Source organism: Paenibacillus sp. BGI2013 (genome assembly GCF_002843485.1).
Taxonomy (GTDB): Bacteria; Bacillota; Bacilli; order Paenibacillales; family Paenibacillaceae; genus Paenibacillus; species Paenibacillus amylolyticus.
The window spans coordinates 346,029-461,371 of the sequence record NZ_PJFA01000001.1; the positions used below are offsets into that span (position 1 = coordinate 346,029).

General features: G+C 46.4%; 107 protein-coding genes, 1 tRNA gene, 1 other RNA gene and 3 pseudogenes (2 of these 112 cut by a window edge). 75 read left to right on the top strand and 37 right to left on the bottom strand.

All coding sequences use genetic code 11. The features are described from left to right. Both CXK86_RS01520 and CXK86_RS01530 read left to right on the top strand, forming a co-directional pair. On the top strand, positions 1-303 hold the end of the coding sequence (locus tag CXK86_RS01520) for a hypothetical protein (protein ID WP_101313369.1). It extends 390 nt beyond the left edge of the window; only the last 303 of its 693 coding nucleotides appear in the window; its start codon lies beyond the left edge, outside the window; the stop codon is at positions 301-303. A 669-nt stretch (positions 304-972) separates the two neighbouring features. Beyond that, positions 973-1,242: an FAD-binding oxidoreductase gene (locus tag CXK86_RS01530; protein WP_180361710.1), complete on the top strand. Its 270-nt coding sequence runs from the start codon at positions 973-975 to the stop codon at positions 1,240-1,242. Positions 1,243-1,423: 181 nt separating this feature from the next. On the opposite strand, the gene CXK86_RS01535 is transcribed toward CXK86_RS01530, so the two are convergent. The 3 genes from CXK86_RS01535 to CXK86_RS01545 form a co-directional block, all read right to left on the bottom strand. Beyond that, the gene (locus tag CXK86_RS01535) at positions 1,424-1,720 is read right to left on the bottom strand and encodes a putative quinol monooxygenase (RefSeq protein ID WP_036609783.1); all 297 of its coding nucleotides are present in this window, start codon (positions 1,718-1,720) and stop codon (positions 1,424-1,426) included. Positions 1,721-1,784: 64 nt separating this feature from the next. Beyond that, complete coding sequence (locus CXK86_RS01540) at positions 1,785-2,435, bottom strand: nitroreductase family protein (protein ID WP_036670026.1); 651 nt, start codon at positions 2,433-2,435, stop codon at positions 1,785-1,787. Between the two features lie 27 nt (positions 2,436-2,462). Continuing rightward, positions 2,463-2,882 carry a MarR family winged helix-turn-helix transcriptional regulator gene (locus CXK86_RS01545; RefSeq protein WP_036609779.1) on the bottom strand — a complete coding sequence of 140 codons (420 nt, stop codon included), beginning with the start codon at positions 2,880-2,882 and terminating at the stop codon, positions 2,463-2,465. Between the two features lie 421 nt (positions 2,883-3,303). On the opposite strand from CXK86_RS01545, the gene CXK86_RS01550 reads away from it, so the two are divergent. The 14 genes and pseudogenes from CXK86_RS01550 to CXK86_RS01620 all read left to right on the top strand — a co-directional run bounded on the left by CXK86_RS01550 (position 3,304) and on the right by CXK86_RS01620 (position 25,754). Beyond that, positions 3,304-5,325, top strand: coding sequence for an AraC family transcriptional regulator (locus CXK86_RS01550; protein WP_101313371.1), 2,022 nt, complete (start codon positions 3,304-3,306; stop codon positions 5,323-5,325). Between the two features lie 51 nt (positions 5,326-5,376). Continuing rightward, on the top strand, positions 5,377-6,978 hold the full coding sequence (locus tag CXK86_RS01555) for an AraC family transcriptional regulator (protein WP_101313372.1): 1,602 nt from the start codon (positions 5,377-5,379) through the stop codon (positions 6,976-6,978). A gap of 108 nt (positions 6,979-7,086) precedes the next feature. After that, on the top strand, positions 7,087-8,067 hold the full coding sequence (locus CXK86_RS01560; RefSeq protein ID WP_101313373.1) for an ABC transporter substrate-binding protein: 981 nt from the start codon (positions 7,087-7,089) through the stop codon (positions 8,065-8,067). After that, positions 8,068-8,880 (top strand): (2Fe-2S)-binding protein, encoded by an 813-nt coding sequence (locus CXK86_RS01565; protein ID WP_101313374.1) that lies wholly within the window; start codon positions 8,068-8,070, stop codon positions 8,878-8,880. A gap of 235 nt (positions 8,881-9,115) precedes the next feature. Then, positions 9,116-9,637 (top strand): TetR/AcrR family transcriptional regulator, encoded by a 522-nt coding sequence (locus tag CXK86_RS01570; protein ID WP_036670036.1) that lies wholly within the window; start codon positions 9,116-9,118, stop codon positions 9,635-9,637. A gap of 74 nt (positions 9,638-9,711) precedes the next feature. Continuing rightward, positions 9,712-10,671, top strand: a pseudogene (locus CXK86_RS01575) (NAD-dependent epimerase/dehydratase family protein). A 352-nt stretch (positions 10,672-11,023) separates the two neighbouring features. Then, complete coding sequence (locus CXK86_RS32495) at positions 11,024-18,073, top strand: beta strand repeat-containing protein (protein ID WP_144029791.1); 7,050 nt, start codon at positions 11,024-11,026, stop codon at positions 18,071-18,073. Between the two features lie 111 nt (positions 18,074-18,184). Continuing rightward, positions 18,185-18,424: a DUF896 domain-containing protein gene (locus tag CXK86_RS01590; RefSeq protein ID WP_017689452.1), complete on the top strand. Its 240-nt coding sequence runs from the start codon at positions 18,185-18,187 to the stop codon at positions 18,422-18,424. Positions 18,425-18,743: 319 nt separating this feature from the next. Next, positions 18,744-20,174, top strand: coding sequence for an NAD(P)-binding domain-containing protein (locus CXK86_RS01595; RefSeq protein WP_101313375.1), 1,431 nt, complete (start codon positions 18,744-18,746; stop codon positions 20,172-20,174). A 170-nt stretch (positions 20,175-20,344) separates the two neighbouring features. Then, positions 20,345-20,794, top strand: a complete 450-nt coding sequence (locus CXK86_RS01600; RefSeq protein WP_143781029.1) for a hypothetical protein — start codon at positions 20,345-20,347, stop codon at positions 20,792-20,794. 251 nt (positions 20,795-21,045) lie between these two features. Next, a complete protein-coding gene (locus CXK86_RS01605) occupies positions 21,046-21,792 on the top strand; it encodes a DeoR/GlpR family DNA-binding transcription regulator (RefSeq protein ID WP_101313376.1) in 747 nt (248 codons plus the stop codon). A gap of 2 nt (positions 21,793-21,794) precedes the next feature. Then, complete coding sequence (gene pfkB / locus CXK86_RS01610; protein WP_101313377.1) at positions 21,795-22,706, top strand: 1-phosphofructokinase; 912 nt, start codon at positions 21,795-21,797, stop codon at positions 22,704-22,706. Between the two features lie 90 nt (positions 22,707-22,796). Further along, on the top strand, positions 22,797-24,764 hold the full coding sequence (locus tag CXK86_RS01615; protein WP_101313378.1) for a PTS fructose transporter subunit IIABC: 1,968 nt from the start codon (positions 22,797-22,799) through the stop codon (positions 24,762-24,764). Between the two features lie 201 nt (positions 24,765-24,965). After that, positions 24,966-25,754: a class I SAM-dependent methyltransferase gene (locus CXK86_RS01620; RefSeq protein ID WP_101313379.1), complete on the top strand. Its 789-nt coding sequence runs from the start codon at positions 24,966-24,968 to the stop codon at positions 25,752-25,754. A gap of 139 nt (positions 25,755-25,893) precedes the next feature. Here CXK86_RS01620 and CXK86_RS01625 read toward each other — a convergent pair whose 3' ends face one another. The 3 genes from CXK86_RS01625 to CXK86_RS01635 form a co-directional block, all read right to left on the bottom strand. Then, entirely contained in the window at positions 25,894-27,033 is a 1,140-nt protein-coding gene (locus CXK86_RS01625; RefSeq protein WP_036609757.1) for a zinc-dependent alcohol dehydrogenase, read from the bottom strand. A gap of 79 nt (positions 27,034-27,112) precedes the next feature. Then, positions 27,113-28,276 carry an oxalate decarboxylase family bicupin gene (locus CXK86_RS01630; protein WP_101313380.1) on the bottom strand — a complete coding sequence of 388 codons (1,164 nt, stop codon included), beginning with the start codon at positions 28,274-28,276 and terminating at the stop codon, positions 27,113-27,115. Between the two features lie 172 nt (positions 28,277-28,448). Then, a complete protein-coding gene (locus CXK86_RS01635; RefSeq protein ID WP_036670058.1) occupies positions 28,449-29,069 on the bottom strand; it encodes a GntR family transcriptional regulator in 621 nt (206 codons plus the stop codon). Positions 29,070-29,269: 200 nt separating this feature from the next. Between CXK86_RS01635 and garR the strand changes: the two genes are divergently transcribed. The 3 genes from garR (at position 29,270) to CXK86_RS01650 (ending at position 33,096) form a co-directional block, all read left to right on the top strand. Continuing rightward, the gene (garR, locus tag CXK86_RS01640; protein WP_076318389.1) at positions 29,270-30,166 is read left to right on the top strand and encodes a 2-hydroxy-3-oxopropionate reductase; all 897 of its coding nucleotides are present in this window, start codon (positions 29,270-29,272) and stop codon (positions 30,164-30,166) included. A 54-nt stretch (positions 30,167-30,220) separates the two neighbouring features. After that, positions 30,221-31,645 (top strand): four-carbon acid sugar kinase family protein, encoded by a 1,425-nt coding sequence (locus CXK86_RS01645; protein WP_180361711.1) that lies wholly within the window; start codon positions 30,221-30,223, stop codon positions 31,643-31,645. A gap of 92 nt (positions 31,646-31,737) precedes the next feature. After that, a complete protein-coding gene (locus CXK86_RS01650; protein ID WP_101313382.1) occupies positions 31,738-33,096 on the top strand; it encodes a GntP family permease in 1,359 nt (452 codons plus the stop codon). A gap of 90 nt (positions 33,097-33,186) precedes the next feature. Here CXK86_RS01650 and CXK86_RS01655 read toward each other — a convergent pair whose 3' ends face one another. Then, positions 33,187-34,065, bottom strand: a complete 879-nt coding sequence (locus CXK86_RS01655; protein ID WP_101313383.1) for an SDR family NAD(P)-dependent oxidoreductase — start codon at positions 34,063-34,065, stop codon at positions 33,187-33,189. Between the two features lie 172 nt (positions 34,066-34,237). Here CXK86_RS01655 and CXK86_RS01660 point away from each other — a divergent pair, with 172 nt between their 5' ends. Continuing rightward, a complete protein-coding gene (locus CXK86_RS01660; RefSeq protein WP_257467749.1) occupies positions 34,238-34,672 on the top strand; it encodes a MerR family transcriptional regulator in 435 nt (144 codons plus the stop codon). Between the two features lie 64 nt (positions 34,673-34,736). Here CXK86_RS01660 and CXK86_RS01665 read toward each other — a convergent pair whose 3' ends face one another. Further along, positions 34,737-35,672, bottom strand: a complete 936-nt coding sequence (locus CXK86_RS01665; RefSeq protein ID WP_101313385.1) for an AraC family transcriptional regulator — start codon at positions 35,670-35,672, stop codon at positions 34,737-34,739. Positions 35,673-35,875: 203 nt separating this feature from the next. Here CXK86_RS01665 and CXK86_RS01670 point away from each other — a divergent pair. From CXK86_RS01670 to CXK86_RS01690, 5 genes and pseudogenes are all read left to right on the top strand, one after another. Then, positions 35,876-35,992: pseudogene (locus tag CXK86_RS01670) on the top strand (Atu4866 domain-containing protein); the annotation flags it as partial. Between the two features lie 25 nt (positions 35,993-36,017). Further along, complete coding sequence (locus CXK86_RS01675; protein ID WP_101313386.1) at positions 36,018-36,755, top strand: SDR family oxidoreductase; 738 nt, start codon at positions 36,018-36,020, stop codon at positions 36,753-36,755. A 59-nt stretch (positions 36,756-36,814) separates the two neighbouring features. Next, complete coding sequence (locus CXK86_RS01680; RefSeq protein WP_017689438.1) at positions 36,815-37,717, top strand: LysR family transcriptional regulator; 903 nt, start codon at positions 36,815-36,817, stop codon at positions 37,715-37,717. Between the two features lie 160 nt (positions 37,718-37,877). Then, positions 37,878-38,615 carry a spermidine synthase gene (locus tag CXK86_RS01685; RefSeq protein ID WP_101313387.1) on the top strand — a complete coding sequence of 246 codons (738 nt, stop codon included), beginning with the start codon at positions 37,878-37,880 and terminating at the stop codon, positions 38,613-38,615. A gap of 272 nt (positions 38,616-38,887) precedes the next feature. Next, on the top strand, positions 38,888-40,399 hold the full coding sequence (locus CXK86_RS01690; RefSeq protein WP_306821931.1) for a sensor domain-containing diguanylate cyclase: 1,512 nt from the start codon (positions 38,888-38,890) through the stop codon (positions 40,397-40,399). Between the two features lie 50 nt (positions 40,400-40,449). Here CXK86_RS01690 and CXK86_RS01695 read toward each other — a convergent pair whose 3' ends face one another. After that, a complete protein-coding gene (locus CXK86_RS01695) occupies positions 40,450-40,812 on the bottom strand; it encodes a winged helix-turn-helix transcriptional regulator (protein WP_036609739.1) in 363 nt (120 codons plus the stop codon). Between the two features lie 223 nt (positions 40,813-41,035). Continuing rightward, a complete protein-coding gene (locus CXK86_RS01700; protein ID WP_101313389.1) occupies positions 41,036-42,028 on the bottom strand; it encodes a Gfo/Idh/MocA family protein in 993 nt (330 codons plus the stop codon). A 226-nt stretch (positions 42,029-42,254) separates the two neighbouring features. On the opposite strand from CXK86_RS01700, the gene CXK86_RS01705 reads away from it, so the two are divergent. Then, positions 42,255-42,338: transfer RNA gene (locus CXK86_RS01705), tRNA-Leu, on the top strand. A gap of 105 nt (positions 42,339-42,443) precedes the next feature. On the opposite strand, the gene CXK86_RS01710 is transcribed toward CXK86_RS01705, so the two are convergent. Beyond that, entirely contained in the window at positions 42,444-42,629 is a 186-nt protein-coding gene (locus tag CXK86_RS01710) for a hypothetical protein (protein WP_036609735.1), read from the bottom strand. Positions 42,630-42,787: 158 nt separating this feature from the next. Here CXK86_RS01710 and CXK86_RS01715 point away from each other — a divergent pair, with 158 nt between their 5' ends. Further along, complete coding sequence (locus CXK86_RS01715) at positions 42,788-43,942, top strand: sn-glycerol-1-phosphate dehydrogenase (protein ID WP_083684248.1); 1,155 nt, start codon at positions 42,788-42,790, stop codon at positions 43,940-43,942. A gap of 223 nt (positions 43,943-44,165) precedes the next feature. Here CXK86_RS01715 and CXK86_RS01720 read toward each other — a convergent pair whose 3' ends face one another. Beyond that, the gene (locus CXK86_RS01720; RefSeq protein WP_017689431.1) at positions 44,166-44,762 is read right to left on the bottom strand and encodes a helix-turn-helix domain-containing protein; all 597 of its coding nucleotides are present in this window, start codon (positions 44,760-44,762) and stop codon (positions 44,166-44,168) included. Positions 44,763-45,210: 448 nt separating this feature from the next. On the opposite strand from CXK86_RS01720, the pseudogene CXK86_RS01725 reads away from it, so the two are divergent. The 10 genes and pseudogenes from CXK86_RS01725 to CXK86_RS01770 all read left to right on the top strand — a co-directional run. Then, a pseudogene (locus CXK86_RS01725) lies at positions 45,211-45,594 on the top strand (phage holin family protein); the annotation flags it as partial. Positions 45,595-45,879: 285 nt separating this feature from the next. Beyond that, entirely contained in the window at positions 45,880-46,167 is a 288-nt protein-coding gene (locus tag CXK86_RS01730; RefSeq protein ID WP_017689429.1) for a Dabb family protein, read from the top strand. A 173-nt stretch (positions 46,168-46,340) separates the two neighbouring features. Further along, positions 46,341-46,802: a DUF86 domain-containing protein gene (locus CXK86_RS01735; protein WP_076249926.1), complete on the top strand. Its 462-nt coding sequence runs from the start codon at positions 46,341-46,343 to the stop codon at positions 46,800-46,802. A gap of 10 nt (positions 46,803-46,812) precedes the next feature. Further along, entirely contained in the window at positions 46,813-47,727 is a 915-nt protein-coding gene (locus CXK86_RS01740; RefSeq protein ID WP_076249925.1) for a DUF4261 domain-containing protein, read from the top strand. A gap of 183 nt (positions 47,728-47,910) precedes the next feature. Next, complete coding sequence (locus CXK86_RS01745; RefSeq protein ID WP_017689426.1) at positions 47,911-48,288, top strand: YtxH domain-containing protein; 378 nt, start codon at positions 47,911-47,913, stop codon at positions 48,286-48,288. 219 nt (positions 48,289-48,507) lie between these two features. After that, entirely contained in the window at positions 48,508-49,317 is an 810-nt protein-coding gene (racE, locus tag CXK86_RS01750; RefSeq protein ID WP_076249991.1) for a glutamate racemase, read from the top strand. Between the two features lie 228 nt (positions 49,318-49,545). After that, positions 49,546-50,757 (top strand): M14 family zinc carboxypeptidase, encoded by a 1,212-nt coding sequence (locus CXK86_RS01755; RefSeq protein ID WP_370511406.1) that lies wholly within the window; start codon positions 49,546-49,548, stop codon positions 50,755-50,757. A gap of 196 nt (positions 50,758-50,953) precedes the next feature. Then, complete coding sequence (locus CXK86_RS01760) at positions 50,954-51,211, top strand: hypothetical protein (protein WP_017689423.1); 258 nt, start codon at positions 50,954-50,956, stop codon at positions 51,209-51,211. Positions 51,212-51,353: 142 nt separating this feature from the next. Then, positions 51,354-51,656 carry a heme biosynthesis protein HemY gene (locus CXK86_RS01765; protein WP_036609727.1) on the top strand — a complete coding sequence of 101 codons (303 nt, stop codon included), beginning with the start codon at positions 51,354-51,356 and terminating at the stop codon, positions 51,654-51,656. 21 nt (positions 51,657-51,677) lie between these two features. Beyond that, positions 51,678-51,899 (top strand): YuzB family protein, encoded by a 222-nt coding sequence (locus CXK86_RS01770; RefSeq protein ID WP_017689421.1) that lies wholly within the window; start codon positions 51,678-51,680, stop codon positions 51,897-51,899. Positions 51,900-51,999: 100 nt separating this feature from the next. Here CXK86_RS01770 and CXK86_RS01775 read toward each other — a convergent pair whose 3' ends face one another. After that, entirely contained in the window at positions 52,000-52,398 is a 399-nt protein-coding gene (locus tag CXK86_RS01775) for a hypothetical protein (RefSeq protein WP_076249924.1), read from the bottom strand. Positions 52,399-52,547: 149 nt separating this feature from the next. On the opposite strand from CXK86_RS01775, the gene CXK86_RS01780 reads away from it, so the two are divergent. Together CXK86_RS01780 and CXK86_RS01785 are read left to right on the top strand one after the other, a co-directional pair. Further along, the gene (locus CXK86_RS01780) at positions 52,548-52,829 is read left to right on the top strand and encodes a hypothetical protein (protein WP_076249923.1); all 282 of its coding nucleotides are present in this window, start codon (positions 52,548-52,550) and stop codon (positions 52,827-52,829) included. Between the two features lie 174 nt (positions 52,830-53,003). Continuing rightward, the gene (locus CXK86_RS01785; protein ID WP_076249922.1) at positions 53,004-53,834 is read left to right on the top strand and encodes an aldo/keto reductase; all 831 of its coding nucleotides are present in this window, start codon (positions 53,004-53,006) and stop codon (positions 53,832-53,834) included. A 354-nt stretch (positions 53,835-54,188) separates the two neighbouring features. Here the strand turns inward: CXK86_RS01785 and CXK86_RS01790 are convergent, their stop codons facing one another. The 4 genes from CXK86_RS01790 to CXK86_RS01805 all read right to left on the bottom strand — a co-directional run bounded on the left by CXK86_RS01790 (position 54,189) and on the right by CXK86_RS01805 (position 58,871). Further along, the gene (locus tag CXK86_RS01790; RefSeq protein WP_076249921.1) at positions 54,189-54,914 is read right to left on the bottom strand and encodes a DsbA family oxidoreductase; all 726 of its coding nucleotides are present in this window, start codon (positions 54,912-54,914) and stop codon (positions 54,189-54,191) included. A gap of 82 nt (positions 54,915-54,996) precedes the next feature. Next, positions 54,997-55,425 carry a cytidine deaminase gene (locus tag CXK86_RS01795; RefSeq protein ID WP_076249920.1) on the bottom strand — a complete coding sequence of 143 codons (429 nt, stop codon included), beginning with the start codon at positions 55,423-55,425 and terminating at the stop codon, positions 54,997-54,999. Between the two features lie 75 nt (positions 55,426-55,500). Then, on the bottom strand, positions 55,501-57,501 hold the full coding sequence (locus CXK86_RS01800) for an LTA synthase family protein (RefSeq protein WP_101313391.1): 2,001 nt from the start codon (positions 57,499-57,501) through the stop codon (positions 55,501-55,503). Positions 57,502-57,716: 215 nt separating this feature from the next. Continuing rightward, positions 57,717-58,871 carry a THUMP domain-containing class I SAM-dependent RNA methyltransferase gene (locus CXK86_RS01805; protein ID WP_076249918.1) on the bottom strand — a complete coding sequence of 385 codons (1,155 nt, stop codon included), beginning with the start codon at positions 58,869-58,871 and terminating at the stop codon, positions 57,717-57,719. Between the two features lie 239 nt (positions 58,872-59,110). Between CXK86_RS01805 and CXK86_RS01810 the strand changes: the two genes are divergently transcribed. Beyond that, positions 59,111-59,743: an O-methyltransferase gene (locus CXK86_RS01810; protein WP_036670998.1), complete on the top strand. Its 633-nt coding sequence runs from the start codon at positions 59,111-59,113 to the stop codon at positions 59,741-59,743. 181 nt (positions 59,744-59,924) lie between these two features. Here the strand turns inward: CXK86_RS01810 and CXK86_RS01815 are convergent, their stop codons facing one another. Further along, positions 59,925-61,136: an asparaginase gene (locus CXK86_RS01815; protein ID WP_047842361.1), complete on the bottom strand. Its 1,212-nt coding sequence runs from the start codon at positions 61,134-61,136 to the stop codon at positions 59,925-59,927. Positions 61,137-61,623: 487 nt separating this feature from the next. Between CXK86_RS01815 and CXK86_RS01820 the strand changes: the two genes are divergently transcribed. After that, a complete protein-coding gene (locus CXK86_RS01820; RefSeq protein WP_076249917.1) occupies positions 61,624-62,826 on the top strand; it encodes a cytochrome P450 in 1,203 nt (400 codons plus the stop codon). Between the two features lie 106 nt (positions 62,827-62,932). Here CXK86_RS01820 and CXK86_RS01825 read toward each other — a convergent pair whose 3' ends face one another. Further along, positions 62,933-64,144, bottom strand: coding sequence for an MFS transporter (locus tag CXK86_RS01825; protein WP_076249916.1), 1,212 nt, complete (start codon positions 64,142-64,144; stop codon positions 62,933-62,935). A 204-nt stretch (positions 64,145-64,348) separates the two neighbouring features. On the opposite strand from CXK86_RS01825, the gene hemE reads away from it, so the two are divergent. The 6 genes from hemE to CXK86_RS01855 all read left to right on the top strand — a co-directional run bounded on the left by hemE (position 64,349) and on the right by CXK86_RS01855 (position 70,843). Next, entirely contained in the window at positions 64,349-65,413 is a 1,065-nt protein-coding gene (gene hemE, locus CXK86_RS01830; protein WP_074094433.1) for a uroporphyrinogen decarboxylase, read from the top strand. Next, positions 65,406-66,356: a ferrochelatase gene (gene hemH, locus CXK86_RS01835; protein WP_036609705.1), complete on the top strand. Its 951-nt coding sequence runs from the start codon at positions 65,406-65,408 to the stop codon at positions 66,354-66,356. The genes hemE and hemH overlap by 8 nt, the downstream gene beginning before the upstream one ends. Continuing rightward, on the top strand, positions 66,356-67,780 hold the full coding sequence (gene hemY, locus CXK86_RS01840; RefSeq protein WP_047842365.1) for a protoporphyrinogen oxidase: 1,425 nt from the start codon (positions 66,356-66,358) through the stop codon (positions 67,778-67,780). The genes hemH and hemY overlap by 1 nt, the downstream gene beginning before the upstream one ends. A 185-nt stretch (positions 67,781-67,965) precedes the next feature. Further along, on the top strand, positions 67,966-69,387 hold the full coding sequence (locus CXK86_RS01845) for a CapA family protein (protein WP_076249915.1): 1,422 nt from the start codon (positions 67,966-67,968) through the stop codon (positions 69,385-69,387). A 24-nt stretch (positions 69,388-69,411) separates the two neighbouring features. Further along, a complete protein-coding gene (locus CXK86_RS01850) occupies positions 69,412-70,164 on the top strand; it encodes a glycerophosphodiester phosphodiesterase (RefSeq protein WP_047842367.1) in 753 nt (250 codons plus the stop codon). Between the two features lie 46 nt (positions 70,165-70,210). Further along, on the top strand, positions 70,211-70,843 hold the full coding sequence (locus tag CXK86_RS01855) for a fumarylacetoacetate hydrolase family protein (protein WP_076249914.1): 633 nt from the start codon (positions 70,211-70,213) through the stop codon (positions 70,841-70,843). 122 nt (positions 70,844-70,965) lie between these two features. Here the strand turns inward: CXK86_RS01855 and CXK86_RS01860 are convergent, their stop codons facing one another. Then, complete coding sequence (locus CXK86_RS01860) at positions 70,966-71,373, bottom strand: hypothetical protein (protein ID WP_076249913.1); 408 nt, start codon at positions 71,371-71,373, stop codon at positions 70,966-70,968. Between the two features lie 386 nt (positions 71,374-71,759). Here CXK86_RS01860 and CXK86_RS01865 point away from each other — a divergent pair, with 386 nt between their 5' ends. The 9 genes from CXK86_RS01865 to CXK86_RS01905 all read left to right on the top strand — a co-directional run bounded on the left by CXK86_RS01865 (position 71,760) and on the right by CXK86_RS01905 (position 81,211). Continuing rightward, positions 71,760-72,317, top strand: a complete 558-nt coding sequence (locus CXK86_RS01865; protein WP_076249912.1) for a MarR family winged helix-turn-helix transcriptional regulator — start codon at positions 71,760-71,762, stop codon at positions 72,315-72,317. A gap of 59 nt (positions 72,318-72,376) precedes the next feature. Further along, the gene (locus CXK86_RS01870) at positions 72,377-73,825 is read left to right on the top strand and encodes an aryl-sulfate sulfotransferase (protein WP_101313392.1); all 1,449 of its coding nucleotides are present in this window, start codon (positions 72,377-72,379) and stop codon (positions 73,823-73,825) included. Positions 73,826-73,837: 12 nt separating this feature from the next. Beyond that, the gene (locus tag CXK86_RS01875; RefSeq protein ID WP_101313393.1) at positions 73,838-74,893 is read left to right on the top strand and encodes an ABC transporter substrate-binding protein; all 1,056 of its coding nucleotides are present in this window, start codon (positions 73,838-73,840) and stop codon (positions 74,891-74,893) included. A 27-nt stretch (positions 74,894-74,920) separates the two neighbouring features. Continuing rightward, complete coding sequence (locus tag CXK86_RS01880; protein ID WP_076249909.1) at positions 74,921-75,697, top strand: ABC transporter ATP-binding protein; 777 nt, start codon at positions 74,921-74,923, stop codon at positions 75,695-75,697. A 17-nt stretch (positions 75,698-75,714) separates the two neighbouring features. Continuing rightward, positions 75,715-76,488 carry an ABC transporter permease gene (locus tag CXK86_RS01885; protein WP_076249908.1) on the top strand — a complete coding sequence of 258 codons (774 nt, stop codon included), beginning with the start codon at positions 75,715-75,717 and terminating at the stop codon, positions 76,486-76,488. A gap of 229 nt (positions 76,489-76,717) precedes the next feature. After that, positions 76,718-77,527, top strand: a complete 810-nt coding sequence (locus CXK86_RS01890) for a DUF92 domain-containing protein (protein ID WP_036609682.1) — start codon at positions 76,718-76,720, stop codon at positions 77,525-77,527. Positions 77,528-77,540: 13 nt separating this feature from the next. Next, entirely contained in the window at positions 77,541-78,119 is a 579-nt protein-coding gene (locus CXK86_RS01895; protein WP_036609680.1) for a TetR/AcrR family transcriptional regulator, read from the top strand. A 60-nt stretch (positions 78,120-78,179) separates the two neighbouring features. After that, positions 78,180-80,111 (top strand): ABC-F family ATP-binding cassette domain-containing protein, encoded by a 1,932-nt coding sequence (locus CXK86_RS01900; protein ID WP_076249907.1) that lies wholly within the window; start codon positions 78,180-78,182, stop codon positions 80,109-80,111. Between the two features lie 161 nt (positions 80,112-80,272). Continuing rightward, positions 80,273-81,211 (top strand): hypothetical protein, encoded by a 939-nt coding sequence (locus CXK86_RS01905; RefSeq protein ID WP_101313394.1) that lies wholly within the window; start codon positions 80,273-80,275, stop codon positions 81,209-81,211. Between the two features lie 122 nt (positions 81,212-81,333). Here CXK86_RS01905 and CXK86_RS01910 read toward each other — a convergent pair whose 3' ends face one another. From CXK86_RS01910 to CXK86_RS01930, 5 genes are all read right to left on the bottom strand, one after another. Next, the gene (locus CXK86_RS01910) at positions 81,334-82,374 is read right to left on the bottom strand and encodes a M42 family metallopeptidase (RefSeq protein WP_101313395.1); all 1,041 of its coding nucleotides are present in this window, start codon (positions 82,372-82,374) and stop codon (positions 81,334-81,336) included. Between the two features lie 113 nt (positions 82,375-82,487). Further along, positions 82,488-82,868: a LapA family protein gene (locus CXK86_RS01915; protein WP_076318419.1), complete on the bottom strand. Its 381-nt coding sequence runs from the start codon at positions 82,866-82,868 to the stop codon at positions 82,488-82,490. 132 nt (positions 82,869-83,000) lie between these two features. Continuing rightward, positions 83,001-84,791 carry an oligoendopeptidase F gene (gene pepF, locus CXK86_RS01920; protein WP_036609671.1) on the bottom strand — a complete coding sequence of 597 codons (1,791 nt, stop codon included), beginning with the start codon at positions 84,789-84,791 and terminating at the stop codon, positions 83,001-83,003. A gap of 213 nt (positions 84,792-85,004) precedes the next feature. Beyond that, positions 85,005-85,190 (bottom strand): hypothetical protein, encoded by a 186-nt coding sequence (locus tag CXK86_RS01925; protein WP_036609669.1) that lies wholly within the window; start codon positions 85,188-85,190, stop codon positions 85,005-85,007. A 3-nt stretch (positions 85,191-85,193) separates the two neighbouring features. Beyond that, positions 85,194-85,427 carry a hypothetical protein gene (locus CXK86_RS01930; protein WP_017689395.1) on the bottom strand — a complete coding sequence of 78 codons (234 nt, stop codon included), beginning with the start codon at positions 85,425-85,427 and terminating at the stop codon, positions 85,194-85,196. Positions 85,428-85,589: 162 nt separating this feature from the next. Between CXK86_RS01930 and CXK86_RS01935 the strand changes: the two genes are divergently transcribed. Beyond that, positions 85,590-85,787 (top strand): cold shock domain-containing protein, encoded by a 198-nt coding sequence (locus tag CXK86_RS01935; RefSeq protein ID WP_017689394.1) that lies wholly within the window; start codon positions 85,590-85,592, stop codon positions 85,785-85,787. 155 nt (positions 85,788-85,942) lie between these two features. On the opposite strand, the gene CXK86_RS01940 is transcribed toward CXK86_RS01935, so the two are convergent. Continuing rightward, positions 85,943-87,115, bottom strand: a complete 1,173-nt coding sequence (locus tag CXK86_RS01940; protein ID WP_036670134.1) for an MFS transporter — start codon at positions 87,113-87,115, stop codon at positions 85,943-85,945. 40 nt (positions 87,116-87,155) lie between these two features. Then, positions 87,156-88,520, bottom strand: coding sequence for a polysaccharide biosynthesis protein (locus tag CXK86_RS01945; protein WP_257467751.1), 1,365 nt, complete (start codon positions 88,518-88,520; stop codon positions 87,156-87,158). A gap of 179 nt (positions 88,521-88,699) precedes the next feature. Here CXK86_RS01945 and CXK86_RS01950 point away from each other — a divergent pair, with 179 nt between their 5' ends. Together CXK86_RS01950 and pfkA are read left to right on the top strand one after the other, a co-directional pair. Continuing rightward, the gene (locus CXK86_RS01950) at positions 88,700-89,779 is read left to right on the top strand and encodes a tetraprenyl-beta-curcumene synthase family protein (protein ID WP_180361712.1); all 1,080 of its coding nucleotides are present in this window, start codon (positions 88,700-88,702) and stop codon (positions 89,777-89,779) included. A gap of 53 nt (positions 89,780-89,832) precedes the next feature. Beyond that, positions 89,833-90,804 (top strand): 6-phosphofructokinase, encoded by a 972-nt coding sequence (gene pfkA, locus CXK86_RS01955; RefSeq protein WP_036609663.1) that lies wholly within the window; start codon positions 89,833-89,835, stop codon positions 90,802-90,804. Positions 90,805-90,886: 82 nt separating this feature from the next. Here the strand turns inward: pfkA and CXK86_RS01960 are convergent, their stop codons facing one another. From CXK86_RS01960 to CXK86_RS01975, 4 genes are all read right to left on the bottom strand, one after another. Continuing rightward, positions 90,887-92,239 carry an MATE family efflux transporter gene (locus tag CXK86_RS01960; RefSeq protein ID WP_101313477.1) on the bottom strand — a complete coding sequence of 451 codons (1,353 nt, stop codon included), beginning with the start codon at positions 92,237-92,239 and terminating at the stop codon, positions 90,887-90,889. A gap of 204 nt (positions 92,240-92,443) precedes the next feature. Continuing rightward, positions 92,444-93,625 carry a putative glycoside hydrolase gene (locus CXK86_RS01965; protein WP_036609661.1) on the bottom strand — a complete coding sequence of 394 codons (1,182 nt, stop codon included), beginning with the start codon at positions 93,623-93,625 and terminating at the stop codon, positions 92,444-92,446. Between the two features lie 163 nt (positions 93,626-93,788). Further along, positions 93,789-93,977: a hypothetical protein gene (locus CXK86_RS01970; RefSeq protein WP_029880762.1), complete on the bottom strand. Its 189-nt coding sequence runs from the start codon at positions 93,975-93,977 to the stop codon at positions 93,789-93,791. A gap of 174 nt (positions 93,978-94,151) precedes the next feature. Further along, positions 94,152-94,973, bottom strand: a complete 822-nt coding sequence (locus tag CXK86_RS01975; protein ID WP_036609659.1) for a YitT family protein — start codon at positions 94,971-94,973, stop codon at positions 94,152-94,154. A gap of 305 nt (positions 94,974-95,278) precedes the next feature. Between CXK86_RS01975 and cshA the strand changes: the two genes are divergently transcribed. The 4 genes from cshA (at position 95,279) to CXK86_RS01995 (ending at position 98,729) form a co-directional block, all read left to right on the top strand. Continuing rightward, positions 95,279-96,880 (top strand): degradosome RNA helicase CshA, encoded by a 1,602-nt coding sequence (gene cshA, locus CXK86_RS01980; RefSeq protein ID WP_036609657.1) that lies wholly within the window; start codon positions 95,279-95,281, stop codon positions 96,878-96,880. A gap of 218 nt (positions 96,881-97,098) precedes the next feature. Further along, positions 97,099-97,911, top strand: coding sequence for a YesL family protein (locus tag CXK86_RS01985; protein WP_101313396.1), 813 nt, complete (start codon positions 97,099-97,101; stop codon positions 97,909-97,911). Positions 97,912-97,962: 51 nt separating this feature from the next. After that, a non-coding RNA gene (gene ssrS / locus CXK86_RS01990) (6S RNA) lies at positions 97,963-98,154 on the top strand. A 182-nt stretch (positions 98,155-98,336) separates the two neighbouring features. Then, complete coding sequence (locus tag CXK86_RS01995; protein ID WP_017689382.1) at positions 98,337-98,729, top strand: DUF1499 domain-containing protein; 393 nt, start codon at positions 98,337-98,339, stop codon at positions 98,727-98,729. 72 nt (positions 98,730-98,801) lie between these two features. Here CXK86_RS01995 and tpx read toward each other — a convergent pair whose 3' ends face one another. Then, on the bottom strand, positions 98,802-99,320 hold the full coding sequence (gene tpx / locus CXK86_RS02000; RefSeq protein WP_036609653.1) for a thiol peroxidase: 519 nt from the start codon (positions 99,318-99,320) through the stop codon (positions 98,802-98,804). Between the two features lie 148 nt (positions 99,321-99,468). On the opposite strand from tpx, the gene CXK86_RS02005 reads away from it, so the two are divergent. Then, complete coding sequence (locus CXK86_RS02005; protein ID WP_101313397.1) at positions 99,469-100,095, top strand: rhomboid family intramembrane serine protease; 627 nt, start codon at positions 99,469-99,471, stop codon at positions 100,093-100,095. A 69-nt stretch (positions 100,096-100,164) separates the two neighbouring features. Further along, complete coding sequence (gene gltC / locus CXK86_RS02010) at positions 100,165-101,076, top strand: glutamate biosynthesis transcriptional regulator GltC (protein WP_036609648.1); 912 nt, start codon at positions 100,165-100,167, stop codon at positions 101,074-101,076. Positions 101,077-101,119: 43 nt separating this feature from the next. Here gltC and CXK86_RS02015 read toward each other — a convergent pair whose 3' ends face one another. After that, positions 101,120-101,800, bottom strand: coding sequence for a zinc metallopeptidase (locus tag CXK86_RS02015; protein WP_036609646.1), 681 nt, complete (start codon positions 101,798-101,800; stop codon positions 101,120-101,122). 28 nt (positions 101,801-101,828) lie between these two features. Then, positions 101,829-102,257 carry a MerR family transcriptional regulator gene (locus CXK86_RS02020; RefSeq protein ID WP_017689377.1) on the bottom strand — a complete coding sequence of 143 codons (429 nt, stop codon included), beginning with the start codon at positions 102,255-102,257 and terminating at the stop codon, positions 101,829-101,831. A 352-nt stretch (positions 102,258-102,609) separates the two neighbouring features. Here CXK86_RS02020 and CXK86_RS02025 point away from each other — a divergent pair, with 352 nt between their 5' ends. The 3 genes from CXK86_RS02025 to CXK86_RS02035 are packed head-to-tail and all read left to right on the top strand — an operon-like array spanning position 102,610 to position 105,871. Continuing rightward, complete coding sequence (locus CXK86_RS02025) at positions 102,610-104,010, top strand: ammonium transporter (RefSeq protein ID WP_101313398.1); 1,401 nt, start codon at positions 102,610-102,612, stop codon at positions 104,008-104,010. Positions 104,011-104,051: 41 nt separating this feature from the next. After that, positions 104,052-105,137 (top strand): DUF294 nucleotidyltransferase-like domain-containing protein, encoded by a 1,086-nt coding sequence (locus CXK86_RS02030; RefSeq protein WP_373888051.1) that lies wholly within the window; start codon positions 104,052-104,054, stop codon positions 105,135-105,137. Further along, positions 105,134-105,871 carry an exonuclease domain-containing protein gene (locus CXK86_RS02035; protein WP_017689374.1) on the top strand — a complete coding sequence of 246 codons (738 nt, stop codon included), beginning with the start codon at positions 105,134-105,136 and terminating at the stop codon, positions 105,869-105,871. The genes CXK86_RS02030 and CXK86_RS02035 overlap by 4 nt, the downstream gene beginning before the upstream one ends. On the opposite strand, the gene CXK86_RS02040 is transcribed toward CXK86_RS02035, so the two are convergent. Continuing rightward, positions 105,857-106,348: a M67 family metallopeptidase gene (locus tag CXK86_RS02040; protein WP_101313400.1), complete on the bottom strand. Its 492-nt coding sequence runs from the start codon at positions 106,346-106,348 to the stop codon at positions 105,857-105,859. The two genes, CXK86_RS02035 and CXK86_RS02040, sit on opposite strands and share 15 nt — an antisense overlap. A gap of 226 nt (positions 106,349-106,574) precedes the next feature. Here CXK86_RS02040 and CXK86_RS02045 point away from each other — a divergent pair, with 226 nt between their 5' ends. Then, positions 106,575-107,126: a TlpA family protein disulfide reductase gene (locus CXK86_RS02045; protein ID WP_076318425.1), complete on the top strand. Its 552-nt coding sequence runs from the start codon at positions 106,575-106,577 to the stop codon at positions 107,124-107,126. Positions 107,127-107,208: 82 nt separating this feature from the next. Here the strand turns inward: CXK86_RS02045 and cimA are convergent, their stop codons facing one another. Further along, positions 107,209-108,828, bottom strand: coding sequence for a citramalate synthase (gene cimA, locus CXK86_RS02050; RefSeq protein ID WP_100529309.1), 1,620 nt, complete (start codon positions 108,826-108,828; stop codon positions 107,209-107,211). A gap of 531 nt (positions 108,829-109,359) precedes the next feature. Between cimA and CXK86_RS02055 the strand changes: the two genes are divergently transcribed. The 3 genes from CXK86_RS02055 to CXK86_RS02065 all read left to right on the top strand — a co-directional run bounded on the left by CXK86_RS02055 (position 109,360) and on the right by CXK86_RS02065 (position 112,683). Further along, positions 109,360-110,661 carry a DNA polymerase IV gene (locus CXK86_RS02055; RefSeq protein WP_101313401.1) on the top strand — a complete coding sequence of 434 codons (1,302 nt, stop codon included), beginning with the start codon at positions 109,360-109,362 and terminating at the stop codon, positions 110,659-110,661. A gap of 116 nt (positions 110,662-110,777) precedes the next feature. Further along, a complete protein-coding gene (locus CXK86_RS02060) occupies positions 110,778-111,020 on the top strand; it encodes a ferredoxin (protein ID WP_017689369.1) in 243 nt (80 codons plus the stop codon). Between the two features lie 220 nt (positions 111,021-111,240). Then, on the top strand, positions 111,241-112,683 hold the full coding sequence (locus CXK86_RS02065; protein WP_101313402.1) for a L,D-transpeptidase family protein: 1,443 nt from the start codon (positions 111,241-111,243) through the stop codon (positions 112,681-112,683). A 42-nt stretch (positions 112,684-112,725) separates the two neighbouring features. Here the strand turns inward: CXK86_RS02065 and CXK86_RS31945 are convergent, their stop codons facing one another. After that, positions 112,726-112,863, bottom strand: coding sequence for a hypothetical protein (locus CXK86_RS31945; protein ID WP_017689367.1), 138 nt, complete (start codon positions 112,861-112,863; stop codon positions 112,726-112,728). A 255-nt stretch (positions 112,864-113,118) separates the two neighbouring features. Here CXK86_RS31945 and CXK86_RS02070 point away from each other — a divergent pair, with 255 nt between their 5' ends. The 3 genes from CXK86_RS02070 to CXK86_RS02080 all read left to right on the top strand — a co-directional run. Continuing rightward, positions 113,119-114,216, top strand: a complete 1,098-nt coding sequence (locus CXK86_RS02070; RefSeq protein WP_017689366.1) for a quinone-dependent dihydroorotate dehydrogenase — start codon at positions 113,119-113,121, stop codon at positions 114,214-114,216. Positions 114,217-114,351: 135 nt separating this feature from the next. Next, positions 114,352-115,167: a GTP diphosphokinase gene (yjbM, locus tag CXK86_RS02075; protein WP_036609636.1), complete on the top strand. Its 816-nt coding sequence runs from the start codon at positions 114,352-114,354 to the stop codon at positions 115,165-115,167. After that, a protein-coding gene (locus tag CXK86_RS02080; protein WP_101313403.1) for a DUF309 domain-containing protein crosses the window boundary here: on the top strand, positions 115,154-115,343 show its 5' portion. Its footprint extends 293 nt past the window's final position; the window shows 190 of its 483 coding nt (coding positions 1-190); it begins with the start codon at positions 115,154-115,156; the stop codon falls past the right edge of the window. The genes yjbM and CXK86_RS02080 overlap by 14 nt, the downstream gene beginning before the upstream one ends.

Here is a 115,343-nt window from a genome sequence, read left to right on the forward strand (position 1 = left end):
TTGTTCACTACAGCAAGGTACAAACAAAGTCTAATTGATAACGTTAACAAAGCAGCTATAGCTATAGCATCTTTATATCCTTATATAGGTTTAGTGACAGGTATTGCAGCTGTAATTCAGAGTGTGTACAATATAAATAAACCATTACAATCAGAAATATACCTTGAGATAAAACAATATCACAATAACATGGAAAAAACCCCTTCATTTTATCAGATAAAAACTGAAACTAGCTTTTATAAGAACTCTAATTATACTGGTTTAATAGGTACTACATCTTCTATTAAAAAACCTTTCCAATAGAGTTTTAATTGTAAGATTAATGCAACATGGACTACATCACGATGAAAAAGAGGGAATAATGTGACTAATACAAAGTTCTTAAAATTTTTTATTATTGTAGATGTAATTAGTATGTTGATCCTGACAATTTTATGGGCTTATGACTTCTATAGAGGATATGATTCCCAGCTGTATTTCCGTGTTTTCTTTCTTTTAATCGGTTATATTCGAATTACTTACTACACTCGGAAATTTATAAAATTGAAGGCTGTCAAATGAACTAAGAAGTTACTTGGTCTGCAGTGATGTATACGTTGTGGCTTTATCGTATATAATAGATTAATAGTCAAGTGAGTCCTGTCTGTTTTAGATAAACAGCAGGGCTCTTTTGTTTTTCACTTCAGACTCCCTGAATTACAAGGGAAAAGGTTGCTCGAGAAATAACATTTAAATGGCATTCGCAAAGATATCTATGCTAATTCTTCTGCGGAAAGGACGAGAGATGCAGGGCAAGTACATTGAATTTTTTTGCTAATGTATTGCTCTGATATGGTGAAAAAGAACAAGATCCGCGTAATTTCATTAAAATTGATCAGGTAAATGAATATCACCCCACCTCAAAAGGATTTTCTCTAAGGCTATCCAATGCTGCGGAGTGGAAGACATACGCTTGAAGTTAATCTTTTACAGGTGAGAGTTCGCATTGTTATCGGAACAGGTAACCGAGTAGGGAGAAGGTTCATTGCGCCCTTTGACGATAGCCCAACGGTTGGAATTGGTGGAATTACTTTAGGTAGCGGGATCGAACCGCTTCCGCGTACGATTGGTCTCAATAGTGATAACCTACTCGAACTGGAGATCGTGGATGGCAACGGAAAGGTGTTTTTGCGAGCAGAAGTTGCAATACTGATCTTTATTGGGCTTCTCAAGGAGGTGGCGCGGGCAATTCGGCTCGAATAAAAAGTAGGGTAACATTTGCTGCTGGTTAGTATGATAGGGAGGTATTCTTGAACTGGTCATGAGGGTTACCACTATTTCTGCTCACTAAACGAAGAAGAACCAGGTAGAAGTCATCCTAGAATGACTTCTACCTGGTTCTTCTGTCATATAGCGTATAATGAAGTACTCAACGCGGTGATTTTTAAGCTTTAACTTGTTCTCCAGCAAAGACTTCAACGTTCATTGGAGCGGCCATGAATGCTGCTGCTTGTTGAACAAAAGCTTGGAAATGCGCGCTTGTGTTGTGGGAAGCTGTAGCAGCTTCATCTTTCCACAGCTCGATCATCGTGTATTGTTGTTCGCGTTCTGTGCTTTTCGCCAAATCGTAGCTGATGTTACCTTCTTCTTGACGTGTAGCAGCCATCAGTTCTTTCGCAGCTGCGAGGAATGCTTGCTCTTGGTCCGGTTTAACTTGCAGATGAGCGTGAATGATAATCATAATGTATAACCTCCATATTGTGTTTGTTTGGAATATGTTAAGAAAGGGGAAACCGTCCCTGATATTATGCCCAAGTTGTGATTGTTTCTACTGGCAGACGGTAGGAAGGATGACCTTCTTTGGCCGATTTACCGATCGAGATCAACATAACCGCTTGATAACGCTCTTTGTCCATGCCAAATGCTTCTGCGATTTGGTCTTTTTCGTAACCACCGATTGGGTTAGTATCATAACCGTGAGCACGTGCTACAAGCATTAATTGCATGGAAGCAAGTCCAGCGTCGATCATATTAACTTCGCGAATAGCGGAAGCAGGCATATTTTCATAATAAGGTAATACTTTTGATAGTTGCATATCTTTAACTTCTTGTGGCATATAACCGAGTTCTACAGCTTTGCCAAAAATTTCTTCCATATGTTCCGCGTTTTTCATGTCAATGAATACGCCAATGACTGCGGAGGAAGTCAACACTTGATTTTGATTAAATCTCGCAAGTGGAGCAAGCTTTTCTTTACCTTCAGTTGTATCTACAACCAGAAAACGCCAAGGCTGCAAATTGATCGAAGATGGTGCACGGGATGCTTCTGACAGAATTTCAGTCATTTCTTCACGGCTAATTTTCACTTCAGGATCGTAAAGTTTAACAGAACGACGACCGTAGGTGATTTCGTTAAAATCATTGGTTTTTTGGAATTTGCTTTGAATTGTACTCATGCATGGATCTCTCCTCTATATATGGGTTTAGAAATTGTTCTGCATACGTTCCAGGAAATCGGCGAGTGATTGAACTTCGTCTTCACTGAAATCCTGTAAAATCTGGTTGATAAAATTGGTCTTCTCAGCTTTGTAGCCTTCAATCTGCTTCCGACCGTGGTCCGTCAAACGAACAAAAGTGACCCGATTATCATCGGGATTCTTACGTCTTGTAACCATCAGGTCCGCCTCAAGTTGCTTCAAGTGGCGTGTAATCGCAGCACTATCAATGTTAATGATTTTCTGCAGCATGGATTGGTTAATCTCATCGACCTGATCCAGCTCATGCAGAATTTCAAAGCGAGAGGAACTGATACCTGTACAGCGTTCGAACTTGGGACTGAGTTTGTTACCCAACACGTTCAACAGATTGATGATTTGTTCTTCTTTGGAAACAATACGTGTCATGACTAGACCTCCCGGGTGAATCTGAATCATGAACAACGGCGTATGTTAACCAATGATTAATGTTGCAGTATACAATGCCATTGCCTAATGATTATTTGGATGCTCTCGAATCATTGATGTATCAATATTTGATGCGTCAATCATTGATGGCTCAATTAATATATCATGCCTTTTATGATTTTGCAACAGGTTAGAAAATGTTGCTGATTCTAGCGTTATTATCCCGCTACGTATACATTGCAGTCCATATATGTTGTCCAAATGGGTAAGTTAATATTGATTGTGCATGTTATTGAGAATTGTTATCAATTGATTTATAATGAAATGAAATATACATACTGAGCGAAAATTACAGGCTCTTCATAAAGAGTAGCAAGAAGGTATGTCGATGTAATATGGCGGGAGGGAAAGTACAGCGGATATGAATTTGAATGATCACATCAGGTTGTGGAATCATGTTTTTGTCAAAATACTGGATGTACGCCAAAACGCTTTGCATCCTGGGGAGAAGTTGAAGAATTATCAACTACCAGCAAGTACCTATCTATATATCACCGACGGAAGTGCACGGATACGAATGGATCAACACAGATACATCGTGGAGGGATTCCACATCATTCATGGAGGCAAGCAGGCGTATTTAAATATGGAGACGGATTCGGGCGTGGCGTATTATATGATTTTGTACAAAGCCATCCTAGCCTTGCCCTGTGGGATGGAAATTCAGTATCTGATGGACCATGAACGTCCGTTTCAGGACCAATATGCACTTGTACCAACCCGTCCGCTACACATGTATCAGTGTATGGAGGAATTGAAACAGGAGTGGGAGCAGTCTACTAAGCTTGCAAAGTTACATGCCAAAACCTTATTTCATCAATGGGTATATCTTTTATTGACAGACTTACACGAACAATCCATTCAGCCACATAAACCGGATACGGTCACACAGGCTATTGAATATATGAAAGCTCATCTCCATGAGCCCATAGCTCTTGACGTAATGGCAGAAGCAATGGAATGCAGTGTGGGGCACTTGTCGAGGCTGTTCAAACAAAAGTTAAACATCAGTCCCATCCAGTATCTTGGACAGATTCGAATGGAGAGGGCCGCACATCTTCTGGTGCATACCAGTGCAACGCTGCAACAGATTGCAGAACAGATCGGCTATCCGGATGCACATTCACTGAGCCGCAGCTTCAAAAAAATAAAAGGGCTTTCTCCAATTCGCTACAAAAAAGGAGTAAGTCAACGGTTAAACAAGTCGAAACACCCATTGGTATTGAACAACAAGCAAGATTTGCCCAGTGTAATGCAAGAAAATGCCCTTCATTCGTTACATTCCCATCTATATAATGATATTGATTATCAATATCAAAAGAGTGTTGGAGGGGAATTAATAATGCAAGGAAAATTCAAAATGACAGCACTAAGCATGATGTTGTGTCTCACGCTATTGCTCACGGCCTGTTCCAGTCCAGCGCCGTCTGCAAGTGGTACGCAAACAGAGACCAATGCGACTACTACACAATCGGGTAACCAGGCAACGGAGGCAGGGAAATCGACTGCACAGCCGGAGACGCGGACCGTCTCTACAATGAGGGGAGATGTGGTAATCCCGGCCAATCCGCAGCGTGTTGCTTCAGATCAATATATGGGGTACCTGCTGAAACTGGGCATAGTACCGGTTGGTGTAAGAACATTTATGCTGAACGAAGGATGGATTGAAAAGTCTGGCATTGCTACTGATGTTATAGCGGGTATTGAAGATTTGGGAGGAGAGTTCCCAATGAATCTGGAGAAGTTAGTGTCACTTGAGCCGGATCTCATCATCGGTTCCATTGATAAAAATATTGAGGATTACGAAAAAATTGCAACGACCGTCTTTTTACCTTATTGGGAAGGTGATAAAACTTCTGGCCCACTGGAAAAGCTGCGCCGGATTGCTGGTGTTTTTGGAAAAGAGAAGGAAGCAGAGCAATGGATCACGACATATGAAGAGAATATCGAAGAGACTAAGAAGCAGATTGATGGTGTAATTAAAGAAGGCGAGACCGTATCCATCATACAAATAGGGTACAAAGCGTTGTATGTACTTGGTGCAGAAGGCGGGAACTATGGTAGTTCCACGATCTATGAGATGCTGAAACTGCCTCCAACTCAGCAAGCACTCGAAATGAAGGATGGATTCGAGACGATCTCCCTTGAAGTACTGCCTGAGTATATGGGAGATCATATCTTCTTATATGGTTCGGGTAGTGAGGACGCCAAAGAGATCCTGAACAGCGAGGTTTGGAAACGTCTGCCTGCTGTGCAGAAAGGACAAGTCTACACCTATGGTTCCTTGGATGGTACAGAGGATGAGTTCATCATGGAAGATCCCTATTCACTGGAGTTGCAGTTGGATAGTATAAAGAATTTACTATTGGGAGCTGAAAAATAGAGTGTAATCAGTTCACATAGAATCGGATCCAAACAGGGAGGGGACGTGAGCATGGAGGAAAATGATTGGATCAAACAACTGGAGCGACTACATTTCTCTGCTGTCCACGTCTGCCATTACTTTAGCAATCCGGGGGCTGTTCAGCGTCGGATCTGGAAAAGGTTCGCCATTTGCAGGGTCATCGCTGGCAAAGGATCTTTGTCTATGGATAACATTGTACATACGGTATCTCAAGACGAGTGGTTTTTGTTGAAGCCAGGAATGCATGTGGAGTTTCAGACGGATATGGAAGCACCTGTCCGATATCAGATCATTTTATTTTCCTGTGTTACACTTACCCGGCGTAAGAATGCTTGGCATACCGAGGCATTTGATCTCCCTGTGACGGGCAAGCTTAATGTTCCTTCCAATACACGTGATATTCAGGAGATGATGGATACCCTGATGAGTGGAAAACACTCGTTTACGAGTCTGGAAAAGACGCGCAGGAAACATCTTTTGCATCAGTTGTTGATTCAGTTAATGATGCACGTGAATGAAGCAACACCCCCTGTAGCGGGGATGGATTTGGCACTTGATTATATGACGCATCAGTATATGGAAGATATTCGAATTGATCAGATGGCCCGCATGGCAGGGCTTAGTGTGAATCATTTTATAAGAACATTCAAACGACAATTAAATATGACCCCGATTGAATATATACTGAAACTACGTATGGCAAAGGCCAAGCAGCTGTTATTTTCTTCAGATAAAATCAAGGAAATTGCGGAGCAAGTGGGTTATAAGGACGAGCACTATTTCAGCAGAGTCTTCAAGAAAAACGAAGGAATCGCCCCAACGTTGTATATGAAAAATAAAGTGAATCGCATTGCCACCTTGTATTACGGGTTGGACGATTATGTGATAACGCTTGGTTTGAGGCCAGTATCGGCTTTATCCTATGGTCAGAGGGTGGCTCGACATGTTGCCATACCTGCGCTTCAAGCACACAGTCATCAGGGACTTATTCTGGATAGCTTCAATCAGAACTATGATGATTTGAGGCGAGTCCAACCGGACCTGATCATTACAAGTGATCGTTTGGAGCCAAATGACTCCCTGCATCGTATCGCGCCTACCACCATGTTGGAGCACACCAACCATTTTGGGGAGAGGCTTCTGTATATGGCGGACATTATGGGCCGCACCGAACAGGCCGTACAGTGGATAGAACAACATGCTGAACTGAGCCGGGTTCTTCGAGGGCGCATTCAATCGAGGTGGGGGAAACAGAGTGTCATGTTCATCCGGGTGACTTCTCATTTCTACCGAATGTATGGATTGAACAACCAGACAGGGGCCCTGTTGTATGATGATCTGGGATTTTATTTGCCTCGTGATTTTCCGGAACAACAGTGGGCTGTAGAGAGCAAAGTTTGCGATTTGCAGTTATACGACGCGGATCATGTGTTTGTAATGGTCGATCCCACAGAAGACGCACGTGCTCAACTGAGGCAATTACAGCAATCCAGTGCATGGTTGGCATTAAAGGCTGTTCAAGAAGGCCATGTATATAATGCAGGAGATATTTTCTTCAAAACGCTGGGTCCCACCGGACGCATGTGGGCCATGCGATATGTGGCAGAGCAACTTGGGGTTACCTTACGGTGATATTGTGCAAGAGAAGAGAGTGGAATAATCCATGGTAAGCCTGTATGCTTTTCCCTACTATAATGATAATGATTATTATTATTAAATAGTAGAGGGGATTTACTACAAATGGTAAGACAGAGAGCAACAACGATGATACTGTTGGCCCTGCTTGTGCTCGTTCTGACGGCATGTAGCAAGGCATCAGAAGTAACAGAAGCAACGCCTCCGCAACAGGATACACCTGTGGAAGAGAGTGGTACGCAAACGATTGAGCATCTTAAAGGAACAACGGTTGTACCGCAAAAAATAGAGCGTATGGTGGTATTATCTGCTGCTTACATCGATCACATGTTGACGATTGGTGAGAAACCAGCAGGCGTTAATGTAGAAGTTCGTTACGGAGGAGATTATTTGCCTTACTTTGCAGATCAGCTTGCCGGCATTCCAACGGTAGGGTCTGCAGACAGTCCTAACCTGGAGGCTATCCTTCAGATTGATCCGGATGTCATCGTTATTGAGAGTCGAACTGCGGAGAGTACGTATGATCAGTTGGAGAAAATCGCTCCGACGATTGTACTTGGTACTGAATGGCTGGATTTTGTTGATGATACAACATATTGGACACAGGATCTGTTGACCATTGCCGGGATGTACAACAAAGTGGATCTGGCAAAAGAAAAGATAGCCGAGGTAGAGCAGCAGGCGAAGCAATTAAAAGCGAAGATCGAACAACTGGATCAAAAAAAGTTGGCTTATCTGCGTGTAAGAGAAAAGACTTTACAAATTTACGCGGCAAAAGGACATCCAACCAACACACTTTTGTATCATGATCTTGGATTTGTGCCAACGACTGTGACACCTGCCGAACAACGTGAGGACCTGTCCATGGAGAAAATTGCAGATGTGGATGCTGATTTCGTAGTTCTGGAGATTGACCCGAATGCCGATGAGTATGTAAACAACATCAACGCAAGCTCACTCTGGAAGGGAGTACCGGCTGTTGGTGCAGATCAGGTCTATACGACAGATTCGTTCTGGTTGTTTAAGGGCTGGGGAGCAATTGGGCGAAGCGAGATTATCAACGAAGTTGAAAAGATGATTCAATAGATGAGACATTATCCAATACATGATTATTCAGAGATGTCGGAAGTGTTACAGCAATTTTTTGTGACGACGATCCAAGTGGACTGCGATGATTCCAAGTATCCTTTCCGTGTGAAGGATCTGCTGAATGAAGAGAAACGAAACTTGATATTGCGTGAACAGGCTATGCAGCAAGGGCTTCAATTGGGCGGAAGAGGAAGTGCGGCCGTCGGTACACTTTTTGCCAAACGTTACTCCGTATTCGTGATGTCCGTAATTTCAGCATTCAGTCTATACGATACTATACTTAGCGTTGCAGACGATGATGTGCGGTTTGAATTGAATGGTGCAGGTGGCATGCGATATGAGACTCTGCTGGAGAGAACCTCTCTGGAGGGTGAAGATCCTGTTCAGCGCAGGTCAGAGAGTGGCTTGCTCAAGAAAAGAGTGCTGCTACATCTGGAACCTGTCCTGCGAGCGGTAGCCGTCGCTACAAGAGCGAGCGATAAGGTCATGTGGTCTCTGGTTGCCCATAATGTGCAACAATTGTATGCACGTATGATCAATGATCAGAGCATTTGGAAGACAGATGAACGGCTTGCAAAGATTCAAGAAGATCAAAGCCTCTGGCTGGATCGGCAAAACGATAATGCATGTACATTTGCCAATGAGCTGCAGCGCTTCGAACATTCCGGGTGGCAGGGACCTCCGTTCCTGCTACGCCGATATTGTTGTTTGGCTTATCTGGTTGGAGACGGAAGTCATACACATGGGTATTGTGACAGTTGTCCGAAGCTGGATTCGGAATCCCGATTGCGTAAACTTCTTCAGCAGTGAACAGACACTCTTGTACCGCATGGTACGAATCTGTTTCAGACAAACCATGTTCTCTTCGGTTTCCAGTGGATAGAATCTATGATCGACAAGTTACACAACCTGCAGCGGCTTGAGCCAGCGTCTGCGGGTTTGTTGGCTTTGTACAAGGTCACGATACCTTTGCATTGAGGGATAGTATTCGTTATACTTCAAGCTATTGATCAATTAATCACTAACTATTGGAGGGCGGATTATCATGGCAAAGGATAAAGCAGCGTCGGTTAACCGGCGAAATGATATTATCTCTGCAGCAATTGACGTCTTCGCGGAAATTGGCTATTATCGTGCGACTACAGCCCAGGTGGCTGAACGGGCACAGATCTCACAGCCGTATATATTTCGTTTTTTCAAAACAAAAGAAGCTTTATTATTAACTGCAATTGAGGTCTCATGGACACGGGTGATTGATTCGTTTCGAATTGTGGTGGAGATGGCAACACCAGATCAGTTAGAGAATGATCTCATTGAAGCCTATGATAAGATTCTGGAATCGCACAAGAGCGAGATCTTGCTTCAGATGCAGGCGCAAACGATCCGGGAGGAAGTCATTCGTCAGGCTATGCAAAAAGGCATTAGTGATGTAAGAGCCATGGTACTGGAAGCTTTCACCGTTGCAGGAATTGCTGAACCGCTAAAAAGAACCATGATTTTTCTGGCAATCGGGATGTTGTGTAATGTATCTAATGCGCTGGATATGCCGGAGCTGAAGGAACGATAGAGAGGGAGGGGGAATTCCCTTTTTGAATTCAGTTATTGATCAATCACTAAATGGATGAAAGAGGATGATATATGATGAAAAAAGCTTTTGTGATTGGAGCCACAGGTGGAACAGGTGCAGCGATTACGGAGGAATTGATTAGACGAGGGATTTCAACGATCGCATTTGGGCGCTCACGTCAAAAACTGGAGCAACTTGCGGTAAAGTTGGGATCTCCAGATCACCTGCAAATCGCAGTGGGAGATGCATTTCGGTCGGATGATATTATCGTTGCTTCCCAGGGTGCCGATGTCATATTTCATTGTGCGAATGTCCCGTATAACGAGATGGAAAGCAGGCTAATTCCGCTGGGCAAATCCGTGATGGCGGCGGCAGAACACTTGGGTCTGAACGTGGTTGTAATAGACGGAATCTACCCCTATGGCACAAGACAAATGAACGAGGTAACGGAAGAACATCCGAAGCAGCCACATACCCGAAAAGGCAAGACACGACTTGCCTATGAACAGATGTTATTCAGCACAAGATGGAGTAGAGCTCAGGTGATGATCGTTCGTTTGCCAGATTATTATGGCCCATCGGCTAATCAAGCTTCCTATCTGGGTTCAACCCTTGAAGCGATAGCAAAAGGTAAGATGGCTTTTTTTATCGGAAATATGAACGTGCCGAGAGAGTATATTTATTTGCCGGATGCTGCGGTCATGGTGGTGGGGCTGGCAAGCAGAGAGACGACGTATGGACAGAACTGGAACATTCCTGGATCGGGGATCATCTCGGGTCATGACATCGTGCGATTGGCACAGAAGGCTGCGGGAAGAAGCAAACCTGTGCTGGCGCTAGGAAAAGTAGGATTGTCGGTGATTGGACTAGGTGTACCCGTTATGAAAGAAATTGTAGAAATGTTATATCTGACTGAGGAACCCCTGATCCTGAGTAGATAGAAGTATGAGGAACGGATTGGCCCGGTTGTGGCAACATCTTTTGAGGAAGGAATTGCGTTGACGATTAAGGAGTTGGAGTTGCAGGGGGAGTAGAGGGGAATATATTTTTTGGAGAAAAGTAATTGATTGATCACTAACTGTGAAGGTTTCATAGGTATATTGAATAGGGGGGCGCACAAAGCTAGTCCAGGGCATAGAGTGTACTATTGTAAAATGCGGGGATTTGACGTGGTGTACAAGGAGGGGGGATTCTCTTGTGAGTGGTATATCCAAAAGGAAACGCAAAATTTCCTCAATCAGTACAGGTAAACGGAAAGCAAAAAAATCAAAAAAACACTCTATCCCAAAGAAGAAGAGTAAGTCTTGTAAGAAAAGCAGACGTAAATGCAAAAAAAAGAAAAGTCACAGGATTCCTTTCCTTCGCGGCCCACGGGGTTATCAGGGAATGAGAGGATTCACTGGAGCAACAGGTGCTACTGGGTTAACTGGAGACCCTGGGTATCCCGGCATATGGGGAGCAACCATTTTAACAGGACGGACCGGAGTAACGGGAACCACGGGAAGTACCGGAATAACTGGAGTCACAGGTGCAACAGGAGCTACCGGACTGATGGGCACCACAGGTGTGGATGGAACTACAGGAGCTACAGGTGCAACTGGCACTGGATCAACTGGAGTCACAGGAACAACCGGCGCAACTGGAATTACCGGATTTGGTGTGACAGGCGTGACCGGTGCTACAGGAAATACCGGTATAACCGGCTTTACAGGTCCAACTGGAATTGGTGTGATGGGACTAACAGGATCTACTGGTGAAACAGGATTCACGGGAGTTACAGGTTCGATTGGCCCAACCGGAGCGACGGGTCTAATAGGTATTACGGGTGCGACTGGATTAACGGGAAGTACTGGCGAAATTGGAATCACAGGCCCGTCCGGAGCAACAGGAACAACTGGTATTACTGGAACCACAGGTATCACAGGAGTCAGTGGCGTAACTGGAACGACAGGTACTACGGGCGCGACCGGCCCAACCGGTGAGACAGGTATCACCGGAGTTACAGGCGCTACAGGATTTACTGGGGAGATAGGAGCAACGGGAAGTACGGGTCCAACTGGAAATACTGGCATAACCGGCATGACAGGGATAACAGGTGCGATCGGCGCAACTGGTGCCACTGGGGAAACGGGACTTACTGGTACGACAGGCCCCACTGGGGGGATCGGGTCTACGGGAGTTACTGGTGTAACCGGAACTACAGGAAGCACTGGAATAACAGGTAATACTGGTGAAACAGGATCAACAGGTACGACCGGATTACCTGGCGTTACGGGTACCACGGGTGTAACCGGTTCTACTGGAATTACAGGCCTCACGGGGATTACTGGTGCTACTGGCACTACCGGTGTCACAGGTACGACTGGTGTGTCAGGACTCACTGGGGCCACTGGTATAAGTGGTGTCACTGGTGAAACAGGACCAACAGGTACAACCGGATTAACTGGCGTTACAGGTATAACTGGCGTTACTGGAATTGCGGGCACAACAGGAACGACTGGAATAACAGGTGCAACAGGTATTACTGGATTTACAGGCAGTACAGGTGCGATCGGAGCAACTGGTACCACTGGCACAACCGGAGTCACAGGTACGACTGGTGTGTCAGGACCGACCGGGGCTACTGGAGAAACGGGTACCACCGGAGTTACAGGTGCTACAGGATCTGCTGGGGCGATAGGGGCAACGGGAAGTACAGGTACAACCGGCGTTACAGGCATAACCGGCATAACCGGCAATACTGGTGTAATAGGAGCCACAGGAATTACTGGAGCAACTGGAACTACTGGAGATACAGGTCAAACAGGGGTCACAGGAACGAAAGGGTTAACAGGGGTAACCGGAATCACCGGTGAGACTGGAGCCACAGGGATTACAGGTACAACTGGACTAACTGGCATTACTGGAACCACGGGTATCACAGGCGTGACCGGAGCTACCGGACTGACTGGTGTCACTGGGGAAACGGGTCTAACAGGATTCACAGGCACGACAGGAGCGACGGGACCGACTGGGGCGACTGGAGCAACCGGAATTACAGGTATCTCGGGAGCGACCGGGGCCACTGGTGTCACTGGAGAGACGGGGCTAACAGGAGGTACAGGTGCAACTGGTATTACAGGTCCTACGGGTGCGACTGGGATCACAGGAATCACGGGTACAGTTGGTGTAACTGGCCCAACAGGTGCGACTGGAGAAACAGGAAGTACAGGTGCCACGGGAGTAACCGGAACAACGGGTGTAACTGGAGAGTCGGGTCTAACTGGGGCTACAGGTGTAACGGGCTCAACCGGTTCGACTGGCCCAACAGGAGAGACAGGACTAACAGGTCTAACTGGAGCTACTGGAAGTACGGGTGCGACGGGAACAACTGGTGTTACAGGTGCAGCCGGAGTTAGTGGCACAACAGGAATTGCTGGTGTAACTGGCGCGACAGGACTCACCGGGGTTACTGGTTCAACTGGTAATACCGGAGCTACTGGCATAACCGGGGTCACCGGCGAAACAGGGCCAACCGGCACAACTGGCTTAACTGGCGTTACGGGTACAATTGGTGTGACCGGAGCAACAGGCGTCACTGGAGAGACAGGAGCTACAGGTCTGACGGGAAATACAGGACCAACGGGTGTCACCGGATTTACGGGTCCAACAGGTGAAACAGGAATCACTGGAGTTACAGGCCCTACTGGAGCAACCGGCTCAATCGGAACTTCTGGAGATACAGGTTCAACAGGGGTCACAGGTACGACTGGTGTGACGGGATCGACCGGTGCAACTGGAGAAACGGGAATTACAGGTGCGGCTGGACTAACTGGCATTACCGGAACCACGGGCGTTACTGGGGAGACTGGTCTAACAGGGAACACAGGTGTAACGGGACCAACCGGCACGACTGGTTTAACTGGCGTAACGGGACTTACTGGTGTGACCGGAACTACTGGCACTAGTGGCATAACGGGAACAACTGGTATTACGGGAGTAACCGGAGCAACAGGTGTCACTGGAGAGACGGGTCTAACAGGAGGTACAGGTGCAACTGGTATTACAGGTGCTATGGGTGCGACTGGACTAACTGGTATTACCGGAACCACGGGTACAGCTGGGGTAGCGGGCCCAACAGGTGCCACTGGAGCAACAGGAAGTATAGGTGCCACGGGAGTAACCGGAACAACTGGTGTAACTGGAGAGTCGGGTCTAACAGGAGTCACTGGTGTCACCGGGGAAACGGGTATAACTGGGGCCACAGGTGTAACGGGCCCTACCGGATCGACTGGCCCTACAGGAGAGACGGGGTTAACCGGGGTCACAGGTCCGACTGGTGTGACGGGACTGAACGGTGCAACTGGACTAACTGGCATTACTGGAACCACGGGTATCACAGGCGTGACCGGAGTTACCGGACTGACTGGTGTCACTGGGGAAACGGGTCTAACAGGATTCACAGGCGCGACAGGAGCAACCGGAATTACAGGTATCTCGGGAGTGACTGGCGTAACCGGAACGACAGGTGTTACTGGAGAAACAGGGTTCACAGGACTGACGGGAGTGACCGGGGCCACTGGTGTTACTGGGGAGACCGGTCTAACAGGAAACACAGGTGTAACGGGCCCTACCGGTTCGATTGGCCCAACTGGTGAAATAGGACCAACCGGCACGACTGGCTTAACTGGCGTTACGGGTACAATTGGTGCGACCGGAGCAACAGGCGTCACTGGAGAGACGGGTCTAACTGGGAGCACAGGAGCCACAGGAATTACCGGAGCTACCGGAACTACGGGGGCTACAGGAAACACCGGAACGACAGGTGTTACTGGAGAAACAGGTTCAACAGGGGTCACAGGTACGACTGGTATTACAGGTCCTACGGGTTTGACTGGAGAAACAGGAAGTACAGGTGCCACGGGAGTAACCGGCGCAACCGGAACAACTGGTGCAACTGGGCTAACAGGAGTCACTGGTGTCACCGGGGCTACAGGTGTAACGGGATCTACCGGTTTGAATGGCCCAACAGGAGAGACAGGACTAACAGGTATAACTGGAAGTACGGGTACGACGGGAACAACTGGTGTTACAGGAGCAACCGGAGTTAGTGGCATAACAGGAATTGCTGGTGTAACTGGCACGACAGGACTCACTGGGGCTACTGGTTCAACTGGTAATACCGGAGCTACTGGCATAACCGGGGTCACCGGTGAAACAGGGCCAACTGGCACGACTGGCTTAACTGGCGTTACGGGTACAATTGGTGTGACAGGAGCAACAGGCGTCACTGGAGAGACGGGTCTAACTGGAAGCACAGGTACGACTGGAGTTACTGGTATAACTGGTCCGACAGGCACTACAGGACTAACAGGGAATACTGGTGAAACAGGACCAACCGGTGCGACTGGCTTAACTGGAGTTACGGGTACAACAGGTGCGACTGGAGCCACTGGGGTCACCGGTGAAACGGGTACGACTGGAGCAACGGGAAGTACGGGTACTACGGGAGCTACTGGTGTATCAGGCACAACTGGTATCACAGGGGAAACAGGTCTAACAGGAATTACTGGTCCAACTGGTGTTACGGGATTAACTGGAGCCACGGGCACGACAGGACCAACAGGACCAACCGGAGCCACTGGTGTGACTGGCATAACCGGAGTCACAGGTACGACTGGAGTTACAGGAGCAACGGGGAGTACTGGTTCCACAGGAATAACTGGCGTATCCGGGCCGACTGGTGCTACTGGAATTACTGGCCAAACTGGTGTGACAGGATCAACCGGAGTTACGGGAGTAACTGGACTTACTGGATTAACTGGGGAGACGGGTCTAACCGGGATTACAGGTGCGACTGGTGCTACTGGTGCTACTGGAATTACTGGGGCAACCGGTCCAACGGGTATTACTGGTGAAACAGGAATAACCGGCACGACCGGCGTAACTGGCACTACGGGTGTGACTGGAGCTACTGGAATTACCGGCGCCACTGGCACAACTGGCCAAACTGGTGAGACGGGAGTAACTGGACTTACTGGGGTTACAGGTACTACTGGAATTTCTGGAACGACGGGAGCAACTGGAGAGACGGGTCTAACTGGTGTCACAGGTACGACTGGTGTGACGGGGCCCACCGGGACTACTGGAGCAACAGGAACCACGGGCATTACAGGAGTGACGGGTGTAACAGGCGCTACCGGTACGACCGGAGCCACTGGGGAAACAGGTATAACAGGGGTTGCAGGAACGACTGGGGCAACCGGAACTACGGGAGTTACTGGCGTAACCGGCTCGACTGGAGAGACGGGTGCAACAGGCGTTACCGGCACGACAGGTACAACAGGACCAACCGGAGCCACTGGTGCGACTGGTACTATAGGGGCAACCGGTCCAACGGGTATTACTGGTGAAACAGGAGCCACCGGCACGACCGGCGTAACTGGCATTACGGGTGTGACTGGAGCTACTGGAATTACCGGCGCCACCGGCGTAACTGGCATTACGGGTGTGACTGGAGCTACTGGAATTACCGGCGCCACCGGCATAACTGGCCAAACTGGAGAGACGGGTCTAACAGGGGTCACAGGTACGACTGGAGCAACGGGAACTACGGGAGTTACTGGTGTAACCGGCGCGACTGGTGCCACTGGCATAACCGGAGTCACAGGTACGACTGGTGCTACAGGGGCAACCGGTCCAACGGGTATTACTGGTGAAACAGGAACAATCGGCACGACCGGCGTAACTGGCATTACGGGTGTGACTGGAGCTACCGGAATTACAGGGGTCACCGGTACGACTGGTGTGATGGGACCCACCGGGGCTACTGGAGCAACGGGTACTACGGGTGCGACTGGTGCCACTGGCATAACCGGCACAACTGGCGTAACTGGTGTTACGGGTACAACAGGTACGACTGGAGCCACTGGGATCACAGGTGTGACTGGAGCAACAGGAACCACGGGTATTACAGGAGAGACGGGTGTAACAGGCGTTACAGGCACGACAGGTGTAACGGGACCGACCGGAGCAACTGGGGCTACAGGACTCACAGGTGTATCAGGAGCCACAGGCACAACAGGAGTTACGGGTATCACAGGTGTGACCGGTGCTACAGGAACTACAGGTACAACGGGTGTAACAGGAGCCACCGGAAGTACTGGTTCAACAGGAGCTACAGGATTAACAGGTGTAACTGGGACAACAGGAACTACAAGTGCAACGGGCACCACCGGAAGTACCGGCACAACAGGAGTAACTGGACTTACTGGGGTTACAGGTAATACAGGATTTACTGGAACGACGGGAGCAACTGGTCAAACTGGAGAGACGGGTCTAACAGGGGGCACAGGTACGACTGGTGTGACGGGACCAACCGGGGCTACTGGAGCAACGGGAACTACGGGTGCGACTGGTGCCACTGGCACAACTGGCGTAACTGGTGTTACGGGTACAACGGGTACAACAGGTACAACAGGTACAACAGGTACGACTGGAGCCACTGGGATCACAGGTGTGACTGGAGCAACAGGAACCACGGGTATTACAGGAGAGACGGGTGTAACAGGCGTTACAGGCACGACCGGCGCGACGGGAACAACAGGAAGTACGGGAACAACAGGAACCACGGGTATTGCGGGTGTGACCGGTGCTACAGGAACTACAGGTACAACGGGTGTAACAGGTGCCACCGGAAGTACTGGTTCAACAGGAGTTACAGGTATAACTGGCGCGACCGGAACAACTGGAGAAACAGGAATAACGGGAGCTACAGGACTAACTGGGGTTACAGGCATCACAGGAGCCACCGGCCCGACTGGACCAACTGGGGCTAATGGAATTACGGGGGCAACCGGTGTAACGAGTGCAACCGGAGCTACGGGTGCCACTGGAGCAACAGGCATAACAGGAACTACCGGTGCGACTGGGGCAACGGGGCTGACAGGAGCCACGGGCCCAACCGGCCCCAATTTTGCAACACAAGGGTTCTCGGCATTCCTGGCTACACTTTCGACAGCAACCAGCACTCAGTTAACCAACTGGACGACCACGGCTCCTTATTACGGTAATGCCAACTTCAATGCAACCACAGGAAACTATACCGTCCCGGTAACCGGAAGATACTCCATTGTGGCCACGATCAATTATGCAACGACTGCAGCGATTGCTCTATCTCTGGGTGCTGGGGTTAACCCAGCCTTTCTTGTACAGAGAACATCACCTACGGTAACGACACTTGTCAGTGGTTTGTTGCCCGTCCTAAATGTCGCGATTACGTTACTTACACTGCGGGCAGTGCTGGGAAGTGGTTCGGTGACTTTGGCGGTAGAAGTGGCATTAAATGCGGGAGATGTGATTGGACTGTTCTATGCCGCAAACGGGCTGACGATTACGTTGAACCTGGGCAGTGGTGCTACAAATGGTATTGTGTGGTCTGTACATGAGATCACCTAAACACTTCTCAACGGATTGCGCCTATGGACAAATTCGTAAAGTTGTAATAAGTTAGTTTGAAGATATTCGAAATATCTTTTGGCAAGTGAACTAACAAGTGAGGTGGATTTCATGATTCCTATTTTGGGACGCATTAACGAATTAAGTCGAAAACAACGCAGTAGCGTCGGTTTGACAAAAGCAGAACAAAGCGAGCAGCAGGAGCTTAGAAAACAATATTTGCAGGCTATTCGAGGTCAGGTACTGACAACCATGCTGGCAGTATCCGTTGTGGACCCACTGGGTCATGATGTGACCCCTGAGAAATTAACCAACGAAAAATTGCAGCGCCGTGAACAAGCCGGCCAATAGCATCCTTTATTAAGACAGACCAAGGTTACATCTTGGTCTGTCTTTTTTTTCTGCAAATGATCCGCTCAGCAGGAACTGTATTAATAATCCAGTTAGGATTTCGTGCGAATTAACAAACATGTTAGATATTTTTAGTGTTGATGACAATAAAGCTACCGCGAACTTCAAATGAACCCCGATAACTCATATAATAACGCTAATATATTTCAGGAACACAAAGAAAAAGCACAATTATCCTCGAAATAACTAACAACAATATCACATCCAATGATCAAAGAAAGAATAGTTCATATATGTATCTCGAAAGGGTTGATGAATCATGAGCCTGGAAGCTTTGAATGAGCGTGTGAAGAATGATCTGGATTTTTTGTCATTTGGCGGCACGAATTGGGTACGTCCAAGAGAACATGCGGATGGTCATGTCTATGATGTCGTCATTGTGGGTGGAGGCCAGAGTGGATTAGGGGCGGCATTTGGACTTCTTCGTGAACGGATCTCCAATATTGTTGTCATTGACGAGAATGCATCGGGGCTTGAAGGACCTTGGGAGACTTATGCGCGTATGGTTACTTTGCGCACACCCAGGCATCTGACTTCCATCGATCTGGGTATCCCCTCGTTAACCTTTCGCTCATGGTGGGAAGCACAGGTAGGGCCCGAAGGTTGGGAAGAGGTAGATAAAATCCCGCGTGGAGACTGGATGAATTATTTACGCTGGTATCGGAAAGTGCTGAATCTGCCTGTGCTTAATGAGGTAGAATTGACGCTGGTTGAGCCTATGGAGAACGGAATACATCGACTTCATGTGAACAAGGCTGGATCTCAGATGGATGTTATACTTGCTCGCAAAGTAGTGTTTGCTACGGGAATACAAGGTGGTGGAGAGTGGCATGTGCCGTCCATGATTGCGGATAGATTACCTCGGGAGCTGTATGCCCATACGTCGGAAGCGATTGATTTTGATCGGTTAAAAGGTAAAAAGGTTGCTGTACTTGGCGGCGGCGCTTCTGCATTCGATAATGCCAGTTATGCTCTTGCCACCGGTGTGGCGGAAGCTCATGTATTTGTACGGCGGGAACAACTGCCTAGTGTTAATCCCATTCGTCAGATGGAACATTCCGGTATGATTGAGCGATACCACGCTCTTCCGGTTGCTGATAAATATGAAGTGATCTCTCATTTCTTTAAATTCAATCAACCGCCCACCAATGATACGTTTAATCGTGCGGCAGCCTGGCCTGGATTCGAACTACATTTGAATTCGCCTTGGCTGAGTGTAGAAGCAACAGACCAAGGCGCGATTGTGCATACCACACAGGGAGCATATGAGTTTGATTTTCTGATTATTAGCACAGGTCTTCTCAGTGATCCGGCACTCCGTCCTGAACTGAAGCTTGTGGAGCCATACATCGCACGTTGGGAGGATTGTTATCAGGCCCCGCAAGAGCATCGTAATGCATTGCTGGACGCACATCCATACTTGAGTTCAGGGTTTGCGATGACCGGAAGAAGTGAGCAAGGTCAGGAGCAGTTGCATGGACTGTTTGTATTCAATTACTCTGCACTAGCCAGCTGTGGTCTGTCCGCATCGGCAATATCGGGGACCAAGAGCGCGGTGCCCAAACTGGTCTCTGCCATAGCAGATCAGTTGTTCCTTGATGATCGGGAGGTTATTTTGCATCAATTCTATGCGTATGAAGAACAGGAATTTACGGCTACGTGGGTGAAAAGTGGTGCCCTCGCTGAGTAATCGCACTCTATAATTTTGTGAACGTGTGGCATCTGATGCTGCACGTTTTTTTGTTTTTCATATGATGAAGGTTACACTTGCCTTTAATTTGTTGTAAAATGTCGGTTGGAACATGTTAAAGGCAGGGATAATAGATGAATGAAATGAACTATGAACAATTTAGAGCCCATTTGAAGAAAGCGTCGCGTAAACGAAATGTACCTTTGATTAAGATCGTAGCATTTCAAGAGAAATACATGAAGATTGAAGAAGTTCAATTTTACGATGTGGAACAAAATCATATGAGTGTTCGGGCCTGCAATACGTTGTGGATGCATCTGGAGAATAAATCTTTCCGTAATATGGTGTCCCAACATTTGCAGTTTTATAGAGATATGGAGAACCTGGGTCGCCATTCCTTTGAGAATCTGATCAAAGAACTATATGATACGTCTGTTCCTGTGCTGCTCGATTACAATCCTGCTCATTATTACACCTCGGGTCAGCTCGCTGAGATTCTGGTCATGGACGAGGAGAGGTTAATTGAACAATTGGAGATGGGCCGCTTCAAGGGTGCTTTTATTAATGAAGATGGCAAATGGCTTAAACCCAAACCGGATGCTATGGTTGTAGAGTCATAAACGTCATGCAGTTCCCATGAACAGAAAAATCCTGCAACGCCGCGCCTCCAGCGCTGGAGGCTGCAGGATTTTTAATGAAGATTTGAAGGGCACGGAATTCCAACTTTAAGAACATGAAGTAAGAAAGGGACAATTGGACAAGAAAATAAGTCGAAAGATGCGGGTTTTTGAAAGTTTTTAAATTATTTTGAATGAAAGTGGTTGTTTTTTGAGTGAATTATGATACTATAGAAGCAGTTGGAGGAATGAATATGCTGACTGAAGAACGATATGCTGCAATTGTAGAGCGCTTACATTTACAGGGAATTGTGAAATTGCAAGAGCTTGTTGATGTGTTGGGTGCTTCTGAATCAACGATTAGGCGTGACTTGATCGATCTGGAGAGTCGTCAGATGCTCAAACGCATCCACGGCGGTGCCGCACTGGTGAATGAAAAAACGCTGGAACCGGGCATGGAAGAAAAAACGTTCAAAAACATCCAACAAAAAACGACGATTGCCCGTTTGGCTGCACAGGAGATCGAAAATGGCGAATGCATTTATCTGGATGCAGGAACGACAACGTTAGCCATGATTCCTTTTATTGAAGCTAAAGACGTAACGGTTGTTACCAATGGACTTTCACATGTTGAGGCTTTGGTAAGCAAGCGTATTCGCAGTTATTTGCTCGGAGGTATGATGAAAATTCATACAAAAGCAGTCATTGGCAGTATCGCATTACAGAACATGGATAATTTCCGTTTTGATAAATGTTTTCTTGGAAGCAACGGAGTTGATCCCGAAATGGGGTATACAACACCGGATCCGGAGGAAGCCTTGATTAAAAGGCGTGCACATCAATTGTCGGGAAAATCTTATGTGCTGGCTGATTCCAGCAAAATAGGGGAAATTACTTTTGCCAAATTGTTTGATTTGGAGGAGGCCGATTTGATTACCGAGCAGATGCCAGAACATTGGCGGCCTGGAATCGCCCAGAAAACTAAAATAATTGAGGGATAACGATGATATATACGATAACACTTAACCCGTCCATTGATTACATCGTGGAAGTGGATGAGCTGAAGCTTGGCGGATTGAATCGAATGAATCGGGATTTGAAGCTCCCTGGCGGCAAAGGCATTAATGTCTCTCGCATACTGAATCAACTTGGAGCAGATAACACGGCTATTGGTTTCCTTGGTGGATTCACGGGACGTTTCATTAATGACAAGTTGCAAGAAGATAACATTCGGACAGACTTTGTTACGATTGCAGACGATACTCGCATTAACATCAAGCTGAAGCATGGAGAAGAGACAGAGATTAATGGTCTTGGACCTGCAATAAGTGCCGAAGAGGCGGAGCAGTTGCTTCACAAATTGTCCTCATTGCAAAAAGGAGATATTGTCATTCTCTCCGGAAGTGTACCTCCTTCACTTGGAACGGATTTTTATGATCGTCTCATTAAAGTGTGCAAGCAAACGGGTGCCGAATTTGTGATTGATACAACTGGCCCTGCGTTAATAGAAGCTCTTGAACATGCACCATTGCTGGTGAAGCCAAATCATCATGAACTGGCCGAACTGTTCGGTGTAACGATTAATACTCGCGAGGAACTGGTGTTATACGGGCGTAAGTTGCTGGAAGCCGGTGCCAAACATGTGTTGATCTCCATGGCAGGCGAGGGTGCATTATTCATTACCAAAGCGGAAGTTCATCATGCGAATGTGCCAAAAGGTACTGTGAAAAACTCGGTTGGTGCCGGTGACTCCATGATTGGCGGATTCGTAGGTACCTATGTACAGAGCGGAAATTTGCTGGAAGCTTTCCGCACAGGGGTTGCATCTGGAAGCGCAACTGCGTTCTCGGATGATCTGGCAACACGTGAATTGATTGATGAATTGCGTAATCAAGTGACCATTACGACAATCTAGTCTAACGGTCTTATAGAAGGTCTTCATTGTAATTGTAATGTAGTGAGGCCTGCCTATGCAGGCCGACTGAACTTAAGGGAGTGTACCAAGATGAGAATAACAGACTTGATGATCCAAGAAACGATGATCATGGACCTGCAAGCCACAACCAAAGATGAGGCTATTGATGAACTAATTGCAAGCCTGAACCGAAGCGGACGAATCAATGATCCGGTCCTGTTCAAGGAAATGATCTATAAAAGAGAAGCTGAATCGAGCACGGGTATCGGTGGCGGAATTGCAATGCCACATGCCAAAACAACAGCGGTGAACGAACCAACAGTTGTATTTGCCAAGAGTAGAAAAGGACTTGATTTTGAAGCGTTGGATGATCAGCCAGCTCATGTGTTCTTCATGATTGCGGCTCCAGAAGGCGCAGGTAATACCCATCTGCGTACGCTTGCAGCTCTTTCCAGGTTGTTGATTGATAGCGATTTCATCTCACAATTGATGAGTACAGATACACCAGCCGAAGTTAGTGCATTGTTTGATGCCAAACAGGCAGAAGCAGCGGAGAAGGAAGCAGCCAAAGAAAAAGCAAAAGCTGAAAAAGAAGCAAATGCCGCCTCCGCTTCTACTACTGGTCAGCAACAGAATACTTCTGGTGTGATTGTAGGTAATGCCAATTCGGAAGATTTTGTTGTTGCGGTTACAGCCTGTCCAACCGGTATAGCTCATACGTTTATGGCTGAAGATGCACTTAAAAAGAAAGCTCAGGAAATGGGCATTAATATTCGCGTAGAGACAAACGGCTCTGAAGGAGCGCAGAATGTTCTCACTGCTGATGAGATCGCTCGTGCTAAAGGGGTTATCGTTGCCGCAGACAAAAATGTGGAGATGGCACGTTTCGATGGCAAACCGGTATTGCAAAGACCGGTGAGTGATGGAATCCGTAAATCCGAAGAGCTGATTCGCAAGGCCGTTAACGGTGATGCACCGATCTATCGCAGCCAAGGCGGAAATGCGAAGGAAGAGGGCGCAAGCACTGGCAAGATTAGTGTAGGTAGCAAAATCTATAAAGATCTGATGAATGGTATCTCGCATATGCTGCCATTCGTTGTAGGTGGCGGTATCCTGCTAGCAATCTCCTTCTTGTTCGAACAGCTTGCTAGCCCTGAGAATCCGATTGTGCAACTGCTTCAAACGATCGGTGGCGGAACAGGTGCGTTCCACTTCCTGATTCCGGTACTTGCCGGATTTATCGCGATGAGTATTGGTGATCGCCCAGCCCTGATGCCTGGTATGGTCGGTGGATTGATGGCGGTTAACTCAAACGCCGGTTTCCTTGGTGGTTTGGCTGCCGGTTTCCTGGCGGGTTATGTAGTTATTGGTCTCCGTAAGTTGTTCAAAGGATTGCCAAAAGCGATTGATGGCTTGAAACCAATCTTGCTGTATCCGGTATTTGGTTTGCTGATCGTAGGTGCCATCAGTTTCTATGTCTTTGATCCAATCTTTGGTTCCCTGAACACCTGGCTTGTAGATGCACTGGGTAATCTGGGTACAGGTAATGCGGTATTGTTGGGCTTGTTGCTTGGTGGTATGATGTCCATCGATATGGGGGGACCGTTCAACAAAGCGGCTTACACATTCGCTATTGGGGTATTCACATCCAGTGGTAACACAGACGGTGCATGGATGGCAGCGGTTATGGCAGGCGGTATGGTACCTCCTCTGGCGATTGCACTTGCAACAACGTTCTTCAAATCCAAATTTACAGAGCAAGAACGCAAATCAGGTTTGACTAACTATGTACTTGGATTCTCTTTCATTACAGAAGGTGCAATTCCATTTGCTGCGGCTGATCCATTGCGTGTATTGACTTCTTGTATTCTGGGTTCCGCTGTTGCTGGCGGATTGACACAACTGTGGCACATTAATGTACCAGCTCCGCATGGCGGGATCTTTGTTGCAGCACTGGCGAACCACGCATTATTGTTCCTGCTTGCTGTTGCGATTGGTTCTGTGATCTCCGGTCTGATTCTGGGCTTGTGGAAGAAGTCACCAAAGCTCGTGAAGTAACAAATATAAGTAACATCTCCTGAGTGAAATTCGCTTGGGGGATGTTTTTTTTATTTCAGCTTTTTCGTTAGGTAGTGGAAAGTTCTCCTTGGATTTGTGTAAAATGCTTATTTAGATTTTACATTCATGTGTGGTAAAATAAATATAATTATATTTTGAAACTATGTTTCGTCTAATGAAACTTATGCAGGAGGAATTGGAATGTCTGATGTAATCAAAAGTCAGGTGCAGAAGCAGTTTGCGAAAAATGCAGGTAAATATGTGACGAGTTCGGGGCATGCCAAAGGTGAGGATCTCGCGTTGCTCGTGGCTTCATCTCAAGCCACTCCGGATATGAACGTGCTGGATATCGCCACTGGAGGAGGGCATGTCGCTAATGCATTGGCTCCACTTGTTCAGCGGGTGACAGCCCTCGATCTAACGGAAGAAATGCTTCAGGTAGCTGAAGCATTTATCCAGGGCAATGGACACCGTAATGTAGATTTTGTTGCCGGGGATGCAGAGAAGCTGCCATTCGATGATGATATCTATGACCTTGTAACCTGCCGAATCGCTGCTCACCATTTTCCGGACGTTTCTTCGTTTGTTCATGAGGCATTACGAGTCATGAAGCCCGGTGGAAGGTTGTTATTCATTGACAACGTGGCACCTGAACGTGATGAGAATGACCAGTTTTACAATGAAGTCGAGAAGTGCCGGGATGCAAGCCATGTTCGAGCATGGCGCAAGACGGAATGGATTCATATGCTGGAGTATGCGGGCTTCCGAATGGAAACGATGGTTTCCTTCCAGAAGCGCTTTAAGTTTGAAGAGTGGTGTAACCGTGCGGCACTGCCGGAACGGGAGAGAAGGGAACTTGAAGCAAGTATGTTGAGTGCACCGTCCATCATCAGAAAATTTTTCAATTTTGAAGTGACAACGAACGGGAAGCTCGAAAGCTTCCAAGGAGAAAGTGTGTATATCCAAGCGACTAAACCGACTCATGTCTGATTAGGTACAGACCATTTAGCTGGCTGAGCAGTTTATGCAACGGTAACAGGATGAATGTCAATAAAATAAAACAAGCAGAGTACCTTGAACAGGTAGTTCTGCTTGTTTTATTTTGCATATTTATAATCAAAGCGATGGTTCAGGGTTTTAGTATAACTTTGGTACATTCGTCTTCATGATCGTTGAAAATGCGGTATGCATCGCTTGCATTCTCCAGTGAAATCCGATGGGAGATGATCTCCGTTGGATCAAATTCACCAGCAGTGATTTTGCGGAACAATTCAGGCATGTAATGTATAACAGGAGCTTGTCCCATTTTAAGATTGATATTGCGTTCAAACAAATTACCTAACGGAAACATGTTGTAGGAAGAGCCATATACACCCGTAAGTTGGAGTGTACCGAATTTGCGGATTGCTTTCATGCCGATTTCAATCGCACTCAGTGAACCGCCATGAAGTTTCAGCTTCTGTCCGATCTCCTCCAGCGTGGTTTTTTTACCATCCATACCTACACAGTCGATAACAACGTCGGTTCCGCCTTGTGTAATCTCACGAATGTGCTCACCCATATCATCGTAATCTTCGAAATTAAAGATCTCTGCATCGTTCAAACGTTTGGCTTTCTCCAGTCGATAGGGCAGGCGATCCACAGCAATAACACGTTTCGCACCTTTCATCCAGGCGAACTTCTGCGTCATCAGCCCAATGGGTCCACTACCGAGTACAGTGACCGTATCTCCCGGTTTAACTCCGGCATTCTCCACGCTCCAATATGCGGTTGGAAGAACATCGGACAGGAATAATAAAGCCTCATCTTCCAGTTCACAGGATTCAGGAATCACAAACGGAGTGAAGTTCCCGTAGGGAACACGCAATAATTCTGCCTGACCTCCGGGGTGGTTTCCGTAACGTTCGGTGAATCCGAAATATCCACCTGTATGAATATCCGGATTGCCATTGGAATTATCGCACTGGCTCTCCATGTCATGATTGCAATAGAAGCATTCACCACAAGCGATGTTAAAAGGCAGGACCACACGGTCCCCCTTCTTCACACGTGTCACTTCGGGACCTACTTCTTCTACAATGCCCATCGGTTCATGACCGATAACATAATCTTTGGCAGCAGGCAAGGCTCCCTGATAAATATGCAGATCCGATCCACATATAGCTGTGGAAGTAATACGAACGATAATGTCATCCTTCTGTTGCAGTTTGGGATCTTCAACCTCTTTGACTTGAATGTCCTTGATTCCCTGAAACGTAACGGCTCTCATCTTTCATATTCCTCCTTATATAGTGGGATTCTCTGACAATTACCCCATTTCAGCTTAAATGATAGATATACATACTAAATTAAACGACAGGCCATTTTACTTTACGCAAGGCATCGAGCAACTCAAGCGGCGCATTCAGATTGTCACGGACCAGATCCCGCGGGGTTAACGCCATCCACTGATTCAGCGATACATCCTCGAATCGATCACTTCGGAATATCTCCAAAAACCATAAAGTGTCTGTGCCGGTATTTTGTATATAGTGTCCCATTGCGACAGGAACATATCCGACATCCCCAGCCCGATAGTCAAATGTGCGAGCAATGCCATTGCCTCCAAAGACAGTCATTCTCCCTTGTCCTGTCAGATAGTATTGCCATTCATCTGCATTGGGATGCCAGTGCAGTTCACGCATGGCGCCAGGTCGGATCTCAACGAGTGCGGCAGCAACGGTAGTTGAGATGGGGAAGTTGGTGGAGTCTACGATCCGCACGCTTCCACCGGGTGTAATGAGTGGTTCCTGGGCCAGCAATCGGTGTTTAAATGTGAGAGGAGCGCTACCATATGGCGACTGAACTTCTTGGCTCTCGATGGAACCCGGGACGGTATCTTGGAAAATGTAGACCTGTTCCTTCGGCATTGACTGAAAAGCGGATTCGGGCACGCCGAAATTGACAGACAATACCTCTGGTGGGGTATGGGCAAACCAATCGGATATGGATAACGTATTCAGATCGGAGAAGGACCCGTCATCAAACACAAGCAGAAATTCACAACCATCCTCCAGTCCCTGAATGGAATGGGGTAGACCTTTGGGGAAAAACCAGAGATCGCCAGGCCCGACATCCGCAATAAAATTACGTCCATTCTGATCTACCGAAGTAATTCTTGCCGTTCCCCAGATCATATAGGCCCACTCGGATTGCTGATGCCAGTGCAATTCCCTTACACCTCCCGGTGTCAGGCTCATGTTCACACCTGCCAGTGTAGTGGCAATAGGGAGATCCCGTACGGTGATTTCACGTGACCAACCCCCATGGTTCAATTGCATATGGGTATCGGAAAAAGACATTCTCAGATTGGGCAATAACCCGTTATCGGTTGCCGGAGGTACCAGCATATCGGGGTTTTGTATATCTCTCATGACGTCTCTGGGTCCCAGATCAGGTCCACCAGCGCCATCACTGCGAATGGGTTGCGGGATAATAAATGATTTTTCGTTAGGTTGCTGTCCTTTGGTCATTGAGTGATCCCTCCAGATTCAATAACATGTCACACGCGACATTGTATCGTTATGTTTACACCTATGAATCAGGGCCTGGATAATATGAGGGACAAACGACAAAAAAAGACGTGACCGCATGCGGTCACGTCTTTATACGGATGTGAGAAAGTCGAACAATCCATGAATCCGGTTATCGAATCAAATGAAGGCAGAATTCCAGATCGGATTGCAGATGCTCTTTCATCAGTCGTTCGGCAGTCTGCCCGTCATGTGCCTTGATCGCTTCACAGATCTGATGATGCTCTTCAATGAGGAAGGGGCGCTGATAATACACAACCGTCTGACGGAATAGATAAATGACGGATTGCATTTTGTCGAAGAGATCAATCATCAATGCGTTATTACTCGCGCGCATGATGATTTCGTGAAACTCTTTATTGGCTTCCATAATCTCTTCTTTGCTTCCGGTATGTCCCACTTGAACGCAATGCTCAAGAGCCGCCACTTCCTGGGCGGATAAGAAGGCAGCTGCAGATTGAGCCGCATGTCCCTCCAGTAACTTCCGTAATTCAAACGTATTTCTTAGATCGGTCTCGGTTAGCTTGACGACCCGTTTGTTCACGACTAATCCTTCCTGTTCCAGCCGGCGGATGGATTCTCGGATCGGAGTCCGGCTGACATTCAGATCGGTCGCCAGCTTCTCTTCCACAAGTTTGGTTCCCGGAGAAAGGGTGCCTTGCAAAATCATGTCCCGCAGAACTTCATAGGCCTGCTGATAAGCTGGACGGGACTTGTCCGTACTTGGTTGCATTGTATTTCACCTCTCCCTTTACTTTAGCGAAAAAGAAGGCAATAAACAACAAGATTAAAAACCAAATTTTAATTTTCGGATACATAAATAATAAAATTGTATACAAAAATTAAAATGTTGTGTACAATAACGAATGTGAACAGGAATGATAGCGATTACAAGAGTGAAAAGCGAAGAATTTAGGCTGGAGGGATTGCAAGATGAAGAAACGAATTGGATTTATTGGACTCGGTATTATGGGACGTCCTATGTCATTGAACCTGATCCGGGCGGGATATGATGTAAGCGTATACGATATTAATCAAACGGCTGTGATGTCATTGGCTGATGCAGGAGCGCGAGGCGCAGCATCTCCGAAAGAGGTGGCTGAGCATAGTGATGTCATCTTCACGATGCTGCCCAACTCAGAGCATGTCCGCACCGTTATAACGGGCGAACAAGGTGTGCTGGCAGGAGCCAATACGGGAAGTATCATTATCGACATGAGCTCAATCTCGCCGGTCGTTTCCAAAGAGCTGGCTCAGCTTGTATCCAAATCAGGCTTGCATATGTTGGATGCGCCCGTAAGTGGTGGGGAACCCAAAGCTATAGATGGTACACTCGCCATCATGGTGGGTGGCAATGAAATGATTTTCGAATCTGTGAAAGAGGTTCTGCAAGTGGTCGGACAGGATGTAACGCGAGTGGGGGATAATGGTTCAGGTGCAACAGCCAAGCTGGCGAATCAGATTATCGTGAACCTGAATATTGCCGCCATGTCCGAAGCGCTTGTATTTGCAGCCAAGGCTGGCATTGATGTAGAGAAGATGTATCAGGCAATCCGTAGTGGCCTTGCTGGAAGTGCGGTACTGGATGCAAAAGTTCCACTCATTCTGGATCGTAACTTTGTCGCTGGAGGACGGATTGATATTAATCTCAAAGACATGACCAATGTGATGGAAACGGCGCATGATATCGGTGTTCCTTTACCGCTTAGCAGTCAGTTGCTGGAGATTTTCCATGCACTGAAGATTGATGGTAAAGCCGCAGATGACCATGGCGGAATCGTTCAGTATTTTGAGAAACTCGCAGGTGTAGAAGTGAATCGGGTCCAATAAAAATTCAAAAAAGAAAAAAGAATGTTAATAGATATAGATATGAGGTGGAGAGACATGACCTATCAGACGTTATCGGATATCCCCGCAGCTCTTCGGACGGAAAACTCTTCTGAAGGAGTGCGAGGACAGATTAAACAATTGCAGGATGCGAGGGCTCGCAAAATTATCGTGCTGGATGATGACCCAACCGGTGTACAGACGGTTCATGATATTGATGTGTTGACACAGTGGGACAAGCCACTGTTGCAGGAGGCGTTTCGATCCTCTGAATCGTTGTTCTATATTTTGACCAATACACGAGGGCTGGATGCAGATACAGCGGAACGTATTAATCGGGAGATTGCTCGCAATGTGCAAGAGGTTGCAGCAGAGGAAGGAACGAATTTCACCTTTGTGAGTCGTAGTGACTCCATGCTACGTGGTTATTATCCGCTGGAGACGGATGTGCTAGCCGAAGAAGTGGCGCGTGTCAGCGGACGTGCATATGACGGACAACTGATCATTCCGGCCTTTTTCGAGGCAGGACGGGTTACGATAGGCAACACGCATTATATGGTTGAGGGCGAACAGTTGATTCCAGTTCATGAGACGGAATTTGCCAAGGATAAAGTATTTGGGTATGAGCATGGAGATCTGCCATCGTGGGTAGAGGAGAAGACTTCAGGCCGTATTAAGGCTAGTCGCTGTCTTACCATTTCACTGGAGGAAATCCGTCAAGGAGTCAATGTAGTCAAAGTGATTTTGCTAAAAGCCGAAAGCAATGTACCGATTATCGTGAATGCGCTCTCTTATGCAGATATGGATGTGCTTTCTCTGGCTTTGCTGCAAGCAGAGGATGAGGGGAAAGCTTTTATTTTCCGGACGGCGGCCTCCTTTGTCAAATCGTATGCAGGCATCTCGGATCAGGCATTTCTGCCGAAAGAACAGCTGATCGCAAGCGGACAGGAACAACATGGCGGAATCGTTGTTGTTGGTTCCTATGTGCAGAAGACGACTCGTCAACTGGAACAACTGCTTACGTTTCCGGGCATCATAAGTCTGGAGATCGATGTGGAACGTGTATTAACGCCGGATGGATATACGGAGGAAATTCGACGTGTGATTGGTGAAGCGAACAGACAGCTTGCGAAGGGCAACAATGTTGTTGTATACAGCAGCCGTAAGCTCATCACCGTAGAAGGACATGAGGGCAATTTCAAGATCAGTCAGACGGTATCGTCAGCTTTGGTCGAGATTGTGCAATCCCTTGAAGTCGTACCGAAGTTCATTATTGCCAAAGGTGGCATTACATCCAGTGATGTGGCAACGAAAGGTCTGGCCATACGTAAAGCAAGGGTGCTCGGTCAAGTGGCTGCGGGCATTCCGGTATGGTTGACAGGGGAAGAAGCCAAATTCAGTGGTATTCCATATATCGTATTTCCGGGGAATGTTGGCGGGGAACGTGCGCTGCTGGAAACGGTAGAGAAGATCGAAGCTTAAGCTTAATACAAAGGCGCGCAGTGTTCAGGTCGTTTGGGCCAGTGTAATACTGCGTGCTGACACAACATAACAACTTGGGGGAGGCTATTCGGATGTATTCCGTATTCGGTCTTAGTCATGATGCAAGTCTGCTGCTCTACGCACTGATATCCATTCTTGGATTGATTCTGTTAATTGCCAAATTTAAAATGAATCCATTTGTTGCCCTAATCGTGGGCGCTGTCTTTATGGGATTGATCTCGGGTATGCCGTTCACGAATATCGTGAAGTCTTATCAGGAAGGTGTTGCAAGCGTTCTCGGATTCATCGCGATTGTTCTGGGACTTGGAACGATGCTTGGTAAACTCATGGCCGAGTCTGGTGGGGCCGAACGAATAGCCCAGACACTCGTTCGTGTCTTCGGTGAGAAGAACGTACACTGGGCGATGATGGTTGTTGCGCTGATCTGTGGTATTCCGGTATTTATCCAGGTTGGGATCGTGCTACTCTTCCCGCTGGTATTTGTTATTGCGAAGCATACAGGGACGTCGCTGATCAAAATCGGACTTTCACTTGTCGCGGGTCTTGCCGTGGTACACAGTCTGATTCCTCCTCATCCGGCGGCGATGCTCGCGGTAGGAATCTTCAATGCCGATGTTGGTAAAACAATATTTCTGGCTCTGATTGTATCCCTTCCAGCCGCAGCAATTGCAGGTCCGCTCTATGGAACATGGATTTCCAAGCGGATCAAAGTCGAGACTTCAAGTGAGCTAATGGAACAGTTCACCGAGACCAAAGATCGGGAACTGCCTGGTTTCGGCATCACCCTCTTTACGATCTTGCTTCCGGTGATTCTGATGTTGCTCGCTACGATTGTGGATCTGATTTTACCAGAGACAAACGGATTCCGTCAGGTCGTTGATTTCATCGGTAGTCCGATTATTGCACTGCTGCTCGCTTTGCTCTTTTCCTTTTATTCTTTTGGATATGCACGTGGTTTCAGCAAACAGCAGATATTGAAATATACAAATGATTGCCTGGGCCCAGTTGCTTCCATTATCTTGCTGATCGGTGCAGGAGGCGGATTCAACCGTATCCTGACAGACAGCGGTGTAGGTGACGCGATAGCGGGTTTTGCCCAAAGTGCGCATCTGTCGCCACTCGTGCTGGCCTTTGTTATTGCCGGATTGATTCGTGCGGCGGTAGGTTCAGCTACGGTTGCTATGACAACAGCGGCGGGCATTGTGGCTCCAATCGCTATGACGATGCCGGGGGTAAGTCCGGAGTTGCTGGTGCTCGCAACGGGAGCAGGTTCAATTATTTTGTCCCATGTGAATGATTCGGGATTCTGGATTGTCAAAGAGTATTTGAATCTGTCTGTGCCGCAGACACTTAAGACATGGACGGTCATGGAGACCATTCTCGGATTTGCCGCCTTTGGCATGGTGTTATTGTTGAGTGTCTTTATCTAACAAGAAAAAAACCATAAAGCCTATAAACCTAAAAACACGCCGCTATGGCGTGTTTTTTTTGTTATGTTTACTGCTCACCATCCATCATGATTAAGATGGGGTGATTGTGGTCTTTCCAGACTGCGTTGTACGAAAACGCTGCTCGTAGATCTCGTTTACCCGCTTTAAAACAGCAGGACCTTGCTCTGTGAAACGAAGCGCTGCCGCTTTATTTTTAACCAGGAATGCACCGGATTCGTGTCTGGTTGGAGATAAGGCCGCGTTGTAGAGCAGCGAAGCGCCATGGCTTGGATGAGGAAAGAACCATTTCATAATAGGTTTGATATAGAAAGGCAGGCCGGATGTTTTGTTGCCCCTTAGCGTGTTATTTCCACCGGGATCTACGCTTAGTAATTGTATGCCATCCGCACTGGCAGACTTGGCAACCTCGCGTGTCCATAGGGATAAGCCGAGCTTCGAGGTGGCATAAGGACCAAACAGCTTTTTGAATTCGGCTGGACGTTCCAGGATGTTCAGATCAAATTGTCTGACCATATTGAACGAGGTGGTGGAAGTATTAATAACTGTTTTCATCTCTCCTTTGAGTAATAGCTCAACTAATTCCATGTAGATGATGTAAGGGACTACCGTCTGAAGTTCAAAGTGTAGTTCATGCCCCTGATCAGAGAAACGAAGTTCGGCAGCGCTGCCCCCCGCATTGTTAAACAAAACATCGATCGAATCGGTATCGGATTTAAGCTGATCTAGTGCAGTTCTCAGACTGTCATAGTTGGTCAGGTTAGCCTGAACCCAACGGAGCTGACCTGTACGTAAGGCGTTCTGAATATCGGTATCCTCGGATGGGAAAGCAGAACGGTTGAGACCGATTACCTGCCATCCTTCAGCCAGTAACTTGCGTGTCAGTTCAAGACCAATTCCTGACGTTGATCCTGTGATGAGAGCTGTGCGAAGCTGATTTTGTATATTCATATATACCTCCAGATAGAATGGGATTACAGAACGAATCTGTATGCTGCGCTCATTCTATAACTTGGAGTTGACTCCAAGTCAAGGGGTGTTGGGATGGAATGGATCATGCTTGACTTGGAGTCAGCTCCAAGTTGTAATATGGAGAGAAATGAATGTGGAGGAGATCCATATGATGAGTGAGAATGAAGTGTTCTCCATTAAAGAAACGTCAGAACAGGCCGGATTATCAGAAGATACAATTCGTTATTATGAGAAGATTGGGTTGCTTCCCCGAGCTGAACGCAAACCAAATCGCCATCGAGTATATCGCTGGGAGGATATCCATACGATGAAGTTGATCACTTGCCTGAAAAAAACAGGAATGTCTCTGGAAGAAATGAAGCCTTATTTACAAATGTCCATGGATTCCGATCTCGCCGATTTCCCTGATGAACGGGAGATGCTGGTGAATCACCGGAAGAAAGTTGAAGCACAGATTGCTTCGCTACAACAGGTGGTTGATTTTATCGACGAGAAGTTGGAGAAACGAAGTATGTATCCTGATGAATGTCCTATTACCGGGGAGAACCAGATGTCTGTTTTTGAAAAACAGAACCTATTCTCTTGATGGCACTGCTGCCTATATGAATCCGAAAACCCACGTCATGATGACGCGGGTCTTTTTGTTGTTTCTAGTTTTTAATATCGAGTGTAAGACGAAGTCGTTTGATATCGCTTTTGGGAGGGAGACCATACATGCGGGCATACTCCCGGCTGAATTGAGACGGACTTTCATAGCCAACCTGGAACGCAGCGTCGGCGGCATCGGTTGAACCTGCAAGCAGCATTCGCCGGGCTTCATGCAATCGAATTTGTTTCTGGAATTGCAAAGGGCTCATGGCGGTAATGGCTTTGAAATGATGATGTAATGAGGAAGAACTCATGTTGATCATGGCAGCAAGTTGCTCAATCCGAAGTGGCTTAGCGTAATCGGATTGGATGACTTCGATCACCTCGGCGATGTGCTGTGCATGACTGTCCTGAATAGCAAACTGCTTGATGGAATGTCCGTGTTCATCCTGGATAATACGATATAGAATTTCGCGGATAAACAGAGGGGCAAGGACAGGAATGTCTTCAGGTGTATCCAGCAGCCGAACCAATCGGATCACGGCTTCAAGAAGGGAAGGTTTGGTTGAGCTAACAAACAATCCTCTTTGTGTTGAATGGTCAGGTTTGGGTTGTGCAGAAGGCGTATCCTGAATCAGATCAAAAATCTGCCCTGAATCAAAATCTAATCGAATACATAGATAGGGATGTTCGGTTGTAGCCTGTACAACCTGCCCTGAAATAGGCAAGTTTACGGAAGCCACCAAATATTGTGACAGGTCGTAGGTGTAGCTCTCGCGGCCGAGTATAACTAATTTGGAACCTTGGGCGACAATGCAGAGGGAAGGCTGATAAACGGAATATATGGGTTGTGAGATTTCGGAGGCACGGATTAAGGCAAGCGACGTAATTGCTGTAGGATGTATCCCGTCACTTGGGGTGAAATGCTCAATAAGTTGAGCCAATTGTTGCTGCTGCTCCGTGATGCCCGTATCCGTTTCATTTGTTTTGATAAGCATGAATTGCAGCCCCCTTGTAAACCGCTATAACTATTATTTTAAAACGCGCTGGAGGAATAGGCAAGAATATTGCGGGATTTTTCTATCGTACAACGACTGATCCTCTACATAATGGAGATGAGCAACGGAATCTTTTGAAGCAGCGAGGAGTGAGAAACAATGGAGCGTAATTCAATGGGCGACCAACAAGAACCAAAACACCCGTATGTGGGAAACATATAGAATACGTGGATGATACGGGATTTACAGCGGATGGAGACTTCAGGGACGGCGTTTTGTACCATGCAGGCATGATTTTGTATAGAGAAAATGTACAATAACAACCAAAATAAGGAGCGATTTAATATGTCCAATGTAAAAGGGAAAGTTGTTGTGATTACCGGTGCAAGTAGTGGAATTGGCGAGTCAACAGCTCGATTGCTTGCACAGCATGGAGCACATGTAGTTATTGGGGCTAGACGTATGGAACGTTTGGAGGCATTGGCCTCCTCCATTCGTTTGGAGGGCGGATCGGTGGAGTATCATTCACTGGATGTTACCAGATTGGAAGAGATGCAAACCATCGTTGACCACGCTCAAACTCGCTATGGACATATCGATGTTATTTTAAATAATGCTGGAGTCATGCCGCTATCTCCCCTTGAATCGTTAAAAGTAGATGAGTGGAATCGCATGATAGATGTTAACATTCGTGGTGTTCTGCATGGCATTGCGGCTGGACTACCCGTCATGAAAAAGCAGGGTTTCGGCCAGTTTATTAATATCGCCTCTATTGGAGCCTATGCCGTGTCACCAACGGCAGCGGTGTATTGTGCAACCAAATACGCGGTCCGCGCCATCTCGGAGGGGTTGCGACAGGAAGTAGGCGGAGATATCCGTGTAACCCTTGTATCACCGGGCGTGACGGAATCGGAACTCGCGGATACGATTTCTGATGAAGAAGCACGTGATCTCATGAAAGAGTATCGGCGCATATCCATTCCCGCCTCGGCGATTGCGCAAAGTATATTGTTCGCCATTAACCAGCCGGCAGAGGTGGACGTAAATGAGATTGTAGTGAGACCGACAGCAAGCATGGCTTAAGTTCGGATCCTCTTTTGGTATATAATAGATTCAATTGATACGAAAAGAGGAATAGTGCAGTGACATTACAACAACTAAAATATGTGATCGAAGTTGCCACGCGCGGTTCCATGAATGAAGCAGCCAAAAGGTTGTTTATCTCGCAACCCAGCCTTTCGAATGCCATTCGGGATCTGGAGCAGGAGTTGCGAATTACTATTTTTGAACGTACCAATAAGGGAATATCTCTGTCTAAAGAAGGCGTTGAGTTTCTGAGTTATGCACGTCAGGTGGTAGAACAAGCTGAATTGCTGGAGAATCGTTATCTGAACGCCAAGCCATCCCCGCAGCACTTCTCTGTATCGACGCAGCATTATGCGTTTGCAGTGAATGCCTTTGTTCGTCTGGTACAGCAGTATGGTCAGGATGAATACGAGTTGGCGCTTCGGGAGACAAAGACCTACGAGATTATTCAGGACGTGAAAAGCCTGCGCAGTGAAATTGGCATCCTGTATTTGAATGAGTTCAATGCCAAGGTGATTAACAAATTGTTAAAAGATGCGGGATTGGTTTTCACGAGTTTGTTCACAGCCAAGCCCCATATCTTTATCAGTGTGAAGAACCCGCTGGCGAAGCAAGAGTCGGTTGCAATCGAGCAACTGCAGGATTATCCGTACTTGTCATTTGATCAGGGAGAGTACAATTCCTTTCACTTTTCCGAAGAGATCCTAAGTACGTTATCTCACCCCAAAAGCATACAGGTCAATGACCGCGCAACATTGTTTAACCTGTTGATTGGTCTGAATGGTTATACGATCTCTACCGGTGTACTTAGCGCTGATCTGAACGGAGACGAGATCATTCCTGTACCGCTGGAATGTGAGGAATCCATTAATGTAGGATGGATAAGCCACAAGAGCACTTCTCTCTCTAATCTGGGTGTAGCATATGTCCAGGCTCTGCATGAGGCCATAGGGTCTTAGAAGTGTTAAATGGTTCATCAAAAGGCCGTTTCCGAATGAGTCGGAACGGTTTTTTTGTTGTACTATGATCTTTAAAGTATAGGGTGGTATGTTGTCATCACGTGTAATAGAATGAAGGTATATGTCGAATGTGTGCAAGAGATCGAAGGGAGAACGGTTAGTGAGAGTTCTGTATCGGAATAAAAGTGAACAGCATGAGCTGACGGTATATGATACCAAAAAGCTTTATGGAGAGAAGGGCCAGTTTCGTGTATTAGAATTCTCCAACGCAGCCGTGCAGGGAGCCATGGATCTGGATGAGCCTAACCGGATGGTGTTGGAGTATCCAAGAGCGATGGTGCATCTAATGGAACGGAATGATCCTGAGTTTGATACCGTATTTGTGGTGGGACATGGTATTGGCACATTGCCAACCTACTTGTCTGATCGTCAGGTAAAGGTGGCTGAGCTTGACGCAGAGGTCGTGGAGTTGAGCCGGACCTTTTTTGGTTATGAGGGAAGCCCTGTGCTCATTGGGGATGGTCGTGAATTATTGGGCCAGGAATCTGCTACGTCATATGATTATATTATTATTGATGCCTTTACGGCAACGGGTACACCCGAGCAGTTTATATCCAGTGATTTTTTTGCCATGGTCAAGGACAAGCTGGACTCGGACGGAGCTGTCATCCTTAATGTGTTTGGGCGTGCGGGCAACGATCGGCTTGTCAATGCGATCTATACGACACTTCAGGCACAGTTTTCCTATACACGTGCATTCGCATTACCTACAGAAACAGCGGATGAAGTTCAAAATCGCATTTTAATGGGTAGTCATCACCCGATCGAATTTCAGGTTCGTCAGATGGCAGGGTTTGTTGAACAAGAGCCAGAAGAAGGATATATCATTGTCGATTAGGGCGATTCTGAACAGTGATTCTTCCAGGGAAAGTAAAATGTCATTAAATCGTCAATCTTACGATGTAATTGTTAAGATTTCTCAGTCTCTTTATTTGATCTTAACAACTTTCGTATAAGATAGAAGGAATATGCTTTTTCATGAAAATCCGGGGGAAGTAAACGATGATTGCACAGATCAAGAGATCTAGAAGATTACGAAGAAAAATAAAAAACATCAAGAAGATCAGCCTCACGGCTTTACTCGGCGGGTTGGTCACTATTTCAGTTATAATGACATTGACCCTCATGGTCATCTCATCTTATACATCTCAGAAACAGTCACTCATTGATAACACCCTGTCCCTAAACTATGCCAGCGCTGTGCAAATGAGCCAAACGCTGGATTCGCTTTTTTATTCCATGCAGGAGAGCTTGAAATATGCAGCCACATATTTCCCGGATATGGATCACTCCAATACAAAAGTGTTGAATTCCACATTGGATTTGGTTCGCAATAGCAGTAATTTTTTCAATTCCGTTTCTTTGGTAAATAAAGCGGGGGTAGTCAGGTCAACCTCACCTTACTCAGAGGCTAGTGTAGGTCACCATGTTAGTTCCAATGCAGCAAAAGAAGCGGTTAAATTGAGAACTTCGTATATCTCCGAAGCGTACCAGACACCCAGAACCAAACGCAGAATTGTATTTGTCAGTGAACCGATCTTTGATTCTGCAGGGGATTACCAAGGAACAATTGGTGGAAATATCTTTTTACAGGAAAATAATATATTGAGTCTGTCTTTTGGCAGTCAGCTCAAGACAAGTAATGGGTCCTACTTTTTTATTGTGGATAAGAAGGGCACTTTGTTATTTCACCCTAACACCAACCGAATTGGTGAAAATGTCAGTAAAAATGAAGTGGTGCAAAAGCTGTTAGCAAACAAGAACGGTAAAGAACAATACAAAAACCTCGCAGGTGTGGATTCGCTTGCAGGTTATTACAAAGTTCCATCAACAGGTTGGGGCGTCGTAATCGTGTCTCCAACCCAAACGGTGTACGATCAGTTGAATCATCATATCCGTATGTTGTTGCTGTACACTTCAGTGCCTTTCCTGATCCTGACCCTTATTGTGGTTCGGGTTGCACGCAAGCTGGCCAGTCCTTTTGCTATGCTTGCTGATTTGGTGAATCAGGTCGATAAGGGACAAGTAGAACTGCCTGTGATGAAACCTCACTGGAATAGAGAGGCAGACCTTCTAACAAGAGCAGTTGTTGGCGCATTGGCGAACTTTAGGAAACAGACAAACCAGCTTGTCTATGATGCCAGAACAGATGTTTTAACAGGCATGAACAATCGCAGAACCTTCGAAGAAGTCATTCAGGAATGGATTCAGGATGAGGCGCCATTCTCCATTATTGTTCTGGATATCGACCGCTTCAAGTCCATTAATGATACATTCGGGCATCATGCTGGGGATGAAGTATTAAAACACATTGCCAATATCATTCAATTGTCTGTTCGACCAGAAGATGTCTGCGCCCGGTTTGGTGGAGAGGAATTTGTAGTCTTGTTAAGAAATTCCGAGTCTAACGTCGCTTTTGAGATTGCTGAACGTATCCGAATAACGGTCGAAGAAAGCATATTGCCTATAGATCGTTCCGTCACCATCTCGGCTGGAATTGCTGAATATCCCAAGCACTCCACAACATCCACAGAACTGTTTCACCTGGCGGATAATGCATTGTATCAAGCGAAGGAAGAGGGACGTAACCGTACGGTTACGATCCAATCGGTTATTAAATAAGCAAGCACAGAAGCTGTTCCCTAAAAACCAGGGACAGCTTCTTTTGTGTTTTATACCTCTTGTGAGGATCTGGCCAGAACCTCATTTGTATACGTTTCTCCCCAATCTCGCATGCTGAAGATAATCGGCCGTAACGTTTCACCAAATGGTGTGAGGGAATACTCCACTTTAGGTGGGATCTGGGGGTATATTTCACGATGAACAATTCCGCTGCTTTCCAACTCTCGAAGTTGCAGGGTGAGCATTCGCTGGGTGATGTCAGGAAACAATTTTCGGATCTCGTTAAATCTCAAAGGACCGGAGAATAAATGATACAAAATGGCACCTTTCCATTTGCCTCCGATCACACTGAGGGTAACTTCCACGGAACAGCCGTAGGGCGCGGGACATAGCTTGGTTGCGTCCTTTTTCATTATAAGTACACCTCCACTTTACGGTGATTTTCTATAGTATCTATTTGGGTGGTTATATTACATAACGTACGTATAGTTCATGAAAGAGCATATCACTTATGATGCAGATTATAAACCCTAACTCTAGCCGAAGGCAGATGTGCTGATGTCTAGAATATAAAAAAGAGCCCGGGTTTCAGGCTCTTCGCTGGATGTATAAAATATGATGATGAGCGTATATACGCTACTTCAGTGACGATAGAATGGAGTCACATAGAGCCATCGTTGCAATATTATCCTTGGCGCTGGAATGTGGGACAGTCTGATTCTGGCAACACGCGATGAAGTGCACCATTTCACCAACAAACCCGCGTAGATAAAGGTCACGATAAGCTCCTGACATGGGAGATCCGGAAGGTGTATATACAGTATCTTGCTCCTCGAGAGATTTCCAGGGAAGGCTGGTCGAGCTTCGGGATTGATGAACAGTAAGTGTGTTGATCTCTTCAGCTGACGCAAATCCGTTGTCAAAGGTGACGAGTACACTTTCACTTTCCCGTGACCAAGCACTCATGCCGGTAAAATAAGCGCTGCCTACTACGTTATTCTCAAATACAAGGGAAATGCTTTGATTAATGTGTTCCCCATCCTTCACGGTTGTGCCTGTAACTCGTATTACTTCTCCGAATAAGTAACGCATCAGATCGACCATATGAATGGCAGCGAGCTTTATGAACTGTTCCTCATCCTTGCAAAATGGGGTACTGTCTACAGCGAATTTCATCTGGAATGAACGTACCTTACCTAGCGAACCACTATCAATTAGCTCCTTCAGCTTCATGTATATGGGGGCATAACGTTTCATAAAACCAACCATGATAACGACGCCAGCCTGCTCGGCAGCTTCTGCTACAGTGGCGGCTTCCGCTGCGTTCCATCCGAGCGGCTTATCCACGTATACATTCTTGCCAGCCCCAATGCATTCGAGAACAAGAGCGGTCTGATCTACAGGCTGGGCGACCACAACGACACCGTCACAAGTTTCCTGCTGTAACATAAGCTGAGCGTTATCATACGCTTGTCCGTTGCTGCCAAATCGCAGCAGAGCTGCTTCAGAGCGTTCCATACTGCGTGTGGCAATGGCCTGGATCTGCGCTCCGGCTTCAACAACAGAAGGGTAAATATTCGTGGATGCATGAAACCCTGCACCGATAAAGCACAGATGGGTTGTTTTCAAGGTGGATTTCTCCTTCATTTTTGCATTCTTATGGATGGTATATTTGTTGATTAATGCTACGATAGGGTGTTTGAAGTTGAGAAAAAAGGACATATGTCCTATTCTTGAATGAGTAAAAAAAGAAGTTGCATTTTTATTTTGGAGCATGTATACTCTGAATTACGGTAAAACAAGGAATTGTTTCACCGGAACGCTTTTCATCGATGGATGAGGAGATACATATTATGCGGTCGTGGCGGAATTGGCAGACGCGCACGGTTCAGGTCCGTGTGGGCTAACCCCCGTGGAGGTTCGAGTCCTCTCGACCGCATCTAACAAAAAAGGTTCGTGAGTTGCTCTAGGGCAATTCACGAACCTTTTTTTATTTTGTGGATCATTCGTGTGAAGCCTACATTTTGCTACCAGCATGCCAATGCTAATGTTGCCGCTGGCGCAGAATGACTGCCGTGATGATCCCGGCAATGGCTCCTGCAATACCAAATAGCGTTACACTGGCAACCACTTCAACCGACTGGAGACGAAACAAAAAAGCGATACCGCTGCCAAAAGTGGTTCCGGCGAGAAATCCGAGCGAAATTCCTAATTCTTTCGTTAATTTCATTGCTTCACCTACTTGGAAATGTGAGATATGGATTTGCAAATATTGGGTACAGGCAGTAAAGTGTGATCAGGAAAATCATCACATTTTATTTCCTTTTTTATCTTGTGGTTTTAACCCGTTAATTATGCATGATATCTCATATGGGAGGGTAAGAGCGAATGAATATGAACGAACGAATTGCAGCATGGAATGAGGAAGCACAGCAGTGTGCTTGCGGTCATCAACACAGAGTGGTGGATATGCTGATACATCTGGAAGCTGGTGCCATTCAGAGGTTACCGGGTTATTTGTCTGAGCAAGGATATCGTCAGGTGACGGTTGTTTATGATCGACATACGTTTCGGGCCGCCGGATCTGATGTGCTGAGTAGTATTCGCGAAGCGGGAATGCATGTGGATGAGATCGCTCTACCGGAGAATCGCACGGGGGATATCATTGCGGATGAAGCAGCTATTGTACAGGTCATGTTGGGTGTGAGACTCGAAAGTCAGGCTGTGATTGCGGTGGGTTCAGGTACCATTCATGATCTGGTGAGATTTGTTTGTTCCAAAATGAATAAGCCCTTTCTGTCGATACCGACAGCGGCTTCAGTAGATGGCTTTACCTCTGCGGGTGCACCCTTAATTGTAAGCGGAATCAAACAGACATTTCAGGCTGTTCCGCCTGAAGCCATTTTTGCTGATATGAATATCCTGGAGCAAGCTCCCCAAGTGATGACGGCTGCCGGATTCGGAGATATGCTTGGCAAATATACTTCCCTTGCAGATTGGATTGTTTCTCGTGATCTGGGCGGGGAACCGTTCTGTCCGGTTGCTTATCGGATGACAGAAGAAGCGCTGAATACCTGCATAGATCATGTACAAGCGATTGCGGAGGGGCGAGCAGAGGGAGTGGCTGTATTAATGGACGCATTAATTGTTTCCGGTATCTCCATGCTGATCATTGACCATTCCCGTCCGGCATCCGGAGGTGAGCATCATCTGTCCCATATTTTGGAGATGGATCTGATGCAAGCGGAAGAAAGACCGGTTCTGCATGGTGCCAAAGTTGGTGTAGCATGTGCATTGCTTACAGTGAAATATAAAGAACTTGCACAGACATCGGGTGAACCAGTGTTTGGGATATATGATCAATTGCCGGAGGCTTCTCAGCTCATCGCATGGTTGGAACAAGTAGGTGGACCTGTGACTACTGAGCAACTCGGTGTAACCCCGGAGATGGTGGAACATGCATTCAACACAGCGCATACGCTTCGTCCTCGATATACCGGATTGAGATATATCAATGAAGTGTTAAACACGAGTTTAGGATGACCTTTTAGAGAGAATGATCATGATGAAATGCTTTAACTTCGCTTGTAACGGGCTGTGATGGCTCTCCTTGGGAGCAAAAGGTGAAGAAGGATAGGTTATCTGACATTTCTGATGGAGTAGCCAGAACAGTGCTTCAAATCCGAGAGAGAAGGCATACATTTTATTTTAAAAAAGGCTCTGGCCTCCCTATGGGGAGATCAGAGCCTTTTGGCTGTTCGCTTATTTAGTTGTTGCGACGATCTTTCAAGATGACATCTGCGAACAAAATAGTTTTCGGGATACGGAAAAATTGCTCCGCTTGTTCCTGAAATGCAGCAGAAGGCAGTGTTCCCTGATGCAGCCATTTGCGGAAAGTGCCGGGATGAACCCCGATCCAGTGGCTGACATCTGTCACCGACAGATCATGGACCATACACAAGCCTGTCAAAATACGGTTACTAACCGGAGAACGGGTCACCGTACGCTTCATGAAGCGAGATGACTCGGGTTGACATATGACAGGGCTATTACGCACAACTTCTTCATTGAAGAGAATATGACGCGGGTAGCCGAGTAATTGGCAAGTCTTGTCCAAATTGGTACTGCCGGGTATCCGCCCTTCATATACCCACGCACTGACACTACGTGAAGAGATGGAGAGGTCTTCAGCAAGCTGGGACAACTTGATATCATTGGCCATCAGCACGGCAAGAAGAACACGATTGCGGATTTGACAGCGTGTCGGTTTTCGGAATCGTTTAACACGGACGCCTTTTCCCAAGTATTTACGGTTGATCAGAGACCACGCCTGGATGGAATGTTGTTCTGGTTGATTAGGCATATTTCCTCCGATTTTTTTTAACCAAATACTACAATAAACAACGGGGTACTTTCAAGTGCCGGGATTACCGGTTACAAATGCGTCAATGCGTGAATTCACGATAAAGAGGGAACTACGAACTAGACCATGCGCAATTCACATCCTAGTATATTCCTAGATTACAATGTTTCACTAAAAATGAGGGGAGAAATTGAACAGGAATAAAAATAATATAGTTCTAATTACTTATTAATAGGTCTAAAGAACTTTTATCTGTTTTTTGTTGATATGATGCGGTTTATTTCCCTGAATTCCCCAAAAGCATGTGATTTTCGTTCCCCTGTTGAGAAGAGGATGTGCACAAATCTGAAATGATAAATCCGCATGTTCAGCATGACATGTGACCTGTCAAATCTCTTACTTTTACATATATTGTATGATACTCAAGTGTAAAGGAGAGGTGAGGAACGTGCATCTATCTGTGAATACCTTTGCTGTCATCTCGGGAGCATTTGTTACGTTTGCTTTTGGCGGATGGGATCAATTGCTGAGCCTGCTCGCGGTCGCGATGGCTGTGGATTATATAACAGGTTTGGCAGCGGCGGTAAGAACAGGTACCGGGTTGAATAGCAACATTGGATTCTGGGGGATTGCTCGCAAAGGGCTCATGCTGACCGTTGTTTTGCTTGCTCATCGAATTGATCTGATCATGGGAACCGATTTTATCAAAGGAGGAGCTATTTATTTCTATCTGGTGAATGAACTCATTTCGATTACCGAGAATTATGCCAAAATCGGTCTTCCATTGCCTGCAAAGCTCAGACAGGCCATTGCAGTGTTGAAGAAACAGGAAGATCAGGAGGATCTGATGAATCGTGAATGGGCCAAACCACAGCAAACTCCAGACAACATCAAGCAGCAGGCTGAAACAGGACAAACTTTGCAGGATGACTCCGCGAAACAGACGGAGGATGGATCGCAAAAGAAATCCGAATCGAAAGGAAACGGTTCGGATTAGTTTTTCTTATCAAGAGAACGTTTCCAAGTATCCTTTCGTAATAGAGAACGTTATGATATATTTTGGATACATGAAAATTCATTCATTTCTACTATTATATTAAACGAGGTGTTTGCCCAGATGATAAAACATATTGTCCTGTTCAAAATGAAAGATCGCTCAGCAGAAAGTATTGAAGCTGCAGCTCAGGTGCTTCGCAATCTGGAAGGTAAAATTGATGTCCTGGTTTCACTTGAAATCGGGATTGATGTGCTTCGCTCGGAGAGATCGTTCGACATTTCACTCACAGCTGAGTTTGCGTCACTGGAGGATCTCCAGGCGTATCAGGTACACCCGCTTCATCAGGAAGTTATAAAGTACATGAATGAAGTCAGAGAACAGTCAATTGCAGTGGACTACGAAATCTGATCTTTCATTCAAACTACGTTGAGATAAAGGGGACTCTGCATGAGCGATTTAAGAGACGTTATGGAATTTCTATATATTTTTGTTGTGTTTCTAATCGCTTGTCCTGTGATGATATTCTGGCTTAAGCGAAGAGGGAAACGGAACCGATAACTCACTGAACGGGAAGTGAACGAATGTATTATGTGAACAGAGAACAGATTGCCCGCCGGCTTGCTGCTGTACCAGAAGTAACTGAAGGGCTTCGCGGGGCAGCAGAAGCTTGGGATGGGAGTCTCATGCTGGGTATGGTACAGGAACGTTGTCTTCACCTGGCGATCGAGATTGTTACCGATGTGGGAAGTTATCTGATAGACGGCTTCATCATGAGAGATGCAAGCAGCTATGATGATATTATTCAGATTAATTATGAAGAAAAGGTTTTTGATAATCCGACCTATGAGATATTGCGTCAGCTTGTCACGTTACGCAAGCCACTGGTGCAGGATTATTACACTTGGGAGCGGTCTGAGCTCCATCCGCTTAGCGTAGAGTTGCCGAGTATACTTGAACATTTTACTACTCAGGTTAGCGCCTACGTGGAAAAAGAACTTGGTCCTTTCAATACGGCACAAGCCGAGGGACAGCGTAAGGAATGAGGGAAATCGCATGACAAATGAATCAAAAGAATTCAATGAAGTAAATACTGAAAGTAACGAAACAAATGAAACACCTTCCGGATTCCATCCGGTGTATATGGTTGAACTTTTGTTCCGGGAACGTCCAGAGGTGGATCGCCTGCGTTTGCAGGAAGCTATGATCCGTCATACAGGACAAGTCCGACTGGATGTGAAACAAGAGAGCGGAGGGCAAAAGCATGAGATGCTTGTCTTCTATCATCTGGACCACAAGGTATCCTTCCAGGAAGGGGATATCCCTGCTCAGACTTGTATGCTTCCTGTGAATGAAATCGCAGATCGTGCTCGCTTTGGCGGTGCTCTGCAACAAGCATGGCATTGGCCGGATGCAGGACAAGCTGTGGAAGCTGCGCGTTACTCCATTCGGATACATGATATGTTCACGGCTGCCATGCCTCGTAAACAGCGCCTGGAGCTGTTTCAGAAGACTGTACTGGCAATCATGGAGAGTGTGACCTGTGACGCGCTGTATTGGTATGGCAGTGATAAGCTGGTTGAACCGGAAGCATACACGCAAGCTCAGGAACGTGAGGAACATCTGTATGCAGCCATGAACGTTCGAATGTATCAAGCCGGAGGTACAGAGGAACAGCGCGGGTTGGTCATGGATACCGTGGGATTATCTGCGCTGGGTGTACCTGATGTCCAGTGTCACTTCGTTGGTCTTGATCCCGATACGGTGGCTCAGACCTTACTGGGTGCAGCATATTACATATTTGATCAGGGGGATGTTCTGCAAGATGGACAGACACTGGGTTCTTCAGGTGGACGTCGCTGGCGTTGTGAACATCAGGCAGCATTGATTGCACCTGGACGATATGTGATTGATTTGGACCCGGGGGATGAGCATGCCGCGGCTGATCTCGAGCCGGCTCGTCAGAACTGAGTTTAAGCCGTCATTTGCATCCATTCAAAAAGGGCGTTCAGATTATTTTTAACATCTGGAGTGTCAAGTCAAGCCTGTGCTGCTTATAATGCATCAACAGAGTAGGCATTCGCCCGGATGGCTGAGCGACAGACCGTTGCTTCTGATCCGGTACTTAAACAATAGTAAAGGGAGAGATGTGACGTGAAGGATTCTAACAAAAGTTTGTTGTGGGGAGCTCTTATTGGCTCCGTGGTTGGTTCAGTAACGGCATTATTGCTGGCGCCGAAATCGGGACGTGAACTTCGTCAGGATATTACAGAAGGTGCTCGTCAGGTGTCGGAGAAAGGTCAGGAACTGGCTGGTATCGTGGGAGAACAAAGTTCGCAGATCGTATCCAAAGTTAAAGAGACCGCAGATGTTGTGATTCAGGATATTCAATCCTGGCGTAATTGCGCTGAAGGGAAAGAAATTCGCATCTCGGCAGCCATTGTTGATAATGATATCGATAAAACAGTGGATGAACCCGGAATTGACATTGTAGCGAAGCTTCCTGCGGATGAGTCCAAGGACGATAACTAAGCAAAGCTTGATAAGCAGGCTTTCCTCTATTTAGAGGAGAGCCTGCTTTGTTGCGTGTCCACACATAGATGACGTAGCGCGTGGATTTAATTTGAACCCTGCGATGAAATCGGGTAAGATGTAGGTACCTTTTTGCCGGAATGTTCATACGGTAGGAAGAAAGCTCTGAGAAACAATCGTTTTGAGAACCAATTCAATGAAGAAGGAAGCGGTGTGTTCGTGCAGCAAGCAATCGCTATATTAGACTCCGGTGTGGGGGGATTGACCGTCGCCAAGGAAGTGATGCGTCAGCTCCCGCGGGAAAAGATCATTTATTTTGGGGATACTGCCCGGACACCGTACGGACCCCGTTCGTCCGAACAAGTAAAACAATTTACGGAACAAATCGTTGATTTCTTGATCCAATTCGATCCGAAGGTTATCGTTATCGCCTGTAACACAGCAACAGCAGCCGCGTTGGAGTATATCCGTGGCAAGGTGAATATGCCTGTCATTGGTGTTATACATCCAGGTGCGCGGGCCGCAATCACAGCGACACGTACAGGACGTATTGGTGTGATTGGTACCACAGGTACCATAGGTAGTGGGGCTTATACATCGGCACTCAAGCAGTTGTCCCCCTATATTGATGTGGTCAGTCAGGCTTGTCCGGCGCTGGTGCCGTTGGTGGAACAAGGTGAATTTCGTTCCGAGCACACGACACATACGGTGGAACAATCATTGGGCGAGATCAAACAACAGCCAATCGATTGTCTTATTCTGGGTTGTACGCATTATCCCTTTCTCATGGACACGATTCAGGAAGTTATGGGACAGGAAGTGAAGTTAATCAGTTCAGCAGATGAAACGGCACGTGAAATCAGTACGATTTTATATGATAAACGAAAGCTGGCCAGTGGGGATGAGACTCCGGTGCATCAATTTTTCTGCACGGGTGACCCGAGAATGTTCCAGAATATCACCCGTCGATGGTTGGGGGAGCAGATCTCCAAGACTCCTGTTGTCTGGCAAGTTACGCAATTATCATAGTTATACTCAAATTATGCATGAATAAGACTTTTAATTAATGTAATTTGGTTGTGGACTATCCCGGAACTGTGAAGTTCCGGGATTTTTTGTCGTCATTATGCATTAACCGGAGATAAACATGATTCTTGTCACATGACGGACAACCTGACCTGCATACATATGTTACAGACACGAAATTGGTCAGAACTGGACAGGAGACCTGTCTTTTCCTGTGGAAAGGAGAACAACATGGATCTGCAGTGGATTATTGTTCAGCGGGGAGATACGTTGCCGCGAATTGCGTCATCACACCATATGACCAAAGAGTTCCTTGCTGCACTAAACCCGGAAGTGGCTTCCCAGCCATACTTGCTGGCAGGTCAGATGCTGCGTATTGTCCCCGGGACAGGTCGCAGATACGCTGTACCGCCTGGAGAAAGTGTTGGGGAGATTGCAGGGAGATTTGGTCTGGACGAAGAGTTGTTGCGCCAGGCCAATCCTGAAATTACCAATATAACCGACTGGGTTGGTCGCTGTATTCATATTCCGGCTTCGAATGGAAAAACTATTGTAAAGATTCAGGGAGAGTATGGTTATCGAGAATTAATCAGGGATATAGACAAGCTGGAGAATCAATACCCGTTTATTGAAACGGGTTCAATCGGAACAAGTGTCATGGGCAAGTCACTGCCTTATTTGCGTATTGGGCAAGGGGCGAGACATATCCATGTTAACGCTTCCGTTCATGCGAATGAGTGGTTGACAACAGCAGTTCTGATGAAGTTTATTGAAGAGTATGCCGAGGCGTATGGTGCGCATAGGGCATGGCATCAATACCAGACAGAACGCTGGATGCAAGAGACGACACTCTGGGCCGTGCCGATGGTTAATCCGGACGGGGTCGAACTGGTTCAGGAAGGTGTGGTCAATCAGCATCCACATGCACAGCAGTTGTTGGCCTGGAATGCCGACAGATCACATTTCACCCATTGGAAGGCCAACATCAGAGGGGTGGATCTGAATGATCAATTTCCAGCCCATTGGGATGAAGAGGCAGCGAGAAGAGGTATAACCTCACCGGGCCCCAGGGATTATGCGGGGACAGCGCCATTGACAGAACCGGAGGCACAGGCGCTTGCGCAGTGGACGCAGCAACATACATTTGATGCGGTTGTATCCCTGCATAGTCAGGGACAGGAGATCTATTGGAACTACCGTGATCTGGAACCCAGGGAGAGTGGACCACTGTCGCGTAGACTCGCCAAAGCTTCCGGCTACAAGGCGGTGAAGCTCGGTGGCAGTGATGCCGGATACAAGGACTGGTTTATTCAAGATTTCGGTAGACCGGGCTTCACGGTAGAAGTTGGATTGGGTGTTAATCCGCTTCCCGTAGAACAGTTTGATGATATTTGTATAGAAGTGGGAATGTTGCTGGCTGAACTGTTATCCAATGGACAATGAGGCAAGACCCTGAATTATGATGGTGTGAAACTTAACAGTAGATCATTCGTATAACAGGAACGGACGCTATGAGCGACGTTCCGTTTTTATTATTTTTTATAATGGCATGTTACGTCATTCGTTCTGAATGGTTTTCGAACGGGTAATGATGGATGTGCCTTTTCGGCGACATATATAATTATACGGAGGGATTCAAATGAAGTGGAGAAGACTGCTGTCGTTCAAACGATGGACACAAGTTTTCAAAAGGCTCCCCCGGCTGCTCCGGGCTCCGCAGATTCCTTTGGGAGAAAAGCTGTTGTTTATTATTCCAGCGCTGTTGTACTGGGTACTTCCTGACGTAATGCCGTTTATGCCCATCGATGATATCGGGGTCACTTTGATTCTGATGAACTGGTTTGTAAGCCGGGCAGAACGTAAATATCCTGTGCTTCAGGAAGGGGCTCCTTCTTAATTTGTGCCTAAATGGATCATATTGACATTGAATTCGCATCAATGTTATTGCGAAGAGCGGTAACTTTCTTTACAATAGATGCTGTAGTTTAAGAATGCTGAAATTGTTGAAATCTGCAATTACAATATAGGAGATGAAGAGAATGAACTGCAAAATTACGCGTAATGCTGCTAAAGTATTGAAGCTTGAATTGGACAAGCCGGAGAACGAAGGAAAAAAACTGCGCGTTGTCATCACCCATGCACATGGTGACCATGCTCACTACGGCCTGGATATCGACACACCAAAAGAAAATGATACAGTTGTATCTACCGATAAAGAGATTGATGTCATTCTCGCGAATGATCAGCCTTTGTTAAACGGTGTTAAAATTGACTACCTCTACTTCCCGGAAGAGGGATTTGTTATTACAAATCCGTCCCAGGGTAATCACGGCGACCACTAAGGGCGCGAAGAAGGGGAACTCATGGCTAACGATATCCGCGTATGCGAAAAGTGTAATCATGTCCGACTGAAATCGATTGTGCCCAAGTTGCAGAAAATGGCTCCAGACACGGAGATCAAGATTGGGTGCAAATCCTATTGCGGTCCTTGCGCGAAACGTGCATTTGTCTTTATTAATGGTCGGTATATCAGTGCGCCGACAGAAGAAGAAGTGCTCGCCAAAGTCGCAAAGTTTGTGAAGTAATAGGATATAACAAGGTGAGTGGAGAAAACTGTCCACACATCAGAAAGGAGGGGCTACGTGCCTCTCCTTTTTTGCGTTTGGGTAGCGGTGAAAGGGTGTGTTACTCCATAGCACCTTTGACCAACTCAGTAATTTGGAAGGTATCTTCTCGAATTTCAATGGCAATGACGGTCGTATCCTTTTTCAGAAAATGTACATGTCCCAGCCGTTCTTCCTCTAATTCCACCCATCCTGTATCCGCTAGCTTCTGAAAATAATCCATTGGCGGGTATAGTCCTTGCTCACCCCCAATATGTTTCAGTTCGTAATTAGCGCCTTTTTTAAGATTTGGATCATCGGAATAAGTTATGTTCTCAATAAGTTTTGCATTGGTTGGAACCGGGATGTCTGGGTTCATGGATGACGCTGTATATCCTTCTATCTCGTATGTAGCAGGAGTGCAGCCCTGTACCCAAATGAGCAAGGGCAACATGCAAAGTGTCAGTAATATTTTCTTCAAATAAATTCCTCCCGACTCACATGATTATCTAATAAACGTAGCGTGATCAACTAAAGTTACGATAAAAACACAAAAGAAGAATAAGGAAGGCTTGTGTTATCCATCCTAAAGGGGTAACAGGAACATGATAATCCCAAGGAGGAATACTCATGCCGAAGCGTTATGATTCCAGTTTGCAAGCCGATACCACCGTATCTCAGGCGCAAAATGCGGTGAACAAGCTTCATTATGCTGTATCTCAGGCCATGTCTCATCCGACTGCACAGACCATTGTACAGGCGGAGCGACGTCTGGCACACACGGAGCAGGCGATGCGACAAGCAGAGCTTTCACTCGGAGGGCAAGGTGTTGAGTTGGCAGAGGAAATGTTCATCGAGGAGAAGAGAAAATTGAATTCAATCCAGAGTCAGCACGGTCAAGGGAATTTATAACGTTCCTGTCACATCAGAACCCGCAGGGCAGCAATGCTTTGCGGGTTCTTCATATCTTTTGCAAAGACTCTGGGTCCATGGGTTTACTCCGACAGTATGTCGAATGGTCGCTTAAAATTCTGTGAGAAGGTTAATAGAACAAGAGCAGGCAAAATTCCATACGGGAGGTACAGAATGACAAAACATATTACAGATTGTACGATTCTGAACAACGGAGTAACGATGCCATGGCTAGGATTTGGAACATATAAAGCAAAAGGTAAGGAAGTACAACAGGCGGTTGAGACCGCTTTGGAGGTTGGATATCGTAGTATTGATACCGCGTCCATCTATGGCAATGAGGAAGAAGTGGGACAAGCTATTGCAAGCAGTGGTGTTGCCCGTAACGAACTGTTTGTGACGACCAAGCTCTGGAACGAGGATCAGGGATTTGATTCAACGTTGAGAGCATTTGAAGCCAGTCAGAAGGCACTTGGATTGAATGTGATTGATCTTTATTTAATTCACTGGCCTGGCAGAGACCAGTATAAGGAGACGTGGAGAGCATTCGAACGTCTATATAGCGAAGGAAGCATTCGTGCGATTGGTGTGAGTAATTTTCAAGTACACCATTTGCAAGATATTATAGATGAGGGCGGAACGGTGCCTGCGGTTAATCAGGTAGAGCTGCATCCGGGTCTGATCCAGCAGGAACTTCAGGATTTCTGCGGGGCGCAGGGAATTCAGTTAGAGGCTTGGAGCCCGATCATGAAAGGCAAGCTGAACCAAGAGTCTACCCTCAAAGCGCTGGCCCAGAAATATGGGAAAACGCCAGCACAGATTATTCTGCGTTGGGACATTCAGAATCAGATTGTGACGATTCCGAAGTCGGTTACCCCGGAGCGGATTCGTGAGAATGCGGACATCTTTGACTTTGAATTGACACCGGATGAGTTGAAACAGATTGATGCACTGGATTCAGATAAGCGGACGGGTCCACATCCGGATCAACTGTTTTGGGATTAAGTAGGTGGCGCTAATTGAATATAAGTGTTTGATGAACTACTTGTGATTGTTCCGGTTACGGAATCGTTCTTCGTGGGTTTAAGATGTAGCATAATCGGTCACGCTAAGACACTACTTGTGCAGAACAATCTTTCGATCGCCGTTATCCCCGGATTTTTTTGAAATTCCCTGTATCAAGGGAGAAATCCGGTGATAAATGCGAGCGCTCCGCTTCTCCAGCTTTTTTCTGCCCACTCCGTTATCGTGAAAATTACAAATCCATCTTTAGATTTGGTGGGTAATTAAGAAGTATAAGAAAAAGCAGCCGGATCGGGAAATATCCCTGATCCTGCTGCTTTTTGTATGTGAATTGGCTTAATTTTTTTTCGGGACTTCGCATCCGTCATCTGTGCAGATGCCACTGCCGTCTGTTTCTGTTGTGTTGGATTCAACCATGGTGAAAGGGGAACGGTCGTCCCATGCTTTTTGAATGGCATCCAGGAACACCTCGTCAGGCTGAGCGCCCGATACGGCGAACTTACGGTCGAATACAAAGAACGGTACACCGCGGATACCAAGTTGCTCGCCTTCTGCTTGGTCAGCACGGACATTGTCGGTGAATTGATCACTGGACAGCACTGCCGCAGCTGCGTCATGATCCAAGCCGACTTCTTCTGCTAACTGAGCCAACACTTCAGTGTCGCCGGAGTGTTTACCTTCAATAAACACAGCTTGGAAGATTCGTTCACTCAGTTCAAGCGCTTTGCCTTGTGTATCTGCCCAGTGTGTCAAGCGGTGAGCTGAGAAGGAGTTTGTAGGGATCATGGCATCGATATTGTATTCCAGTCCTGCCGTACGAGCATTGGCATTCATCTGGGCATTCATACCTTTGGCTTGTTCCACGCTCATATTATATTTGGCAGCCAAATATTCCGAATTGGTTTTGCCTGGGTTCAATGCAGCGTTTGGATCAAGCTCGAAGCTTTTGAATTGCAGCTTCACTTCATCACGGTGTGGGAACTGTTCCAGTACATTCTCCAGGCGGCGTTTACCGATATAACAGAAAGGGCACAGAAAATCAGACCATATCTCAATATTCATTTTATTAAAACCTCCATCATCCTTTTAGTTGAAACCAATATGGTTACAATTATAAAGCCACTTTCTATAATTCGCAAGGAGATTACTTTTTATCCCGATATGCCTTGGACCAATGGTAAGGTTGAATCTCATCCAGTCTCTTGAAGACCAGTTGGCCAGAAGGATCAAATACGGCAGCTTTGACTTCTTCGCCCCAGTAAAATAATCGTTCCTGGCATACACCGCAAGGTGTAAGGACCTTGAATTCTGAATGCTCGTCATCACGAGCGATACAGAGGGAGTGGGTGACACGTTCGTTCAATTTGTGGGCTTCCAGATAAGCTCCTGTTTCCATACATAGATGCGTCGCATCGTTGATGACCTCTGGAGCTACACTAATCAGCAGCGATCCAGCTTCGGTATAGACGGCACCCGCGCCGCCCCATCCCTGAGGATAACGTTGCTTCACAAATTTTGCAGCTGCATTGAACAATTGCTGTTCAATATTGAGTGGTTCAGTGTGTGATGTCATGTAATGCAAGTTCCCCTTTTTAAATCCAATTTAATTCATTTCGTGTATTTGTTTAGCTTGTCATTACGATATCGCTCATTGTGATGTTGCTGTTGAATTGTCTTCCTCTCGAAAGTGCTGAATCAAATCATAAGTAATGACCGTGTCCGAGACATGCAATCGTTTGGTTGCTTCATCATGACCGGGGCGGCAAGCATTGATGTCCGTTTTGTCGCGTGTGGACAGGTCATAACAAGCACCGCTCTCATAGATATAATCATCCGATGGAATATAGAATACAGAACCATCCGAGAATGTACCATTACGCAGCACAACCGTACGCCCAGACCCGTCATATACGTTGTTACCCATGTGATAATAGGACTGGTCGGATAAACCTAGCAAATGCATTACGGAAGGCGTGATGTCCAGTTGTCCCGAAGGTTCGTTGATGGTTCCGGCAGCTGCTCCGTCAGGTAAATGCACGAGCAGGGGAACCTCGTTCATGATCTGTGCCATATCCAGTTCGTTCAGCGAACGTCCCAAGAACTGTTCGTATTGTAATTGTTCCTTAATTGAGTTGTCGTGGTCTCCGTAGAACATAAAGATGGTATTTTCCCATAATCCCCGATTTTTCAGATCCTCGACCATCTTGCCGAGCGCCGAATCCACGTAATGAACGGACTGCAGATAGTTACCAAACATGGTTCCCTGGAACTCGCCTACATCCAGTTGCTGCTTCTCTTTTGGCAAGGCATACGGATGGTGACTGGTAAGAGTGATTAGGAAGGAATAGAATGGTTCGGTCACCTCACTACTCATTTTCTCAACGGATTGCCGGAAAAAGGATTCATCAGACAGGGACCAGCCAAGCGGGTCATCCTGTGCAAAATCATTTTTACTATAAAACTTGTCGTACTTCATGTTCTGATACATCGTATACCGATTCCAGAAGCCACTCTCATAAGCGTGAAATACGTTGGTGCTGTACCCGTTATCCTTCAGGATGGAAGGAAGGGAATCATACGTATGGTCTGCATAACGTACAAACGCGGATCCAACCGGAAGTGGATGTAGGGAAATGTTTGCGCCAAAATCGGCATCTGACGTTCTGCCCTGACCGGTCTGGTGGTAAAAGTGACTATAATACTGGCTTTCCTTCATCAGTTCATTAAAATGGGGCGTGATCTCCTGACCGCCAATGCTCTGGCCAATCATGAAGTTCATAAAAGCCTCACCCTGGACAATGATGACATTGCTGTCCTTATATTTTCCAAACAAGGCATCGTTCTGTGGTTCAGCTCCTTGCCTTTCAGCAAAGAATGCCTTTGCTTGTTCGACATCAGCGGGATCAGCCTGCGGCCCGGAGCCGATGTGGTCTTTGGCAAAGTTGTACAGATCATAACCGTGAAAAGCGAGCAGTCCGGTCACATTATACATGGATACATTCCACCAGTTGTTATCGAACAGGCCTTTGGCCCATGTTTTGCTGTAGAAATAAATCGGGCCAACCGCGAGGCCAAGTCCCAGCACAAGGGCGATGCTGCCAGCCGTGAGACGGCGGCGCAACCGTGCCTTGCCATCGTTATACGAATAACTCCCGTAACCAGTAACAGACGTACTGGAGTGCTTCGAACGGTAACGTCTGCTGAACAGTACGATAGCAGCGAACGGAATGACGACAAGCCAATCGGCAAAGAACCATAGATCGCTTGTGTAGATCAATGTAGCGATGCTGTCACCCAATGCGTCAACTTGTCTCGCCTGCAACAATACCGGGATGGTCAAGAAATCCTGGAAATAGCGATAATACACCATATCGGCGTAGATTAGTGCGGTAAGCAGCAGGTTAAGCACCACGAGAGACACGATCATTCCTCTACGTGGCAGCAACCAGGTCCAGAAGGACAAGAGTAGTAAAGATCCAATAGCAATGACTTTATCCAGCAGTCCCATCGTAATGTTATAAGCGTGAAGATTGTGATGGAGCCACATGAGTTTGAGCAGCATGAGCACAAGAAAAATAAGATATAACGTTAATGGATGATTTAGAAGCCCGCGTGGCATGGAGCTGCGCGTAAGCCGAGTGACAACCATATGTATGTCCCCCTTGCTTTTGTTGTTTTGTTATCGGAATGTAAAATAGGGCTCCATCCATTATAGCGTGGCCTCATGTGTTTTCAACTATGCCTCAGGGAGAATTGATTTCTGCGGAAGCGAAGACCGAAGTCGGTGAATTCATATGACTAGAATAACGCACAAAAAAAAGCGCCCCGGCCATAGATGGCAGGAGCACTTTAGATTCGAAATAATTATGAAGATTGTGGTGTTTTATTTCGTGGGGGCAGTGGGCCCAAATACTGATAGTACTGGGTTTCAATTCGTCCGTTGAACAACTTGCGACGCTTGTCTGCCTTATGACCGAAATACTCCTCGAAAGCTTTGGTTGACGTGATTGCAAAAAAGGACCATGTTGGCATGTCGAGGTAACTGCGCCCTAATGAGCGGAGCAACTTCTGAACTTCTTTTTCTTCACTCAAACGTTCACCATATGGGGGATTGGTAATGATAACACCATATTCACCCTGTGGTCTTGCGCGATGAGCGGGCAGGACGCTGACTTCAATATCTTTGGCGAACCCAGCACTTTTGATCGCTGCCATAGCAACTTCAATCGCTTCCGGATCAATATCGCTACCTGAAATTTGTAACGGGATATCGTCACGAACAGCATCAAATGCTTCTTCGCGCGCCTGTTCCCATAATTCTTCAGGAATGACAGCCCAGTCCTCTGAGTTGAAGGTCCGACGAAGTCCTGGTGCAATGTTCCAGCCGATCATAGCGGCTTCGATCAGCATTGTGCCTGATCCACAGCATGGGTCATAGAATGGACGAGATACATTCCAGCGACTGAGCTGAATAAGAGCGGCAGCAAGTGTTTCTTTGAGTGGCGCTTCGGTGACGAGTTTACGATAACCCCGTTTATGCAGACCTGGTCCCGTTGTATCTAAAGTAAGCAGGGCGCGATCGTTCAGCAGAATGACCTCAATCACATAACGAGATCCATCCTCTGGGAACCACTCTGTGTCATAAGTCAGCTTCAGTTTCTCTACGATTGCTTTTTTCACGATCCCTTGTGATGCAGGCACACTGCTTAACTGGGATTTTTGAGAACGACCCTCTACAGGGAATTCGCCGTCGGCTGGAATCCACTCTTCCCAAGGCAACGCTTTGGTGCCTTCAAACAATTCGTCGAAAGTCGTGGCAGGGAATTCACCCATTTTCACCAATACGCGATCCGAACTTCTCAGCCACAGGTTACAACGGCAAATATCAATATAATCTCCTGTGAAGAAAACCCGGCCATTGTCGATCGTAACATCTTCATACCCCAGTTGCTTCAGTTCCCGGGCAACAACAGCCTCGAGTCCCATCGCCGAGGTTGCAATCAATTGCAATTGAGCCATGTGATTCATTTCAACTCCATTTCAAGCTGGAGAAGGGAAATCCTTCTCTCTGCTGTATAGTAACGGTGCGGCCTTGCCGCTTTCCGTGAAAAAACTTACAATGAGAAATGCGGTGAACGTATGCACGCCTCTTTCGAAGTGATGCATCAGTCAACCGCCTGTGTTGATAACAAACATTTATTATAGAACATTGGCATCCATATGGAAAGCAGTCCAAGTGTCCAAGGAGGATTTTAGTGGTGAATCTGACCCCTGATGAATATGTAAATCAATTATTTCAAGAGGATGAGCTTTTGCTGAAAGTGAAAGAGGCCATCCGTTCGAACGGTATGCCGGAAGTTTCGGTTGCGGCGGCATATGGACGATTGCTCACGTTTCTAGCGAAGACATCCAAAGCAGAAGCTGCGCTCGAAATCGGCGTGCTGGGCGGTTACAGTGGGATCTGCATTGCGCGTGGTTTGCGTGAGAATGGAACCCTGACTTCGCTGGAACTGAAAGAGGAATATGCGGCAATGGCGCGTGGTCATCTGGAGGAAGGCGGTTTTGGCGAAAAGGTGGAGTACCGCATTGGCCCGGCGGCAGACAGCCTGGAGCAATTGGAGCAGGAAGGTCGCACATTTGATTTCTTCTTTATTGATGCAGATAAGGAGAATTATCCGGTATATCTTGACTATGCCATCAAGCTGGCTCGGCCAGGTGCTGTTATTGTTGGTGATAACTGTTTCCTGCGTGGTCGTACGCTGAATCCGGACAAGCAGGGTCCGGCCGTGCTGGCTGTTCGCCGTTTCAATGAACAGATGGCAAGTGACCCGCGTCTGGTGACGACGATGCTGCCGGATTACGATGGGCTGGTACTTGCTTGGGTGAAGTAAAAGTGGATATTTCCTAAAGATAAAACTCCGATGGAGCACGATCTCACGCTTTTATGTTTGTGAGGGGATCGTGATTCTGTACGGAGTTTTCTGAAAACAAAAAGAAGAGACGACACACCTTGAATCACAGGGAGTATCGTCTCTTTCTTTGTGTTTACAGATATCGTTATAGTAGTTCTATTTATACTTCAGGTGTTCCGTACGTTTCAAACCATTTTTTGATGGTGTCAAAATCATCACTGAAGGACAAACCCAGCATCAATAATACACGAGCTTGTTGTGGACTCAGGTTGTCGCCTGCAATGATACCTTTGCCACCGCCGTACACACTTCCTGAACCCGTCCGAGTGGTGGTCACAAAGATGACACCTTCTTCAATGGCTTTGGTACGAGCTTGTCCCATAGCTCTGGAGATACCGCCAGCTCCGGTACCGGAAGTCACAATTCCTTTGGCACCGCTGCTCACGAATCCTTCAATGGCTCCGCCGCCAGCTTCTTGATATGAGATCGCAATTTCTACTTTGGCCAGATCTGCCTTTGTGATTTTACTTAGATCAAATACGGGCTTCGCTGTGCCTTCAGGTTTCAAGGCACGTGCAGGAGCACGGTAGATTCGAATGTTTTCTTCATCAATATATCCTACAGCTCCGAGCATCGGCGTTTCAAACGTATCTGTTCGATAATCATTTGTCTTGGTTACACCGCGAGCGAGCTGAATTGTGTCATTCAACATGAGTACTGTGCCAAATGAAGTGGTACGACCACTGCCTGCAAGTTTGATGGCGTTGTACAGATTGGCTTGAGCGTCAGAACCGATGACGGTCCATGGACGCATGGAGCCTGTGATCACGACAGGTTTGTCACTCTGAACCGTCATATCGAGGAAATAAGCGATTTCTTCCATTGTATCTGTACCCGTGGTAACGACAACACTGTCATACGTTGCCAGAGCTTTGTCTACCGTCTGCGACAAGTCATAGAGGTCGGTCATGCTATAGGAACCTGAACCTGAGTTTCCGAATTGGAGTGTGCTAACATCAGCAATCTTCTGTTTATCCGGTAAGGCGTCTACCATCTCTCCAATCGGAAGTGTACCTGCCTTGTAATTCTGGAAGCTGGTGGCATCCTCGGATTGACCGGCAATCGTTCCGCCAGTTCCAATCACCAATACATTAGGAAGTGCAGATTGTTTGGAAGAGTCTGGTATTGCAGGAATGGAAGTATTGCGAGCCGGAGTAGTAGTTGCTGTCTGAACAGCACCTGTTGTGCCTTTCACCTCTACCGTAGCTGCGTGTGCGGCGTAGGTTCCAATGGGGGACAACGAGATGGTCAATGCTGTTAAAGCTGCGGTACTCCATACGGCCCAGGGACGAAGATTGGATGTTTTACTCATGAATAGCACTCTCCTTCAAGTAAGTTTGATGTTAAGTTTGTTAAGAAGAATATGTATACCATTTCAAATTGATTGTATTTTATGTTAAGTAATATGACAAATATAGATAACAATAGAGTAATCGGTTACATTCATAGATAATGAGAGTAAAATGATTGTTTATAAGGAATTATGAAAGATTATTCATTTTGGTTAGAGATAGAAAAGAAGCGGTTTTAGTATTTTTGAAGGAAAATAAGCCCTTTTAATGTTAATTAATATTACATAATGAGTCTTTTGTCCTGATAAAATGAAGCATTTTAATAAAAGAATGTCGAATTGGGACTCATATCAGAAGTAGGTAACAGAATGAGAGGATGATAGTAACGCATATTAGGTAATGGGGATCAATTACGGTCTAAAGAGTGGTTTCGTAATAGAGTTATGTTTATAATAGGGGTGATCACCATATGTAAATAAATATATAATATTGATTGGAGGAGAAACGATGAAACAGGCACCGAGAAAGTATGCAAATTACATTCCGATTCGGGAACTGGAGACTTTGGAAGAGAGGTTATCTCCCTTCAAGGTGTATGCAGAACTTCGTGATAACACTCCAGTCCGCTATGATGAGCATCGAGAATGTTGGGATGTTTTTGGTTATGAAGATGTGAAGTATGTTCTGAAAAATCCGAAACTATTCTCTTCTGCACGTGATCGTGCCAATACGAGCATGTTGACGACAGACCCTCCCAAACACAAACAGCTGCGTGATCTGGTGAACCAGGCGTTTACACCCAAGGCAATTGAAGCATTGGCTCCGCGTATTCAGGAAATCACAGATGAGTTAATTGCTCCACACCTGTCAGAAGGACATATGGAACTTATCGATGACCTTGCAACACCATTGCCCGTCATTGTCATTGCGGAATTGATCGGAGTCCCTGCGACGGATCGTCAAAAGTTCAAAGACTGGTCTGATGTATTGGTGAAAGGCGCGCGTGATGATAGTGAGCAGGCCTTCCAGGAGTTATTGGAGGAGAAAAAAAGAAATATGCAGGAGTTGCATATCTATTTCACTGGCATTATGGAAGAACGTCGGTTGCAGCCAAAAGATGATCTGATCTCATTACTGCTTGCTGCGGAGATTGATGGTCAGCAATTGACTTCAGATGAAGTGGTAGGCTTCTGTATTCTCTTACTTGCTGCCGGTAATGAAACAACAACCAACCTGATTACCAATGCGGTTCGTATTCTGTCTGAACAACCCGAGCTACAACAGGAGTTGCGCGAACATCCTGAGCGGATTACTTCTGCGATTGAAGAGACGTTGAGATATTATCCGCCAATTGTGGCGATTGGGCGGGTCGCCAAGGAAACTGTAGAGTTGAATGGTCAGACGATTCAAGCTGGAGAGCAGGTGATTTCCTGGGTTGGAGCAGCCAATCGGGACAGTGCCCAATTTGAAAACCCGGAAGACTTCATCTCTGATCGCAAGCCTAACAGGCATATGGGCTTTGGTTTTGGCATTCATTTTTGTTTGGGTGCACCACTCGCTCGATTGGAGGCAAGGGTAGTTCTTCATACATTGCTTCAGCACATGGGAAACATTCAACTTGTGTCTGGAACGGCTCTGCAACCGATACAAAGTGCTTTTGTATTTGGTGTGAAACATTATCCGATAGAATTCAATCTAATAAATAAATGATGAATGGCGCATGAATGACAAAAGCCGCTCTCAGGCCAATTAGGCGCTGGAAGCGGCTTTTTCAAATGAAAAATTAAGATGGACTATTTAAGAAATGAATAGGGAATCAGGATTCCTGAATAGAAGCAGGTTTGTTATACAATTTGAATCGGACCCAAACCATATTAAGCAGCAGCAGTCCGCCAGAGACGATAAACAGACCTTCGATCCCGATGAATCCTGCCATAAATCCTCCAATGATCGCTCCAAGCATGTTGCCCAGCGCCAGAGTACTCGTATTAAAACTGAATGCACGGCTGATCATGCTATCGGATGTATAGGAACGGATCAGGGCATTAACGCTCGGAAGCAAGCCACCCATGAACACACCCATCATGAAACGAACAAGAATGAGCTGCCACACGGTCTGAACAAATGCCTGCGGAATAAGCATGAGTCCTGTTCCTATGAGAGAGAACGTCAGCACCTTGTGAGGACCAATCCGGTCACTCAGTTTCCCGAGAATCGGAGACATCGCCATATTGGATAGTCCCGTAACTGCACCGACAAGTCCTGCCCAGAAGGCCACATTTACATCCGAAGCATGCAATTTTTGCACATACAGCGGCAAGAGTGACATGGGGCTAATCATCGCAAACTGCAACAGAAACGTCACAGCAAACAGTGCGGGCAGTTGAGGTGACTTGTTCAATTCCTTCAGACCGGACAATACGGATTGTGCCGGCAGTTTGGCTGCTTCTTGACGGTCAAACTTCTCTCTCACCAGGAACATGGCGAGCATGGAAGCAACAAAGATCAGTCCACCTGTAATGTAGAAAATGGGGCGGAAGCCTACCGCATCCGCTAACAAGCCACCAATGAGTGGACCCAGGATGGTGCCGGCAACCTGCCCGGACTGACTGATTCCCATGGCAAAACCCATGCGGTCTTTCGGTGTGGTACCCGATATCAGTGCAACAGCTGCAGGATTGAAACCGGAGATGGTACCGTTAAGCAAACGCAATAAGAGAAGCTGCCAAGGATTCTGTGCCAGACCCATAAGGGCAATTACGATGGCCATCCCGAATCCCGACCGCAGCAGCATAACTTTACGGCCATACTTGTCCGATAACTTGCCCCAGAGCGGTTGGAACAAAAATGAGGTGAGGAAATTGGCTGCAAAAATAAAGCCCGCCCAAATGCCAATTTCATGTTCGCCAACAACACCCAGATCTCTTGCGAGATAAAGAGACAAAAATGGGGTAATCATGGTCATGCCCGAATTGACCAAAAATTGTCCGAACCAAAGCACAATGAGGTTTACTTTCCACGTTTTCAAAGTGCTTTCACTTCCTTTCAAAGATATTTCTGTAATTCTCAAAAAAACACCATTCTTTCATTATAACATAATTGGCATATGAGGGATGGGTGTAAGGAATGTCATAGTATTGTCACGTAGAACGCATCTGCATGTGGTTGTTACGGCTGTTTAAAAAGGGCATAATGGTAATTATGAGTCCAAAAACTATTGGAGGCTTCTTACATGAGCTATAATGATCGACTGATTCGGGCAAGTTTCAAACAACAGGTAGACCGTGTCCCGGTATGGTACATGCGTCAAGCTGGACGTTACGATCCTGAATATCGCAAAATTAAAGAAAAGTACTCCTTGCTAGAAATCTGCAAACAACCCGAGCTGGCGGCTGAAGTTACACTCATGCCGGTACGCAAACTTGGTGTAGATGCGGCTATTTTGTATTCCGATATTATGAATCCGGTTGCCTCTCTGGGCATTGATTTTGACATTGTAAAAAATATTGGTCCAGTTATCGATAATCCTATTCGGTCCGCTGCAGATGTGGATCGGCTGCGTCCCATCGACGTAGAAGGAGATCTGTCACATATTCTGGAAACCATTCGAATTCTGGATAAGGAGCTTGATGTGCCTCTTATTACGTTTGCGGGCGCACCATTCACGATTGCGAGTTATCTGATTGAAGGACGACCTTCGAAAGGGTATATCCGCACCAAAACGATGATGTACAGCGAGCCTGAGGTGTGGCACAAGCTGATGCAGAAGCTTGGTGATATGGTTATTACATATGTCCGTGCGCATATTGCGAATGGCGGTAAGGCATTCCAGTTGTTTGACAGCTGGGTTGGAGCACTTTCTCCCAAAGACTTCAGAACATATGTGTTGCCTACGATTACCCGTATCTTTACCGAATTATCGGATTTGAATGTACCGAAGATTTATTTCCCTGGTGTTGCATCTGGTGAGTTGTTGCCAGCACTGCATAATTTGCAAGCCGATGTGATTGGACTGGACTGGAGAGTATCCATTTCGGAAGGGCGTCAACGTCTTGGCGGCAAATTTGCAGTACAGGGTAACCTGGACCCATATTTGCTGACTGCCCCGATGGAACTGATTAAAGAGCAAGCCAAAGTGATTATTGACGAAGGAATCAAGGAGCCGGGTTATATATTCAACCTCGGACACGGATTATTTCCTGAAGCATCGCTAGAGAAGCTCAGAGAACTAACGGCGTATATTCATGAATATTCTGCCGAAGCAATGAAGACTGGGGTGACGGTAACCAATGACTAATACTGTAGGTGTACTGGTGATGTCGTATGGCACACCGGAAAATATGGAGAGTGTTGAAGCGTATTACACACATATCCGCAGAGGACGTCCGCCTGAACCAGAGCAATTGAAAGAACTGACGGATCGTTATGAAGCCATTGTTGGCGGTGTTTTCCCACTTCGGGAGAACACAGACAATCAGGTCAAGGCCCTTCAAGAGACATTAAACCGCGATGAGCGTGGCACTGATGTGGAATTCCGTTGTTATCAAGGACTGAAGCATGCCTATCCGTTTATTGAGGATGGCGTGGAGCAGATGGCGAAGGATGGAATTCAGACAGCGATTGGTATTGTACTGGCTCCTCATTTTTCCACGATGAGTGTAGGCAGTTATATCAAACGTGCGCGTGAAAAAGCAGAAGAGCTGGGCGTTCATATGTCCTTTATTGAGAGTTATCATCTGCATCCAAAGTTAATTCAGGCGTTGTCCACACGTGTCAGTGCCAAGTTGGATGCGTTCGAAGAAGCTGGAGCAAAACGCGGAGATGTGAAGGTGTTGTTTAGTGCGCACAGTCTGCCGGCGCGTATTGTGGAGATGGGTGATCCATACCCGCAACAATTGCTGGAGACTTCGGAAGTGATTGCATCACGTGTAGGCATAACCAATTGGCAATTTACGTGGCAAAGTGCCGGACGAACAGCTGAGCCTTGGCTTGGACCGGATATTCTGGATACGTTACAGGAGCTTTCTCGTGAACAGGTAGAGGATGTGCTTGTTGCACCAATCGGGTTTGTCTCGGATCATCTCGAAGTGCTCTATGATCTCGATATTGAGGCCAAATCGATTGCCAAAGAGATCGACATGCGCCTGATGCGTATTGATTCTCTCAATAGCGATCCTCTATACATGGAGACCTTAAGCGACGTTATTATAAGCCAATGGCAGCAAGGGTCGGATGAGTAATGGGTGATAAGAAACGCCGTGTTGTTGTTGTCGGCGGTGGCCTTACCGGCCTCAGCGCGGCATTTTATATCCGCAAGCATTACCGGGAAGCAGGAGTTGAACCTGTGATTACTTTGGTCGAGAAAAGCTCGTCCATGGGAGGCATGATTGAGACACTGCACCGGGATGGATTTGTGATTGAAAAAGGGCCCGATTCTTTCCTGGCTCGCAAAACAGCAATGATTGATCTTGCCAAAGAATTGGAGATTGATCATGAATTGGTCAGTCAGAATCCGGAGTCGAAGAAAACGTATATCATGCAGCGTGGCAAGCTTCATCCTATGCCAGCAGGACTTGTTCTCGGTATTCCGACAGAACTAAGACCATTCTTGAGAAGTGGTCTGGTCTCTCCGGCAGGCAAACTGCGGGCGTTGATGGATTTTGTCATCCCGCCGCGTCGTACAACAGAGGATGAATCGCTCGGTTATATGATTGAACGTCGTCTTGGAGCAGAAGTGCTGGAGAACTTGACGGAACCACTGCTCGCAGGAATCTATGCAGGTGATATGCGGCGATTGAGCCTCCAGGCTACTTTCCCGCAGTTCGGAGAAGTAGAGCGCGATTACGGAAGCTTGATCCGGGGCATGATGACGGGTCGCAAACCGGCTGAGACGCATACAGGAACAAAACGAAGTGCCTTTCTGAACTTTCGCCAGGGGTTGCAGAGCCTTGTTCATGCACTCGTCCATGAGTTGCAGGATGTGGATCAACGTCTGAACACTGCGGTGAAGTCGCTGCAACGTCTTGATGGAGCGCAGACCAGATACCGTGTTGAACTTGGTAATGGCGAAATGCTTGAAGCCGATGATGTAGTGGTTACTGTGCCAACGTATGTCGCGTCGGAGCTGCTGAAACCTCACGTGGACACGGCGGCACTGGATGCGATTAACTATGTATCTGTAGCCAATGTGGTGCTTGCTTTTGAGAAAAAAGAGGTCGAGCATGTATTCGATGGATCGGGTTTCCTTGTTCCGCGGAAAGAGGGGCGTAATATTACGGCTTGCACGTGGACATCGACGAAATGGCTGCATACCAGTCCCGATGATAAAGTACTGCTTCGCTGTTATGTTGGTCGCTCCGGTGACGAACAGAACGTAGAGCTTCCGGATGAAGCGCTGACGAATCTCGTTCTCAAGGATCTGAGAGAGACGATGGGTATTGAAGCAGTGCCGATCTTCTCCGAGATTACAAGGCTACGTAAATCCATGCCACAGTATCCGGTGGGACACCTCCAACATATTGCTGCCCTCCGTGAGGAGCTTGGCAGCAAATTACCGGGTGTGTACATTGCAGGTGCAGGTTATGAGGGCGTAGGTTTGCCTGATTGCATCAGACAAGCGAAGGAAATGTCTGTTCAGGCTACACAAGAGCTTGCAGCAGATTAAGTACAGCAAGAGAGCTGTCTCAAACGTAGAATTATCTACTGGAGAGATGGCTTTTTTTATGTGAAGATCTGGAAGCTAACTGAGTTCATACCCTTTCAATCGATACAGTTCCAAGGAATGATGGAAATCCAGAATATGCCTGATATAATGGTATGTATGGCTGTGAAGAAGAAGAGGAGTTGCTTATGTATCCCCCAAGATCAGAGCGAAGTGTAAAGAAGAAAAAAGGTAGTAAACGCACCCGCAATACAATCACAATCATCTGGACAGTTAATATTGTATTGATCATTGCAATTGGTCTGGTGGGCATTTTTTATGTCATTAATACACGTCAGCAACAGGCAGACCAGCCGGTGAAACAAGAAATCGTCGATCAGGATCAGCCTTCCATTGGAGATGATGCCAAAGGCGGGGATCAAGTAAGTTCTCCAGACTCGGAATCCGATGAGACTTCGGAAGAAGAGCCCAAAGCTACGGATGAAGAGACAACAGCGGATGCAGATAAGACATCTGGAGTAGCGACACCTGACACTTCAAGCAATACCAATAGTGAGAAAACAGAATCCGGAACGAAAAAACCTACGGCAGATTCGACACCGTCCGGTACCAAGGGAAATGCAGGTGTGGATCAGGAATCAGGGACGTCGAAACCTTCCAATTCAGCGAAGGATGTCACAATTAACTTTGTTGGTGATATTCAATTTTCGGGCAAAGTTGCTGAACTGCTGGATAAAAACGGTTATGATTATCCCTTTGCCAAACTCGGCAGGTTATTCAAGGATGATGATCTTACCATCGGTAACCTGGAGACACCAATAACTCATGGTGGTACCAGTGCAGCTGACAAAACCTATGTGTACAAATCTTCGCCCAAAGCATTGGCGGCAATGGCCTCTGCGGGTTTTGATGCTGTCAATTTGGCTAACAATCATATTTTGGATCAGGGCGTAGAGGGCTTGGTGGATACGTTAACTTATCTCAAGGAATATGGCATAGCTCACACCGGGGCAGGTATGAACAGGGATGAGGCCTATGCACCAGCATATCTGGAACGCAAAGGCATGAAGATTGCATTGCTTGGGTTCTCCCGAGTTGTACCGGAAACGAGTTGGAAGGCGGAAGGCAATCGGGCTGGCGTGGCTGAAGCCTATGATTCCACAGGAGCAGTCAAAGCGATCCAGGAGGCCCGTAAGAAGGCTGATCTGGTGATCGTGGTTGCACATTGGGGAGAAGAACGTGTAAGTACTCCGAATAGTGACCAGACCCGATTGGCTCATGAGTTTGTAGATGCTGGCGCTGATCTGGTCATAGGTGGTCATCCTCATGTGTTGCAAGGGTTGGAGTACTATAAGGGGAAGTGGATTGCATACAGTACGGGAAATTTCATTTTCTCCAGATCAACAACCGAAGAGACTTGGAAAACGGCGGTATTTCAGGCTCGCTGTAGTCAAGATGCAGCTTGCAGCATGAAAGTTATCCCTTATGAGGCCGGGCTAGGTCAGGCCATTCCAATGATTGATGAGGCGAACAAACTGCTGTTGGAACAGATGGCAAAGCTCTCCCCGGGTATTCGATATGATGGGAATGGAGTCGCTTCGCCTAATTAAAAACCTTTTTGAGGAGGGAATCGAATGAACAACCTTTGTGTAGCACACCGTGGATTTTCTTCTATTGCACCAGAGAATACGATGGCTGCATTCCTGATGGCCATGGAGCGACCTGAAGTTCAGTGGATGGAGCTGGATGTGCAGTTGTCGCGTGATGGTGTACCAGTGGTCATTCATGATTTTACAGTGGATCGCACGACGAATGGCAAGGGTCTGGTTCGGGAAACTGATTGGGCTGATCTGCAACGTCTGGATGCCGGAGCATGGAAAAACAAGTCTTACAAAGGCGAACGGATTCCGGCGCTAAGTGAATTGTTAGATCGCTCGTGCGGCAGAGTACGTTTGAACATTGAACTGAAAACGCAGGGAGACATGTACCCGGGTCTGCCTGCGGCTGTTATACATGAAGTGAGAAAAAGACATATGCAAAATGATGTTGTGATCACATCATTTGAACCAGCCGCTCTGATCGAAGTGAAGAAACTTGCACCGGAGATCCAGACGGGGCTAATTATCGATGCACGACCAGGTGATCTGTTAACCGCGTTGCGGCAGATGAATTGTACATTCCTATCGATTGGATACACCAATGTAGACAAATCCTTAATGAACGAGATGCGGAGTGCAGGTATTCGGGTGATGGCTTGGACAGTGGATGACAAGACCATTATGAAGAAACTGGCGGCAGTTGATCCAGAACTGATGTTATGTACGAACCGTCCTGACGTATGGGAGCTGGCATTTCAGGAGACGAGCAGCCGATTTTTCAGACCTTAACTTTACTATATGCACTAATGAATCCGATAAAGGTGGTAATATACCCATGTTGACTAACATTCGCAATGTATACTGTGTAGGACGCAATTATAAACTTCATGCGGAAGAATTGGGTAACGCGGTTCCGGATGAGCCAATGATCTTTATGAAACCTTCCCATGCAGTCGTGCCCTTGAATGGTGAAACCCTTGGATTGCCTGCTACCAAGGGTGAAGTTCACTATGAAGCTGAATTGGTCGTGCAAATCGGCCGGAGTTATGAGCCAGGTATGGCGGTAGATGAGCTGGTGGATGCGTATGCATTTGGTATTGATTTTACGTTACGTGACGTACAGACCGTGATTAAGAAAAAAGGCCACCCGTGGACAGCGGCCAAAGGGTTCAAAAATTCCGCTCCGGTTACTGCATTTCAGGCATTCCCGGGTGCGGCAGCATTACTGGAGAAAGACTTTACATTGACCAAAAATGGTGAGGAAGTCCAGCGTGGTAATATTCGTAACATGATCTTTAGTTTACAGGATATTGTGGATTATGTAGGTCATCATTACGGCTTGGGGCCGGGCGATGTCATTTTTACAGGAACACCGGAAGGTGTTGGACCAACACAAGCAGGAGATGTGCTCGAACTGGCATGGGACGGCGAATCCTTGGGTGCCTGCACGATTGGGGCAGTGCAATAAGGATTACACATCATACCTGCTTGAAATGAATAGGTTACAAGAAAGGGGCGTGTATACGCTCCTTTTTGTCGTGCTATCGTGGATATATGTTTATACCTTCATCGTACGGATACGCTACTAATTTACGCCAAGCTGTATGCTGTGTTTGCGCTCTGTGTGACCAACTCTTCCAGTTCAGCTTGTTGTGCAGCATGTTGCTCCGAACTGATACTTCCACTTGCGAGCCGTTCATCCAACTGCTCTCTGAGCTGTCTTACTTGAATAGCAATGACCTCATCCAAATTCCCGTTATTTTCTTCCGTAATCGTCCTCAGTGATTTGCCGCTGTACAGTTCTTGATAGAGATCCGCTTCTGAAGCCTGATTCAGAGCGTCGAGCAGCTCATCACTGCTTCCCTCACGAGTGTCCAAGTCAACGATGGACCATTTAGCAGTAGGTATGGGAGAGATGGCGGATTGGCCCCATGCTGTTCCAGCGAAGGACATAGTGACAATCATTGTGCCTATAATAATGACTCTTTTCATATTCATATGGATAATCCTCATTTCTGTAGTTGAGTACGAACTGAATCGTAGCTTGTCGTTGATGTAGTTGTAGATGTTTCGATCTGAGAATAGTGTAAACGGGAAACCTGAAGTGAAACTTAAAACAGGATAAGTAATTTCAAACCGGCGGGTAATGACTGTAAAAGTAGATCTATATTTTAATTCTCACTTGACAGGTTGGGTTAGTTGGTTATATGATAATCTCAATTATTTTAATACTCATTAAATGAACAGTGAACTAATTTGAACTGAAAACTGCATTGAGCTGATTGGACCACCAAAGGCTCCCGGGACTACTCCTCTAAGGAATGTCCTCGGGGGCCTTTTTTTGTATCTTTATTGAAGCTTCAAACGATCAAGGAGGTTATGAAATGAGTGATAGAGACTGGGAAGCGTTGGAGCGGACGGATTGGTTATTTCGCAAAATGGTCAGACGATTTGTCAAAGAGCGGGATCGCATCTCTGTAGAAGGTATCAGCCTGCCAGGCATGCTTATCCTGCACAAAATCATTCGTGAGGGAGAACAGCGGCTTGGAGATCTGGCAGAACAGTTGGACTTTACATCCGGTGCCATTACTGCTCTAACCGATAAGTTGGAAAAAAAGGGACTCACCATCCGCAGACGAAAGGAAGACGATCGCCGGACGGTTTTACTGGACATCACATCCAGCGGGCGGGAGATGTATGCGAGAAACAGCAACATCGGTGCCCGATGTATCACGCTTCTGTTTGAGGGTTTTACGAGTGAGGAACTGGAGCAGCAAAGTCAATTCTACGAGCGGGTAGTAGCGAATCTGGAGGGATTCTCGGACACGGTGCTGGAATTGGCGGAGAGCAACGGGATACAAGAACATAATCGGTCCTCCACAAGTGACCTTGAGCAGAAGCAGCGGGACAATACCGGGAAGAGGAACTATCTCAGTTATTGAGGTTGGGTCAATGTAACGACATTTTGATATACCACAAACATTCTAGGGAGAGATGATCAATGGGACACTCAACAATATATCCAACTGGAGCGACGTTATACAATCCGGATAAGGCTTGGGGCGGTTATACCGTTTATCAGGCAGGTGAAGAAGGCGTAGTATTGATCGATATGAATGGCAAGGAGGTTCACCTGTGGAAAGGATTGTTAGGTTTTCCGGCCAAAATATTACCTGGCGGCTACGTGCTGGGCAGCACGGGTCGGAGAGATCCGAAGTTCGGTATTCAGGATAATGTCGATCTGGTCCAAGTGGATTGGGACGGCAACATTGTATGGAAATACAATAGCTACGAACACATCGAAGATCCGGGGTATGAGCCACTATGGTATGCCCGCCAGCATCATGATTATCAGCGTGAGGGGAATCCGGTAGGTTATTATGCACCTGGCCTTGCGCCAAAGACGAAGAGTGGTAAAACACTTATTCTGGCACACAAAAATGTGAGTAACCCGCAAATTTCAGATAAGCCATTGCTTGATGATGCCATTATCGAAGTCGATTGGGAGGGGGAGGTACTCTGGGAGTGGCTGCCTAACGAACATTTTGAAGAATTAGGTTTTGATGAAGCTGCTCGAAATGTCCTGTTCCGTGATCCGAATACACGTTCTTTCGGTCATATGGGTGTTGGTGTTGGTGACTGGTTACATATTAATTCTGCTTCTTATGTCGGACCCAACCGTTTCTATGAAGAAGGAGACGAACGGTTCCACCCCGACAATATTATCTGGGATGCCAGAGAGGCCAACATTATCGCCATTACAGACAGACAGAGTGGAAAGATCGTGTGGAGATTAGGGCCAGACTATACTTCACCTGAAGTGAAACACATCGGCACAATTATCGGGCAGCATCATGCACATATTATTCCCCAAGGTCTACCGGGTGAAGGGAATTTGCTCGTATTCGACAATGGCGGGTGGGCAGGTTACGGCCTTCCAAATCCGGCTTCTCCATTTGGATTGAAACATGCGATTCGGGATCACTCCCGTGTACTGGAGATTAACCCGGTCACCCTGGAGATTGTCTGGCAATATACCTCGGCAGAAGCAGGTTTCTCGGTTCCGACGGATTCTTATAAATTTTATAGCCCATACATCAGTTCCGCCCAGCGTTTACCTAACGGCAACACCCTAATAACCGAGGGTTCCAATGGCAGATTGTTCGAAGTGACAGCGGAGCATGAGCTGGTATGGGAGTATGTTTCTCCTTACACCGATGGGCGGAATACCAATATGGTCTATCGCTCGTATCGAGTTCCTTATCAGTGGGTTCCACAGTTGGAGAAACCGCAGGAAGTTGCGATCGAAGCTATTGATGTCTCTACCTACAGGGTCCCGGGAGCAGCACCCAAAGGTTCTGCATCCATCGTGAGCGTAGAGACAACTCTTCCATTTGTGGAGGGTGCAGCCTGTGTGGCAACGTCGGATGAAGGCAAGTCAGGCGGCTAGGCGTCAAGAATCATGATTAGATCGAATGGGGTGTATATTGTGAGAAAACCATCCATAGTAACCGGCATATTGATATTATTTCTGGCTACGGCACTCCTATTATCCGGGTGCAGTTCAAACGCAGCAGGATCTGGAGCAAAAGACGCTACCGGCAAGAATACCGATAATGTAAAAATTCGAATCGCAGATACAAGTACGAACCCAACGTTCAGGGTAGCCATTGCCAAAGGTTTTTTTGAAAACAGGGGCATTGATGCAGAGAGTATTACGTTTGGCTCACCAGCTGAAGGTGTAAATGCACTATTTATCAAACAGGTAGATATTGCGTACGGGGCGGACTTCCCTGTATTAAATGCTTTGTCTAAAGGGGAATATTCAGCCATCGCTTCTGCAGGCCAGACTACGGATGAAGCGGCAGCCGCCTGGAAGCTGTATGCAAGGGAGGATATTCAGAGTGGAGCGGATTTGAAGGGCAAGAAAGTGAGTTTCATTCGAGGCACATTTATTCCGTATCTATGGGATGAATATTTGAAAGATCAGGGGGTGGCGCTGAGTGATGTGACGCAAATTGGTCAGGGGGCTTTTGATGAGGCCTACATCGCACTGAAACAGGGAGACCTTGATGCCGCTTGGGTCATAGGTTCCGCGTTAACCGATAAATTCGATGCACTCGAAGGAGTACATCAGCTGACGGATATGTCTCAGACGCCTATACGCCTTGGTATGGGACTGGTATCAAGTAATGAATTCATCCAGGCAAACCCTGAAAAGATCAGTGACTTCCTTGCGGCGCTGGATGAAGCATCCACGTATGCTCAAGCGCATCCTGAAGAGGTTGCCGATCTGATGTATCAAGAGACCAAACAGCCTAAAGATGCCACATTGAAAGACCTTCCGATCAATCCATGGGAAGTTGGATTTACGCAGGCTGCTTATGATAGTTTGGCAGGTCAGAAGCAATATATGGTGGACACTGGAATCATCGAACAGGATTTTGATCTCGACACCAAACTCGATCTGACTTCTCTCCAGCAGGCTCTGCCGGAAAAAGTGACATTTAGTAAATAATTCTTATGGAAATGGGAGGTGTCCGTTATGTCCTTACCTGCAACTCAGCATACCATTCATATTGAACAGCTTCGGAAAACGTATCATGCCCCGACCAATGGGGATGTGCATTATATCATTAAGGATGTCGATCTGGTTATCAAGGGAGGAGAGTTCTTTGTCCTGCTTGGTCCCAGTGGGTGTGGGAAGTCAACGTTGCTGAATATGATCGCTGGCTTTATCTCCAAGTCAGGCGGACAGCTCAAGGTAGACAACAAGGAGATCGACAGACCGGGCAGGGATCGGGCGATGGTGTTCCAGCAGGCGGATTCTTCTCTCTTTCCATGGCTAACTGTGAGGGAAAATGTTGAATTCGGACTTCGAATGTCCAAGGTGTCTAAGACAAAACGACGTGAGATCTCTGATCGATACATTCAGCTTGTTGGATTGAGTGCTCATGAGGGGAAATTTCCGAAAGAACTCTCGGGTGGCATGAAGCAGCGGGTCCAATTGGCCCGGGTACTTGCGAATGACTCGGCGATCTTGCTGATGGATGAGCCATTCGGTGCGCTGGACGCAATGACGCGGCGGACCATGCAGAAAGAACTGGTTAAAATTTGGAAAGAAACACATAAAACCGTTATCTTTGTCACTCACGATATTCAGGAGGCGTTATTGCTTGGTGAGCGCATAGGCATTATGTCTGTAGGTCCATCTTCGAATATAACGGATATTTACCACAACAACTTACCTTACCCGAGGAACATCGCCTCGTCTGAGTTCAACACCCTGTATGACCGAATTCAAGGCCACTTTGAAGAATAATTGAGGTGATATACAAGATGAAATGGTTGGAGAAAAAATGGGTGTCTATCCCGCTTCTATGGGTAACGGTCATCTTAATCTGGCAGCTTGGTGCCCTCATCTATGGGCCTGACGTAATCCCTGGTCCGTGGCACACGATCCTGGGAGCACGCGAACTGATAGCTGACGGTACGCTGATGGAGTATATCGGAATCAGCTTCACTCGTGTACTGGCGGGCTGGGTACTCGGAAGCATCATTGCTATTCCGGTAGGGCTGATTATTGGCAAAGTTCATCTCATCCGGCTGTTCGCGGAACCGTTCCTTAACTTTATACGTTTTATCCCGCCGATCGCCTTTATTACCTTATTTCTGGTGTGGTTCGGAATTGGTGAGCAATCCAAGATCGCGCTCATTATGTATGCAACCTTCTTCATTGTTGTATTGAATACACTGACAGGTGTACTCTCCGTTGAAGAAGACAAAATCCGTTCGGCCCGCAGTATGGGAGCCAATGAACGGCAGATTCTGCTGCATGTGATTGTTCCGGCGACAACCCCGTATATCTTCACAGGTGTGCGACTGGCGATGGGAACCTCGTATATGGCCATAATCGGTGCTGAGATGATTGCCTCGAATGAGGGAGTGGGTTACTTAATCTGGAACTCCAGACTCTTTTTCCGAACAGATTGGATCTTTGTCGGGCTGATTTCCCTGGGTTTTATGGGATTCCTGACGGATCGATTGTTCAACTGGTTTGGTCGCAGAGTACTCTACCGATATGGGGTCATTGGAGGAGCGAAGCGGGCCTGAAACAGAACTTGGGAACACCGAATTCCAGACGTTACTTGAAAAGGGAAGTTATCTTGTTTTTAACGTTTGATCAATAACCTGTTTTGGCACTTCTACACGAGGCCAAAACAGGTTTTTTGTGTGCTGGCGTAAGGAGTTTCGGCATTGGGATCAAACCGTGGTATAATTGAATTTCAAAAATACAATAAACGTCATGCGGGCTGTACATACGCTGCATGCAGGAGACATTATGGATTGGATTATTGGCGCCGTATGCGCTTCTATGGTGGCAGGTGCTGCCTATGCGAAAAAGTCGCTAACCTTGTCTGGCTGCCTGGCAGCCATCATGATGGGAACGATATATTACGGAGCGGGTAACCTGTTCTGGTTTGGCACGTTATTGTTGTTTTTCATTACTTCAACGTTGCTCTCCAGGTTTCGTAAAGATCGGAAGCAGGAGCTGGAGAAATCCTATGCCAAGTCAGGAAATCGGGATGCTGGGCAAGTGATGGCTAATGGTGGAATGGGCATGTTCCTATGTCTGGGATACTGGATATTTCCACATCCGGCATGGGTATATGCTTTCATTGGTGTAATGGCTACCGTTACATCGGATACATGGGCAACCGAAATTGGGAGTCTCAGTCGCAAGCCGCCGCGCTCTGTGCTCACGTGGAAGGTACTTACGCCAGGTGCTTCAGGAGGTGTTTCACTTCTTGGCACCGTGGCTGCAGCCGTAGGCGGGGCTCTGATTGGTGCGGGAGCATTCTTGTTTTCCTGGATCGCCGGGATAGAAGGGCTTAGTCTGTTTAGTTGGACTTTTGTCGGTCTTGCAGGCGGGTTGGCAGGGGCTTTTGCCGATTCCTATCTGGGCGCAACTGTGCAGATGATGTATCGTTGTACTGTGTGTGGCCGTGAAGTTGAGGTACATGAACATTGCGGGCATCCAACGGTGCGGGCTCGTGGCTGGGCATGGATGAGTAACGACCTGGTGAACGTGCTTAGCTCGGTGATCGGCGGATGTGTGGCGATTGGTTTAGGTAACATTTTGGCGTTGTAGGGGGGAGTACATTTTGAGCACTGTACAGGGAGACAAATCGGAGGCTATTTTGGATGCGGCCTATGGTATTTTTGGCTCGAAAGGTTTTTATGAGACCAAAATGTCTGATATTGCAGACGAAGCCGGCATCGCAAAAGGCACCATTTATTTATATTTCAAAAGCAAGGAACAATTATTTATCGCAGTATCCAAGCGGGATTGTAACAGTTTTATCAGCCGTCTTGAATATGCTTTGAACTCGTATGAGAACACAGGTGATAAACTTGGAGCAATAGCCAAGACCCACCTTACGTATTATTATGAGCGTCGCAATCATACCAAGCTCTTTTTTATGGCACCCAATAATGATCCGGATCTGATGAAATTCATGAAGGCATTCATGAATCAATACATGAGTATGGTGTGTGAGGTACTGGAGAGTGCAAGTGTACCTGAGCCTGTATTGCTCGCTGAAGCATATATCGGAATTCTGGACCGGCTGAAGATGGATATCATGTTGAATCCGGAGTTTAATGAGGAACATCTGAACAAACGAATTGCTTTTGCAGCAGCGTTGTTTCTGGATGGATGCCGTTCTTTTTTACAAGTTTAAAGTAAGTGCGCGGATGTACGTAATATTGAATTTTAATTCACAGAGAAGTGGGTACGAGCAATGAACATAATGACGGTAGAACAAATTGCAAAAAGTTATGGTGAAAAAATATTGTTCAAGGATGCTTCATTTGGTATGGCTGATCAGGACAAGATTGGTGTCGTTGGGGTAAATGGAACCGGTAAATCCACGTTTTTGCGTGTGATATCGGGTATGGAACCCGCAGATGCGGGACAGATCTCCATCGGTAATGACGTACGTATTCAGTTCCTGGCGCAAAATCCGGATATCAATCCGGATAATACGGTACTGCAACAAGTATTCGAAGGTGACAGCATGGAAATGAAAACCGTGCGTGAATATACGGAAACGATGGAATTATTGGAACTGAATTCGTCCGATCCAGCGTTGCAAGAGCGATTATTACGTTTGAATCAGCAAATGGAGCAGCTTCAGCTCTGGCAGATGGAGAGTGAAGCGAAGAGCATTTTGTCCAAATTGGGTATTCGTCAATTCGATGCACTGATGGGCACATTGTCTGGTGGACAACGCAAAAGGGTAGCACTTGCTGCTGCGCTGATTCATCCTTGTGAACTGCTCATTCTGGATGAGCCGACGAACCATATTGATAACGATTCGGTCGTTTGGTTGGAGCAGTACTTGCAGAAGCGCCGCGGCGCACTGCTTATGATTACGCATGATCGGTATTTCCTGGATCGTGTGGCGAATGTCATGCTGGAATTGGATCATGGACGTTTGTTCCGATACGAAGCGAACTATACACGTTTCCTGGAACTGAAAGCGGAGCGCGAAGAACGGGAAGCTTCTTCCGAACAGAAACGCAAGAACTTGCTTCGGACAGAGCTCGCATGGATTCGTCGTGGTGCCAAGGCACGGACGACAAAACAAAAAGCGAGAATTGATCGCTTCGAACAACTCAAAGACCAACAAGGAGTCCAGCGCTCGGGTTCATTGGAAGTATCCGTTGGCTCCACTCGTTTGGGTAAAAAGATTCTGGAGATCGAGCATCTTTCCAAATCCGTGGGTGGCCGCACGCTGATCGAAGATCTGAGTTATATTGCCGTACCTGGAGATCGGGTAGGGATTGTCGGACCGAACGGTAGTGGTAAGTCCACGTTGCTTCAGATGATATCTGGCAAGCTGGAACCTGATGCAGGTGTGGTTGACGTTGGTCCTACGGTCAATCTGGGTTATTTCACACAGGAACATCAGGAGATGGACGAATCTCTTCGTGTGATTGAGTACATCAAGGAAGTGGCCGAGAATGTGAAAACAGCTGATGGCTCTCTGATTACAGCATCCCAGATGCTGGAGCGGTTCCTGTTTACTCCGGCATCCCAGTGGACGCCAATCTCCCGTCTTTCTGGTGGAGAGAAGCGTCGTCTGTATCTGCTGCGTGTGCTGATGGCTGCTCCGAATGTATTGCTGCTGGATGAGCCGACGAATGATCTGGACATCCAGACACTCGCTGTACTGGAAGACTACCTGGATGATTTCCCCGGTGTTGTCTTTGTCGTATCCCATGATCGCTATTTCCTTGATCGTACTGTGGATAAAGTATTGTCTTTTGAGGGCAACGGTGCTGTACGTGTACACGTCGGCGACTACAGTGAATATGCGGAATGGATGCTGAAAAATGCACCCGGAGTTACTCAAGAGAGTGACACAGGAGCGGCGAAGGTGAAGCAGTCATCGGAGAAAACGACTCCTGCTGTGTCAGCGGCTAAACCGAAGTTGAAATTCAGCTTCAAGGAGCAACGTGAATACGACCAGATTGATGAAAATATTGAGAAGGCTGAAGCCAATCTTGTCCGGATTAACAAAGAGATGGAAGAGTCGTTTAGTGATTCTGCCCGTCTGCAGGAGTTGATGGCGGAGCAGGTTGAGGCTGAACGTCATCTGGATGAATTGATGGAACGCTGGACCGTTCTGAATGAACTTGCAGAGCAGATTGAACAGAGCAAGTCTTGATTTATAACTAAACATCGCCCTTTCTTCTACAGTGACTTTATGTCGCATAGGAGGAGAGGGCGTTTTTTGTCTGCAAATTTGCGCATTAAAGTGAAACGTTCTGTATGTTCATAACGTTTTATAAGTAAAGAATTCCATAGAAGGGAGAGAACACCACACTTATGTATAAGGAAATTAATGAACAATTGGCAGTGCTCAAGGAAAAGGGGAGAATTTACGAGAAATGGACCAAACGTCTGGAGAAGCTTCAAACGGAGGAAAGCGAATGGGAAGCAAAGGTGAAACGTCGTCTGGAGCATCTCCAGAAGGAGCAGAAGGACGTTGATCGACTGAACAGTATGACATTGTCGGCATTTTTCTATCAACTGATAGGCAAGAAAACAGAGCGTCTGGAGAAAGAAGAGCTGGAACTGATGGAGAGCAAGGCTGCATACGACACCGCTTGTCGCATGTTACAAGACGTACAGGAGCAACGAATTCATGTGGAGCAGGAGTTGGAGGGCGGGCGGCAGTATCAGTACTGGCAGAGCGACTACAACGCGCTGTGGGGGAAGAAGGAAGGTCGTCTGCTGGACCAGGATGCGGAATTGCAACACATGGCTGAGAATCGGGAACATCTGGCGAGTGAGCTTCAGGAACTGGATGAAGCTTTCCGGGAGGGAGAATACCTGCTCTATGCTCTTGAACGTGCCGAGAAGGCTTTGTCTTCGGCAGGTAATTGGGGTGTATATGACATGATGGGTGGTGGAGTGATCTCCACACATATCAAGCGAGGACGAATGGATGACGCTCAGGTCGCCATCATGGATGCAGGTAAGCGTCTACGACGTTTTCAGAAGGAACTGGAGGATGTAGAGATGGCAGTACACGCCGATCTGCATCTGGGAGGTCTGCTTTCATTCGCAGACTATTTCTTCGATAACCTCTTCGTGGACTGGATGGTTCAAGACAAAATTCGCAAAGCCGAACGTCAGGTGAAGGATGGACTGAGTGCGGTTCGGAAGACCATGCATGTGTTAAGAAATGAAATGCGTGACCATAAGGCAGAGTTAGAGATATTGGATCGTAAGTATCATGCATATGTGGAACAGGCAGATTAAGAGATATGACAACAAAGGCCCCTTCCAAGCACAACGAATTGCTGTGCTTGGAAGGGGCCTTGTTGGTTAGACGAGACATATGGATGTCATCCATGGTGATTTCGTAGAAAAATGATTCTGTTTTACTTGGTTGTAATGTAGGCTGCGAGCAATCGTGCCGTATTCAGGACAGCATCCTTATGTGTACGCTCCATGGAATGAGACGCGTGAACCCCTGGACCGATCAGTGCTGCTCGGATATTGTTTCCTCCGCGCAATGCTGCACTGCCATCTGAGCCATAGTGGGGATAAATGTCCACGACGTAATCCATTCCATCTTGTTTGGCCAGTTCAATGAGACGGCTAGTCATATCATAGTCATACGGGCCAGAAGAATCTTTGGCACATATGGAAACGTCGGTTTCTTTACAGCTCAGGTCATCACCCATAGCTCCCATGTCTACAGCGATCATTTCACTGATTTCCGCAGGGATATATGATGCGCCATGTCCAACTTCTTCATAGTTCGAGATAAGCAGAGAGACGTTATGTAATGGTTTCCAGCCTTCACGATGTGCAGACTCAAGGATGCCAAAGAGGGCAGCCACGCTGGCTTTGTCGTCCAGATGACGTGATTTGATATAACCACTCGGCGTGATGACTGCGCGAGCATCAAAGGAGATAAAGTCGCCGACAGAGATCCCGAGTTTCAACACATCTTCCTTGGAGGAGACGACCTCATCGATTCGAACTTCCATATGGCTCTCGGACCGTTCAAAGGTACGTGCATCCGGATAGACGTGGACAGACGGATGAAGGGAGAGAATGGTGCCCGTGTATGTTCTTCCATCTCGAGTATGGATGCTGCAATATTCGTTTTCGATACTTTGCATGGAAAATCCACCGACAGAAGTAAGCTTCAATGTGCCGTAGGATGTAACCGAGCGTACCATGGCCCCTAGCGTATCCACGTGAGCGCTTAAAGCGATTGTCTTGGAAGAGTCCTGTCCGGGCAATGTAAGCACCGCACCGCCCTTGTTATTCAGCTCACAAGCGATGCCCAGTGCTGCTGCTTCCTTCCGGATCATCTCGATAATATGATGTGTGTAACCACTTGGGCTTGGTGTATCCAACAATTTTTTCAGGAAAGACAGAACGTATGATTCATCAATTGTAAAACTCATTGTGTAATTTCCTCCTCGGATCATGGGTATGGTGTGAAACAAAATACAGCCTGTCTGGGGGAGAGAATGTGATACTACCATTCCTGACTCGCCAGCAGGCTGTCTCTGATTGGTTACAGTGTTCCCGTAGGGTTTCCTTTGCGCTGACTCTGGATCGAATCATTCTCCAATAGGCTGTCGGATTCATTTGAGTCAAGCGAATCCATCGATTTGAAAGAATCCAACGTAGATTTGTTTGTCGCGGAACTTTCCAATTCAGTTACACGCAATTTCAATTGCTTGTTCTCGCGTTGCAGTCTGTATTGGCGATAGATGCCATATGACCCTACAATAATTCCACCGATCAGGGTACAGCCGAGAATCAGCAAGATCAGCGGGATTTGTACCGTGTTAAATAACAGGTTGACTTGTACGGAATCCACATTAATAACCGCAAAGATTCCCGTGAGCAGTGCAAAAACAAGACCTGCTATGAGTGCCCATTGCATTTTCATGGTGTTGCCTCCTTGTTGAACAATTGAGAACTAGATATGCATTACCCATATTCGGGTATGTTGCATCTTGCAATGATGATAAAATCCCCTGCCCAAACGGGCAAGGGATGCAGGTCACATGGAAAGACAACCTTATTTGGTTAGTTGCTCCATCTGTTCAATCAGTTCCTTGAAGACACTCATAGCTTCACGAATTGGCTGTGGTGTAGACATATCCACACCTGCTTTTTTCAGAATGTTGATGGAGTAATCACTGCCACCACTCTTCAGGAAGCCAAGATAACGGTCAACAGCCGGTTGGCCTTCTTCCAGGATTTGCTTGGAAAAGCTTGTTGCTGCGGAGAAGCCTGTAGCATATTTGTAAACGTAGAAGCTGTTATAGAAGTGGGGAATACGAGCCCATTCCATTTCAATTTCTTTGTCAACTGCCATGCCTTCTCCGTGATATTTAACGTTCAGATCATAATAGATCTCGGATAACAATTGTGGTGTTAATGCATCACCTTGTTCCGCACGTTCATGAATGATTTTCTCGAATTCAGCAAACATGGTCTGACGGAATACCGTTGTACGGAATTGGTCGGCATAATAGGTTAACAGATACAATTTTTCCTTTGGATCTGTTGATTTGTTAAGCAGATAATCCATGAGCAACGCTTCGTTGGTTGTAGATGCAACCTCTGCCAGGAAGATGGTGTACTGTGCATCACGATACGGAAGTGTTGTATCCGAGTAATGTGAATGCAGAGCGTGACCCATTTCATGTGCGAGTGTGAACATGCTGTTCAGGTTATCTTTGTGATTCAACAAGACATACGGGTGAGTGCCGTAAGCGCCCCAGGCATATGCGCCTGAACGTTTATTTTCATTCTCATATATATCGATCCAGCGGTTATCATATCCAGTCTGCAATGCGTCAGCATAGTCCTTGCCGAGTGGTTTCAGACCGTCTTTAACCGTTTGTTTCGCTTCCTCATAGGTAATATCCATTTTGTATTCGTCTACGAGTGGAGCGAACAGATCGTACATGTGCAATTGATCCACACCCAGCAACTTTTTGCGCAGGTCCATATAACGATGCAATAACGGAAGGCTCTCGTGAATGGTGTCTACCAGATTGGTATACACATCCGTTGGGATGTTATCTCCATATAGGGACATTTCCATCACGGAAGGGTACTTCCGAACATTAGCATAGAACATATTTTTGGTTACATTTGCATTCAAGGCAGCCGCAATTGTGTTCTTCTGTTTGGCATACGTTTCGTATACCGCTTTGAAGGCACGTTCGCGAACTTCACGGTTAGGGTTCTCCAGGAACTGAATGTAGCTGCCGTGTGTCAGCTCAACTTCGTTACCATGTTCATCCTTGATTCTTGGGAACTTGAGATCGGCGTTATTCAGCATGCTGAAGATTGTCTGTGGTGCTTGTGAAAGGTTGCCTACCTGTGCAAGCAAAGCCTCTTCTGCTTGGCTAAGAACGTGGGCTTTTTCGCGTTTCATCTCTTCCAGCGTAAATGTATAAGCAGAAAGTTTTTCGTTCGCAATAAATGCGTCCAACTGATCATCCGGCAGGGAAAGAATCTCCGGTGTGACAAAAGAAAGTGCTTCACCAACCCGTACGCCTAATTTCTGGGCTTTTTGGGACAGGTTTTGATATGTAGGATTCGCTGTGTCTTCATCTTGATGCATACGTGCGTACACAAATAGGCGTTCTATTTTGAGGCTGATCTCATCTTCGAATTCGAAGCAAGATTTGAGTACATCAGGTTGATTCAGTTTGCCTTGGAATTCGGAGGCCTTCTTGGTCAAAGACGATACTTCTTCATATTCTTGATCCCAGGCTTTCTGATCGGCAAATAAATCTTCCAGTTTCCAGCTATGTTCAGCCGGCACCTCGGAACGTTTCAATAATTGACTCATGGAAATCCCCCTTTGATGATCTGATGAATGTATGGACGAAGCTGCCTTCGTCTCGCTTGCCTGTGCGGAGAGAGACGAAGGAATCAGACTAAGTACCAGGATAACAGATAGCGATTTCTGGTATTTCAACGGCCTTCCTCCTTACGATACGAATAATCTCGTATAGTATGACCTTAGGCACGTTGAAATATTTGAGCATCTGGGTCCCCGTGATTAGGCTCCCATGTTATACAGAAAATAAACGATCAGGAAAAAGGCGAAACAAATGAGCAGGGTAGCAATAAGCGCCATTCCCCGTCTTAATCGATCCGGGATGGAATTGCGTCCCAGAATAAGCACAATACCAAGGGAGAAGGCAAGGATAATAAAGATGACGACATTGCTTGAGTCAAGCTGCATGGGTTAGACCCCTTTGAAGGCAGCCATCAATTGACGCCATTCATCCTCACGGTTCTCAAAATCTGCTTTTGGAAAACGGCGTTCAGCCCAGTGCATTAATGCAGGACGGCTAAGGAATGTATGGCATTCTTCGCCCCACTCTTCCGAAATTTCTCGCAGTACGAGATATTTGCCTTGAACTTCTACGGTCATCATATTCCACTTGTCTGTTTTGTATATTTCATGTTTTTTTATCATAGGTAGTCTCCAAACTAACGGTTTTGGTAAAATGATACCGTACCCTACGATTCAAAGCAAATTTTTTCGACATTTATGGAAAGATAAATTGCAAAATGGAAGCCCATACAGTATAATAAGGGTATTCGCCATAGATGGCGATATTTTTAGGAGGTTTTTCATTTGAAAGGTACAGTTAAATGGTTTAACGCAGAAAAAGGCTATGGCTTTATTTCAGTTGAAGGCGGCGAGGACGTATTCGTACATTTCTCCGCAATCCAAGGAGATGGCTTCAAAACATTGGAAGAAGGTCAAGCGGTAGAATTCGAAATCACTGATGGAAACCGTGGTCCTCAAGCAGCTAACGTAAACAAACTGTAAGAATTTATCCGGTTAACGGACTTCTTATATATTATAAATTTATAGCTGAATATTAAGAACCTAAGCACAGTCCCCCATGGGAGGCTGTGCTTTTTTTGATTCTAAAATTTTCAGTGTAAATAACGGTTGAATACGATGTAAGTTTTCCTGTGTGTTCAGGAGACACGATTGGTCATGCTGGACCATAACTTCAATCCGAAACCGATTAGTGCAGCCAGGGAGAAAGCCATAGCGGTGAGATAGAAGGTTTGTCTGCCTGCATGTTCCAGCAGCAGTCCGCCCAACGTTCCACTAAGAAGTCCCGAAGCACTGGACCAGACAATGGTGAACAAAGCCATACCTGTAGCTCTGTAGCCGTCCGGAACTAGGCGAATGATGTAGCGGACCGCCGTAACGTAGAAAATACCAAAGGTAACACTGTGCATCGTCTGAATCGCAACAACAGCTGCAGGTGTATCGGAGACAGACATGAGAAGCAAACGAACCGTATACATCAGTGCAGCAAAAGCAATTAGCGGCAGTTCTTTATAACGGTTTCCATACTTGCTGAGCAATAGAAATATGGGGATTTCACTTACGGAAGAGATCAGCAAAGACCAGCCGATCAGCCCCTCGCTGGCACCCAGATCTTTTAGCGTGATGGTAAGAAATGCTTCGTTCATGCGATGTCCCATGGCAAGCAAAAATACACAGCCAAAAAAGGTGAGCACATCTCTGCGTTTCAAAATAGCCCATAACCCCGATAGATCCATTTTGCTACTGCTTCCCGAAGGTTGATCCTTCAATTGAAAACTGATCAATAGTGTAGTTGCAGCAAGACCAACGCAGACCCAAATCGTCCATGCTGGACCAAAAGATCCAAGGAAATACCCGATACTTAATGCAAAGAAGGCATAACCGATCGAGCCGAAGACTCGAATGGAAGTGAAATTTCGGCCGTACTTGCTGGCCGTTGTAATAGCCATCGTATCGGAGAGTGGATAGACCGGATAATAGAAAAAGTAAAACAGGGTCACGAGTACAAATACCTGACCGAAAGTTGTTGCATTGGCGAGCATGATCCCTGTGATCAATTGACCACCAAGCAGAATGATCATCACTTTGCGTACCGTTTGGTAGCGGTCGCTGGCCATGCTCCAGAACATATTGGAGAACACAGAGATGAGGGGGCCAATTCCGTAGAGATATCCAATCTCAGCCCGACTGAAACCCAGATGACTGAAGTAAAGCTGGAAGTAGGATACCACCAGGACGGTGGAACCAAAGATGGTGAACATGAGAGCCCGAAGCCAGTTCTGATCCGGGCGGGCGTTGTGACTTAATTTCATGATGAGAGACTCCAATCCTGATAACAATTCAATGATTTTATTACCCTTTCAGGGATGTTGATTTACGGGCTTTCGGCACGGACATCGTAGGTTCTTGCTTCGTGCGCCGGATGACAAGCCAGACAATGATGAGCTCGGCGAGCAGGCCAAGGGATTGGGCAACAGCGCCAATCATGCCGTTCCACGCAGGAAAAATACTAACCAGTATAAGCAGCACAATTACCGTGCAGATTGCATTCGCCGTTTGCGAACGAAACATCGTTTTTGTCTGACCGCGAAGCAGAATGAGGCCATTACTGAAATCCAGAAAAGGGAAGATCAGTGGAAATAAGACGAACGCACGCAGTGTCCACAGACTTTGTTGCAAAAGTTCGCCCTGAACGCTCATGACATTTTCGAGTACCCATGGTCCCAAGGGGGTATAGGCAATCGACACCATCATCGCAAACGGAATAAATCCGGTGACAAGTGCAAATTTTCGTACCAATTTGGCGTCCACAAGGTAGAAATTCAGCACGATCTGATGGATGTATGTAAAGAAGCTTAGCATCAACTGCATCAGACTGCTTGCTATGGCAAAGGATGAAATGGCTAGTGCGATCCCGGTCGTTTTGCCAAGTACGATGTTAATAACCGGTCCTATGAACAGCGCTACAAAGCTGGATAACAGAAGCGGCTTATAAAAGCGAAATACGTCTCCCTTGCTCTCGACGGGATGATCCTCAAGCTTGGCTGGCATCTTGCGCTTGATGCTGTTACCCTCCAGAAAGCTGACAAGCGCTTCAATCATCATGCCAGTAGCAAAAATGATAGCGCCTACACGTCCACTGTCAATGCTGTCTGTGTATATGAAATAGAGGGATAGGCCGTACATTCCGGCTAAACGGAATACCATCCCGATGGTTAACCACTTGGTGCGGTTATTCGTAATGATGATCCCCTGATAGATGTTGCGGATCACTGAAAAGATACTTACATACATGAGAATTTCATATACGTCGATGACTTTGTTCAGCAGATCCGGACTTACACCAAACAAGTATTTGAACACCCCGGTACCAACGGGAGAGTATACGATAAGAAACCCAATGAGAAGCACACAGGCAAGAAATATTTTGGTCACAAACGTGAGGGCCTGAAAGGAAAGGCGATCGCGAACCAGTGCGGAACAGGTTTGCCGCAGCAGGGTGGAGGGGCGTTCCGTGAGGGTTAACAAGCTACCGGCGATGGCATAGCTGGCAATAACCGTCTCGGGATGAGCGGAACGTGCTAATGTACTGTTTATAATGACGTGAGAAATGGTGACGAGAGAGGCGGAAATGCCAAGTGGCACAAAAAAAGAAAATAACCGTCTCCACGAAAGTGATTCACTTGACGACATGTCAACGACTCCTTTGGACGACATGTCAACGACTCCTTTGATGGATGAAATATGCCTAGTATATCACAAAGCTTTGGGCGCGGATGCGATTTTTTATGCGGAATATACGGCAGATCATTTGTACAATTAAGGGGATCATATTATAATAGGAATGGTTAAAAATCGCTCTAATACGTATTCAACCAAGTGGAGGCACATTTATTTTGAGCCAATCAAATCGAAAACGTCATCAATATCCGCGTGGACCGCTGGCATTGATGAGAGGGGTGTACAAATACACCATTCCGGAAACACGGAAGGCACTGAATGGATGGCGTGCTCAAGCTGAGGCGATTCCGAATGAGGAATTGCGTACACAGGCACTTGCCAGTCTGAAGGATAAACAGTTTCACTGTGAAGGCGGAACCGTCTACGCATTAGCTGATTTGCCAAACAGACACATTCTGATTCCGCTGATCGTTTCATATCAAACTATTAGTGATTATTTGGACAATCTGTGCGACCGCAGCACGTCGATGGACCCGGATGACTTTCGTCTTCTCCATCAATCCATGCTTGATGCGGTAGATCCCGAAGCAATTCCCGTCAATTATTATGCCCTCCGTAAGGAGCAGGATGACGGTGGATATCTGCGGAATCTGGTGACCACATGTCAGGAACTGACCCGTCAGTTACCAGGCTATACGTCCGCCAAGCCCCAAATTCAGGATCTGGCAGGCCTATACACGGACCTGCAGGTATATAAGCATATCAAGCCGGAACTGAGAGAAACGGCACTGCTCGAATGGTGGTCGGAGCATCGTCATCGCACACCTCAGTTTCGTTGGAACGAATTTGCTGCTGCAACTGGCTCTACACTGGGCGTTTTCATGCTGTTTCTGGCTGCGAGTGACGATCAGTTGACTGAAGAGCAAGCGGCCTCGATCCACACGGCCTATTTCCCACATGTATGCGCATTGCACATTATGCTCGATTATTTAATTGATCAGGATGAGGACCGCATCGGGGGAGATCTCAACTTCTGCAACTATTATGAGAATGTGGAGACAATGCTGGACCGAATTGCTTTTATTGTGGAGATGGCACGCAGCGATGTACAGAAGATTCCGGGAAGCTCCTTTCACCGGATGATCATCGAAGGACTGATTGCCATTTACCTGTCTGATCCCAAAGTCAGCGAACAACAGGAAGTTCGCGTTGTATCCAAACGTCTGCTGAAAAATAGTCCGATCACAAGAATATTTTTCTTCATTTTCAGTCGCTGGATACGGAAAAATATGTAAGTCAGGTGTGATATTGCGGAGCCTGAAGTGAAACTAGAGGAGGAAGAAACATCATGACAGCAGTAAAGAAAATCGCAGTATTAACGAGCGGTGGTGATTCACAGGGGATGAACGCGGCTGTTCGTGCGGTTGTTCGCAGCGGACTGTTTCACGGTCTCGAAGTATTTGGAGTTCAACGTGGATACCAGGGTCTTTTGAATAATGACATTTTCCCAATGGATTTGCGGAGTGTAGGAGATATCATCCAACGTGGGGGAACGGTTCTTCAATCGGCACGTTGCAAGGAGTTCTATACCGCTGAAGGTCAGCAAAAAGGTGCGGACATTCTGCGTGCGCGTGGCATTGACGGTCTGGTTGTTATCGGTGGGGATGGTTCCTACAACGGAGCAAACAAACTCAGCAAGCTGGGCATTAACACCATGGGTCTGCCAGGAACGATTGATAACGATGTTTCATTCACCGACTATACCATCGGATTTGATACAGCTGTAAGCATAGTAGTTGATGCAGTAAACAAATTGCGTGATACGATGTCTTCACACGAACGTTCTTCCATCGTTGAAGTTATGGGTCGTCACTGTGGAGATATCGCTCTGCATGCCGGACTTGCTTCGGGTGCTGAAACGATTCTTGTCCCAGAAGTTCCGTTTGACATGGACGAAGTAGCAGATCGGATGAAAGCTAACTTTGCACACGGCAAACGTCACAGTATTATTATCGTTGCTGAGGGCGTGGGCAAGGGTGAAGATGTAGCAAAAGAACTGATGGAACGTTGCCCAACGTATGAGCCGCGTGTAACCGTTCTGGGCCACATTCAGCGTGGGGGTACGCCAACACCTTTCGACCGTAACCTGGCAAGCCGTCTTGGCGACTTCGCTGTTCGCAGTCTGATCGCAGGCGAGACAGACAAAGGTTGTGGCATTATCAAGGGTGAACTTACCCTGACGGATATTGATAAAGTGGTTAACACAAAAAAAGATTTCGATATGGTGACTTACGAGCTTGCACAACGTTTGTCCCAATAATTCGATTCATACGCAAAGAGCACAATCCCGTTTTAACGTGATTGTGCTCTTTTTGTTGTTTCACGGAGTGAGTATATCAATGTTACGCCTTGCGGAGTGCGGCTTGTTTTTGTACCAGGAAGAGTCTCCAGAGAAGCGCTGTTGCTCCTACAGCAAGGCCGGCAATGAGTCCAATCCAGTATCCGAAGGCACCGAGTGAAGTATACGTAGCTGTTAGGTAACCTACAGGCAGACCAATAATCCAATACGCTATGAACGTAATGATCAGTGCCGGATTAACATCTTTGTAGCCACGTAATGCTCCTTGGGTCGGTGTAGCAATCGCATCCGAGATCTGAAAGAAAATGGCGTAGATGAGGAAATGCTGCGTAAGTGCAATGACCTCTCGATCGTTTGAATACACGCCTGCAATCTGTTCGCCGAACACAATCAACACGATCGCTGTCAGCAGTGATAGCCCAATGGCCCCACCTATTCCGAGCAGGCTGTATTGTTTGGCGTCTCTCAGACGCCCGGCACCTGCCTCGAAGCCCACAAGGATGGTAAGAGCCATACATATGCTCACAGGTAACATGTAGAGCGTAGAAGCGAAATTCAGCGCCGCCTGGTGGGCAGCAATTGTTGTGGTATCGAAACGGCTCATCATTAAAGTCACAGCAGCGAAGATGGACGTTTCGAAAAAAGTCGCAAATCCGATGGGTACCCCGATTTTGAGTAACTCTTTCCACTTGGCCAAGGAAACACGCGTCCACTGACGGAAAATGCCGTACTGGGCAAATGGTTCGACCCGATGGACAAAAAAGAGACTAATAAGAAAGATCAGCCAGTATGTACATGCTGTAGCCACACCGGCACCAACACCACCCAATTGGGGGAAACCCCAGCGGCCGAATATCAGCAGATAATTCAGTATGATGTTAACGGGCAGGGAGACCAACGTAATGAACATCGTAGTCCTTGTCTGGCCAAGTGCATCCATGAAGCTGCGCAGCACTGTATATCCGAAGAGCGGAATAATGCCAAAAGCAAGTGCGCACAAAAAATAGAAGGCAACTTGGGCAACCCGGGGCTCCAGAGGCATTCCGTTCAGTATAGGGCCAAGTAACAACGCCCCGGCTCCGATAACGACGAGACTGACTGCGATCCCGAGATACAACGCCTGGATGACGTTATACCCGATCTGATCATTACGTTTGGAACCTAACAGATGGGAAACGACAGGTGTAATACCGATCAGAATCCCGCTTAGTCCAGTTTGAACTGGCATCCATAGACTTGTGCCGATTGCGACGCCTGCAAGGTCGGCCGGAGAAAACTTGCCTGACATATTGGTGTCGAAGAACGACATGGCAGAGAGGGCGATTTGAGTGGTAAATATGGGCAAAAATATAATCAGGAATTGCTTCACTTTTTGGGAAAAACTTGTTGTGTTCATGTTCACTGGCAGTGCCTCGCTATTCTAAAGAGATGTCATCCAAGTGTCATATCTGGACAGCTATTTATTGTAGTGGATTTTGTTCAATTTGAATAGGGACAGAAGCAGAGTAGGGGTGTACAGAGAAAAATGAACACCAAAAAACCTCGCTCCGCTTCAAGCAGAACGAGGTTGGATGAAATGAGAAGTATGAAAGAGTGCGGATTACTTATATTGTACACCTGATGTATAACGGTTGGACGCATTCCAGAGCAGATATTCATGTACATCCATGTCTTTCATTGCTCTAATCTGGTCTTCCACTTGTTTCTTGCCATACTTGACATAGTGTCCACTGCCCAGCCAGCTTGCTGTGAAGTCCTGGATCCACGGACGAATGACGGGTTTGAGTTCTTTGGTAGGGTCTAGTTTCTTGTGTGTATCTTCCATTGAACCCTTGATGGTTGTGTAAGGATCTTTGTCAGGGTCCTTGACCCCATACCAGCCAGTAGAATAGTGACTAGGGTATACCATCGGTGAGATGACGTCCACATTTTCGGATATTTTAACAAAATCCTGTCCAATGCCTTCAGCCGCAGGTACAGAAGCGGCATAACCAAAAATATCAACCGATACCCGAACACCTAGCGGTGCCAACTCCTTGCGTGCATATTGCACGAATTCAGCCACAACATCCACTCGTGACTTGTCAGATTTGGTATATTTCAGTACATCGGCTCGAGTTTCGAAACCTTCCGGGAAACGAACGTAGTCAAATTGAATCTCTTTAAATCCAAGCTTGGCTGCTTCCTTGGCAATCTCAATGTTATAGTCCCATACTTCCTTGCTGTACGGATTCACAAAGCTGTCGCCTTTGCCATTTGCCCATACAGATCCATCCTTGTTACGGAAGGAGAGCTCCGGATTTTTCTTGGCAAGAATCGTATCTTTGAATACAACGACACGTGCAATCGGGTAGACCTCATGTTTTTGCAATCGTTTCATCAAGGCATCGATATCCCGAATAAAAGGTTGCGATTTACCCATTTTCTGAAGCGCTTTGTTTTCTGTGGGATAAGTTATGTATCCGAGATCGTCTTTGATATCAATGACCATGGCATTCAGTTCTGTACTGTCTGTCAGTTCCAGAAGTTCTTTCATACGTGCGCCGCCTGCGCTGTAGGCCGTTACATAAATACCTTTGACCACAGGTGCATCAGGTTGAGGATCAATTTTGGCAGGTGGGTTATCGGCATCAATAACAACCTGATCTTTTTGAGATTGGATAATTGCGGTGTTAAAACTGTTGGTTAACGATTGGAATTGAGGGGTTCCCTGGTCCGCCACTGCGGGGGCACCACCAAAGCTTCCAAAGGCCATAGCCATTAAAGCCCAAAACATGTTCATTCATTTCCACTCCCTTATGTGTGCATTCCATGTATGAATTATACATTAAAGCCTCTGGGCTTTTAACCATATTAATCAAGTAATGAAACACATGGAAAAAATGAAAACCGCTTCCTGCTGAGGAAATCCCCTGCAAGAAGCGGCGTGATCAATCTGAAAAAAATTATTGAATGTAAATCTCATTTTGATGCTCACAAATACTGTACTGAATGATTTCCATTGCGTCTCCCTGTTCCAGGATGCCCAGCCCATCCCGGAGGACAATCAGTGAGTCGAGTTCATTCGGTTTCAAGAAAGGGAGCATTTCCGGGCACCATCTGTTGACAATCTCAAACAGTTTTACCGTTTCCATATCCACAATAATCACCCTTTCCTACTCGAATTCCAAAATGGTAAGTCATTCGGCGCGATTCGGGAAAGCATATGGCCTGTGAAATTGAAGGGTTGAACCTGCTATACAACATATTTAGGAGCCGTACACCGTTATTATACCACAATGTTGTGAATTGTTAACCGTACAGGTGTCTCAACTTCTGCGAAATGAACCCATAACACCAACCGTTTCCACAATGTTAACAAAAGCGTTTGGATCTGTATCCTTGATAATACGTTTAATTTCAACCAACTCGTAGCGGGTGGTAACGGTCATGAGCATGTCCTTCTCAATATCCGTGTAGGCTCCCTGAGTCTTAATTTTGGTAACTCCACGAGGCCGAACAAGTAATTTTTTTAACATGGCTTCGGTTTCGTTTGTAATAATGTACAGTGTTACTTTGACGTGACTGATATGGATCAGATCAAGCACTTTGCCTGTAATGTAGATGGATACCATCGAGGCCAAGGCTGTATTCCAATTGTCACTCAGGTATCCTGCAAGCATAATGATCGTACCGTTCATACCGGCCATCACTGTACCAATCGGAAAGTCTCGTTTACGCGTGAAAATGGACCCAACAATGTCGAGTCCTCCTGTGGAGCCGCCGACTCGGAAGGAAACGCCAGTACCCATTCCAATAAGCACACCGCCAAATACAGAACTAAGTAAAGGGTCTGTAGCCACAGCAAAAACAGGCAGAAGCGCAATGAACCAGGAAGTGGCTGCTACCGAAAGAATACTTAATGTAATGAAGCGTCGTCCAAGAATAAACCAACCTGCAATGAGCAGGGGAATGTTAAGAACAAAATACATTATACTAAGATTCAACGTTGTAAAATAACCCAGAAGCATTGAAATACCGGACACCCCGCCGCTTAAAAGCTGATGGGGGACCAAAAACCAGTTGAAGCCGCAGGCAATAGCTGCAGCACCCAAAATGATCACTAAAGAGTGCCAAATTATTTTGGGCAATTTAATCACCTCATTTATATTTAAAACCAGATTGCTGGTAATCTTGAATTGTTTTGTGATATAATAATTTGTGGATATTCTTGAGTAGGAAACTTTTCCTAAATGGAGCAATAAAATTTTGAAATGTTTCAAACACATGTATGTAGTTTTAGTCTTATGTTGGGGACCCATTCATGGAATTATATTCGTTAGTGAAAATAATTCGTCCCGTTGGGATACCCTATAAATATTAACGCTACTTAAGAATACAGACAACAAAGTGGATTGTCCACCATGTCCACCATATAAAAGGAGCATGAATAATTTTGACAAATTTAAACTTTACAGATTTCAATCTTGAACCACTGGTGCTGCAAGCCATCACTGAGCTCGGGTTTGAAGAAGCAACACCGATCCAATCCAAAGCGATTCCTTTGGCACTCGAAGGCAGAGATTTGATTGGTCAAGCTCAAACAGGTACGGGTAAAACAGCTGCATTCGGTATTCCGTTGATCAGCAAAATCTCAAAAAGTGACGAGAAAATCCGCGCCCTTATTATGGCACCTACACGTGAACTTGCAATTCAAGTTGCTGAAGAGATCGAAAAACTTACTCGCTTCAAAGGTCTTCGCTCCCTGCCAATCTACGGCGGACAAGATATCGTGCGTCAAATCCGTGCACTGAAAAGAAAACCACAGATCATCATTGGTACACCTGGACGTCTCCTTGACCACATCAACCGCAAAACAATCAAACTAGATGATGTACAAACTGTTGTACTGGATGAAGCAGATGAAATGCTCGACATGGGTTTCATGGAGGATATCCAATCCATCCTGAAACAAGTTCCAGACGAGCGCCAAACTATGCTGTTCTCAGCAACAATGCCTCCTAACATTCAAAAATTGGCTCAACAATTCTTGAACAATCCTGAACACATTTCTGTGATTCCGAAACATGTTAGTGCACCATTGATTGACCAATCCTATATCGAAGTACCTGAGCGTCAAAAATTCGAAGCATTGAGCCGTTTGTTGGATATGGAATCTCCTGAACTGGCGATCGTATTCGGACGTACAAAACGTCGTGTTGACGAATTGGCTGAAGCTTTGCAAAAACGTGGATATTCTGCAGACGGTCTTCATGGTGACTTGTCCCAGAATCAACGTGATGCGGTAATGCGTAAGTTCCGTGACGGCAGCATTGACGTACTCGTTGCAACAGACGTGGCTGCACGTGGTCTCGACGTATCTGGCGTAACTCACGTTGTTAACTTTGACCTTCCGCAAGATCCGGAGAGCTATGTTCACCGTATCGGTCGTACAGGTCGTGCGGGTAAAGAGGGTGCTGCTTGGTCCTTCGTTACACCGCGTGAGATTGATCACTTGCACTTCATCGAGCGTGTAACACGTCACCGTATTCCACGTAAACCACTGCCAACAATGGCAGAAGCGGTTGAAGGTAAACAACGTTTGACAGCAGAGCGCTTGCTGGAAATCGTACAATCAGGCGAACTGAACGAATACAAAGGTATTGCGATTCAAATGCTTGAGCAATATGATTCTGTTCAACTGTTGTCGGCTGCACTGAAGCTCCTGACAGGTGACAAGAAAGATGCTCAAGTTGACCTGACTCCTGAAGATCCAATCCGTGCAAAACGTCGTAAACCGGATGTTCGCTCTGGCGGACGTAAACCATCGGGTTACAGCGGTAACCGCACAAGTGGTAGCGGCGGCAGTGGTGGTGGTTACAACCGCGATCGCAACAGCAGTGGCGGCGGACGTGGCGGTTACAACCGTGATCGTAACAGCGGCAGCAGCACTGGCACTGGCGGTGGAAGCAGAGAAGGTGGTTACAACCGTGACCGCAAACCGCGTCCAAGCAGTAACGAAGGACGTCGTCCAGCGAAAGATTCTTCTTTCGAGTAATTTAAACGTATGATCTGAAAAATGGAGCGGGCAACTGCTCCATTTTTTTATTTTCAAAGTGACTGCATCATTTTATTTTACTATCATAAGCGGCCAGAAGCGCTAGCTAAGGACAATGACGATCTCTTTTCGGGAAGTACTGGCTTTTCCTATCTATAATAAGGTATATTAATATTAGACTTCAGGTAATTCGCAAGGCTGCAGAGGAGGAGAAATGTTTGGAATTTAAAGGAGCTATGGGTGGGATCTACCGGCTTACAGAGTGGATTACGAGACTGGCCGCAACCAATCTGTTGTGGGCTATTTGTTCGTCTCCGTTCTTGTTTTTCTTGATTATGAAACTGCTCGTGATGCAGCAGAACCTCGCAAACGAATCATTGCAAATGAACTGGGCTATAGCTATTGTGGCACCGCTTACACTGTTCCCGGCGACTTCGGCGCTGTTTACGGTTGTTCGTAAATGGAATATGGGCGATACGGATGTACCGATCTTCCGTACTTTCTTTGTAGGTTACAAGGAAAACTACAAGCAAAGTTTAATTGGGGGTATTTTTTACACACTGCTATTCGCGATTATGTATCTGGATTATACAGTGTACATGACTCAGTTCCGCAATATGCAGCTCGTGGGAATCATCATGTTAGTACTGCTTCTCTTGTTATTTGTATCACTCTTTAACTTCTTCTCGATGGTTGTACATTATCATATGTCCATCGGACTCATTATCAAAAACGCGGTATTGCTTACGCTGATCAGACCATTCCGTGTATTTTCCACATTGCTGGGAAGTGGATTGCTGTTCTACATCGGTTTCCGTTATCCGGTCTTGTTTGTTTTCTTCATTATCAGCATCATTGCCTGGTTTGCTTTCTTTAACTTCTACGCAACCTTCAACAAGATGCAGGAGCAGATGGAGAAGATGCAACTCAAGAAGGAAGAAGAGGAAGCTGCTGCGCTGGCTGAACAATCAGCAGAGAATGGTGAAACACCTGAGTCATCCGACGACAAAAACATTACATTGCAAAAATAAAACATGATGAATCGCCATTTACTTTTTACACAGTTAGGGATATAATAATTGTACATCCTGCGATGTACGTTTCGGTTATTCGTTGTTTTGAACCAATGATGATGTCTTCGGGAGATCAACACAGAATGTTGCTGAAAAGCCCTGTCTATACGACATAGGGACTTCAAAAAGCATTTTTGCGGTCACCCACCTGCCAAGCAGGTTCATAAGACAATGTAGCCGGACGGCATAGGCGGGTTCCTAAATCTTCATGTACAGCACCCTGACTTTTCCTCTACAAAAGGAATTTCAGGGTGTTTTTAAGTTGTGATGAATGTTTTTGATTGGTTTTATGATAAATATGATGCTTGCCCTTTTGTTACTACTTGAACAATGTTACACTAAGATACATAAATGGAACGGTTACAATCAAAGGAGGAAGGGTCTTGACCTTAAAGAGAACGCTCGTCGGTATCATCCGCAGCATGGAGGGGACCAGCGATCGAGCCAAGGATCCCAAATTAAAAACACGGTATTATAACTTATCCAAAGACAGAGCCTGGGAAGAGGTCTCTTCGACACTCAAAAAGATTCCGGGTTATAAAGTGCTACATGAAGTGCCTTCTGTTGGAGAAGTTATTCTGGAGAAGCGGACTACCTTTGGACGGACGATGGATATTACAGTTTCCATTATCTCAGTAAGTCCTGTTCGCAGTGCGGTGGATATGTATTCAGCTTCACGTGGTTCACTTGGAGACTTGGGTTCCAATTATCGCACGATTATGAACTTATTCTCTGTACTGGATAAAAAGCTAAGCAAGTATAAAGCAAATGATTGAAATAGATGATAAATAACAAAAAGCGAGTGAAGGTTAACCTTCCTCGCTTTTGTTCTGAACGTATGATAACTTCTACAGCAAAGCTTTTACAGCAGCAATCGCTTGTTCGAAGTTAGGGGAGTCTGTCATTTCAGGCAAATACTCCACATATGTAATCCGGTCTTCGGCATCCAAAACAAAAATGGAGCGCATGTCGAGTTGGAATTCTTTGATCAGAACGCCGTAGTCTTCACCGAAAGAACGTGTTTTGTAGTCTGACAATGTAACTACGCGGTCAACACCAGCTGCTCCACACCAACGAGCCTGAGCAAACGGAAGGTCAACACTGACTGTCAAGACAACAACATTGTCTCCGAGTTCTCCAGCTTCCACGTTGAAACGACGAGTTTGCGCATCGCATACGCCAGTATCCAGGGAAGGAACAACGCTGATTAATTTGATTTTGCCTGCGAAGTCTTTCAGGGAAGCGTCCTCAACCAGGTTCTTGCTCAGTGTAAAATCAGGTGCTTGATCGCCCACTTTCAGTTCGGGTCCGATCAATGTAATAGGGTTGCCTTTAAATGTGGCTGCGCCTGTACGTTCTTGTGTCATAATAATGTTCCTCCTTATAAATTGGTGATCCGTGCCAAAATCCATTATAATCTTTTATGAAAGGCATTGTCCAATTCGGGCATGTACCATTACGATGGATCAGAGATGTGAGTCCGATCTGAACAGGGTGGAGTGAAAGAAGAAATTTATGATATTTATTCGCTATGAGAACTGGAAAGGTTATTTGAAGTATTTCCCTTTGACGTCGCTTTTTTTAATTGCCAATGTAGTCATGTTTATTGTGTTAACGGTGAACGGTGGATCAACGAACAATATGGTGTTGCTGAAATTTGGGGCACTTACGAATCATGAACTGTTCGCGCATGAATGGTGGCGTTACATTACATCCGTGTTCCTGCATGCGGGCTTCGGTCATTTATTGTTTAACAGCTTTGCGTTAATTGTATTTGCTCCACCGATGGAGCGTTTGCTCGGGTCGGTAAGGTATGGTGTATTGTACCTGGGTGGTGGTGTATTGGGTAATATTCTTGCTGTTGCGTGGTACAACTCGGTTGGGAGTATTACCATCTCGGTAGGTGCTTCAGGAGCGATCTATGCCGTCTATGGTGCATTCCTGTATGTAGCGCTGTTCCAGCGAACGATGATGGACGAGGCTTCGCGCAAAACGATGTACACATTGCTTTTGTTCGGGATCATATTCTCCTTCGCCATGTCAGGCATCAATTGGATGGCTCACCTTGGCGGATTGTTGGGTGGATTCTTTATTTACGGACTGTTGATCAGATTGTGGAAACCCCGCAGCTTAAAGCGGTAGTCAGAACGTTCTCAAGATGGAATACAGTCAAGGATAAGTAGTGTATAACAGATTGGAGCGATCAGGCGAGTGGAATTAAGACAGTTGCATTACTTTTTGAAAGTGGCACAGAAGGAACATGTAACACAGGCTGCTGAAGAGTTGCATGTGGCACAGTCGGCGGTGAGTCGTCAGATTCATCAGCTGGAAGAAGAACTGGGCGTGGACCTTTTTATGCAAAAGGGACGAAACCTGCAGTTGACTGCAGTGGGGCAGCTTTTTTGCAAACGAATTGAAGGTATATTAAAAGATTTGGACAAGGCAGTTGGGGAAGTTCATGAGTTTCTGGACCCGGAGCATGGAGAGATTCGAATTGGGTTTCCGCATAGCCTGGGGATTCATCTCATTCCTTCCGTGGTGGCTGCTTTCCGTCAGCGCTACCCCAACGTGAAATTCAGATTCAAGCAGGGGATGTTCCCTACGCTGATTCGTGATGTGTTATCCGGAGAGGTAGACTTGGCATTCATTTCTCCTTTTCCAGAAAAGCATGATCAAGTAGATGGCGATATTGTACTCACGGAAGAATTACATGCGATCCTTCCTCCTAATCACCCGTTAGCTGGTGAAGAGACAATTGCGCTTGAACAGCTCAAGGATGATAAATTTGTATTGTTTAGCAAAGGTTATTCTCTTCGACCTATTGTATGGCATGCCTGTCTGGAAGCTGGTTTTACACCCAAGATCGCTTTTGAAGGGGAAGAGACCGACACCATCCGCGGATTGGTCGCTGCGGGCATGGGGGTCAGTCTGTTGCCTGAGATGGCGTTATTCCAGACGAATCCGTTGCAACCGGCACATGTGGCTATCTCCCATCCAAAAGTAACGCGAACTATCGGGTTAATTCATCGTGCGCATGATAAACTGCCGCTGGTTGCTCAGTCCTTTCGTTCATTCTTGCTTGATTATTTCGGTTTACAACAAAACAATACCCCATCCGATTAACGGTGGGGTATTGTTTTTTGTTTTTGTTGTATTAAGTATCCAATTAATCGCGGCTGTTGAAGATTCCGATGTAACGAATCAACTCAAGCAGTGAAATCAACGCTGCAGCAACGTAAGTCAAGGCTGCGGCATTCAGAACTTTTGCAACACCTTTTTCTTCTTCATTACGGATGTACCCTTCGGATACCATAATCTCTCTAGCGCGATTACTTGCATTGAACTCAACCGGTAAAGTGATGAGTTGGAATGCTACAGTTACGGAGAAGAAGATGATACCGATACCTACAAGGTTCATGGCATTGAAGATGAATCCTGCAATTAACAGGAATGGAGCTAATCCGGATGCAAAGTTCACAATTGGGAAGATCCGGTGACGCAGTGCCAGCATCGGATAACTTTCTTTATGCTGAATGGCGTGGCCAACTTCGTGACACGCTACCGAAACAGCTGAGATTGAGTTTTCGTAATATACTGGTTCTGATAAACGTACAACCCGATTGATCGGATCATAGTGATCAGAGAGTGTACCACGTACAGGTTCAATTGGAACATCATGCAGGCCGTTAGCATCAAGCATCTGGCGAGCGGCATCGTAACCAGTCATTCCGTTCTGGTTCGGTACCTCCGACCAACGTCTAAACGTACCTTTAACGCGAAATTGCGCCCATAAAGAGAGCAAAAAGGCGATAATGATCAATACGAACATACCGTTATTAAAACTCATATTCATTCCTCCGCTTTCTAAGAATAAGCTACATCATGGTGTTCTCAAGCAAGATTTTTAGTGCCTCCATTGTACCGGCACTTTTGGTGAGGAGTCCTGCCATCATTTTACGTGCTTGTACAGGTTTCATCTCTCCAAGTAGCGGTTTGAGTTCGTTAACCTCTCGCTCAAGTTGTTGTACGTGAAGTTCCAATGTTGTCAATTTGCTGGCAACTTGTTCTTCTGTACTAACCAGACGCCACTTCTCAAGAGATTGTTTAATCTCGTCGAGACTATACTTCTCTTGTTTCATCTGTACAATACGTTCAAGCCTCGTTAAAGTTTCATTACTATAGAGACGATAATTTTTTTGTGTACGTTCTTCGGGAGCGATTAGTCCAAGCTTTGTGTAATAATCAATCGTCCGTTCACTAACACCAGCGGTCTTGGCGAGTTCGCCAATCCGAAAAAGTTTCATATCCCCAATGATATTCACCTCGCTTGCAAGTTCAAATGTAGGGAATTGTAGTTTCCACTTGTGAATTTCTAGACTACGCCCAATTTTTCTTACTAATAAGTATGATACATGATCTTTAACCGTACAGTCAAACGTTATGCTTTGGCAATCAGCATACTGCATTTCTATATCAATGTACTCATAGAATGTGATTATGTACTTAAGTGCAAGAAAAAGACGTAAGACTTTATTCCCAGAAATAATTTTCAATTTTGATGAAAATACTCTTGTCAACTTTCCTCTCTTCTGCTTATAATGACATTAAGAGTTTCACGTTATGTGAAGAAACTTAACATAAGAGGGAGTGGGGTATATGAGAAAGAAATGGTTGGTTTCCATGTTAGTAATGCTTACTTTGTTCGCTTTTCCGGTTAGCGCATTTGCGGCTGCGGAGGGTCCGACTAACATTGAACTTCAAAGTGGTTTGAACTCAGCCTTTACGTTTCTGGCTGTTGTACTCGTGTTCTTGATGCAAGGGGGATTTGCTTTACTTGAAGCGGGTTCAACACGAATGAAGAATGCAGGACACATTGCGGGTAAGACCATCCTGACATTGGGAATTTCAGTTATTGCCTTCTGGGCTTTGGGTTTCGGTCTTGGTTTCGGTAATGGTAACAGCTTCTTTGGAACAACAGGATTCTTCCTGAGCGGTGACAAGATGGCTGCTTCCTTCGAATCACTGGCTTTCTCCGATGTTCCACTGACTGTTAAATTCGTTTTCCACCTCGCTTTTGCGGCGGTATCTCTGGCCATTGCCTGCGGTGGTATGGCTGAACGTGCAAAAATGAGCGTATATATTGTATTCGGTACACTTTATACCATTATCATGTATCCGGTTGTTGCTCACTGGGTATGGGGCGGCGGCTGGTTGGCTGAGCTGGGTATGCAAGACTTTGCAGGATCGACGGTTGTTCACTTGACTGGCGCGACTGCAGCATTGGTAGCGACGATCTTGTTGAAACCACGTATTGGTAAATACAACAAAGACGGCAAACCTAACATCATTCCAGGTCACAACCAAGTGTATTCCGTACTCGGGGTTATTATCCTCTGGATCGGTTGGTTCGGTTTCAACCCAGGTAGTACGTTAACTGCCTTGGATGACGGATTCTTTGGTTATGTTGCATTAACTACTAACGTAGCTGCTGCAGCTGGTGGTGTTGCTGCACTGTTGATTTCTTGGGCAGTTCTTGGCAAGTCCGATATTCCTAGCATGTTGAACGGTGTGCTTGCGGCACTCGTTGCAATTACAGGTGCTTGTGCCTTCGTTGAACCTTGGGCAGCTTTGGTTATCGGTGCTTTGGCTGGTGTTATCACATTCTTCACGGCACAGTACTTCGATCGTAAAGGAATTGACGATCCAATCTACGCTTTCTCCGTACACGGTGTTGCTGGTATGTGGGGAGCAATCTCCACAGGTTTGTTCGCTACACCAGAACTTGCTGAGCATGCGGGTGTAGGTCAAGCGGGTCTGTTCTATGGCGGTGGATTCCACCAATTGGGCGTACAGCTTCTCGGTCTGGTAGGTGCTTTTGCCTTCGTACTGGTAATGTCCTTCATTATTCTGGGCGGTATGAAAGTGATCATGGGCATCCGTGTTACTGAAGAAGAAGAAACAATGGGTCTAGATATCAGTGAGCACGGTACTTACGGATACCCTGAACAAATGAAAAATGTAGATTCTAAATCCAATGGTGGTACGTTCAGCTCCTGAGGTGAATGATGCTGAATCATGCTTCAAGGAGGCTGGACATGATGGAACCCATCTCGTATAGAAACTATTCCTGGTCTTATCAGGGAATCGATGGTGCGGTGTCTTCTCAAGAACTGCGCCAGGCACGTGTAATATTACAGAACGAGCTCCAGGAATTGTTGTCCGCTTCCTTGTCGCCGATCGAGTGGTACCAAACGGTAAATGAACTGCATGACCGGATTGCACGGAAAGCAGTAGAGTTATGCATTCAGGGGATGGTTGAGGAAGGCTTCGGCCAACCTCCCGTCCCCTATGCCTTTATCGTATTTGGCAGTTCCGGCAGGGAAGAAGCAACGTTATGGAGTGATCAGGACAATGGCATGATCATTAGCGATACTCCACAAGAAGGTAAAGAGGAATATTTTGCTCAGCTCGGACTGCGAATGACGGATATGTTAGAAGAGCTTGGTTACGCCAAGTGCGAAGGCAAAGTCATGTGCTCTGAGCCACTCTGGAGAAAAACGCTGGCGTCATGGAAGCAACAATTAGCAGATTGGAGCTCGGATCTGAATTGGGAGCCCGTTCGTAATCTGATAATTGCTTCAGACATGCGTTTTGTTGCAGGTGAACAAAGTCTGGCGGAGGAATGGATCACGAGTTTTTATGAACAGTTCAGACTGGTTCCTGAACTTTCGGATGCAGTTCTTCGCAATACGGTTAAACATAAAGCTACATTAAATGTACTCGGACGTGTGGTCACAGAACGATTTGGTGAACATGCAGGCGGATTTGATGTCAAGTATGGCTTGTACATTCCGCTGGTGAACAGTGCACGTTATTTGGCTTTGCAACATGGGATCAAGGAGTCATCTACGTTAAAAAGAATGGAGAGACTGACTTCACTTGAAGCTGTTCCATTTACATTACTGGATGCATGCCAGCGGGCCTTCTTTGCCGCTTTGAAATTTCGCAGAAGTACACCGATTGTCATCCAAGGGGATTTGCAACATAGCAGTGGGTTCCTGGATGAGAAACAGATGAAACAAAAACAGATTCATTATGAGCTCAGGGATACGCTCGGGTTGGTACGACGAGTGCATCGTGCTTTGCAAAGACAGTTGCGTTTTGCAGAAAGGAGACGTCCATGAGAGAGCCGGCAAGGGGCAATACAGGATTCTGGAATTCGCTGCGTCAGGGAGGGGTTCCTTCCGCCATCGCTTCCATTATGGGAGCCCCTACGGCGCAACACATGGCGTTTATCCGCTCTATGATGAGAGAACAGCGCAGACCTGAGGTTCTGCATACACCTCTAAATGAGCTGGACGCAGTTGTATTTGATCTGGAAACGACGGGATTTTCGCCACAGCACGGGGATGAGATTATCTCATTTGGTGCGGTCCGTATACATGGAGGTGTGGTACTGGAAGGAGAACAGTTTTATACGGTGGTGCAGTCCAAGACCGCAGTTCCGGAACATATTACTGAACTTACAGGTATTACACAGGAGATGACGTTGGACGCACCAACTTTGCTGGAAGGGTTGCATGATTTCATGTCTTTTGTAGGTGGAAATGTTCTGATTGCACACGCAAGTGCGCATGACCGAGCCTTTCTGAATGCAGCTCTGTGGCGGACTTCAAAGGTAAGGCTGACGCATCGTTTAATCGATACGATGATGTTGGCCCGCTGGCTTGAACCAAGCAGGCCGGGGTATGGTCTGGATGAATTGCTGGAATCCAGAGGGATTCCGATCTATGGACGTCACCATGCACTGGAAGATTCAAAAATGACTGCACAGTTATGGTCCTGCTACTTGGAGGACATGACTCGTAAAAATGTGGAGACCTTGGGTGATCTGTATACCCAGCTAAGTCACGCATAACGGAACGGGAAGCAGATTGTATGAAGGCACAACGTGTTGTGCCGGATCCTGCCATTCCTTCGAAGATTCAATCAGATAACCGTTCAGATGCATATGAGATCGCGACCCGCTTGTAAGGTCGGGTGAGCCGATGAGGTACATCTGAAGCAAACCGGCGAAGGCCGGAAGAGCTTGCAAGTCCTCTAAGGAAGGAACAGGCCTGGTCTGGGGATGAGAATGGAAGATACCGATGAGCTTGGGCTCGGAGAATACGCACCGAATCCATTCGGCATCGTCCAGAGTAAAATGGTGCAGCGGGTCAGGTGCTACGTTACGAATGGGCTGAAACCGACTGATTCGTATACCGCCCGCTGCGGTTTCACCCAGCATAACCCCGCAGGCTTCTTGTGGTAGCGAAAGGAACATGTGCTTTGACATCTCTTGTTCTACGGAAGAAGGGATGTAGAAGGCGTTTTGCTGCCCGTGAAGTGCTGCCATTTGTATTCACCCCTCTCTCTTTGGCTCCTGCTACGGCAGGAGTCCTTTTTCATTTTATTTTCTGTGATGCGGATTGTAAAATTTTAAAGGAAAAGGGTACAATAATAAAGAGAACATTTGGGAATCATGTTCTGGTGAACTATGATAGAGCGTGATAAACACTTAGCATGTGCAGAAATTACGGTTTCAGTTTCAATGTGCTAATTATATAAAAGGGTGGCGGGTTATGAAACGAAACATATACATACTCCTTGGTGCTGTCTTGCTGGTTGGTATTGCACTGGCCCAGAATGCGGGTGACGGCATTGCAGCCGTCTTTAAGCAGGAAGAACCGATGCCTACTGAGACGGGACCACGTGCGGGTCTTCTGGCACCTGCTTTTTCTCTGACAGCAATGGATGGAGAGACGTACAGTGTGGGCGGTGCCAAAGATAAGGCCACATTCGTCAGTTTCTGGGCATCCTGGTGTGAGCCGTGTAAGCAGGAAGCTCCGGAGCTGAACAGAATGGCTGCGAAATACAAGGATAAGCTTGACATGTATGGGGTTAATGTAACGTCATACGATAAACTCAAAGATGCCAAAGCTTTTGTAGATGAGTACCAACTGACATTCCCTATTCCCTTGGATGAGAAGGGGACTGTGTATGCTCAATACAATGGGGTGGCTTTTCCAACGAATGTTCTGATTGACTCCAGAGGAGTTATACAGGAGATTGTTCTGGGCATATTGCCTGAGAAAGAGTTGGAACGTAAGATTAAAAAGTTAATTGCGAATTAATTTTCATGTAAACAAAGAAGCCTTTGCATCCATGAATCATGGGTACAGAGGCTTCTTTATATTTTCCGGGAAATAAGCGTTATTAGTGGTTGCTTATCCCATGAGCAGGAATAGGGAGTGTACCCGGCTCATCCTGCAATTTTTCTTGAAGCAACGCATAGCGGAAACTGTGTACGAGTGCTTCCCAACTTGCTTCAATTACGTTCTCGGATACACCGACAGTGTTCCATGTGTTCTCCGTATTTTTGGATTCTATCAATACACGAACTTTGGCAGCTGTGGCATCCTTCTCATCCAGTACACGCACTTTGTAGTCTGACAGATGCATGTTGGCGAGTGAAGGGAAGTATTGCACCAGCGCTTTCCGAAGGGCGTTATCGAGTGCGTTAACCGGACCATTGCCCTCAGCAGCGGTATAAGCGCTTGTTCCAGCGATATTCACTTTGACAAAAGCTTCAGAAACAACGGATTTGCCTGCCGTTTTCTCTACAAGCATTTTGAATGATTCAAACGTGAACAATTCTTTCATGTCACCGTTCGCTTCACGAATTAACAATTCAAGCGAAGCATCTGCACCTTCGAACTGGTAACCCTGATGTTCCAGGTCTTTGATCTTCTCAATAATCTGACGTGAATTGGCACTGCTTGGATCGAACTCAAGCCCCAGTTCCTGAGCTTTGGATACAATGTTACTTTGTCCGGCAAGTTCAGAGACCAGCACACGTTGTTTGTTACCAACCAGTTCAGGGACGATGTGTTCATAGGTACGTGAATCCCGCAGGATGGCAGAGACGTGAATTCCACCTTTATGAGCAAAAGCAGCATTGCCGACATAAGGCTGATTAATCGGCATATTCACATTGGCAATCTCGCTAACATAACGAGCCACGTTTGTAAGTTGTCTCATGGAATCTTCAGTAACACATTCATAACCAAGTTTCAGTTGCAGGTTCGGGATAATGGATGCGAGATTGGCGTTACCGCAACGCTCTCCATAACCGTTCATCGTTCCTTGCACCTGACGGGCTCCGGCTTGTACAGCGCTGAGTGTGTTGGCCACAGCCAGTTCACAATCATTATGTGTATGGATACCGAGATGTGCATGAGGCAGGCTTCTATGCAATGTGGATACGATCTCGTGCACCTCGTTTGGCATCGTCCCGCCGTTGGTATCACACATAACGAGCCAGTCCGCTCCAGCTTCGTGGGCCTTGGTCAAGACCGCTTGAGCATACTCCGGGTTATGTTTGAATCCGTCAAAGAAGTGTTCTGCATCAAAGATCACTTCCATTCCATTCTGTTTCAGATAGGCGATGGAATCATAGATCATGGACAAATTTTCTTCCAAAGTAGTCTGCAAAGCGGTATGCACATGGAAGTCCCATGATTTACCGACCAGGGTTGCAGCCTGAGCACCAGATTCGATCATGCGCTTCAGGTTGGCGTCTTCACTAGCAACACTGCCTTTTCGGCGGGTACTGCCAAAAGCAACAACCTTTGCGTTCAGGTTTAATTCCTTGACTCTTTTGAAAAACTCAATGTCCTTGGTATTGCTGCCGGGAATTCCGCCTTCAATATAATGGACACCCAGGTCATCAAGCTTCTTGGCAATTTTGAGTTTGTCGTCTGCCGATAAGCTGACACCCTCCCCTTGTGTGCCGTCACGTAAAGTCGTATCGAAGATGGAAATGGCCTTTGACATGAAGATCCTCCTTTGAGATAAAGCGCTCTTTTAAAAGTTTGGATTGTAAGTTAGGAAAAGCTGTTAAGTACGTTAGTGGACGAATCCTTCGATTCGGCAACGCTACACTGTGTTAAACTGGGTGCGCTGATTTGTCCTAAAGTCGTCAATTTGTATAATTAATTATTATAGCACCATTATAGCCAAATGCTACATAGAAATCGCAGTTTCATGTAACAATTAACGGATTTTAGAGAAAAAAGAAGGTTGTTAATCATAATCCGGATGTATGTTATAATCTATTATTGAGTTTTAATTGGAATATATGGAAGAAAAGGAGGGTTGATTTTGAGTTTTGTATGGGAAAATACGATTATTGCTCTGATCACTTTGATACTTTTTGTGAGTGTAGGCTGGTTAATTATTCGGTCTCTGATCAGATCTCGCAGAAAATAAATGCTCATGACTGAATTAACATAACGGGTTTGATATACTATAGAAGAAAGAAATTCGTTTCATTAATTAGTGTGCAAGAAAGGGCGGGGGTTCATGATGTCTTCAGACGGCAATCCTCCAGCAAATGTGGATCAATATTACCCTGCAGCCGGACGGGTGATTCTGCATGTCGATATGAATGCTTTCTACTGCTCTGTACATGAAGCCGAGGAACCAGATTTATATAGAGGAAAAGCAACGGCCGTTGCGGGCAGCAGTGAACTGCGAAAGGGTGTAATTGTAACCTGCTCATATGCCGCTCGTAATCGAGGCATCTCAACAGGTATGGTTGTGCACCAAGCCATGAAAAAGTGCCCTGATCTCATTGTGATCCGTCCTGATTTCCATTTATATCGTCAATATTCAAGAGCCTTCATGCAGATTGCGTATAGTTATACGCCTCAACTTGAGGCGACATCCATTGATGAATGTTATCTTGATATTACAGGTTCAAGGCAATTCGGGAATCCAATGGAGATTGCGGAGAGTATTCAGCGGAGAATCAAGGATGAATTGGGGCTGCCATGTTCCATTGGCATTGCACCCAACAAATTATTGGCGAAAATGGCTTCGGATCTGAAAAAACCGAACGGTATTTCCATTTTACGCATGAGAGACGTACCCCGGATTCTTTGGCACAGACCATGCAACGAGATGTTTGGCATTGGCAAAAAAACGGCTGAAAAGCTGAAAAAATTGGGCATTGAAACGATTGGTCAATTGGCCAAGTCGGATGAGAGCATGTTGACCGAACTATTTGGAGTTAATGGAGCATGGCTCAAAAATTCTGCGAATGGCATTAACCATTCCGCAGTTCACGCGGAACGGGAGGCCAATAAATCCATTGGGCATACAACCACTTTACCGGCGGATGTATCGGATATGAATGAGATTCATCGGGTGTTCCTCAATATAAGTGACCAGGTAGCCAGAAGGTTGCGCAAGCACGAAATGTTCAGCCAGGGTATTCAGATTACGATCCGCACACCGGATATGAAGACAATCACCCGATCACGTCTAATGGAAGTTCCTACGGAGGATGCAACGGTCATATATCGTGAGGCCTGTAAACTATTTGAGAAGCATTGGGGTAGTGGCAAACCTGTACGCATGCTGGGTGTGACACTTCAAAACCTGATTCCAAGAGAAGAATCCGCTGTACAGATGGACTTGTTCGAATATGAGCAGAAGCCCAAGAAGGACAATCTGATTCGGATTATGGATCAGTTACGTGATAAATTTGGTGAGAATGCTGTTGTGACCGCCGGCATGCTTGGAGACGATCCTTCCGTGCTGCTTCGTAATCATAAAGTGCGCGGTACTTCCCTGCAAAAAGATAACTTGCAAAGTCTTGATTAAATAAGGGATAATAGAGACTTGTGGTTGCAAAATGTTTGTAATTATCCTTACTTTGTATTAATATGTTTCTAGATAAAAACACTGTACGTTTCGAATTTTAGGAGGAGAGAATGTAAATGAGTAAATATACTTGGGTTGAAAAAGACACATGTATCGCATGTGGCGCTTGTGGAGCAACAGCTCCAGACATCTACGATTATGATGATGAAGGTTTGGCTGAAGTTATCTTTGACGGCGATGCTAACCATGGTGTCAAAGCTATTCCAGACGACTTGTTTGACGATATGCAGGATGCATGCGATGGCTGCCCTACAGATTCAATCAAAGTAGCGGACGAGCCTTTCAATAAAGAAGGCTAAGTATTTCTCACATGAACACAGAGCACTTTCTTTTGTCTTAACGACAAGGGAAGGTGCTTTTTTTGTTTTCATTCAACTGTGATTATCTAATCTGTGGATCAAGGACGAACATTGTCGAACCCCCCTTTTTTCTACCGGGTACTCAAGTCCTATGGATTCAACGCTTGGTTATGCCGATATATAATGATATACGGAAAAAGGCGAAATAGTGGAGGATCGGATGCAAAATACTCATCTAAGAACATATGTCAAGAAACATCCCGACAATAAAATGGCTTGGTACTTGCTTGGAAAGGAGTATTTGGGCGAAGGACAGGAGGCCAAAGCCAATTATTGTTTTCAGCAAGCGGGCGAGGTTTATGAGGCATTTGAACGCAGTAAAGCTCCTGCTGACATCTGGGTAGACTATCAGGAGAAACTGGTGGAGATGTCTGAGCAAAAGGAGAAAAAACAACGTAGACGCAAAATGTGGCTCACGTTGCTCATGCTGCTTGTGCTGGCAGGTCTGCCACCTGCGGACGCTCCGGGTTTCAGTCGGGAAGCGGCCGACGCACTGTCAGCAGCACTGGAATCCACAGATGACATCGAAGCGCCTGTAGAAGCGGATAAACAGGTTGGAACTGCATCCATTGCGCCAAGCAATGTGTTCACTGCTGCGGCATTTGGTGGAGGTAATCATGGCGAGGCTGCGCTCGCAGCTGCCTGGTCCGGGTCTGGCCCAAAAGTAGAGACCTCTGCTGTACTGGGCATGCAAACCTCGGATGACTGGTCTTTATGGAAACGAAATATGCCTGTGAAATACATAGTACAAACCAATACAAGCGGGAAATTGACTGCACAGAGTTATGATGCCAAGCAATGTAACTGTGAACCTCCTGAAATTACACCGAAAATCAAAAAGATGGCCTTGGCGTGGACCGCCAAGCAGGAAGCAGCTGCATCATTATCAAGTGCAATCGTTGCCTATCGCAAAAAAAATGATGCTTGGCCCAAGAGTGTAACGCAAATGGCTCAGCCATTTCCGAACAATATTCTGGGAGAGACTGCGTCAGGGATGACCGAGATGTTTCCGAAGCTGTTAGCTTTGCATCAAGGAAAGGCACAGGAAGGAAAGAACGATTCGAGTGGTAAAGAGAATGGTTCAACGACTTCGAATTCGTCTCAAGGCAAAAATGCCGCTTTTGCAGATACGCTGGGAGGTCAGCCTTTTTTGCAGGAACCGCTGGAGATTGTCATTGATAAGGATAGACATAAACTTGCATTAATCAGTGGGGATACCATTGTTCGTATGTATGATGTGGGACTTGGTGGTGATCGAACACCGGAGGGGTCATTTGTCATTACAGATAAAGTGGTCAATCCGAATGGGCGCTCGAACGGTGAGTTTGGAAGCAGAGGTATGCAACTCTCGAATACGAATTATGCCATCCACGGGACCAACGAGCCAGACAGTATCGGACTGGATGAGTCCCTTGGATGTGTGAGAATGCGTACAGGAGATGTAGAAGAGTTATTCGCTCTTGCTCCGCAAGGCACTCCGGTACGCATTGGAGAAGATGTACTGCCAGATCTGACGCTTGTTCCAGAAGCAAAGCAGCGTTATCAGCATACACTTGTTCCAAAGCAAAATAATCCGAACAAAACGTATCACTGGCTGAATTGATCTGTTTGATATGTAGAATCAGATGGATTCAGCCTGAATCATCTACATGTTGGCAATAATGATAAGAGCACCAATGATGATGATCAGGCCGCCTACACTGGCTGCTGTCCATGCAATGGCTTTGCGATTCACTTCTTCTTTCTTTTGCTGTAATGCAGGTGGTTTACGTTTGGGAGCCATGAGTTATTCCTCCTTATTTGGAATAGAACTGGTGTAGAGTAACCATGCTCTCATTGTAAAGAATTCAACTCGTCATTTCCAGTGGGCGGGTGGATTTCTTGTGAGCATTTTGTATTATTCGATTTGTGCTGTCTATGCGCAAACTACTTTCCTTTTTAATAAGAAACAGATAAACTTGTGAGTAGAGTGTTTTTTTACATATGAAAAGACGGACAACGGCTTTTTGGCGTACCGGACCAGAACGGAGTGAGTGATTTGTTATACAGAAGTCTTGCTAAACCTTTGTTGTTCAAAATGGACCCTGAACAGGCCCATCATCTGATTATTGGCGGCCTTAGTGGCGTGGGTAGCATCCGTCCGGTTCCTTCCGGACTGCGTGTGATGTACGGCGTTCGGGAAACGTCTGATCTGGCTGTTGACATGTTTGGGTGTCATTTCCCTACACCTGTTGGTCTGGCTGCGGGTCTGGACAAAAACGGGCAGGCCGTAACGGGCTTTTCTTCCATCGGATTTGGATTCATGGAAGTGGGAACCGTGACACCACTTGCACAACCTGGTAACGATCAACCACGGCTGTTCCGTTTGCCTCCAGATGAGGCGTTGGTGAACCGAATGGGCTTCAACAATCTTGGTGCGGAAGCCATGGCAGGTGAATTGGCACGTCTACAGGATCGGCGTATTCCAGTGGCTGTTAACATAGGCAAGAATAAGGCAACTTCTAATGAGGAAGCTCACCTGGACTATTCGAAGTGCATTCAGGCACTATACGATTATGCTGATCTATTCGTGGTTAATATCAGTTCACCAAATACACCGGATTTGCGTAATCTGCAACATGGGAATGAATTGAAGGAACTGCTCGCTGCGGTTATGAACGAGATGAACGTGCAGCATGCACGAGCGGGCGGAGCGACCAAATCCGTTCTGGTGAAAATTGCACCGGATGTGAATGATCAGGAACTTGAATATATGGTTCGCACAATTGCAGACAGCGGTGTTGCTGGTATTATTGCAACGAACACAACCATCAGTCGTACAGGACTTTCCCACCAACATGCGAAGGAAACAGGCGGTCTGAGCGGTAAACCTCTACGTGACCGTTCAACGGAGATTATTCGCCAGATCTATCGCCAGACCGAAGGCAAACTTCCGATTATCGGTTCAGGTGGCATTTTCACAAGTGAGGATGCATACGAGAAAATTAAAGCCGGAGCAAGCTTGGTCGAAATATATACAGCATTGATCTATGAAGGACCCGAGGTGAATCGGCGCATTCATGCCGGACTGCGTGAGTTGCTGCGCAAGGACGGTTATCGTCATATCTCTGAAGCGGTTGGTGCGGAGCATCGTTAAGAAGGAATGTGAATCCCCGGAATGAAAATATAGAAGCATGGGAAGAGCGTAAAATGGTTCGGGACTCTTCCCCCCACCAAACATCATGTATAATGGAATAGAACAGGGGACGCTATAGAGACAGGAGGCATAAGCATGGACGGTAGAGACTGGGGTACATTTTTACTTCCTTATGAACAAGCGGTAGAGGAATTGAAAGTCAAGTTTAAGACAATGCGAGCGGAACTGAAGAAACGGGAAGAGTATGCCCCGATTGAATTCGTTACCGGTCGTGTCAAAAAAATATCCAGTATTCTGGAGAAATCCAGACGACTGAATGTGTCGCTTGATGACGTGGAAACAGGCATTGAGGATATTGCAGGTATCCGCATTATGTGCCAGTTCGTGGATGATATCCGTCGGGTTGCCGAGTATATTCGAGGTCGTAAGGATCTCACGGTACTCATTGAGAAAGATTACATTACGAATTTCAAAGAGAGCGGCTACCGAAGCTTCCATATGATTATTGAGTATCCCGTTCAGACGGCTCTGGGACAAAAGAAAGTTTTGGCCGAGATACAGATCCGGACGCTTGCCATGAATTTCTGGGCTACCATTGAACATTCGCTGAGTTACAAGTTTCGCGAAGGGTTACCTGATGAGATGAGAACTAGGCTGAAAAAAACGGCTGAGGCCGCGTTTATACTGGACAACGAGATGTCTGCTATTCGTCTACAGATTTTGGAGGCGCAGAAGGCATTTGAGGATGATTCCAATATCGTGTCAAGAACATTGAATATCATTCATCAATTATACTTCTACCACCTTGTCAGTGAAGCAATTGAAGCACAGAAGCGATTTAACGATTACTGGGAACGGCATGATATGGAAGGGCTCAAAGACTTGCTGGATGACGTGAAGAAACTTCTGAACAACGCCAGAAAGGGCGAAAACCCGGATGAGCATCTATGAGCCGCTGTACGTTGACTACTTAATTTACTTCAATCGGGATCAGGATTATTTCGAGTGTCATGAGGTGCTGGAAGAATTGTGGCTTGAACGTAACCGGGATTCTCTCTATAAAGGGTTGTTGCAAATTGCGGTTGGTTTATACCACTTCAGGAATGGCAATCTCCGCGGAGGAACGA

What these genes read in the sequence shown, in the direction of transcription:
- CXK86_RS01535 (WP_036609783.1), bottom strand. Translation starts at nt 1,720, where the DNA reads ATGATTATCATTCACGCTCATCTGCAAGTTAAACCGGACCAAGAGCAA.
- CXK86_RS01540 (WP_036670026.1), bottom strand. Translation starts at nt 2,435, where the DNA reads ATGAGTACAATTCAAAGCAAATTCCAAAAAACCAATGATTTTAACGAA.
- CXK86_RS01545 (WP_036609779.1), bottom strand. Translation starts at nt 2,882, where the DNA reads ATGACACGTATTGTTTCCAAAGAAGAACAAATCATCAATCTGTTGAAC.
- CXK86_RS01550 (WP_101313371.1), top strand. Translation starts at nt 3,304, where the DNA reads ATGAATTTGAATGATCACATCAGGTTGTGGAATCATGTTTTTGTCAAA.
- CXK86_RS01555 (WP_101313372.1), top strand. Translation starts at nt 5,377, where the DNA reads ATGGAGGAAAATGATTGGATCAAACAACTGGAGCGACTACATTTCTCT.
- CXK86_RS01560 (WP_101313373.1), top strand. Translation starts at nt 7,087, where the DNA reads ATGGTAAGACAGAGAGCAACAACGATGATACTGTTGGCCCTGCTTGTG.
- CXK86_RS01565 (WP_101313374.1), top strand. Translation starts at nt 8,068, where the DNA reads ATGAGACATTATCCAATACATGATTATTCAGAGATGTCGGAAGTGTTA.
- CXK86_RS01570 (WP_036670036.1), top strand. Translation starts at nt 9,116, where the DNA reads ATGGCAAAGGATAAAGCAGCGTCGGTTAACCGGCGAAATGATATTATC.
- CXK86_RS32495 (WP_144029791.1), top strand. Translation starts at nt 11,024, where the DNA reads ATGAGAGGATTCACTGGAGCAACAGGTGCTACTGGGTTAACTGGAGAC.
- CXK86_RS01590 (WP_017689452.1), top strand. Translation starts at nt 18,185, where the DNA reads ATGATTCCTATTTTGGGACGCATTAACGAATTAAGTCGAAAACAACGC.
- CXK86_RS01595 (WP_101313375.1), top strand. Translation starts at nt 18,744, where the DNA reads ATGAGCCTGGAAGCTTTGAATGAGCGTGTGAAGAATGATCTGGATTTT.
- CXK86_RS01605 (WP_101313376.1), top strand. Translation starts at nt 21,046, where the DNA reads ATGCTGACTGAAGAACGATATGCTGCAATTGTAGAGCGCTTACATTTA.
- pfkB (WP_101313377.1), top strand. Translation starts at nt 21,795, where the DNA reads ATGATATATACGATAACACTTAACCCGTCCATTGATTACATCGTGGAA.
- CXK86_RS01615 (WP_101313378.1), top strand. Translation starts at nt 22,797, where the DNA reads ATGAGAATAACAGACTTGATGATCCAAGAAACGATGATCATGGACCTG.
- CXK86_RS01620 (WP_101313379.1), top strand. Translation starts at nt 24,966, where the DNA reads ATGTCTGATGTAATCAAAAGTCAGGTGCAGAAGCAGTTTGCGAAAAAT.
- CXK86_RS01625 (WP_036609757.1), bottom strand. Translation starts at nt 27,033, where the DNA reads ATGAGAGCCGTTACGTTTCAGGGAATCAAGGACATTCAAGTCAAAGAG.
- CXK86_RS01630 (WP_101313380.1), bottom strand. Translation starts at nt 28,276, where the DNA reads ATGACCAAAGGACAGCAACCTAACGAAAAATCATTTATTATCCCGCAA.
- CXK86_RS01635 (WP_036670058.1), bottom strand. Translation starts at nt 29,069, where the DNA reads ATGCAACCAAGTACGGACAAGTCCCGTCCAGCTTATCAGCAGGCCTAT.
- garR (WP_076318389.1), top strand. Translation starts at nt 29,270, where the DNA reads ATGAAGAAACGAATTGGATTTATTGGACTCGGTATTATGGGACGTCCT.
- CXK86_RS01645 (WP_180361711.1), top strand. Translation starts at nt 30,221, where the DNA reads ATGACCTATCAGACGTTATCGGATATCCCCGCAGCTCTTCGGACGGAA.
- CXK86_RS01650 (WP_101313382.1), top strand. Translation starts at nt 31,738, where the DNA reads ATGTATTCCGTATTCGGTCTTAGTCATGATGCAAGTCTGCTGCTCTAC.
- CXK86_RS01655 (WP_101313383.1), bottom strand. Translation starts at nt 34,065, where the DNA reads ATGAATATACAAAATCAGCTTCGCACAGCTCTCATCACAGGATCAACG.
- CXK86_RS01660 (WP_257467749.1), top strand. Translation starts at nt 34,238, where the DNA reads ATGAGTGAGAATGAAGTGTTCTCCATTAAAGAAACGTCAGAACAGGCC.
- CXK86_RS01665 (WP_101313385.1), bottom strand. Translation starts at nt 35,672, where the DNA reads ATGCTTATCAAAACAAATGAAACGGATACGGGCATCACGGAGCAGCAG.
- CXK86_RS01675 (WP_101313386.1), top strand. Translation starts at nt 36,018, where the DNA reads ATGTCCAATGTAAAAGGGAAAGTTGTTGTGATTACCGGTGCAAGTAGT.
- CXK86_RS01690 (WP_306821931.1), top strand. Translation starts at nt 38,888, where the DNA reads ATGACATTGACCCTCATGGTCATCTCATCTTATACATCTCAGAAACAG.
- CXK86_RS01695 (WP_036609739.1), bottom strand. Translation starts at nt 40,812, where the DNA reads ATGAAAAAGGACGCAACCAAGCTATGTCCCGCGCCCTACGGCTGTTCC.
- CXK86_RS01710 (WP_036609735.1), bottom strand. Translation starts at nt 42,629, where the DNA reads ATGAAATTAACGAAAGAATTAGGAATTTCGCTCGGATTTCTCGCCGGA.
- CXK86_RS01715 (WP_083684248.1), top strand. Translation starts at nt 42,788, where the DNA reads ATGAATATGAACGAACGAATTGCAGCATGGAATGAGGAAGCACAGCAG.
- CXK86_RS01720 (WP_017689431.1), bottom strand. Translation starts at nt 44,762, where the DNA reads ATGCCTAATCAACCAGAACAACATTCCATCCAGGCGTGGTCTCTGATC.
- CXK86_RS01730 (WP_017689429.1), top strand. Translation starts at nt 45,880, where the DNA reads ATGATAAAACATATTGTCCTGTTCAAAATGAAAGATCGCTCAGCAGAA.
- CXK86_RS01735 (WP_076249926.1), top strand. Translation starts at nt 46,341, where the DNA reads ATGTATTATGTGAACAGAGAACAGATTGCCCGCCGGCTTGCTGCTGTA.
- CXK86_RS01740 (WP_076249925.1), top strand. Translation starts at nt 46,813, where the DNA reads ATGACAAATGAATCAAAAGAATTCAATGAAGTAAATACTGAAAGTAAC.
- CXK86_RS01755 (WP_370511406.1), top strand. Translation starts at nt 49,546, where the DNA reads ATGGATCTGCAGTGGATTATTGTTCAGCGGGGAGATACGTTGCCGCGA.
- CXK86_RS01760 (WP_017689423.1), top strand. Translation starts at nt 50,954, where the DNA reads ATGAAGTGGAGAAGACTGCTGTCGTTCAAACGATGGACACAAGTTTTC.
- CXK86_RS01765 (WP_036609727.1), top strand. Translation starts at nt 51,354, where the DNA reads ATGAACTGCAAAATTACGCGTAATGCTGCTAAAGTATTGAAGCTTGAA.
- CXK86_RS01770 (WP_017689421.1), top strand. Translation starts at nt 51,678, where the DNA reads ATGGCTAACGATATCCGCGTATGCGAAAAGTGTAATCATGTCCGACTG.
- CXK86_RS01780 (WP_076249923.1), top strand. Translation starts at nt 52,548, where the DNA reads ATGCCGAAGCGTTATGATTCCAGTTTGCAAGCCGATACCACCGTATCT.
- CXK86_RS01785 (WP_076249922.1), top strand. Translation starts at nt 53,004, where the DNA reads ATGACAAAACATATTACAGATTGTACGATTCTGAACAACGGAGTAACG.
- CXK86_RS01790 (WP_076249921.1), bottom strand. Translation starts at nt 54,914, where the DNA reads ATGAATATTGAGATATGGTCTGATTTTCTGTGCCCTTTCTGTTATATC.
- CXK86_RS01795 (WP_076249920.1), bottom strand. Translation starts at nt 55,425, where the DNA reads ATGACATCACACACTGAACCACTCAATATTGAACAGCAATTGTTCAAT.
- CXK86_RS01800 (WP_101313391.1), bottom strand. Translation starts at nt 57,501, where the DNA reads ATGGTTGTCACTCGGCTTACGCGCAGCTCCATGCCACGCGGGCTTCTA.
- CXK86_RS01805 (WP_076249918.1), bottom strand. Translation starts at nt 58,871, where the DNA reads ATGGCTCAATTGCAATTGATTGCAACCTCGGCGATGGGACTCGAGGCT.
- CXK86_RS01815 (WP_047842361.1), bottom strand. Translation starts at nt 61,136, where the DNA reads ATGAGTAAAACATCCAATCTTCGTCCCTGGGCCGTATGGAGTACCGCA.
- CXK86_RS01820 (WP_076249917.1), top strand. Translation starts at nt 61,624, where the DNA reads ATGAAACAGGCACCGAGAAAGTATGCAAATTACATTCCGATTCGGGAA.
- hemE (WP_074094433.1), top strand. Translation starts at nt 64,349, where the DNA reads ATGAGCTATAATGATCGACTGATTCGGGCAAGTTTCAAACAACAGGTA.
- hemH (WP_036609705.1), top strand. Translation starts at nt 65,406, where the DNA reads ATGACTAATACTGTAGGTGTACTGGTGATGTCGTATGGCACACCGGAA.
- hemY (WP_047842365.1), top strand. Translation starts at nt 66,356, where the DNA reads ATGGGTGATAAGAAACGCCGTGTTGTTGTTGTCGGCGGTGGCCTTACC.
- CXK86_RS01845 (WP_076249915.1), top strand. Translation starts at nt 67,966, where the DNA reads ATGTATCCCCCAAGATCAGAGCGAAGTGTAAAGAAGAAAAAAGGTAGT.
- CXK86_RS01850 (WP_047842367.1), top strand. Translation starts at nt 69,412, where the DNA reads ATGAACAACCTTTGTGTAGCACACCGTGGATTTTCTTCTATTGCACCA.
- CXK86_RS01855 (WP_076249914.1), top strand. Translation starts at nt 70,211, where the DNA reads ATGTTGACTAACATTCGCAATGTATACTGTGTAGGACGCAATTATAAA.
- CXK86_RS01860 (WP_076249913.1), bottom strand. Translation starts at nt 71,373, where the DNA reads ATGAATATGAAAAGAGTCATTATTATAGGCACAATGATTGTCACTATG.
- CXK86_RS01865 (WP_076249912.1), top strand. Translation starts at nt 71,760, where the DNA reads ATGAGTGATAGAGACTGGGAAGCGTTGGAGCGGACGGATTGGTTATTT.
- CXK86_RS01870 (WP_101313392.1), top strand. Translation starts at nt 72,377, where the DNA reads ATGGGACACTCAACAATATATCCAACTGGAGCGACGTTATACAATCCG.
- CXK86_RS01875 (WP_101313393.1), top strand. Translation starts at nt 73,838, where the DNA reads ATGATTAGATCGAATGGGGTGTATATTGTGAGAAAACCATCCATAGTA.
- CXK86_RS01880 (WP_076249909.1), top strand. Translation starts at nt 74,921, where the DNA reads ATGTCCTTACCTGCAACTCAGCATACCATTCATATTGAACAGCTTCGG.
- CXK86_RS01885 (WP_076249908.1), top strand. Translation starts at nt 75,715, where the DNA reads ATGAAATGGTTGGAGAAAAAATGGGTGTCTATCCCGCTTCTATGGGTA.
- CXK86_RS01890 (WP_036609682.1), top strand. Translation starts at nt 76,718, where the DNA reads ATGGATTGGATTATTGGCGCCGTATGCGCTTCTATGGTGGCAGGTGCT.
- CXK86_RS01900 (WP_076249907.1), top strand. Translation starts at nt 78,180, where the DNA reads ATGAACATAATGACGGTAGAACAAATTGCAAAAAGTTATGGTGAAAAA.
- CXK86_RS01905 (WP_101313394.1), top strand. Translation starts at nt 80,273, where the DNA reads ATGTATAAGGAAATTAATGAACAATTGGCAGTGCTCAAGGAAAAGGGG.
- CXK86_RS01910 (WP_101313395.1), bottom strand. Translation starts at nt 82,374, where the DNA reads ATGAGTTTTACAATTGATGAATCATACGTTCTGTCTTTCCTGAAAAAA.
- CXK86_RS01915 (WP_076318419.1), bottom strand. Translation starts at nt 82,868, where the DNA reads ATGAAAATGCAATGGGCACTCATAGCAGGTCTTGTTTTTGCACTGCTC.
- pepF (WP_036609671.1), bottom strand. Translation starts at nt 84,791, where the DNA reads ATGAGTCAATTATTGAAACGTTCCGAGGTGCCGGCTGAACATAGCTGG.
- CXK86_RS01925 (WP_036609669.1), bottom strand. Translation starts at nt 85,190, where the DNA reads ATGCAGCTTGACTCAAGCAATGTCGTCATCTTTATTATCCTTGCCTTC.
- CXK86_RS01930 (WP_017689395.1), bottom strand. Translation starts at nt 85,427, where the DNA reads ATGATAAAAAAACATGAAATATACAAAACAGACAAGTGGAATATGATG.
- CXK86_RS01940 (WP_036670134.1), bottom strand. Translation starts at nt 87,115, where the DNA reads ATGAAATTAAGTCACAACGCCCGCCCGGATCAGAACTGGCTTCGGGCT.
- CXK86_RS01945 (WP_257467751.1), bottom strand. Translation starts at nt 88,520, where the DNA reads ATGTCGTCCAAAGGAGTCGTTGACATGTCGTCAAGTGAATCACTTTCG.
- pfkA (WP_036609663.1), top strand. Translation starts at nt 89,833, where the DNA reads ATGACAGCAGTAAAGAAAATCGCAGTATTAACGAGCGGTGGTGATTCA.
- CXK86_RS01960 (WP_101313477.1), bottom strand. Translation starts at nt 92,239, where the DNA reads ATGAACACAACAAGTTTTTCCCAAAAAGTGAAGCAATTCCTGATTATA.
- CXK86_RS01965 (WP_036609661.1), bottom strand. Translation starts at nt 93,625, where the DNA reads ATGAACATGTTTTGGGCTTTAATGGCTATGGCCTTTGGAAGCTTTGGT.
- CXK86_RS01970 (WP_029880762.1), bottom strand. Translation starts at nt 93,977, where the DNA reads ATGGAAACGGTAAAACTGTTTGAGATTGTCAACAGATGGTGCCCGGAA.
- tpx (WP_036609653.1), bottom strand. Translation starts at nt 99,320, where the DNA reads ATGACACAAGAACGTACAGGCGCAGCCACATTTAAAGGCAACCCTATT.
- CXK86_RS02005 (WP_101313397.1), top strand. Translation starts at nt 99,469, where the DNA reads ATGATATTTATTCGCTATGAGAACTGGAAAGGTTATTTGAAGTATTTC.
- CXK86_RS02015 (WP_036609646.1), bottom strand. Translation starts at nt 101,800, where the DNA reads ATGAGTTTTAATAACGGTATGTTCGTATTGATCATTATCGCCTTTTTG.
- CXK86_RS02020 (WP_017689377.1), bottom strand. Translation starts at nt 102,257, where the DNA reads ATGAAACTTTTTCGGATTGGCGAACTCGCCAAGACCGCTGGTGTTAGT.
- CXK86_RS02025 (WP_101313398.1), top strand. Translation starts at nt 102,610, where the DNA reads ATGAGAAAGAAATGGTTGGTTTCCATGTTAGTAATGCTTACTTTGTTC.
- CXK86_RS02030 (WP_373888051.1), top strand. Translation starts at nt 104,052, where the DNA reads ATGGAACCCATCTCGTATAGAAACTATTCCTGGTCTTATCAGGGAATC.
- CXK86_RS02035 (WP_017689374.1), top strand. Translation starts at nt 105,134, where the DNA reads ATGAGAGAGCCGGCAAGGGGCAATACAGGATTCTGGAATTCGCTGCGT.
- CXK86_RS02040 (WP_101313400.1), bottom strand. Translation starts at nt 106,348, where the DNA reads ATGGCAGCACTTCACGGGCAGCAAAACGCCTTCTACATCCCTTCTTCC.
- CXK86_RS02045 (WP_076318425.1), top strand. Translation starts at nt 106,575, where the DNA reads ATGAAACGAAACATATACATACTCCTTGGTGCTGTCTTGCTGGTTGGT.
- cimA (WP_100529309.1), bottom strand. Translation starts at nt 108,828, where the DNA reads ATGTCAAAGGCCATTTCCATCTTCGATACGACTTTACGTGACGGCACA.
- CXK86_RS02055 (WP_101313401.1), top strand. Translation starts at nt 109,360, where the DNA reads ATGTCTTCAGACGGCAATCCTCCAGCAAATGTGGATCAATATTACCCT.
- CXK86_RS02060 (WP_017689369.1), top strand. Translation starts at nt 110,778, where the DNA reads ATGAGTAAATATACTTGGGTTGAAAAAGACACATGTATCGCATGTGGC.
- CXK86_RS02065 (WP_101313402.1), top strand. Translation starts at nt 111,241, where the DNA reads ATGCAAAATACTCATCTAAGAACATATGTCAAGAAACATCCCGACAAT.
- CXK86_RS31945 (WP_017689367.1), bottom strand. Translation starts at nt 112,863, where the DNA reads ATGGCTCCCAAACGTAAACCACCTGCATTACAGCAAAAGAAAGAAGAA.
- yjbM (WP_036609636.1), top strand. Translation starts at nt 114,352, where the DNA reads ATGGACGGTAGAGACTGGGGTACATTTTTACTTCCTTATGAACAAGCG.